Annotated in this window: 106 protein-coding genes and 1 pseudogene (1 of these 107 running past the window's edge); 28 read left to right on the top strand and 79 right to left on the bottom strand. The window is 42.1% G+C overall.

Translation table 11 applies throughout. The features are described 5' to 3' along the window. Nucleotides 1–30: 30 nt before the first annotated feature. Together ATL39_RS13420 and licT are read right to left on the bottom strand one after the other, a co-directional pair. Complete coding sequence (locus ATL39_RS13420; RefSeq protein ID WP_120193864.1) at nucleotides 31–1,989, bottom strand: beta-glucoside-specific PTS transporter subunit IIABC; 1,959 nt, start codon at nucleotides 1,987–1,989, stop codon at nucleotides 31–33. A gap of 146 nt (nucleotides 1,990–2,135) precedes the next feature. Continuing rightward, the gene (gene licT / locus ATL39_RS13425; RefSeq protein WP_120193865.1) at nucleotides 2,136–2,963 is read right to left on the bottom strand and encodes a BglG family transcription antiterminator LicT; all 828 of its coding nucleotides are present in this window, start codon (nucleotides 2,961–2,963) and stop codon (nucleotides 2,136–2,138) included. Between the two features lie 313 nt (nucleotides 2,964–3,276). On the opposite strand from licT, the gene ATL39_RS13430 reads away from it, so the two are divergent. Genes ATL39_RS13430 through ATL39_RS13445 form a run of 4 tightly spaced genes read left to right on the top strand, consistent with a single transcriptional unit; the run spans nucleotide 3,277 to nucleotide 7,417 of the window. Continuing rightward, nucleotides 3,277–4,710 (top strand): amidase, encoded by a 1,434-nt coding sequence (locus tag ATL39_RS13430; RefSeq protein ID WP_120193866.1) that lies wholly within the window; start codon nucleotides 3,277–3,279, stop codon nucleotides 4,708–4,710. Between the two features lie 18 nt (nucleotides 4,711–4,728). After that, nucleotides 4,729–5,940, top strand: coding sequence for a M20 metallopeptidase family protein (locus ATL39_RS13435; RefSeq protein ID WP_120193986.1), 1,212 nt, complete (start codon nucleotides 4,729–4,731; stop codon nucleotides 5,938–5,940). Nucleotides 5,941–5,976: 36 nt separating this feature from the next. Continuing rightward, on the top strand, nucleotides 5,977–6,687 hold the full coding sequence (locus tag ATL39_RS13440) for a DUF5058 family protein (protein ID WP_120193867.1): 711 nt from the start codon (nucleotides 5,977–5,979) through the stop codon (nucleotides 6,685–6,687). A 22-nt stretch (nucleotides 6,688–6,709) separates the two neighbouring features. After that, complete coding sequence (locus ATL39_RS13445) at nucleotides 6,710–7,417, top strand: small-conductance mechanosensitive channel (RefSeq protein WP_120193868.1); 708 nt, start codon at nucleotides 6,710–6,712, stop codon at nucleotides 7,415–7,417. Between the two features lie 79 nt (nucleotides 7,418–7,496). Here ATL39_RS13445 and ATL39_RS13450 read toward each other — a convergent pair whose 3' ends face one another. Continuing rightward, the gene (locus tag ATL39_RS13450) at nucleotides 7,497–7,982 is read right to left on the bottom strand and encodes a hypothetical protein (protein ID WP_120193869.1); all 486 of its coding nucleotides are present in this window, start codon (nucleotides 7,980–7,982) and stop codon (nucleotides 7,497–7,499) included. 153 nt (nucleotides 7,983–8,135) lie between these two features. Here ATL39_RS13450 and ATL39_RS13455 point away from each other — a divergent pair, with 153 nt between their 5' ends. Further along, a complete protein-coding gene (locus tag ATL39_RS13455) occupies nucleotides 8,136–8,498 on the top strand; it encodes a cyclic-phosphate processing receiver domain-containing protein (protein WP_120193870.1) in 363 nt (120 codons plus the stop codon). Nucleotides 8,499–8,602: 104 nt separating this feature from the next. Here the strand turns inward: ATL39_RS13455 and ATL39_RS13460 are convergent, their stop codons facing one another. The 4 genes from ATL39_RS13460 to ATL39_RS13475 are packed head-to-tail and all read right to left on the bottom strand — an operon-like array spanning nucleotide 8,603 to nucleotide 12,540. Next, complete coding sequence (locus ATL39_RS13460; protein WP_120193871.1) at nucleotides 8,603–9,430, bottom strand: ABC transporter ATP-binding protein; 828 nt, start codon at nucleotides 9,428–9,430, stop codon at nucleotides 8,603–8,605. Then, the gene (locus ATL39_RS13465) at nucleotides 9,430–10,461 is read right to left on the bottom strand and encodes a FecCD family ABC transporter permease (protein ID WP_425453021.1); all 1,032 of its coding nucleotides are present in this window, start codon (nucleotides 10,459–10,461) and stop codon (nucleotides 9,430–9,432) included. The genes ATL39_RS13460 and ATL39_RS13465 overlap by 1 nt, the downstream gene beginning before the upstream one ends. Next, entirely contained in the window at nucleotides 10,461–11,498 is a 1,038-nt protein-coding gene (locus ATL39_RS13470; protein WP_120193873.1) for a FecCD family ABC transporter permease, read from the bottom strand. Before ATL39_RS13470 ends, ATL39_RS13465 begins: the two co-directional genes overlap by 1 nt. Beyond that, the gene (locus ATL39_RS13475) at nucleotides 11,491–12,540 is read right to left on the bottom strand and encodes an iron-siderophore ABC transporter substrate-binding protein (protein ID WP_211326991.1); all 1,050 of its coding nucleotides are present in this window, start codon (nucleotides 12,538–12,540) and stop codon (nucleotides 11,491–11,493) included. The genes ATL39_RS13470 and ATL39_RS13475 overlap by 8 nt, the downstream gene beginning before the upstream one ends. Nucleotides 12,541–12,817: 277 nt before the next feature. On the opposite strand from ATL39_RS13475, the pseudogene ATL39_RS17695 reads away from it, so the two are divergent. Together ATL39_RS17695 and ATL39_RS17700 are read left to right on the top strand one after the other, a co-directional pair. Further along, nucleotides 12,818–13,192, top strand: a pseudogene (locus ATL39_RS17695) (PAS domain-containing protein); the annotation flags it as partial. 75 nt (nucleotides 13,193–13,267) lie between these two features. Continuing rightward, the gene (locus ATL39_RS17700) at nucleotides 13,268–13,729 is read left to right on the top strand and encodes a methyl-accepting chemotaxis protein (RefSeq protein WP_425453023.1); all 462 of its coding nucleotides are present in this window, start codon (nucleotides 13,268–13,270) and stop codon (nucleotides 13,727–13,729) included. A gap of 81 nt (nucleotides 13,730–13,810) precedes the next feature. On the opposite strand, the gene ATL39_RS13485 is transcribed toward ATL39_RS17700, so the two are convergent. The 6 genes from ATL39_RS13485 to ATL39_RS13510 form a co-directional block, all read right to left on the bottom strand. Then, on the bottom strand, nucleotides 13,811–14,323 hold the full coding sequence (locus tag ATL39_RS13485; RefSeq protein WP_425453007.1) for a DUF2798 domain-containing protein: 513 nt from the start codon (nucleotides 14,321–14,323) through the stop codon (nucleotides 13,811–13,813). A gap of 113 nt (nucleotides 14,324–14,436) precedes the next feature. Continuing rightward, on the bottom strand, nucleotides 14,437–14,745 hold the full coding sequence (locus ATL39_RS13490) for a PTS sugar transporter subunit IIB (protein WP_120193876.1): 309 nt from the start codon (nucleotides 14,743–14,745) through the stop codon (nucleotides 14,437–14,439). A gap of 265 nt (nucleotides 14,746–15,010) precedes the next feature. Beyond that, nucleotides 15,011–15,829 carry an SDR family NAD(P)-dependent oxidoreductase gene (locus tag ATL39_RS13495; protein WP_211326992.1) on the bottom strand — a complete coding sequence of 273 codons (819 nt, stop codon included), beginning with the start codon at nucleotides 15,827–15,829 and terminating at the stop codon, nucleotides 15,011–15,013. Between the two features lie 19 nt (nucleotides 15,830–15,848). Next, entirely contained in the window at nucleotides 15,849–17,183 is a 1,335-nt protein-coding gene (locus tag ATL39_RS13500; protein WP_120193877.1) for a glycoside hydrolase family 1 protein, read from the bottom strand. A gap of 72 nt (nucleotides 17,184–17,255) precedes the next feature. Beyond that, nucleotides 17,256–19,604, bottom strand: a complete 2,349-nt coding sequence (locus tag ATL39_RS13505) for a glycoside hydrolase family 3 C-terminal domain-containing protein (RefSeq protein ID WP_120193878.1) — start codon at nucleotides 19,602–19,604, stop codon at nucleotides 17,256–17,258. A gap of 13 nt (nucleotides 19,605–19,617) precedes the next feature. Continuing rightward, nucleotides 19,618–21,426 carry a family 43 glycosylhydrolase gene (locus ATL39_RS13510; protein ID WP_120193879.1) on the bottom strand — a complete coding sequence of 603 codons (1,809 nt, stop codon included), beginning with the start codon at nucleotides 21,424–21,426 and terminating at the stop codon, nucleotides 19,618–19,620. Nucleotides 21,427–21,634: 208 nt separating this feature from the next. Between ATL39_RS13510 and ATL39_RS13515 the strand changes: the two genes are divergently transcribed. Then, nucleotides 21,635–22,816 (top strand): helix-turn-helix domain-containing protein, encoded by a 1,182-nt coding sequence (locus ATL39_RS13515; protein WP_120193880.1) that lies wholly within the window; start codon nucleotides 21,635–21,637, stop codon nucleotides 22,814–22,816. 86 nt (nucleotides 22,817–22,902) lie between these two features. Here ATL39_RS13515 and ATL39_RS13520 read toward each other — a convergent pair whose 3' ends face one another. From ATL39_RS13520 to ATL39_RS13555, 8 genes are all read right to left on the bottom strand, one after another. Beyond that, on the bottom strand, nucleotides 22,903–23,682 hold the full coding sequence (locus ATL39_RS13520; protein WP_120193881.1) for an SDR family NAD(P)-dependent oxidoreductase: 780 nt from the start codon (nucleotides 23,680–23,682) through the stop codon (nucleotides 22,903–22,905). Nucleotides 23,683–23,737: 55 nt separating this feature from the next. Further along, complete coding sequence (locus ATL39_RS13525) at nucleotides 23,738–24,712, bottom strand: SDR family NAD(P)-dependent oxidoreductase (RefSeq protein ID WP_120193882.1); 975 nt, start codon at nucleotides 24,710–24,712, stop codon at nucleotides 23,738–23,740. Between the two features lie 58 nt (nucleotides 24,713–24,770). Continuing rightward, nucleotides 24,771–25,739, bottom strand: coding sequence for an SDR family NAD(P)-dependent oxidoreductase (locus ATL39_RS13530; RefSeq protein WP_120193883.1), 969 nt, complete (start codon nucleotides 25,737–25,739; stop codon nucleotides 24,771–24,773). An 18-nt stretch (nucleotides 25,740–25,757) separates the two neighbouring features. Beyond that, on the bottom strand, nucleotides 25,758–28,223 hold the full coding sequence (locus tag ATL39_RS13535) for a glycoside hydrolase family 2 TIM barrel-domain containing protein (RefSeq protein WP_170146934.1): 2,466 nt from the start codon (nucleotides 28,221–28,223) through the stop codon (nucleotides 25,758–25,760). Between the two features lie 101 nt (nucleotides 28,224–28,324). Next, the gene (locus ATL39_RS13540; protein WP_120193885.1) at nucleotides 28,325–29,719 is read right to left on the bottom strand and encodes an MFS transporter; all 1,395 of its coding nucleotides are present in this window, start codon (nucleotides 29,717–29,719) and stop codon (nucleotides 28,325–28,327) included. Between the two features lie 427 nt (nucleotides 29,720–30,146). Then, nucleotides 30,147–31,559 carry an L-arabinose isomerase gene (gene araA / locus ATL39_RS13545; RefSeq protein WP_120193886.1) on the bottom strand — a complete coding sequence of 471 codons (1,413 nt, stop codon included), beginning with the start codon at nucleotides 31,557–31,559 and terminating at the stop codon, nucleotides 30,147–30,149. 33 nt (nucleotides 31,560–31,592) lie between these two features. After that, nucleotides 31,593–32,288 carry an L-ribulose-5-phosphate 4-epimerase gene (locus ATL39_RS13550; protein ID WP_120193887.1) on the bottom strand — a complete coding sequence of 232 codons (696 nt, stop codon included), beginning with the start codon at nucleotides 32,286–32,288 and terminating at the stop codon, nucleotides 31,593–31,595. Between the two features lies 1 nt (nucleotide 32,289). Continuing rightward, nucleotides 32,290–33,906, bottom strand: coding sequence for a xylulokinase (locus tag ATL39_RS13555; RefSeq protein WP_245960995.1), 1,617 nt, complete (start codon nucleotides 33,904–33,906; stop codon nucleotides 32,290–32,292). A gap of 288 nt (nucleotides 33,907–34,194) precedes the next feature. Between ATL39_RS13555 and ATL39_RS13560 the strand changes: the two genes are divergently transcribed. Next, nucleotides 34,195–35,280, top strand: coding sequence for a GntR family transcriptional regulator (locus ATL39_RS13560; RefSeq protein ID WP_120193889.1), 1,086 nt, complete (start codon nucleotides 34,195–34,197; stop codon nucleotides 35,278–35,280). 93 nt (nucleotides 35,281–35,373) lie between these two features. Here ATL39_RS13560 and ATL39_RS13565 read toward each other — a convergent pair whose 3' ends face one another. Beyond that, nucleotides 35,374–35,820, bottom strand: a complete 447-nt coding sequence (locus tag ATL39_RS13565) for a hypothetical protein (RefSeq protein WP_120193890.1) — start codon at nucleotides 35,818–35,820, stop codon at nucleotides 35,374–35,376. A 62-nt stretch (nucleotides 35,821–35,882) separates the two neighbouring features. After that, complete coding sequence (locus ATL39_RS13570; RefSeq protein ID WP_120193891.1) at nucleotides 35,883–36,245, bottom strand: hypothetical protein; 363 nt, start codon at nucleotides 36,243–36,245, stop codon at nucleotides 35,883–35,885. 132 nt (nucleotides 36,246–36,377) lie between these two features. On the opposite strand from ATL39_RS13570, the gene ATL39_RS13575 reads away from it, so the two are divergent. Next, nucleotides 36,378–36,785, top strand: coding sequence for a (deoxy)nucleoside triphosphate pyrophosphohydrolase (locus ATL39_RS13575; RefSeq protein WP_120193892.1), 408 nt, complete (start codon nucleotides 36,378–36,380; stop codon nucleotides 36,783–36,785). Here ATL39_RS13575 and ATL39_RS13580 read toward each other — a convergent pair. Further along, nucleotides 36,782–39,589 carry a DEAD/DEAH box helicase gene (locus ATL39_RS13580; RefSeq protein ID WP_120193893.1) on the bottom strand — a complete coding sequence of 936 codons (2,808 nt, stop codon included), beginning with the start codon at nucleotides 39,587–39,589 and terminating at the stop codon, nucleotides 36,782–36,784. The genes ATL39_RS13575 and ATL39_RS13580 overlap by 4 nt on opposite strands. Nucleotides 39,590–39,862: 273 nt before the next feature. Between ATL39_RS13580 and ATL39_RS13585 the strand changes: the two genes are divergently transcribed. From ATL39_RS13585 to ATL39_RS13600, 4 genes are all read left to right on the top strand, one after another. Next, nucleotides 39,863–40,861 (top strand): LytTR family transcriptional regulator DNA-binding domain-containing protein, encoded by a 999-nt coding sequence (locus tag ATL39_RS13585; RefSeq protein ID WP_245960996.1) that lies wholly within the window; start codon nucleotides 39,863–39,865, stop codon nucleotides 40,859–40,861. A gap of 169 nt (nucleotides 40,862–41,030) precedes the next feature. Further along, entirely contained in the window at nucleotides 41,031–41,882 is an 852-nt protein-coding gene (locus tag ATL39_RS13590) for an ABC transporter ATP-binding protein (RefSeq protein ID WP_120193894.1), read from the top strand. Next, nucleotides 41,879–42,628, top strand: a complete 750-nt coding sequence (locus ATL39_RS13595) for an ABC transporter permease (protein ID WP_120193895.1) — start codon at nucleotides 41,879–41,881, stop codon at nucleotides 42,626–42,628. Before ATL39_RS13590 ends, ATL39_RS13595 begins: the two co-directional genes overlap by 4 nt. A 17-nt stretch (nucleotides 42,629–42,645) precedes the next feature. Then, entirely contained in the window at nucleotides 42,646–42,852 is a 207-nt protein-coding gene (locus tag ATL39_RS13600) for a DUF6440 family protein (RefSeq protein WP_120193896.1), read from the top strand. Between the two features lie 44 nt (nucleotides 42,853–42,896). Here the strand turns inward: ATL39_RS13600 and ATL39_RS13605 are convergent, their stop codons facing one another. From ATL39_RS13605 to ATL39_RS13620, 4 genes are all read right to left on the bottom strand, one after another. Further along, a complete protein-coding gene (locus ATL39_RS13605; RefSeq protein WP_120193897.1) occupies nucleotides 42,897–43,889 on the bottom strand; it encodes a tRNA dihydrouridine synthase in 993 nt (330 codons plus the stop codon). A gap of 130 nt (nucleotides 43,890–44,019) precedes the next feature. Continuing rightward, nucleotides 44,020–47,115: an AAA family ATPase gene (locus tag ATL39_RS13610; protein ID WP_120193898.1), complete on the bottom strand. Its 3,096-nt coding sequence runs from the start codon at nucleotides 47,113–47,115 to the stop codon at nucleotides 44,020–44,022. Next, nucleotides 47,112–48,269: an exonuclease SbcCD subunit D gene (locus ATL39_RS13615; protein WP_120193899.1), complete on the bottom strand. Its 1,158-nt coding sequence runs from the start codon at nucleotides 48,267–48,269 to the stop codon at nucleotides 47,112–47,114. Before ATL39_RS13615 ends, ATL39_RS13610 begins: the two co-directional genes overlap by 4 nt. A 188-nt stretch (nucleotides 48,270–48,457) precedes the next feature. After that, nucleotides 48,458–48,841: a VOC family protein gene (locus ATL39_RS13620; protein WP_120193900.1), complete on the bottom strand. Its 384-nt coding sequence runs from the start codon at nucleotides 48,839–48,841 to the stop codon at nucleotides 48,458–48,460. A 144-nt stretch (nucleotides 48,842–48,985) separates the two neighbouring features. Between ATL39_RS13620 and ATL39_RS13625 the strand changes: the two genes are divergently transcribed. Next, nucleotides 48,986–49,939, top strand: coding sequence for a quinone oxidoreductase family protein (locus ATL39_RS13625; RefSeq protein WP_120193901.1), 954 nt, complete (start codon nucleotides 48,986–48,988; stop codon nucleotides 49,937–49,939). 46 nt (nucleotides 49,940–49,985) lie between these two features. On the opposite strand, the gene ATL39_RS13630 is transcribed toward ATL39_RS13625, so the two are convergent. The 13 genes from ATL39_RS13630 to ATL39_RS13690 all read right to left on the bottom strand — a co-directional run bounded on the left by ATL39_RS13630 (nucleotide 49,986) and on the right by ATL39_RS13690 (nucleotide 68,096). Next, the gene (locus ATL39_RS13630) at nucleotides 49,986–50,504 is read right to left on the bottom strand and encodes a YehS family protein (protein WP_120193902.1); all 519 of its coding nucleotides are present in this window, start codon (nucleotides 50,502–50,504) and stop codon (nucleotides 49,986–49,988) included. A 46-nt stretch (nucleotides 50,505–50,550) separates the two neighbouring features. Then, nucleotides 50,551–51,030: an SRPBCC family protein gene (locus tag ATL39_RS13635; RefSeq protein WP_120193903.1), complete on the bottom strand. Its 480-nt coding sequence runs from the start codon at nucleotides 51,028–51,030 to the stop codon at nucleotides 50,551–50,553. A 117-nt stretch (nucleotides 51,031–51,147) separates the two neighbouring features. Next, on the bottom strand, nucleotides 51,148–51,600 hold the full coding sequence (locus ATL39_RS13640; protein WP_120193904.1) for a VOC family protein: 453 nt from the start codon (nucleotides 51,598–51,600) through the stop codon (nucleotides 51,148–51,150). A 162-nt stretch (nucleotides 51,601–51,762) separates the two neighbouring features. After that, a complete protein-coding gene (locus tag ATL39_RS13645) occupies nucleotides 51,763–52,098 on the bottom strand; it encodes a YciI family protein (RefSeq protein WP_120193905.1) in 336 nt (111 codons plus the stop codon). 286 nt (nucleotides 52,099–52,384) lie between these two features. Then, complete coding sequence (locus ATL39_RS13650; RefSeq protein ID WP_120193906.1) at nucleotides 52,385–54,622, bottom strand: N-6 DNA methylase; 2,238 nt, start codon at nucleotides 54,620–54,622, stop codon at nucleotides 52,385–52,387. A 201-nt stretch (nucleotides 54,623–54,823) separates the two neighbouring features. Next, nucleotides 54,824–55,798 carry an Ltp family lipoprotein gene (locus ATL39_RS13655; RefSeq protein ID WP_211326993.1) on the bottom strand — a complete coding sequence of 325 codons (975 nt, stop codon included), beginning with the start codon at nucleotides 55,796–55,798 and terminating at the stop codon, nucleotides 54,824–54,826. 154 nt (nucleotides 55,799–55,952) lie between these two features. Continuing rightward, nucleotides 55,953–58,799: a nuclease domain-containing protein gene (locus ATL39_RS13660; RefSeq protein WP_170146935.1), complete on the bottom strand. Its 2,847-nt coding sequence runs from the start codon at nucleotides 58,797–58,799 to the stop codon at nucleotides 55,953–55,955. 4 nt (nucleotides 58,800–58,803) lie between these two features. Further along, a complete protein-coding gene (locus ATL39_RS13665) occupies nucleotides 58,804–60,714 on the bottom strand; it encodes an AAA family ATPase (RefSeq protein WP_120193908.1) in 1,911 nt (636 codons plus the stop codon). 26 nt (nucleotides 60,715–60,740) lie between these two features. After that, a complete protein-coding gene (locus ATL39_RS13670) occupies nucleotides 60,741–62,888 on the bottom strand; it encodes a hypothetical protein (RefSeq protein WP_120193909.1) in 2,148 nt (715 codons plus the stop codon). Between the two features lie 1,424 nt (nucleotides 62,889–64,312). Further along, nucleotides 64,313–65,167, bottom strand: a complete 855-nt coding sequence (locus tag ATL39_RS13675; protein ID WP_120193910.1) for a hypothetical protein — start codon at nucleotides 65,165–65,167, stop codon at nucleotides 64,313–64,315. 2 nt (nucleotides 65,168–65,169) lie between these two features. Continuing rightward, the gene (locus tag ATL39_RS13680) at nucleotides 65,170–66,048 is read right to left on the bottom strand and encodes a hypothetical protein (RefSeq protein WP_147419360.1); all 879 of its coding nucleotides are present in this window, start codon (nucleotides 66,046–66,048) and stop codon (nucleotides 65,170–65,172) included. Nucleotides 66,049–66,412: 364 nt separating this feature from the next. Then, nucleotides 66,413–66,673 (bottom strand): hypothetical protein, encoded by a 261-nt coding sequence (locus ATL39_RS13685; protein ID WP_120193912.1) that lies wholly within the window; start codon nucleotides 66,671–66,673, stop codon nucleotides 66,413–66,415. A 178-nt stretch (nucleotides 66,674–66,851) separates the two neighbouring features. Further along, complete coding sequence (locus tag ATL39_RS13690; RefSeq protein ID WP_120193991.1) at nucleotides 66,852–68,096, bottom strand: MFS transporter; 1,245 nt, start codon at nucleotides 68,094–68,096, stop codon at nucleotides 66,852–66,854. 270 nt (nucleotides 68,097–68,366) lie between these two features. Here ATL39_RS13690 and ATL39_RS13695 point away from each other — a divergent pair, with 270 nt between their 5' ends. Continuing rightward, on the top strand, nucleotides 68,367–68,570 hold the full coding sequence (locus tag ATL39_RS13695; RefSeq protein WP_120193913.1) for a hypothetical protein: 204 nt from the start codon (nucleotides 68,367–68,369) through the stop codon (nucleotides 68,568–68,570). Between the two features lie 5 nt (nucleotides 68,571–68,575). On the opposite strand, the gene ATL39_RS13700 is transcribed toward ATL39_RS13695, so the two are convergent. The 14 genes from ATL39_RS13700 to ATL39_RS13760 all read right to left on the bottom strand — a co-directional run bounded on the left by ATL39_RS13700 (nucleotide 68,576) and on the right by ATL39_RS13760 (nucleotide 84,288). Further along, entirely contained in the window at nucleotides 68,576–69,307 is a 732-nt protein-coding gene (locus tag ATL39_RS13700; protein ID WP_120193914.1) for a MerR family transcriptional regulator, read from the bottom strand. 237 nt (nucleotides 69,308–69,544) lie between these two features. Next, on the bottom strand, nucleotides 69,545–69,790 hold the full coding sequence (locus tag ATL39_RS13705) for an iron chaperone (protein WP_120193915.1): 246 nt from the start codon (nucleotides 69,788–69,790) through the stop codon (nucleotides 69,545–69,547). 41 nt (nucleotides 69,791–69,831) lie between these two features. Continuing rightward, the gene (locus ATL39_RS13710) at nucleotides 69,832–72,663 is read right to left on the bottom strand and encodes an AAA family ATPase (protein ID WP_120193916.1); all 2,832 of its coding nucleotides are present in this window, start codon (nucleotides 72,661–72,663) and stop codon (nucleotides 69,832–69,834) included. Between the two features lie 550 nt (nucleotides 72,664–73,213). Beyond that, entirely contained in the window at nucleotides 73,214–73,372 is a 159-nt protein-coding gene (locus ATL39_RS17465; RefSeq protein ID WP_170146936.1) for a hypothetical protein, read from the bottom strand. A 66-nt stretch (nucleotides 73,373–73,438) separates the two neighbouring features. Then, nucleotides 73,439–74,389 (bottom strand): type II toxin-antitoxin system SpoIISA family toxin, encoded by a 951-nt coding sequence (locus ATL39_RS13715; RefSeq protein ID WP_245960999.1) that lies wholly within the window; start codon nucleotides 74,387–74,389, stop codon nucleotides 73,439–73,441. A gap of 38 nt (nucleotides 74,390–74,427) precedes the next feature. Then, nucleotides 74,428–75,780: a restriction endonuclease subunit S gene (locus tag ATL39_RS13720; RefSeq protein ID WP_120193918.1), complete on the bottom strand. Its 1,353-nt coding sequence runs from the start codon at nucleotides 75,778–75,780 to the stop codon at nucleotides 74,428–74,430. Next, a complete protein-coding gene (locus ATL39_RS13725) occupies nucleotides 75,773–77,245 on the bottom strand; it encodes a class I SAM-dependent DNA methyltransferase (RefSeq protein WP_120193919.1) in 1,473 nt (490 codons plus the stop codon). Before ATL39_RS13725 ends, ATL39_RS13720 begins: the two co-directional genes overlap by 8 nt. Next, nucleotides 77,246–80,428: a type I restriction-modification system endonuclease gene (gene hsdR / locus ATL39_RS13730; protein WP_120193992.1), complete on the bottom strand. Its 3,183-nt coding sequence runs from the start codon at nucleotides 80,426–80,428 to the stop codon at nucleotides 77,246–77,248. It lies immediately after the preceding gene. Between the two features lie 84 nt (nucleotides 80,429–80,512). After that, a complete protein-coding gene (locus ATL39_RS13735) occupies nucleotides 80,513–80,851 on the bottom strand; it encodes a hypothetical protein (protein ID WP_120193920.1) in 339 nt (112 codons plus the stop codon). Nucleotides 80,852–81,016: 165 nt separating this feature from the next. Beyond that, the gene (locus tag ATL39_RS13740; RefSeq protein ID WP_120193921.1) at nucleotides 81,017–81,289 is read right to left on the bottom strand and encodes a hypothetical protein; all 273 of its coding nucleotides are present in this window, start codon (nucleotides 81,287–81,289) and stop codon (nucleotides 81,017–81,019) included. Between the two features lie 10 nt (nucleotides 81,290–81,299). Next, nucleotides 81,300–82,085: a toll/interleukin-1 receptor domain-containing protein gene (locus ATL39_RS13745; RefSeq protein ID WP_120193922.1), complete on the bottom strand. Its 786-nt coding sequence runs from the start codon at nucleotides 82,083–82,085 to the stop codon at nucleotides 81,300–81,302. A gap of 29 nt (nucleotides 82,086–82,114) precedes the next feature. Further along, entirely contained in the window at nucleotides 82,115–82,384 is a 270-nt protein-coding gene (locus tag ATL39_RS13750) for a DUF3006 domain-containing protein (protein WP_120193923.1), read from the bottom strand. A gap of 3 nt (nucleotides 82,385–82,387) precedes the next feature. After that, a complete protein-coding gene (locus tag ATL39_RS13755) occupies nucleotides 82,388–83,539 on the bottom strand; it encodes a helix-hairpin-helix domain-containing protein (protein ID WP_170146937.1) in 1,152 nt (383 codons plus the stop codon). A gap of 401 nt (nucleotides 83,540–83,940) precedes the next feature. After that, complete coding sequence (locus ATL39_RS13760; RefSeq protein ID WP_120193925.1) at nucleotides 83,941–84,288, bottom strand: hypothetical protein; 348 nt, start codon at nucleotides 84,286–84,288, stop codon at nucleotides 83,941–83,943. Between the two features lie 281 nt (nucleotides 84,289–84,569). On the opposite strand from ATL39_RS13760, the gene ATL39_RS13765 reads away from it, so the two are divergent. Beyond that, the gene (locus ATL39_RS13765) at nucleotides 84,570–85,640 is read left to right on the top strand and encodes a hypothetical protein (RefSeq protein WP_120193926.1); all 1,071 of its coding nucleotides are present in this window, start codon (nucleotides 84,570–84,572) and stop codon (nucleotides 85,638–85,640) included. Between the two features lie 64 nt (nucleotides 85,641–85,704). Next, entirely contained in the window at nucleotides 85,705–86,940 is a 1,236-nt protein-coding gene (locus ATL39_RS13770) for a hypothetical protein (RefSeq protein WP_120193927.1), read from the top strand. Between the two features lie 89 nt (nucleotides 86,941–87,029). Here ATL39_RS13770 and ATL39_RS13775 read toward each other — a convergent pair whose 3' ends face one another. From ATL39_RS13775 to ATL39_RS13830, 12 genes are all read right to left on the bottom strand, one after another. Further along, entirely contained in the window at nucleotides 87,030–87,230 is a 201-nt protein-coding gene (locus ATL39_RS13775) for a YvrJ family protein (protein ID WP_120193928.1), read from the bottom strand. A gap of 60 nt (nucleotides 87,231–87,290) precedes the next feature. Continuing rightward, nucleotides 87,291–87,512 carry a DUF2922 domain-containing protein gene (locus tag ATL39_RS13780; protein ID WP_120193929.1) on the bottom strand — a complete coding sequence of 74 codons (222 nt, stop codon included), beginning with the start codon at nucleotides 87,510–87,512 and terminating at the stop codon, nucleotides 87,291–87,293. A 27-nt stretch (nucleotides 87,513–87,539) separates the two neighbouring features. Continuing rightward, a complete protein-coding gene (locus tag ATL39_RS13785; protein WP_120193930.1) occupies nucleotides 87,540–87,788 on the bottom strand; it encodes a hypothetical protein in 249 nt (82 codons plus the stop codon). Nucleotides 87,789–88,005: 217 nt separating this feature from the next. Beyond that, a complete protein-coding gene (locus ATL39_RS13790; RefSeq protein WP_120193931.1) occupies nucleotides 88,006–88,563 on the bottom strand; it encodes a hypothetical protein in 558 nt (185 codons plus the stop codon). 206 nt (nucleotides 88,564–88,769) lie between these two features. Beyond that, nucleotides 88,770–89,414, bottom strand: coding sequence for a DUF1643 domain-containing protein (locus tag ATL39_RS13795; RefSeq protein WP_120193932.1), 645 nt, complete (start codon nucleotides 89,412–89,414; stop codon nucleotides 88,770–88,772). Continuing rightward, on the bottom strand, nucleotides 89,404–90,525 hold the full coding sequence (locus ATL39_RS13800; protein WP_120193933.1) for a hypothetical protein: 1,122 nt from the start codon (nucleotides 90,523–90,525) through the stop codon (nucleotides 89,404–89,406). The genes ATL39_RS13795 and ATL39_RS13800 overlap by 11 nt, the downstream gene beginning before the upstream one ends. Nucleotides 90,526–90,653: 128 nt before the next feature. Further along, nucleotides 90,654–90,995 (bottom strand): hypothetical protein, encoded by a 342-nt coding sequence (locus ATL39_RS13805; protein ID WP_120193934.1) that lies wholly within the window; start codon nucleotides 90,993–90,995, stop codon nucleotides 90,654–90,656. A gap of 11 nt (nucleotides 90,996–91,006) precedes the next feature. Beyond that, nucleotides 91,007–91,705 carry an N-acetylmuramoyl-L-alanine amidase gene (locus ATL39_RS13810; protein ID WP_120193935.1) on the bottom strand — a complete coding sequence of 233 codons (699 nt, stop codon included), beginning with the start codon at nucleotides 91,703–91,705 and terminating at the stop codon, nucleotides 91,007–91,009. Between the two features lie 3 nt (nucleotides 91,706–91,708). Continuing rightward, a complete protein-coding gene (locus tag ATL39_RS13815) occupies nucleotides 91,709–92,554 on the bottom strand; it encodes an ATP-binding protein (protein ID WP_120193936.1) in 846 nt (281 codons plus the stop codon). Then, the gene (locus ATL39_RS13820) at nucleotides 92,496–93,242 is read right to left on the bottom strand and encodes a DnaD domain protein (RefSeq protein WP_120193937.1); all 747 of its coding nucleotides are present in this window, start codon (nucleotides 93,240–93,242) and stop codon (nucleotides 92,496–92,498) included. The genes ATL39_RS13815 and ATL39_RS13820 overlap by 59 nt, the downstream gene beginning before the upstream one ends. 92 nt (nucleotides 93,243–93,334) lie before the next feature. After that, nucleotides 93,335–93,550, bottom strand: coding sequence for a helix-turn-helix domain-containing protein (locus ATL39_RS13825; protein WP_120193938.1), 216 nt, complete (start codon nucleotides 93,548–93,550; stop codon nucleotides 93,335–93,337). Continuing rightward, a complete protein-coding gene (locus ATL39_RS13830; RefSeq protein ID WP_120193939.1) occupies nucleotides 93,513–93,791 on the bottom strand; it encodes a helix-turn-helix transcriptional regulator in 279 nt (92 codons plus the stop codon). The genes ATL39_RS13825 and ATL39_RS13830 overlap by 38 nt, the downstream gene beginning before the upstream one ends. Before the next feature lie 192 nt (nucleotides 93,792–93,983). Here ATL39_RS13830 and ATL39_RS13835 point away from each other — a divergent pair, with 192 nt between their 5' ends. Both ATL39_RS13835 and ATL39_RS13840 read left to right on the top strand, forming a co-directional pair. Continuing rightward, nucleotides 93,984–94,607 (top strand): helix-turn-helix domain-containing protein, encoded by a 624-nt coding sequence (locus tag ATL39_RS13835; protein ID WP_120193940.1) that lies wholly within the window; start codon nucleotides 93,984–93,986, stop codon nucleotides 94,605–94,607. An 80-nt stretch (nucleotides 94,608–94,687) separates the two neighbouring features. Then, the gene (locus ATL39_RS13840; RefSeq protein WP_120193941.1) at nucleotides 94,688–95,854 is read left to right on the top strand and encodes a site-specific integrase; all 1,167 of its coding nucleotides are present in this window, start codon (nucleotides 94,688–94,690) and stop codon (nucleotides 95,852–95,854) included. Between the two features lie 96 nt (nucleotides 95,855–95,950). On the opposite strand, the gene groL is transcribed toward ATL39_RS13840, so the two are convergent. Beyond that, nucleotides 95,951–97,591, bottom strand: coding sequence for a chaperonin GroEL (groL, locus tag ATL39_RS13845; RefSeq protein WP_120193942.1), 1,641 nt, complete (start codon nucleotides 97,589–97,591; stop codon nucleotides 95,951–95,953). Between the two features lie 69 nt (nucleotides 97,592–97,660). Next, a complete protein-coding gene (gene groES / locus ATL39_RS13850) occupies nucleotides 97,661–97,945 on the bottom strand; it encodes a co-chaperone GroES (protein ID WP_120193943.1) in 285 nt (94 codons plus the stop codon). 359 nt (nucleotides 97,946–98,304) lie between these two features. Here groES and ATL39_RS13855 point away from each other — a divergent pair, with 359 nt between their 5' ends. Continuing rightward, the gene (locus tag ATL39_RS13855; RefSeq protein WP_120193944.1) at nucleotides 98,305–99,024 is read left to right on the top strand and encodes a CPBP family intramembrane glutamic endopeptidase; all 720 of its coding nucleotides are present in this window, start codon (nucleotides 98,305–98,307) and stop codon (nucleotides 99,022–99,024) included. Then, a complete protein-coding gene (locus tag ATL39_RS13860; protein WP_120193945.1) occupies nucleotides 99,021–99,254 on the top strand; it encodes a hypothetical protein in 234 nt (77 codons plus the stop codon). The genes ATL39_RS13855 and ATL39_RS13860 overlap by 4 nt, the downstream gene beginning before the upstream one ends. 31 nt (nucleotides 99,255–99,285) lie before the next feature. On the opposite strand, the gene ATL39_RS13865 is transcribed toward ATL39_RS13860, so the two are convergent. The 7 genes from ATL39_RS13865 to ATL39_RS13895 all read right to left on the bottom strand — a co-directional run bounded on the left by ATL39_RS13865 (nucleotide 99,286) and on the right by ATL39_RS13895 (nucleotide 105,290). After that, nucleotides 99,286–100,308, bottom strand: a complete 1,023-nt coding sequence (locus ATL39_RS13865) for a hypothetical protein (protein ID WP_120193946.1) — start codon at nucleotides 100,306–100,308, stop codon at nucleotides 99,286–99,288. Further along, nucleotides 100,305–101,534, bottom strand: a complete 1,230-nt coding sequence (locus ATL39_RS13870) for a glycosyltransferase family 2 protein (protein WP_120193947.1) — start codon at nucleotides 101,532–101,534, stop codon at nucleotides 100,305–100,307. Before ATL39_RS13870 ends, ATL39_RS13865 begins: the two co-directional genes overlap by 4 nt. Before the next feature lie 3 nt (nucleotides 101,535–101,537). Further along, nucleotides 101,538–102,314 carry a hypothetical protein gene (locus tag ATL39_RS13875; RefSeq protein ID WP_120193948.1) on the bottom strand — a complete coding sequence of 259 codons (777 nt, stop codon included), beginning with the start codon at nucleotides 102,312–102,314 and terminating at the stop codon, nucleotides 101,538–101,540. Nucleotide 102,315: 1 nt separating this feature from the next. After that, nucleotides 102,316–103,434 carry a non-hydrolyzing UDP-N-acetylglucosamine 2-epimerase gene (wecB, locus tag ATL39_RS13880; protein ID WP_211326994.1) on the bottom strand — a complete coding sequence of 373 codons (1,119 nt, stop codon included), beginning with the start codon at nucleotides 103,432–103,434 and terminating at the stop codon, nucleotides 102,316–102,318. Between the two features lie 155 nt (nucleotides 103,435–103,589). Next, nucleotides 103,590–104,375, bottom strand: a complete 786-nt coding sequence (tatC, locus tag ATL39_RS13885) for a twin-arginine translocase subunit TatC (protein ID WP_245961000.1) — start codon at nucleotides 104,373–104,375, stop codon at nucleotides 103,590–103,592. 31 nt (nucleotides 104,376–104,406) lie between these two features. Then, complete coding sequence (locus ATL39_RS13890; RefSeq protein ID WP_120193951.1) at nucleotides 104,407–104,604, bottom strand: twin-arginine translocase TatA/TatE family subunit; 198 nt, start codon at nucleotides 104,602–104,604, stop codon at nucleotides 104,407–104,409. Nucleotides 104,605–104,642: 38 nt separating this feature from the next. Next, complete coding sequence (locus ATL39_RS13895; RefSeq protein WP_120193952.1) at nucleotides 104,643–105,290, bottom strand: redox-sensing transcriptional repressor Rex; 648 nt, start codon at nucleotides 105,288–105,290, stop codon at nucleotides 104,643–104,645. A 274-nt stretch (nucleotides 105,291–105,564) separates the two neighbouring features. Between ATL39_RS13895 and ATL39_RS13900 the strand changes: the two genes are divergently transcribed. From ATL39_RS13900 to ATL39_RS13925, 6 genes are all read left to right on the top strand, one after another. After that, a complete protein-coding gene (locus ATL39_RS13900; RefSeq protein WP_120193953.1) occupies nucleotides 105,565–107,505 on the top strand; it encodes an ABC-F family ATP-binding cassette domain-containing protein in 1,941 nt (646 codons plus the stop codon). A 347-nt stretch (nucleotides 107,506–107,852) separates the two neighbouring features. Further along, nucleotides 107,853–109,454 (top strand): ATP-binding protein, encoded by a 1,602-nt coding sequence (locus tag ATL39_RS13905; RefSeq protein WP_120193954.1) that lies wholly within the window; start codon nucleotides 107,853–107,855, stop codon nucleotides 109,452–109,454. After that, nucleotides 109,451–110,152, top strand: a complete 702-nt coding sequence (locus tag ATL39_RS13910) for a response regulator (protein WP_120193955.1) — start codon at nucleotides 109,451–109,453, stop codon at nucleotides 110,150–110,152. Before ATL39_RS13905 ends, ATL39_RS13910 begins: the two co-directional genes overlap by 4 nt. A 127-nt stretch (nucleotides 110,153–110,279) precedes the next feature. After that, nucleotides 110,280–111,293, top strand: coding sequence for a tripartite tricarboxylate transporter substrate binding protein (locus ATL39_RS13915; protein WP_425453013.1), 1,014 nt, complete (start codon nucleotides 110,280–110,282; stop codon nucleotides 111,291–111,293). A 76-nt stretch (nucleotides 111,294–111,369) separates the two neighbouring features. Then, nucleotides 111,370–111,828 (top strand): tripartite tricarboxylate transporter TctB family protein, encoded by a 459-nt coding sequence (locus ATL39_RS13920; RefSeq protein ID WP_120193956.1) that lies wholly within the window; start codon nucleotides 111,370–111,372, stop codon nucleotides 111,826–111,828. Between the two features lie 15 nt (nucleotides 111,829–111,843). Next, nucleotides 111,844–113,343, top strand: a complete 1,500-nt coding sequence (locus tag ATL39_RS13925; protein WP_120193957.1) for a tripartite tricarboxylate transporter permease — start codon at nucleotides 111,844–111,846, stop codon at nucleotides 113,341–113,343. A gap of 19 nt (nucleotides 113,344–113,362) precedes the next feature. Here ATL39_RS13925 and tsaD read toward each other — a convergent pair whose 3' ends face one another. The 3 genes in view from tsaD to tsaB are tightly spaced (each overlapping or abutting the next) and all read right to left on the bottom strand, a layout consistent with a single transcriptional unit that may run on beyond the window. Further along, nucleotides 113,363–114,376 carry a tRNA (adenosine(37)-N6)-threonylcarbamoyltransferase complex transferase subunit TsaD gene (gene tsaD / locus ATL39_RS13930; protein WP_211326997.1) on the bottom strand — a complete coding sequence of 338 codons (1,014 nt, stop codon included), beginning with the start codon at nucleotides 114,374–114,376 and terminating at the stop codon, nucleotides 113,363–113,365. Beyond that, nucleotides 114,373–114,843, bottom strand: coding sequence for a ribosomal protein S18-alanine N-acetyltransferase (gene rimI / locus ATL39_RS13935; RefSeq protein ID WP_211326995.1), 471 nt, complete (start codon nucleotides 114,841–114,843; stop codon nucleotides 114,373–114,375). The genes tsaD and rimI overlap by 4 nt, the downstream gene beginning before the upstream one ends. Beyond that, nucleotides 114,840–115,343 carry the 3' portion of a tRNA (adenosine(37)-N6)-threonylcarbamoyltransferase complex dimerization subunit type 1 TsaB gene (gene tsaB / locus ATL39_RS13940; protein ID WP_120193958.1) on the bottom strand. 201 nt of this gene lie beyond the right edge of the window, so only the last 504 of its 705 coding nucleotides appear in the window; its start codon lies off the right edge, out of view — the gene reads right to left on this strand; its stop codon occupies nucleotides 114,840–114,842. The genes rimI and tsaB overlap by 4 nt, the downstream gene beginning before the upstream one ends.

The raw sequence follows: 115,343 nt of genomic DNA on the forward strand, positions 1-115,343 counted from the left end.
CTCTATTTTTAGTTTCCAGTTGTTTCTTTATTACACACTAACATCTCTTAACGTATTATCGACTGTTTCAGTGTCGGCTTCATCTGATGCCTCAATATTCATCAACAGCTCTCCTGTGCGGACCTCGTTTTCTGTTGTTACTTCCAGTTCAGCAAAGCTGCCGTGATTTGTAATAATTACAGGAGTTACGATATCATAGCCTGCTTTTCCAATGGCATCTATATCAAATTCTACAAGCAGATCGCCTGCATTTACTCTCTCTCCCTGGGTGACGTGCGCTGTAAAATGCTCCCCTTCAAGCTGCACAGTATCCATTCCGACGTGGATGAGAATATCCACTCCATCATCGGTAGTAATTCCAATAGCATGCCTGGTTTTAAACAGTGTGGTCACGATCCCGCCGGCCGGAGCATGTACGCGTCCTTCCGTCGGCAGTATGGCGATTCCTTTTCCCATTGCCTCTGATGCAAACACTTTGTCCGATACATCACTCAACGGAATGACCTGCCCTGTTAAAGGACTATCTACTGTCACTACTCTATTTACGGGACTAACAGCCTTATCATTTTTCTCCAGTGGCGTTTCCACTTTGTTAACACCGCCGAAGAAATAAGTGAGAACAAAAGCTAAAATAAAGGCTACAATCACCGCGCCGATAATCGCCCAGAAAGCAGCATTCATGTCTTCTTCCGGATTAATATAGCTTGGGAAGCCAAATACTCCAAGGCCGCCGATAAGATAAGCCTGTGTGCCGAAGAACCCTGTAATACCACCGCCAACGCCGGCTGCGATGCAGCTGAAAATAAATGGCTTTTTCTTTGGCAGAGTGATTCCGTAAATAGCCGGCTCGGTTACTCCAAATATCGCCGAGATAAAGGCCGGAGGGGAAAGAGTTTTCAGTTTTTGATTTTTTGTTCTTAACCAGATGCCCAGCACAGCTGCTGCCTGTGCAAAGGAGGCAGTGAACATAGCCACTAATATCGGATCTGCGCCCAGTGTTGCTATATTATTAATCGCAACCGGAACCAGTCCCCAATGAAGACCGAAAATAACAAATACCTGCCAGAACGTACCGATCAAAATACCTGCCAGTATAGGACTCAGTCCATACACCCAGACGCTGCCCGCTCCGATCAAACCAGCAGCCCATGTTGCAACAGGTCCAATGACAATGAACGTTAACGGCACAGCTGCGAGAAGTGTAAATGTTGGAACGAGAAATGCTTTTACTACGCTTGGAATAATTGTGTTTAATTTAATCTCCACTTTTGCAGCGAAAAACGCTGCCAGAATTATCGGGATAACGCTGGAAGAATACGTCATTAAAATAACAGGAATACCTAAAAATTCAATAAACACCGGTGATTCAAACAACGTTCCTGCAAATAAGGTATACAGCGGATCTCCCGCCTGAAGAGCTGTCAGGTCCGGATAAAGCAGAGCAGAACCAATGACTACGCCGAGCAGTGGGCTTCCTCCGAACTTCTTCATGGCCGTATAGCCGAGCAGCACAGGCAGGAAGTAGAACAGCGCGTCACCCGTCGCGTTTAGTATCTGGTAAGTACCGCCGGTATTGTTGAGCCAGCCGAGCGCTACGAATAGTGCAGTGAATCCTTTAATCATACCTGCCGCTACGAGCACACCGAGGATCGGTGTAAATATGCCGGCAATTAAATCAATAAACCGCGAAAACAAGTTTCCTTTATCTTCTTTTTCTTCATTATTAGAGTCTTGTTTTTCCGTAAAATTACCTAGCGCCGTTACTTCTTTATACACGTCCGGTACGTGATTGCCGATGACTACCTGATACTGGCCGCCGCTTTTCATTACGGTTACTACCCCGTCCAGATTTTTCAATTCCTCCGTATTTGCTTTGGATTCATCTTTCAGCTTAAAACGAAGTCTCGTAATACAATGAAACACACTATTTACGTTATTTTTACCGCCTACCAGATCCAATATTTTCCCCGCTAATTCTTTATGACTCATTTCCTGCACCTCCCGATAATTTGAAATTCATTTTTTTCAAAGAAAAAAACCTAAACTACGGGAAAGACAGGAGATATCACGCCTGTGTTTTCCGTAGTTTAGGTTTTGCCTCCAACATGAGTTACAACCCTAAAGGGTAAACCTATTCAATTGTGCACGACCCGTTCGATGTGAATCGTTAAGTAAAGAATTTCTTCTTCCGTAAACTCGTACTGATACTGCTTTTCCATAAACTTTTTGACTTTTAAGGAGCATTGATAGGCTTCCGGGTATTTCTCAATAATGATATGCAGCAGATCATTTTTCTTATCTTTATAATGCTCTCCCCGGACCAGCCGGTGCGCAAAAAACTTCAGGTGCGTAATAAAACGATGGTAGTTTAACGAATTTTCATCAAATTCTATTTTAAAGCTGTACTTCACAATCGTGAGAATATCCTGAATTACCTTTGTTATGTCGAGCGTGTTCATCATTTCCTCATTCAGCTGGGCGTTGACCAGATGCAGTGCAATAAAGCCTGCTTCATCTTCCGGAAGAACGACGTTGAAGCGGTCAAAGATCATATTCAACGCTTCCATCCCCACTTCATATTCTTCTTTGTAGAGATTTTTTGTCTCCCAGAGGAGGCCGTTTTTAATAGCTAACCCTTTAGTATGACGCTCTACCGCAAAATGAATGTGATCGGTCAGGGAAATATAGATGCTGTCGTTCAGCTTTTTACCGAGCTGCAGCCTGGCGTACTGAATGATTTCCTCGGAAATCTCCATGTAGTCCAAAGGGAGTTCAGCAATCAGGTCTTTAAACTTTTTTGTAATATCCTTGTCTTCTGAAGTGAAGATTTTTTCTACTTTGGCTTCATCAATGTCTTCTTTTACTTTTTTGTTAAAAGCAACTCCCCGTCCCATGACAATCACTTCCTGCTTGTCCTTTACAGAGACTACTACATTGTTATTAAGTATCTTGCTGATCTTCACTTCTCCCACCCCCGATAAACAAAAAAGACAAAACCACCCTTAATAAAAAGGAGTCGGTTTTGCCTGATTTAACAGTTACAATCCGTAATGTATTCGCTTACAAAGATCATATAATACTATCACATGAGATGCAACTGTTTTTTTATTATTCTGTGAAAAATGTTGGGATATTCTTTCTATATCTCCCTTTTTAAAAACATCAGCGGGCGTCAGATTTGTTGTCAGAAAATTTGCAACGATCGTTGTTTTCTTATTTTGCTTCCCTTAACATAAACAACTACATACCATACCGACTAAATGGAGGAGGAACCGCATGGATGATACGCTGCTTTACCAATCTGCTTCGAAGCTGGCTCATATTATTCAACAGCGGGAGCTTTCGGCTAGAGAATTAATGGAAGCTTCCTTTTCCCGAATCCGCTCGATTAACCCTCATATTAATGCGATTGTCTCACTGGATGAGGAGCGGGCCCTTCAGGGAGCAGATGAAGCCGACCGAGCGCTCGCTTCCGGCGCTGTGACAGGTCCCTTTCACGGACTTCCGATTGCGGTAAAAGATACCCATCATGCCGAAGGTTTTCCGACTACTTTCGGGTCGCTCGCTTTTAAAGATCATATTCCCACAAGCGACGACCTGATCACGGAGCGGTTAAAACAGGCCGGTGCCATCGTGATCGGTAAAACCAACGTGCCTGAGTTTGCTGCCGGCTCCCATACCTTTAACCAGGTGTTCGGTACGACGCGAAATCCCTATGATCTTACGAAAACCGCAGGCGGAAGCAGCGGCGGAGCTGCCGCTTCAGTGGCTTCCGGACTAATTCCGTTTGCCGACGGGAGTGACATGGGAGGCTCGCTTCGTTTTCCGGCTGCCTTCAATAATGTTGTCGGGCTTCGCCCCTCTCCCGGCCGGCTCCCGATGTATCCAAAAGCCGCCCCTTTTTCCCCGCTCGCTGTCCAGGGACCGATTACACGCAGTACAGAAGATGCGTTCTTTATGCTCTCCACGCTGGCAGGTCCTGACCCGCGTGCGCCGATCTCGATTGAAGAGCCGGGCAGTGTATTCACAAAGCCGCTTCACGATGACATTTCCGGCATGAAGATTGCCTGGTCGGCGGATTCCGGCGGCCAGCTGCCGGTCGATCCGGAAATCCAGCGTGTGTTTAAAGAGCAGCTTTCTATTTTTGAAAAAGACCTGGGCTGCGAGATGGAAGAAGCCTGCCCTTCTTTTCAGGAGGCAGAGGAAGCCTTTCAGATACTAAGAGCCTGGGAGTTTGAGCTCACTTATAAAGACATTGTCAACACGCACGGAGAGCTGTTAAAAGACAGCTTCATGACTAATTTTCAAAAAGGACAGCGTCTCACCGGACCGGATATCGGCCGGGCGGAACAGCTCCGCCATAACCTGTATCACCGGCTCCGGCTGTTTTTTGAAACCTACGACGCGCTTTTGCTGCCGGTCAGCCAGGTGGTTCCTTTTTCCGCTGATATTGAATATCCGTCTTCCATTAATGGCCTGCCAATGAATTCCTACCTGGACTGGATGAAGTCATGCTATTACATTTCCGCGGCCGGCAATCCAGCTCTGTCCATTCCGGGAGGATTTACGGCAGATCACCTGCCGACCGGACTGCAGATAGTAGGCCCTCACCATGCGGATTACGAAGTGCTCCGAATCGGCCAGGCTTTTGAAAAAGCAGCGGCTTACGGAGAAAAACGTCCGGTCTTTCCTGCTGTAACCAACGAATAAAAAAGAGGAGCTGTTATGATGCTGGATCCATTATTTGATCAACTCGAAGACCTGCTGCCGGAAATGAGTGCATTCCGCCGGGATCTGCACATGTTCCCCGAGCTGTCGCACCATGAAACAGAAACGCCTAAAAAGGTAGCCGCCTATTTAAGCGAACTGGGCCTCGAAGTAAAAACCGGCGTCGGCGGCCGCGGTGTTGTCGGCATTCTGCGCGGCGATAAACCCGGAAAAACCGTTGCGCTGCGGGCTGATTTTGATGCCCTGCCGATTCAGGAAGAAAACGATGTTCCGTACAAATCGCGGATTGACGGCGTGATGCACGCCTGCGGCCACGATATTCACACCGGGGCTCTGCTGGGAACTGCCGCCGTACTGTCTAAAAATAAAGACATGCTGGAAGGCACCGTTGTGTTTTTACATCAGTTCGCAGAAGAAGTCATTCCAGGAGGCGCCAAGTCGATGATTGATGACGGCTGCCTGGATGGAGTTGATGTGGTCTACGGAGCCCACGTCTCTTCTCTTCACCCGCTCGGCACCATCGGCCTCAAGGAAAAAAATGCTATGGCCTGCGGAGATACGTTTGAAATTGAGATTTCCGGACGCGGCGGTCATGCGGCTACCCCCCACTTAACCATCGATCCATTAATGGTTGGAAGCCAGATGATGATCAACCTTCAGCAGATTGTCAGCCGCCAGGTGGATCCCGTTAAACCGGCGGTTGTTTCGGTTACCGCTTTTAACGGAGGTGACAGCTATAACGTTATCCCCGATAGTGCAAGAATTCAGGGCACGGTCCGCACGTTTGATAATGACGTCCGCGATGCGATTGAGAAATCAATGGAGTCTATCGTCACCACTACCGGCGAAGGCCTTGGAGCACACGTGGATTTCACCTACACGAGAGGCTATCCCGCTGTCTGGAACCACCCAGAAGAAACGAAGCGCTTAGAGAAGGTCGCGCAGAACACGCCGGGAGTGGAACAGATTGAATACATTCAGGAACAGATGGGGATGGAGGATTTTGCCTACTACCTGCTGGAGCGTCCCGGCACCTTCTTCTGGGTAGGCGGCGCTCCCGCCGGCGAACCTATTTATCCGCATCACCATCCGAGATTTGATATTGATGAGCGCTCGATGGTCGACATTGGCAGGCTGTTTATCGGTACGGTTTATCAATATCTGTCCGGGGTGGAAGAACAGGCACAGCCGGAAACTGCCCGCGCGGAATAATACGTGCACCGCTGACAAACAAAGGAGGAGAACCCTATGAATAGTGATGTAATGGCGCTTGCCAACAGCGCTCCGCTGTGGATTATGGCTTTTATTGTAGTAAGCATCGTCATTTTTCAGGGCATCGTGTTTTTAAGGCTTTCGATCAAAACGGCACCCGAGATCGGCATGAGCTCCGACGAAGTAAAAAGCTCCATCAAAACCGGATTCATCAGTTCTCTCGGTCCCTCCTTCGGTATCGCAATCGTTGTTGTATCACTTCTGGCCCTTCTCGGCTCTCCGATTACGCTGATGCGGATCGGAATTATCGGGTCAGCTGCTACAGAATCAGCCGCGGCCGGTATCGGTGCAGACGTATTTGGCGTTGAGCTCGGAGGAGCCGGTTTTAACGAACAGGCCTTTACGACCGTCGTATGGACCATGTGTATCGGCGGAACCGGCTGGCTGATTTTTACCGCTCTGTTCACCAAATCCCTCGGTTCGTTTCAGAAAAAAGTCGTAAATAAAAATGCAAAAGCAATGGGCCTTGTCTCCACCGCCGCGATGCTCGGTGCTTTCGGCTATCTGGCAAGTGATGCCATGACCGGCGGCATAAGCTACATTGTGACCGGAATTATTTCAGCTGCTGTGATGATGCTTCTCATGTTTGCCTCGCAGCGGCTTGAGGTGAACTGGCTGAAAGAATGGGCGCTCGGGATTGCTCTTGTTATCGGCATGACCGGTGGTTACATGACGAGTATTCTTTAAAAACGAAAGGGGTATATGATCGATGGGAATGAACCAGGAACATGTGAATGCCCGCTCAGTACCGGCCCCGGCAAAAGCGGCCGGCATGGATCTTTTTCACGAAAAAGCCCACTTTTGGGGACGCACAACGCTCTGGCTATTAATCGTTGCCTGCCTGCTGCCGCCGCTCTACTTATCCTTTGGGCTGGGTTATCACCCGGGCTGGGGTGTTATTTTAGCCGGAGTGGTCGGATACGCCGCCTTTATCGGTATTATGTGGGTGCTCGAACCGATCACCTACTACCCGACGCTCGGCATTGCCGGAACCTATATGGCCTTTCTGACCGGTAATATCGCGAACATGTGCCTACCCTGCTCGGCCGCGGCGCAAAATGCTATTGGGGCCGAACCCGGCACGAAGAAAGCCGAAATTGCCGGCGCTCTTGGGATTGCTATTGCCTCTCTCGTTAACATTGCCGTCATTATCAGCATCATTCTCGGCGGCTCCTACGTCATCACCATGCTGCCGGCACAGGTGGAAAGCGCGTTTGCTTTCGTGCTCCCGGCCATATTCGGCGGAGTACTCGGACAGTTTGCCTACAAGAATCCGCTTTACGGCGCGATTGCCCTTGCGATTGGCGCAGCCGTTGTGTTCTCGCCGATTTTCAGCCTGATTAAAATTGTTATCTGCGTCGTGCTTACGATTGCGATTGTACTGTTTCTGGAACGAAAGAATTTAAAAGAAGCGTAAAGAAACAGCCCTTCCACTTATAGAGAAGGGCTGTTTTTTTTGATTTAATTAGCCTATGAATATAAATTTTCATTTCAGCTCAAAGTATTCCCAGATCAAAAAGTAAATTATCCATACTTTTAGGATTCTCTACTATTACCGTATTATCACTTTGAACCCACATACAAACAAATTGTAATTTTTGAACTGTATTTTTCACTTTATTATATTCAATTCTAATTCTCTCAATATCTGGATTTGCAAGTATGTATATATTATCCCACTCAGAGTTCGCTGCTTCATACTTCATTAGTGTATATATTTGTTTAGCCATATGATTCACTAATTGTCCCTGATCAAACACTTCATCATCAGCAGCGCTATTTTTTCGTGATCCTTTTGATTCTACATAAATGCTAACGTTATTTTTTTTAGCTTTTACATCTACTCCATGCTGTCTTCCTGTTAACGGAGTCTCACAGTCAAACCCCTTACTTATTAGAAAACTTGCGACCGCTTGATTCACTGTGTCTTCATTCATTAAAAACGCATCAGGTTTTCTTAAATTTCTATTATTCACAGGCATTGGTCTATCTCCTCTAAAAATTTTATAATTAATCATTAAATGTATATTTCTATCCTATCATTCCCATGTAAGATATCTAAAAAGATTTTTTCATTTTAGTACCCTGCAAATTTTATATGCTATTATATGTAAAACAAGAAATGAGGTGCTTCTATGAGCGAAAGCCTAAACTTGTACGTAGATGATTTAAGAGACTGCCCAGAGGGGTTTATTGTGGCCCGAACGGCAGACGAAGCTATTCGTTACCTGGAAAATCACCCCATCAATATTCTATCGCTGGACCATGATTTAGGCGAGGACACGGAAGGTCAGCTTCCTCCAACCGGCTATGACCTGGTTAAAATCTTCTGTGAAAAAGGGTACCACGCAAATAAAATTTACATGCATACCGACAACGGCGTCGGCCGTGAGAATATGTATCAAACGCTCAAGGGAGCCCAGCGCCGCGGTTTTATTTCTGATGATATTGAAATCTACCATTACTCTATTACAGAAAACAAATACTCCGGCGACTAGCCGAATGATACTACTTTACACTCGACTTCCATATTGTCCATTTCTTCCTATACAAAAATACAAAAAAGCCATAGACCTTTTCTATGGCTTTTCATCTATTACTTTTATAAAAATCTCCTGTTCTTTTCCTTCTGTTCTGTATGATACCTTCCCTTTGGCACGACCAGCGGCGAACGTGACACCGGGTCTTCGATCACGAGGCAGTCCAGGTTGTAGATATCCTTAATCAACTCTTCTGTAATTACTTCTGAGGGGCTTCCTTCTGCTATCAGCTGTCCCTGCCGCAGCGCAAAAATATGATCGGCATAGCGTGCCGCCAGGTTCACGTCATGCAGCACCATTACAATCGTGGTGCCGTACTTCTGGTTCAGGTCCGTCAGCAGATCCAGTATTTCCACCTGATAGGTAATGTCCAGAAACGTCGTCGGCTCATCCAAAAACAGAATGTCCGTCTGCTGGGTTAACGCCATCGCAATCCATACCCGCTGCCGCTGCCCGCCGGACAGTTCATCAATGTTACGGTCGGCAAGCTCGGTAATATTCATCGTTTCCATCGCTTCGGCGATCGCTTCATAATCCTCTTTCGTCCACCCTTTTAAAAACGACTGGTGGGGAAACCTTCCCCGCCCGACCAGGTCGGCTACGGTGATTCCTTCCGGCACGATCGGAGACTGCGGAAGGAGTCCTACAATCCGGGCCAGCTGCTTGGACGGTATTTTATGAATCGCTTTGCCGTCCAGCGTAATGTTCCCCTTTTTCGGCTTAAGAAGCCGTGCCATCGTTTTTAACAAAGTGGACTTGCCACAGGCGTTTGCCCCAATGATCGTATTTATTTGGTTGCTGCAGATCTCTACATCAATGTGATCCAATATCATTTTCTGGTCATATCCTGCCACAATCTGTTCGGTCTGAAACTGATGCGCTGATTTCATTATAAATTTCCCCTCCGGTTCATTTGGATAAGCAGGAACAGTAAAAAGGGAGCTCCGAGAACCCCGGTAATAATACCGACGGGAAACCTCGTGCCAAACGCAAACTGGCCGAGCAGGTCCGCCCCGAGCACCAGGTTCATGCCAAGCAGTCCGGCTGGAATCACGCTTGACGAGCTGCCGCCGATCAGCCGTTTGGCGATCGGTCCTGCCAGAAATGCTACAAACGCAATCGGTCCTGTGACGGAAGTAGCCAGTGCGATCATACAGACAGAGCTTACAATAAGCAGGATTCTCGTAACGTTCGTATTCAACCCCAGCGCTACGGCTGCCTGATCTCCGAGTTCCAATATACTCAAATGGCGGCTGAGCCCGATAACAATCGGCGCGCAGATGGCAATTCCAATAAGCAGCGGAATCACCGCATCCAGCTGGGAGCCGTTCAGGCTTCCACTGAGCCAGCGCAGAGCCGCAGACAAATCCTCCTGCCTGCCGATCAGCTGCAGATATGATATAAAAGCGCCCAGCATCGCCTGAAAACTAATGCCGATCAGAATTAAACGACCTGTGGAAAAGGTGCCGATTCTCGCAAATCCGTAAATAAGCATCACGGTAACGAGCCCGGCCACTAAGGACGACATCGACACAACGGCGTTGCTCGTCTGCAGAACGAGAATACAGAACAGAGCCGCCGCACTGGAACCTGCGGTAATGCCCAGAATTTCCGGGTTCGCAAGCGGGTTGCGCAGCATCGTCTGGAATACGTTCCCCGCGATGCCAAATGCAAATCCGGCCAGCAGTCCGGCCAGCATCCGCGGCAGGCGGATCGTATTGATCGCAAACGAGGCGCCGTCAATCGATTCGCCCATAAGCGTGCGGATCACTACATCGATCGAATAGATCGTATTACCGAGCAGCAGCATCGTACTGCACAATACCAGCCCCAGCATCACAAGCAAGCTGTTTACGAGAAGCCAGCGCCTCTGCCGCTGCCGACGCTCTGCTTTTATAATATGAATCGTTTGTGTATTTATCATAGCGACCGCACCTTCATTCGAACCGCCAGGAAGATCAGCAGCGGCGCACCGATAAACGCGGTCACCACCCCTGCTTCGAGTTCCCCGGGGCTTCCGAGAAGTCTTCCGCTTATATCTGCGATCGTGAGCAGTATCGCTCCTGTCATCGCAGAAAGCGGAATAATAAATCGCAAATCAGGTCCCAGCAGCAGCCGGATAAAATGGGTGGACATCAGCCCGATAAAGCCGATCGGCCCCGCTAATGCTGTAGCAGCCCCGCATAAAATCACGCCTGCAAAAGCGGCGATGATGCGCAGAATACCCGTGCGTACGCCCTGGCCGGTGGCGACCTCGTCTCCCAGCGCCAGCGCATTTAACGCCGACGCCGAGCCAATCGCCAGGATAACCCCAATGACTAAAATCGGCAGAAACGTCAGAATGCTGTCCCAGCTCCCGGAGCCCACACTTCCCACCTGCCAGAAACGAAATTGATCCATAATATGGCCGCGCGGAAGAATAATCATGCTGATCAGCGAAGACAGGGCGGCACTGGTTGCAGCTCCTGCCAGCACCAGCTTTAAAGGCGTGGCCCCTGCAGGACCCATGGAGCCGATTCCGTACACGAACGCAGCCGTGATCAGGGCGCCGATGATCGCGACTGTGATGTATTCGCCGGCTGTACTGATATTCCAGAACGCGAGCCCCATCACTACAAACAAGGCAGCCCCGGTATTAACTCCGAGGATACTGGGATCCGCAATCGGATTACGGGTGACGGCCTGCATGAGTGCGCCGGATACGCCCAGGGCCGCGCCGCAGCACAAGCTGAAGACGGTCCGCGGAATACGTTCCTGAACAACACCCGCGCCGTAGGATTCCGCACCCGAAAAAGTCACGCCCGCGATTAATTCATCCCATGTGATCGTTCTGGCCCCGAAAATAAGCGAACAGGCAATACAAGCGATTAACAGAATAAAAGAAAAAAAGAGCACTGTGGTTAAGTGCTTCGGCATGTATACAGACAGCGCCTCTCTTTTTTTCCAGGTGCTATTCATTGGATTCATTTAACGTATCGTCAATCAGCTGTAAGTAATCATCAATCGTGTAGGAAATAGACAGTGCTGTCGGGGTACCGGAAGCACCTACAACGCTCTCCGCATCGACAAATGCTACATTTCCATTTTCAATGGCATCGATCTGGCCGAGCTGTGGATCCTCTTTTACCGCTTCATACAATGCTTCATCGCCGTATCCCATAATGATATCCACATCATCAAGTACGTCGGCATTCTCTGCGCTCAGCGTCATGGAAAACGCAGACTCGTCTTCAATCACGTTGTCCAGCCCTTCTGGATTCTCCAGACCAAGCTCATTTAAAAAGGAAACGCGCGGATCGGCCGGCGTGTAGAAATGCATCTCGGACAGGTCGTTTGCGGAGAAGTTAACCCAGGCTACAGTTTTGCCTTCGATATCCTCGTACTCGGCTGTTTTTTCTTCAATAAGCGATTCGGTATCGGCAATCAGCTGCTCGCCCTCTTCTTCCATTCCCATCCCTTTTGTATTAAGCGTAATCTGGTCGCGCCAGGACGTTGTCCACGGCGTTTCCGGATAAGCCACCACCGGGGCAATCTCACTCAAAAGGTCGTAGTCCTCCTGGGTGATCCCGGAGTATCCGGCTAAAATAACGTCCGGATTGCTGTCGGAGATCGCTTCGAAGTCCAGGCCGTCTGTATCCTGGAATACGTTCGGGTCTTCCACTTCAAGCTCATCCATCTTTTCCTGCGTCCACGGCAGCACGCCGTTCTCATTTACCGGTCCAAAGTTAGCCGCAGAAAAACCGACCGGCACTTCATCGAGGGCAAGAACAGTGTCCTGGTTTCCCCACTGAATCGTCGCTACCCGCTCCGGTGCTTCTTCAAGAACCGTTTCTCCAAACGCATGCTCAATGACGATCGACTCATCGGAACCGGACTCTTCAGAACCTGCCGCTTCGGAACCGGATTCCTCTCCTCCTCCGCATCCTGTTAATACAGCCGCCATGCCGGCTGATGCAATCGTAAGACTTAACATTTTTTTTGAATTTTTCCCTATCTTCATATGTACTTCCCCCATCAATTATATGTAGTGTAAAACTTTATGATGAAATTGATAATCATTATCAATAATATAGAATAGTATTCCATTATTGTCAAACCGTTTTGAATATTATATTTTTCCAACGCCGGAATGGAGATTTTTTCACAGGTGAATATTCCTAATATTAGTGTTCCTATCAAACGAAAAAAGTCTAAAGAACTATGTTTGATTCTTAATTAGCGGGGTATATAATAAGCATAAAGAACTAAAAATAACCAATTGACAGGAGATAAGTACCATGCAATACACCCCTCAAGTACAGATATTAGAAGATCAGGCCGTCCTTCGTACGCTGGAACATTCACTCGCTATGGTGGAGTTCAATCCGCTCGGAGAAGTGATCTGGGTCAACGAAAATTTTGCTTTTGCAATGGGGTACCATCCATCTGACATGATCGGGATGCAGCACCGCCAGTTCTGCACCGTGGAGTTTGCGCAGAGTCAGGAATACCAGACATTTTGGAGAGAACTGCGGTCCGGACGCTCGTTTCAGGATAAAATTCAGCGTCTAACAAGAGATGCCCGCCTGATCACGCTGGAAGCCACGTACATGCCGGTATTTAATGAGATCCGTGGAGTTCAGGCGATTGTGAAAGTGGCTACCGATATTACAACAAGAGAAAATAATATGCTTTCGTTATCAAGCGAAGTAAAGCAGACGTCCGACCACCTGCTTGAACGGGCCCAGATGGGACGGGTAAAGAGCGATAAAATTACGCAGAGCTCCAATGCCATTGTGCATGAAGCCAACAGCAACCTTACGATATTAAAATCACTGGAAAACCAGGCCGAGTCCATCAGCGGCATCGTGCAGACGATCCGTGAAATTGCCGAACAGACCAATTTACTGGCGCTCAATGCAGCCATTGAAGCGGCCAGAGCCGGCGAACAAGGACTGGGATTCAGCGTTGTGGCTGAAGAAGTACGCAAGCTTGCCAACCGGGCTCAGTCTTCGATTCAGGAAGTAAACCAGCACGTAAAGGGTATTACGGAAGAAGTAAGCAAAATCAGCGAAGGCACCGTCCGCTCCCAGCAGGGAACAAAAGAAAACCAGGTGCACATTCAGGAAGCGGTAAAAGAATTTGAACATATCGAAAAAGCCGCAAATCAGCTGGAAATGCAGGCGAATCAGTTGAAGAATATTTTGTAGGTGCCCCTTTTTCACCTGCCACCCTTTAGGTAATTTCATACAAAAAAGCTTCCTCCGGAAATGATCTGGAGGAAGCTTTTTTTAAGCAGAAACCGTTTTTCTATCCTGCATCGCATGTATCTGTTTCATCGCAAACCGTGCGATCGGCTGCGCGAAAAGAATCTCGATCCAGAAGGCGATACCGAAGTTGCGGGGCCAGATGTGCAGAAACTGCTGCAGTGGATCGAGGCTGATCCGGCCGGTGCCGACCCACATGCCGATGCACGTCATTAATAAAGAAATGATCGTCACGTTCAGCACAATCGTCAAAAGCACCCTGGCATTGAACCCATCCTCTGCGGCGGTAAATACAGGCATTAATTTACCGACAAGCGGCCTGGCTATAAACAGGACGACCAGCATAACGATCATCCACATAAACGGCAGGATAATCAGTGTTTCTTTATAAATCTGCAGGGAAAATCCCCGCTCCAGCCCGACAATTACCGGTGCAATCGTATTGACGGATAAAAACGAAACAATTAATAAGAAGAGAATACCTTCTTTCGCATTCTGCGGCAGTCTGGCTTCTTTGTGTATACTTACGGACATCATTCCAACTCCCTTTCTATAATTGCTTCGTCAGTATAGCGGGATTGGGTATGCCTTCATAAGTGAACATTTTGTGAACATTTATAGAGTACCTTTTTACTTTTTAACATTATACTTTATTTTAAATGTTTTTGAGCTTCTTCCAATATGGTTTCTCCATCATAATTAACGTAATGTTCTCCACTAACCACAGCGACAGGAATATCGTCTGCTATATTGGTTTTTATTTCTTTAAATCTGGAAGCAACCGGTGGAGTCAGCAGCACTAAATCCACAGGCTCGGATTCAACCACTTCATATAAATTGTCCAACGCTAACGCTCTTATGTTAATATCTAAATTCTGTTTTTTTACACTTTTCATCATATCTTTCACAGTAAAGGCTGTAGAAATGCCTATCGTACAAACTAATACTATTTCTTTCATGATTCCCTCCCTGACATTTTATTATTTATTTTGAACTCGTTCAGCTCATCGTTCATCTTGTATCATTATTTTAGTAAAAGCATGTATCTTTGTATTGCAGATATATGCTCTGTATTATATTTATGTATCTATCTATTATTTCCCAATAATTCCTTCAGTACCATCACCTTAAGTTAATACATAAAAAAAACAGCCCGCATACATAAAGTAACAGGTGCCACCAAAGGTGACCCCTGTTATTTTGTAAATGGTTGATATCTGGTTTTTATTTAAAATTCATATTCTTAGCTATGAGCCCTGCTGCGAATTTTGGGTTTAACCGGTTGAACACATCGAGTAATTTGGAATCTCTGCCGGCCAGCACCCGGTATTTATTTCTTTCCATTCCTTCAATGATAATGTCTGCGGCTTCTTTCGGTGTAAATGGCTTTACTTTTTTATTGCTGTTGGCTTTTTTAATAGAATCATACGCGTCTCCTTCTGCTCCTGAATTCTTAATAATATCAGTAGCAACGGCACCTGGAAAAACGATCGTTACGTTGACGTTTGTTCCTTTAAGTTCTGAATACAGCCCTTCTGTGAGCAGTTTAACAGCGGCTTTAGAAGCTCCATATATCGACTGGCCGGGAACCGGAACAAACCCGCCCATACTCGATAAATTCGTAATGTGGGCTGTCGGCCTTTTCAGTAAATATGGAAGAAAAACCTTCGTCATATAAAGCGTTCCGTAAAAATTAATATCCATCACTAATTGGATTTTTTCAATGTCCAGTTCACTTATATTGATAAAAGGCTGGATAATCCCTGCATTATTTATCACACCATCTACAGTACCGTGATGAGCAATCACCTGTTCAGGCAGTGCTTCAACCTCTTCTCTGTTTGTCAGGTTAACTCTATGTGTGGAGAGGTATTCATTTTTTTCTCCTGCTTTATTATTGAGCTTTTCTAAGGCTTCTTCATCAATATCTACAGCAGCTACACGGGCACCTTTAGATAGAAGGTTATGCACTAAATTGCTTCCTATACCGCCTCCTGCACCGGTTACCACTATCACTTTGTTTGAAACTATTATGGCCAGCACCCCTCTTCTTGTTTTATTTTTATAGACCAGGCTTATTCTGTACGTTCGCTGATAATGACGGCAGTCCTGTCGTATTTATCTTTCCCAGATAAGCCAGGCTTTTCTTTGGATACCTTTTTTGAGTAGATCGATCAACAGCTATTAATCCGAAATGCTGTTCATAGCCAAGCTGCCATTCAAAATTGTCCAATAGAGACCAGTACGTATAGCCAATAACATTTATCCCGTCTTCCACGCATTCATGCACACCCTGTAATGCCCGTTCAATAAATTCTACTCTTTCCTCATCATGATCAGTGGAGATACCATTTTCGGTTATTAAAATAGGTTTACTCCAGTGTTTTGAAACAAATCTGATAACATTTCCCAAAGCTTCTGGATAATATTCATAGCCCATTTTCGTTACCCGCGTCTTTTCATCCGGTTTTACTACTCCGTTGGGTCCATGGATCTTTCTGGAATAATTCTGCACACCGAGAAAATCATCTTTTTCGAGGTAGGGTAGGTAGTCAGTAAAATCATCCGCCTGTTCTTGTTTTACTGACTCTTCCCCGCCGGGTAAGGCCTGATGGTCGTATAAAGATAAGGTAATGCCTACCTGAATATCAGGGTTTACTTTTTTAATAGCGTCTCTTGCTCTTTCATGACACTGCATAATAATAAGCTCTCCCACTTCCGTACGCGGGGATAAAAATGTCTGCACTTTTTCAGAATCTATACCAAATACTTCACTCAACGCGGAATAATAATTCATCATTTCAGCGTTTGTATCCATATTCAGGCCAACCTGAACACCTGTATCACTTTCGGTGTTCGATGATTCCTGCTTTAGGGAACCTGTCATTTCTTTTATGATTTTAGCTATCTGTTTTCCCATATTTGCTTCATTTATCGTGCATATGAAGGGAAGCAGATCTCCTAATTCTGTTACAACATGTTTGGCATATGCTTCGAAGTGATCAACAGTATGAACACTTTCCCATCCTCCTTCAGAAATCAGCCATTTCGGGGAAGAGAAATGATGCAGGGTGACAATGGGCTTAACGTTATTTTCATGGCAGTATTCAAGAACTTCTTTATAATGCGCTGTTTCTTTTTTATCAAAATGTCCTTTTTCCGGTTCCACCCTTGCCCATTCAATTGAAAACCGGTAAGTGCTGCAACCGGCTTCTATCAATAATTGAATATCTTCTTTATATCGGTTGTAATGATCAACAGCATCCAGGGAAGGCTCTTTATACATAGTACCCGGAACATTTTCCATGGCCCAGAAATCACTGTTTACATTATTTCCTTCTACCTGATGCGCAGCCGTCGCAGCACCTATTAAAAACTCATTTGGAAATCTCATCATGCCTCTGTCATCCTCTCGTTGGTTCTTTGATTCAAAGAACATATATTGCACTACAGACCTGTGCGTATGAGATTACTTTTGGTTCATCTCATCAAACAGTTCATTCATGCCGCTTTTTGATAAATCCGGAATAAATTCAATAATGATACTTACAGGCAGACTCATCATGACTTCCGTTCCACCGAATCCATTCCCCTGCCTTTCTGAATCAGCAATGAATTTTTTCACATTCTCCTCGCTCACTTCATCTCCCGGCTTTATACCCATCTCATCCAGCTGTTCCTGCTTGACCATCCCGCTTGCAGCCAGGCCGGTAAAAAATTGACCAATATTTTCGTCCCAGAACTGTTTGCCTGCCGGATGCTCGATGAATTCCCCTAAAGTAGAATTGGCATTATAATTTTTATTGCCGAGATATGGTTTTGCTGAGATATTTACGGTTTCCTCACATACGATATCGTTTGACGATTTTCCAATTTGAACAGCATGCTTCCCGCTCTCCATATACCAATCGTGAGCTTCCGTGTTCCAATATGCAAAAGCTCTCCTGCCCAGCTGGAACGTAACAGTCTGTGTTTCCCCGGGCTGAAGGCTGACCTTGTCAAAGCCTTTCAGCTCGCGTACCGGTCTGATGATTTCCCCCTTTTCCGGAGATACATAAAGCTGTACGACTTCCCTGCCGAATACATGCCCGGTATTTGTCACATCCACGCTTACGGTAATCGTATCTTTGTCGGTCATCTCTTTTTTATTAAGCTTTAAATTAGTGTACTCAAACGTGGTATAAGACAATCCGTGTCCGAATGGAAATAATGTCTCCATTTTTTTGCTTTCATAATAACGATAGCCTACAAAAACTTTTTCACTGTATTCCACCCGGTTTCCCTCACCAAAATAAGACAAATAGGATGGATTATCTTCTAGCTTCTTCGGAAACGACTCCGCTAACCGGCCGCTCGGATTAACTTCCCCGAAGAGTATATCCACTACAGCTTCTCCCACAGCCTGGCCGCCAAGATAAGTTTCAAGAATAGCTTTGGGCTTGTCGACCCACGGCATTTCAACCGGAGCTCCGTTATGAAGCACAACGACGGTATTAGGCTGCACTGCGCAGACGGCTTCAATTAGTTCGTTTTGGCAGGCTGGCAGATGCAGATGTTTGCGGTCATATCCTTCAGACTCCATCTGCTCTGTAAGTCCAACAAATAGTACGGCTGTATCTGCTTTTTTAGCGGTGGCAGCAGCTTCTGCCCGCAGCATTTGATCTGTCTTGTCCTCTTTAATGGAGTAACCCTCTGCATATTCAATGTTTATTCCTTCAGCAGCGGCGGCGTCTAGCGCAGAAGCAACCTTAAAGCTGTTGATCAGGCTGCTGCCGCTTCCCTGGTACCGGGGTTTTGAAGCAAACCTTCCGATAAAGGCAATGCTGCTCGACTTCTGCAGGGGCAGCATGGATTCTTCGTTTTTCAGCATAACAATCGATTGCCCGGCTGCTTCTCTTGCAAATTCATGGCCTTCTTCATAATTAAATGTTGTTTCAGGTGCGCGGTTTTCAATCCCCATCATTGTCATTTTGAGAATATTTTTGCAGGCAAGGTCCAATGTGCGCTCATCGAGTTTTTTACTTTCTACTGCTTTTATGATTTCTGCATCGGTTTCTATTTCAGCAGGCATCGTTAAATCCGTGCCGGCTTCCACTGCCGCCACCCGGTCGTGTGTAGCCCCCCAGTCACTGACAACCAATCCTTTGTATCCCCATTCCTTTCTAAGAATGTCGGTAAGATAATGGGTGTTTTCCGTAGCAAAAGTGCCATTGATTTTATTGTAGGAAGCCATAATGGTCCATGGCTCCGCGTTTTTAACCGCACCTTCAAAAGCAGCCAGATATATCTCACGCAGTGTGCGTTCATCCACCTCAGAGGAGTTTGTCATCCGGCGATGCTCCTGGTTATTTGCTAAATAGTGCTTTAAACTTGTTCCGACTCCTTTGCTCTGGGCTCCCTGTATAAAAGCCGACGCCATTTCTGATGCTACCAGAGGGTCCTCGGAGTAATATTCAAAATTGCGTCCGCATAACGGACTCCGCTTAATGTTAACTCCCGGCCCCAGAATAACCTGCACGTCCGCTGCCTGGCACTCATCACCCAGAATCTCTCCTTCTCTGCGAAGCAGTTCGCGGTCAAAGCTTGAAGCAATGGTGCAGGCTGTAGGAAAGCAGACAGCAGAGATACTTCCGCTGTTAAATCCTTTTGCTTCTCCTGACTGGGTGCGCAGACCGTGGGGCCCGTCGCTCATGCGAATGGGGGGAATTCCGAGACGCTCCACTCCTTTTGTAAACCAATTGTCGCGGCCGGAACAGAGCCCAGCCTTCTCTTCCAATGTCATTTGACTCACTAATTCATTTATTTTTGTTTCTTTCATCATAAACTCCTTATCATTTCAGATTTTTTACATGATGAACGACTTTGGCCACGTCGCCTTCCGTTATCCCTGCTTCATTAAATGTATCCACTCTTACATAGACCGGCTGTCCTTTAATCAGGGCTCCTATATTTACTTCGCTGCTGCCAAATACCATATAGCTGTGATACAGCTTATCGGGCGCAAAACCCCAGAGGACATTAGATCCTGTGAACTCTGTATCATTCCATTTAACCAGCAGATCAAGCTCACTTACTAATTCCAGCGTAACTCCGGATGCTTTCTCAGGAGGCTCAGCATCCCCGGTGCCAAAAATCCTCATTCCGGAAATACATGCGGTTTGATTGTAAGGCAGCTCCTGGATCGTACATCGTATAAACCGTGCTTTCCTTCCGTCTTCTTTCACGATCAGGTCATGAGATAAGTCTGTATCCGCTTCCTGTTTATCTTCTATCACGAAATACTCATTTCCATCTACTGAACCTTCCAGCAGCCATCTTGTATAGTGCTGTCTTTCATCTATATACCTTTGCGTATATTCATCCCCGTGCGGCACGGCTCCTTCCGGTAAGGTGAGCTCCAGATTATCGTCTGCGAAATTCAGTTGAACCGCATGCACGTCACATACCTGGTTAAGATCTATTTCAAGCCACTCTCCGCCCGCATTTCCAGAAGCCTTCCACCATGTCTGCACGTCTTCATCTGCAGCTTTGGAAGGGTCGTTTCCTTCTGCAGAGGAAGAAGCTGCCGCAGATTTACCATAGGATAAAAGCATCCACTCTGGATTTTCCCATGGATTCATTGGTTTTTCTTCGATCTTCATAGGCCAATCTCCATAACGCTGGTTGCAGAACAGCTCACCATCTGCGTCGAATCCTGCAGGCCATATACCCAACCGTCTTTCAAATCTATCGTTAACCGAAATTCTCATTGTCGACGTGTGCCAGAGGTTTCCGTGCTTATCTTCCATAGTGGAACCATGTCCGGCCCCCGGCATAAAGCCGCCCGGCTTATAGGAGTATGGATTATTGGCTGCCAGCGAAAATGGACCGAGCGGACTCTCAGATATATATACACCGTCGGCATACACATTAAATTCTGTGCCGGGCGCAGAATACTGCAGATAGTACCTGCCTTTATGTTTGTCCATCCATGCCCCTTCAATATAAGGTTTCTCATTGCCGAGATACATCCGTGTTGAATCAATCATCTCCTGGGTTACATCCGGCGTGCTGTTGATATAGTTGTTAATAATTTCATCTATCTCTTCCGGGGTTCTGGCCGGCTTATGATTTTCCCCATTTCTCTCATAGCCGATTTCTTTTTCGTTTGCAAAAATAAGCTCAGCCGGTTCATTTATAGGCTGCATATTTGCTGGATTAAGCTCTACCCCGTAAATGGGATCGATACTGGAACATCCCCAATAGAAATATATCCTCCCGTCATCATCCACAAATAAATTGGGATCCCAGAAAGGGAAGGCTTCTTCTATTTCTTCAAATTCACCGTGAATAGGATCTGTTGTTCTAAAAAAAGAGCAGTTATTGTCTTTTTTTGAAGCGGAGAAATAAATATAATCACCTATCACACGCACATCCGGCGCATAATCATAAACAGGCAGCGTCTTTAACGGGTGAAACTCCCAGACTGCTAAATCATCACTGCTTATAAATCCCGCGGTCATTGATGGAAAAAGATAATATTTTCCTTTAAACATAATCAGCGATGGATCGGCAGCTTCTCTGTTAATCGTTATCTGCTCATCCTGAATATTAAACTGATACTTGTATTCCATATTTATAGGGTTACATACGTGTTTCATTGATTTCCCTCATTCCTATATTTAGTGTGCTGGTTATTCAAAAATGGACAGCCTCTCATTCAGGCAACCGCTTCCATAAAATGCTGCTTTAATAACATCGGCTTTCATCTACAGCTTACTATTATTTTAGTAAACGAATACATTTCAGTATTTCATATATGTGCTTTCTATTATATAATTGAATCGTCTTTAAAAAGGAGCTTATGGTATGACTGATATAAAAAAGTTTTGCGAGTATCTGTATAAATCCTCATTTGTTCCGGTTTATTTATACGACAATAATGAATTGATTACCTGTTATCCCGATCAAAAGGAAGATACACTTCCTCCATCCCGGTATTTATCCAAACTAAAGGAAACAGATAAAACCGTAACCTACACATCGACAACGTTTTATTCCCATTACGGCTGCATTCATATAGAAAACAGCAGCTCCTTTATCGTTCTTGGCCCAATCAATGATTTTCCTTATTCCTATGAATCTTTAGCATTAATGCACAGGGAATTTGCCGCGGACGAATCCAGTACAGAAGCATTTTCTGAATTTTTTCACGGGATACCTACAGAGAACCTGGATACTTTCATTAACACTCTTTTATTTATAAATTACACGATTAATCATTCTGAACTAACGAGAAAAGATATTGAAGATGATATAAGTGTTCCATTTGAAAGTTCCATTGCCGAAAAGTATTCCATTGAATCGTTTCTTTACAAGGAGGAAGGTTTTTTTGACAACAACTTTCAGATAGAGCGCGAGTTTATACGCTATATTGAAACCGGGAATATAGATAAATTAAATGAAATTCATACAATTTCCAGAAATACGAAAATAGGCGTTATTGCCAACAATAAACTCCGTCAGTGGAAAAATACATTCATTGTTACGGTTACTTTATCTTCGCGGGCGGCAATGAGAGGCGGTCTGGCTCCAAGTATTGCCTACCAGTTATCGAATATTTACATTAATCAGGTCGAAAGATTAACCGAACTCGATGCTATTATGTCTCTTTTGAGCCAGGTTCAAATAGACTATGCCAATAGAGTAGCCAATTCCATAGTTCCGGCGACGGCTGATATTATTCTTCGTCAGGTTATAGAATATGTTCATGAAAATACGAATCAAAACATTAAAACAGCGGATGTGGCTGATCATGTCGGCTTTACCCGTTCGTATTTGTCACGTAAATTCAAAAAAGAAATGGGGATGGAGCTCAGTCATTTTATACGGAAGTGCAAACTCGAAGAAGCCAGGGATATGCTGGCCTTTTCTGACAAGACGATCAGCGAGATCAGCAGTGACCTCTGCTTCTCCAGCCAGAGCCATTTTCAGAAGTCTTTTAAAGATACTTATGAGATGACGCCCCAGACCTACAGAAACTCTTTATAATAAGAAACATGACAACAAAAAACCGTTTCCTCGAACAAATCAGGGAAACGGTTTTTGCTGTGCCGGCTGAAAAATACCGGTCTGCTTTAAGCGTTGATCAACGTGCCTCCATCGGCATGAATATTCTGTCCTGTAATCCAGCGGCTGTCATCTGATGCAAAAAATACGACAATCGGTGCCACATCATGATAGGGATCGCCTGCCCGTTTGAATGGATTGTCAGTAAAAGCATTCTCCGCCCATTCCCTTACGTCAGGCTCAAGGTGATCAAATCCCATCTGGCAGTTATCCGTCAAACCGTTTGGACAAAGCGTGTTTACGCGGATATTAAACTGGCCCCACTCTCTGGCAACCACGCGGGATAGGCCCCGAACGGCCTCTTTGGAAGCGGCATAGGGTGCAAATGATTCCAGTCCTGCCACTGCTGCTTCTGAAGCAAAATTAATAATAGAGCTTCCAGCGCCTGGTTTATCTTTTAGATATGGATAGCAGAGCTTCATTAAGTGCCAGTAAGCGTACACGGAGCTGTGCATTTCCGTATCCAGGTCTTCAATCGGTTTTTCCAGGAAAGGCCCTGGATTGGTTACCGTATGAGCATTGTTAACCAGAACATCAATTGTGCCGAAGCGTTCAACCGTTTTGTCCACAAAAGTTACCAGGTCATCATAACTCATAATATCAAGCGCCATGGCAAAAACTTCTGCGCCGCTTTCTTCACACAGTTTTTTCGTTTCCATAAGTCTGCTTTCCGTTCTCGAACAAATAGCCAGCTTCGCCCCTTCTTCTGCCAGACGAATCGCCTGCTGTTTACCAAGTCCGCTTGAACATCCAGTAATGATTACTACTTTTCCATCTAATTTCCCCATTGTAAATCCTCCTATTATTGTAATAAATAATGCTGGTCATAATGCGCTTTGCCTGTTATTTCAAAGGCAGTTTTGATCCGCTTTCTTTTAAATGTTTAAGCAGCTCGCCGGGCACCCGCTTTTCGAGCTCACCGATGGTCCAGACACCTTCTTCTTGTTTGATTTCGCTTATGATTTCAGAGTCAGACCAGACGCCTATTTCCCCGTTGGCGGCAAGCTTGAATAAGTAACCGGAGATACTATCGGCACTGTCGGATGCAAGATAAGCCAAAAATGGAACCATCCCTTCGGCTGTTTCTTTCATTGCCTCAGGAGCTACTGCCTCCACCTGTTCTTTGGAAACACCCTGTAGTCTGTACGTTGCAACAGCGTTGTACCAGGCGCGTGTTTTGGCAAGCGGCGTATATGCATTAACCGTTATGCCGTGCGCGGCTACATCTTTTGCTGCTGCTTTTGAAAGTGCCACCAGTCCTGCATTGGCAGCACCGTAGGCCGCATAGCCTTCCAGCCCAAGAAATGCGTCTGAAGAGGAGTTTAGAATGCGGCCGAATCCCTGCTCTTTCATATAAGGAAGAGCGTGATGCATCAGGTTAAATGCTCCTTTCAACTTCGAAGCAACGCTGGTATCCCATAATTCTTCGTCCATTTTCATAATATTCCCCACCCAGTTGGATGAGGCGTTATTTACGATAATATCAATACGTCCGAAATGATCGACTGCTGTTTGGACCATCTTCTCAGCCGTCTTAAAATCACTTACGTCTCCGTAAAAAGGAATCGCTTCTCCACCTGATCGATTAATTTCATCGGCCGTTGTCTGCGCATCGCCTTTAACTTTCTGAAGCGCCTCACGCTCTTCGTCGTTAAATTGAAGCGACGTTTTTTCAAAAGCATCCAGGGAAGATCCCGGTTTGCGGTTGTTTGTAATCACCCTGGCTCCCAGGTCTGCCATGCAGATTGCAATATCTCTTCCGATACCCTGCCCTGAGCCTGTAACTACAGCTGCTTTGCCTTCCAGTATTCTGCTCATGTTATTACCACCTCTTTTGATATAGGATTAAAGACCACTACATTACTTTATTGTCCAGTTAACGTGATCCACCGCTGAATGCCACGCCGGTTAAATCTTCGCTGAGCTCCCAGAGACGTTCTGCAAGATGCGGGTCAAGGGCGTGTTCAAATACAGCATTCGGCATATCGTCCATAGAAGACGCTGTTTCCGCAATATCCGCATCTGCACAATACACGCCGCCTCTGTTATTGAGCTGAGGATCCGTCGCGCACCATACACTCGTTGCTGCGCCCTGCTCCTCTGTTTTAAAATCAGTAATACCTCCGCCTCCGGCTTCTGCTTCGGATATATACCGGAACAGATCTGTTTTAATTCCGCCGGGATGAACAGCGAATGCACGGATATGATGAGCATAACCGCGCTTATCAAGACCTGCGGTAAACAATGCATTAGCTGATTTGGACTGGGCATAAGCCAATCCCTTGTTGTATTCGCGGGTTTCAAAGTTAGGGTCATCAAAATCAATGCCTCCATACATATGGGCAGCCGAAGAGACGGTAACGACCCGTGCCCCGTCGGCCTGCTTTAAAGCAGGCCAGAGCCGTGCGGTCAATTGAAAGTGGCCCAGGTGATTGGTCGCAAATTGAGACTCATAGCCCCTTGCATCTCTCATTAACGGCGGTGTCATAATGCCGGCATTATTAATTAAAATATCAAGCGGCCGTTCCGACTCGAGAAAACGGTCTGCAAACGCATCAATAGAACCGGGATCCATTAGATCAAGCGTTTCAATTTCCACGTTAGGAATACCTTTTAAAGAAGTTTCAGCCTTATCTACGCTTCTGGCAGGTACGATCACGACAGCTCCTCTGTCCGCCAGGGCACGTGTCGTTTCAATCCCGATGCCGGAATATCCGCCGGTGACAATAGCCGTTTTGCCGGTCAGATCAATGCCTTCGAGCACCTCAGCTGCGGTCGAATCTTTGCTGAATCCGGATGAAATCGGTTTTTGCGGGGTTATTTGATAGCTTTTTTGTGTGGTCACATTACCTCTCCTTACGTTTTATTCAACTAATACTGTCTCTCTTTTATGAACGGTCCATGATTCATTCACCGCTATCTGCACTTCTGCAGGTTCGCAGCCTTCCGCCGTAATGTATACTTTTATCGTCCCGGGATTCACAGCGGTCCGGACGATGGCCTGCGCCCGTCCCCGGTATGGCATTTGGAAAGGGTCTAAAAAGCTTTCCTCTGTATATGGATTGGCACTGCCAAAGCCTATTAGGTCTCCAGGACCTTCCACTTCAACCGTTATTGTTCTGTTTTCCAGCACTTTCACTATTCCCTGGTCATCTGTGAAGGCAATGTCTATATAGGCAAGATCCTGCCCGTTGGCTTGTAATGAACTTCTTTCTGCACCAACCTGTAATCTTAAACTGCTGCCGGCTGACTCCAGTTGACTTTTAGATAGCTCCTTGCCTTTCTTGTCTTTGCTGACAGCAGTGAGTGTTCCTTTTTCGTAGGGAATATTTTTAAAAACAGCTTTATATTTATTCGCTTCGCCGGCTTTTTTGCTGCCCATCGACTTCCCGTTAAGAAACAGTTCTACCTGTGGAGCAGCGCTGTATACTTCCACCGTCGCTTTTTTTCCCTCACAGTCATCCCAGGACCAGCTTGCCAGCCCATCGGAATGACGCCACATGGACTCTACCGGCTTAGCCGGATAATAATGCACCGGCTCCACGGCAATAATGGGGCGGTCGATAAGTCCCCAGACTACTTTATTGTAGGCTGCCTGAGGTGTCTGGTAACCCGTTATATCAATCACTCCACCGCCAAATAACAGCCACGGATATGGTTTCGGGTTGCTGTTTTCCTGACCAGGGTACGTACTGGCACCCAGCCCGGCTTCCCCGAGATAATCAAATCCTGTCCACATAAAATCACCAATAAGATACGGGAATTTTTTCACCATCTTCCAGTTTTTAGCTAAATCACCCGGGAATGTCTCGCTTCCTGCTATTACACGATCCGGGTGCTTTCGGCTTTCCATCCTGTAGCGCCCGCTGCCATAGTTATATCCGGCTACATCCACTTTTGCAAAAGCATCTCTCGTAGCTTTATCCACAAGGGGCAGACGTCCGAAATTATTCATGAATGATCCCATTGCGGTCATCATATTGTTAATAAATTCGCTTCCGCTCGCCTGATTCTTTTTTTCTTTTTTTGGACTTTTGTCTTTTTTCTCTTTTTTGTCTATCTTTTCTTCGCTGTAAATGCCCATTCCAAGCTTTGCGAAGCCATTTAAAAAGAGGTTGATTCCAATCGTCACTGGTCTGGTTGGATCAAGTTCACGTACTTTGTCCGCCTGCTTTTCAGTAAGCTCAATTCCCCTCTCATTTACCGTTTCGCTGACTTCGTTGCCGATTGAATACATAATGACGGATGGATGATTGTAGTCTTTTTCCACCATAGCTGTTGTATCCATTTTCCAGTCTTCTTCAAATATAGAAGCGTAGTCATATTTTGTTTTAGGAATATACCACTGATCAAACGTCTCATCGATAACGTACAGACCGTACCGGTCACAGGCCTGCAGGATAGCTTTGGACAGCGGATTATGCCCCGCCCGGACAGCATTGAACCCGGCTTCCTTTAAAATTTTGATCCGTCTTTTCTCCGCATCTTCATATGTGGCTGCGCCCAGAATGCCATTATCATGATGAATACATGCGCCCCGCAGCTTCACTTCCTCTCCATTAATACGCAAACCTTCCCGGGCACTGACCGAAATGCTGCGAATGCCAAATTCTGTTTCATGACTATCGAGAATTTCTCCATCTTCCAGTAAAGAAATGCGGCAGTGATATAGATTCGGTGATTCGGCACTCCATTTATTAGCGTGCGGTATCTTTAATTGCTGTACACCGCTTTCCGCCGTGTTTGATATGACCACCAGCTCATTATTGTAAAGTATTTCCGTATGAACACTTATATTCTCATTGCTTGATACATAGTTCGTTTCTACCGCAATGTCCCCGTTTTCCGCCGTAATCTTTACTTTATTAGGATGAATATATGCCTTTCCTCCGGTGAATAAATGGACGGGGCGGTAGATACCGCTTCCCGTATACCATCTGCTGTTTGGCTCTTTGGAGTTATCCACCTTCACGAGTATTTCATTGTATTTCTCCCGGTCTGTGTAAATAAAATCAGTAATGTCTATATAGAAATTTGTATAGCCGTAGCGGTGGCCTCCCGCTTTTTCTCCATTAATAAAAACTTCACTATTGCAGTAAACGCCCTCAAATTCCAATATGACATTTTCTGCGTCTCTGCTTTCCGGAATTTGAAATTTCTTTCGATACCTATATTTACCTCCCGGGAAATAGCCGGTATTTGCCCCGTTTTCACAGCCGGCATCCCTTGTTTCCGTCAGCATGGCATCGTGAGGTAATATGATGTCTTTCCACTCTTCTGCTGCTTCTTTTCTAAACTCCCAGTCAAGATGAAATGCATGTTTTTTCACGATCGAATCCCTTCCCATTAGTCAAATTAAGAAAATATTGTACGCATTTAGTGAATATTGTTTACTTCGGGATACCAGAAACCGCTTTTGAAAAAGAACTCCTATTCCGTCTGGTTATTTCGTTTTTCCAGATCAGCAATAATAGATGGATAGATTTTGTACAGATCATAACGGGCCAGGGAAATAATCATAATTACATACAGCAGTGCCGGAATGTACGTATTCATGGCAATGATCATGTGATTGGCTAAGTCAGGCTGAGTGGCCTGGCCTTCAGCATATCCGCCAAAAGCGAGCGACCATGCAACAATAGCCGTTCCGATACCAACTCCGGCTTTTGTAACGAAACTGTTGAATCCATTTACCGTAGCTTCCATCCTTACATTGGACTGCCATTCGCCGTACTCAATCGTATCGTTAATCATCGGCCCTATCAGCGCAATTAAAGGAACCAGTCCTATGGAAACGATCAGCATACCGGTCAAGCCGACAGAAATACTATACGGATCGATTAACCGGACCATGTTTCCGATGATTCCCATGACAGAACCTACAATAATAACCTGCTTTTTTCCGAATTTCTTAATAATAGGAGGAAGCAGAAACAAAACAAAAATCAATGGCAGAAAGGTTACTCCACCGATAACCGCTACAAGGTTAACGTCTTCCCAGATATATATGGCGTAATACACGCCGGCAGCGGTGTTGATATTAAACAATGTATTAATAAAGACACCGGCCAGCAGCAGCTTCACTAAATATTTGTTTTTAAATAAAATTTTCACTTTCTCTTTGTACGGCATCTTTCTTTCAATCTCTGTTCTCTCTGTCGACGTTACGATTTCCTTTGATGTTTTAAACGTAATCAGCAGCGTAATAACGGCGATGCTGCTGATGATAATGATCGCAATCGTCCACGTCTGCTGCCCGCCGCCGAATGCTGCCAGAATCGGAATAAGACCGGCGCTCATTAACATCCCGCCCGGTACATTAAAGAGAGCACGGGTAATACCGATTAAGGAGCGGTCATGGTGATTTCTTGTCGTCAGTGCCATTAATGAAAAGTAAGCCACCGTTAAAATAGTCATACATATAGAGAAAAATATAATATTTGTTACAAGAATATAAACAGCCTGCCCGGTGGAACCAATATCCGGCACATTAAATAGAGCAATGGCTGCTATCATAGCCGGAAAGACCATCCAGAGTATCCACGGACGGGCTTTTCCATGCTTTGACTTTGTATTATCAATCACGTTACCCATAAATAAATCCGTAAAGCCGTCGGAAAAACGGGCCACCAGCAGTAATGTACCAACCAACCCTGCGGAGATTCCGACTACGTCGGTATAGTAAAATAACAGGACAGCCGTCAGCGTACCGAGAAGCGTCATGCCGAATTGTCCAATTCCATCACCCAATAACTGTTTGAAAGGCATCTCTCTTTGGTTCATCTGTTTTTGAGGCTTCGTTTCTTCTTTTCTTATCGCTTCCATTTTTCTCTCCTATTCTAAAATGATCCATTTCATTTTTTTGATAGTAATAACCCTCACATGATAGCGGTATCATTTTTTTGAATGAACTTTGTATCCACCTATGGATTAATCCAATCTATTGTTTAACCAGCCGTATGATGAAAATTGTATAATTTCTTTAACGATACAAAGAAAGACTAATATAATAGTAAGCTGACAACAGTGCGGAATCTTCCACCCTTTCCCCCTCTCCCTCTTTTCGTTATTTCGATTTGATATAACCTCATTATAGTAAGCGATTACATTATGGTATTCTAACTATGTGCTCTGTATTATATAATTGCGTCTTATTTGATAAGTAATACATTTTATTAATCCTATTGCAGAAAAAGACGCAAAAAAAAGACGCCGAAGCGCCTTTATGTCTTTACGTTGAATGGGGCTGGTCTCACTTAATAACAACATATTCCAAATCGACAAGTTTTGCGTAGGTAACAATTTGATCTGTCGTAAGGTTCAGCGACACGACGGTATGATGCCCGCCGCCATTTTCAATCCAGGCTTTAACGCCGTCCTGGAAGTTCGGCTTGATGTCCCAGAGCACTCGGGCTGTTGGCAGGTTAGGCGCAGAAACGTCCGGCTCAAATGCAGACACTTCGTTAATCAACAGCTTGTAGTGCGTACCAAGGTCTATCATGGAGACGACTACACCATCGCCTGCTTTCCCATCAAAGACCAGGCGCGCCGGATCTTCTTTCCCGCCGATATCCAGTCTGGATACGACAATCTTTGGTTTGCCTGCTGCCAAGGTTGGATCTACTTCCAGCATATGCGATTGAAGCACGGACTCCTGTCCGGCAGACAGTTCGTATACATAGTCTTCCATGAAGCCGGTTGACTGGTTGTGGCTCATCACTTTGAGCAGGCGGTCGAGAGCCGCCGTTTTCCAGTCTCCTTCAGCCGCAAATCCATATCCCTCTGCCATCAAACGCTGCACGGCAAGGCCGGGAAGCTGCTTCATCCCATGTAAATCTTCAAAATTTGTCGTGAAGGCGTTGTAGCCTCCTTCCTCAAGGAAACGCCGGATGGCGATTTCGTATCCTGCCTGCACCTTGACGCTCGCTTCCCAGTCTTCTTTTTTATATGACCCATACTCACATACATACAGCTCCTGATATTCTTCAAATAAAGCATTGATCTCTTCTTCTTTTACCGCATTCACATACTCAACTAGATCTCCGATACCATAGTAATCCACGGTCCAGCCGAATTGAATCTGTGCTTCTATTTTATCCCCTTCGGTTACGCCGACATGGCGCATATTATCCCCAAAACGGGCAACTTTAGTGTTAAAGCTTTCATTATATACTACGGCGACGTCCATCCATTCAGCAATCTGCTGCTGCACGTTCTCTCGTCCCCAATAGCCGACAACTACTTTATTTTTTTTGTTCAGACGGGCATTAATAAAGCCGTACTCGCGGTCACCGTGCGCGGACTGGTTAAGATTCATGAAATCCATATCAATCGTTTCCCAGGGAATTTTTTCATTGAACTGGGTCGCCAGATGAAGCAGCGGTTTCTGCAATAACGATGTGCCACGGATCCAATTTTTTGCAGGCGAAAAGGTGTGCATCCACGTAATGACGCCGGCTACTTTATCCTGGTAGTTCACTTCCTTCATAACATTTGTAATTTTATCCGCGCTCACCGCCAGGTCCTGCAGTACCAAAGGGTATGGCAGCACGCCGCTTTCATTCAGCGCATCCGTTATTACCTGTGCATTGGCTTTCACCTCCGCCAGCGCCTCTTCTCCGTAAAGATGCTGTGATCCTACTACAAACCAGAATTCCTTCGACATAGTATTCCTCTTTTCTTTATTTTAAAATGTACATTACTTCTGTCCGTAATAGGCTTCTGCCCCATGCTTTCGTAAATAGTGTTTATCTAAAATGTGTTTAGGCAGCTCTTTGGCAAAATGATTTAATTCCCGCGTGAACAAGTTCATTTTCGACACTTCATCCAGCACAAGGCTGTTCAGAACCGCTGCCGCTGCATCTTTCCCCCATGTGAATGGAGCATGGCCATGAATTAAAATGCCCGGAACGGCCATAATATCCAGCCCGCGTTCTTCAAACGTCTCGATAATCAGATTCCCGGTTTCTTTTTCATATCCGCGGTCTACCTCTTCCTTTGTTAACTGGCGTGCACAGGGAACGGAGCCGTAGAACGTGTCGGCATGCGTCGTTCCCATCGCCGGTACATCGAGCCCGGCCTGCGCCCAGATGGTCGCCCAGGTGGAATGCGTGTGTGCAATGCCCCCAATTTCCGGATAACGTCTGTACAGCGCTGCATGCGTTGCTGTGTCTGAGGAAGGCTTCAATTTTTCTTCCACGGTATTGCCATTTAAATCAACGACTACCATATCTTCTGCTTTCATCGTTTCATAATCAACGCCGCTCGGCTTTATCACAAACAAGCCTGTTTCCCGGTCAATCGCACTGGCGTTTCCCCACGTATGTTTTACCAGCCCGTGTTTAGGCAGATCCAGATTCGCCTGAAACACTTTTTCTTTTAATTGCTCCAGCACATTAATTCCTCCCGTTTCCTGCTATATGATCTACTGCTGCCTGCTCTACCGCCAGCCCTTTTTTGTATCTTTTCATATATGTTTCAAATCCCTTCACATCGGTTTCATCCGGATGGACTTCCTGCTCCTCCACGTCTTCAAACACATGGTTATCCAGAAAATCCTCCAGGCTTTCACGGGTACTTTTGCTTCTCATGTATGATGCGAGAACCGCGCTGCCCCATGCGCCGCCTTCGCCTGCCGTTTTCATGACGGACACGGGAGCATTCATCACAGCCGCCAGAATTCTCTGGCCGACTAGCGGTGTTTTAAACAAACCGCCGTGAGCCAGTATTTTATCAATAGCAATATTCTCTTCTTCAGCCAGAATATCCATGCCTATTTTTAATACAGCAAAAGCAGTATACAGATGCACACGCATGACGTTGGCTAGGTTAAAATTACTCTCCGGGGAACGGACAAACAGCGGCCGTCCTTCCTGAAACCCTGTGATCGTTTCACCCGAGAAATAGCCGTAGCTGACCATTCCCCCGCCGTCCGGCTCGGCTTCCAGCGACTGTTTCAACATGACCTCGAACACGGTATTCATATCTACGGTTTGCCCCATCGCCTCGTAGAATTCCTTAAACAATGTCAGCCAGGCGTTGAGATCGCTTGAACAGTTATTCGCATGAATCATTCCAACCGGGCTGCCGGCGGGTGTTGTGACCAGATCAATTTCCGGCAGGACCTTTTGAAGTTCTTTTTCCAGCACAATCATGGCAAATACCGACGTGCCTACAGATACGTTGCCGGTACGTTTTCTTACGCTGTTTGTCGCGACCATCCCGGTCCCTGCATCACCTTCCGGCGGACAGAATGGAATACCCGGCTGCAGCTTTTTCGATACATCCAGCATTCCGGCTCCCGCTGCTGTCAGCGTTCCCGCCTGCTCTCCTGCTGTATAAATCGGAGGAAGAATATTCTTTACGTTCCAGGTATAACCCGCAGTAAGCTCATCAAACGATTCCATCATCGAATCGTTATAATCCTGTGTTGAGACATCAATCGGAAACATCCCGGAAGCCTCGCCGATGCCGATTGCTTTCGTACCGGTCAGAAGCCAGTGAATGTATCCGGATAACGTCGTCATAAAATCAATATGATTCAAATGCTCTTCTTCATTCAGGACTGCCTGATAAAGGTGGGCAATACTCCAGCGCTCCGGTATATTGAATTGGAACGTATCCGTTAACTGCCCGGCTGCAGCACCGGTAGTTGTGCTGCGCCACGTACGAAACGGCGTAAGCAGTTCACCTGCGTGATCAAACGCCATATACCCGTGCATCATTCCCGAAATGCCGATAGAGCCGATTACCTGCAAAGATACTCCGTATTCCTTTTCTACCTGCTCTGCCATCTCCCTGTAGGCTGCCTGCATCCCGGCCGTGATATCTGCCAGGCTGTACGTCCAATAACCATCCAGGAAATGATTCTCCCATTCATGACTCCCGGACGCGATTACTTCAAAATCGTTATTTATTAATACGGTTTTAATACGGGTGGATCCGAATTCAATTCCAAGCGAAGTGTTTCCTTCCGTTATGGCACGTTTAGTATTCAGTGGATTGGTAATCACATGACCCTCCTTATTGATAGCGATTTCAGAAAAGCATAAAAAAATCTGCCGCATTTAATACGTTCATTGTATTTTTTGTACGTACATATGTCAATATAAATATTATATGTACAAACAAATTATAAGGCGTAAAAAAAGAAACGGATACGATGTGGTATCCATTTCCGTTAGCTGCTGGTGATTTCAGCTGTGATTTCAGGGTATCTTTTCATTTATTCGCTGCCGCGATATAATATGTACAGACAAATCATACTTATACGTACCAACTTTACAGAAAGATGTGAGCCGATGAAACCAAAATACCAGGAGCTGTTTGAAGATATAAAAAGCAAAATTCTTACCGGCGACTACGAGGCCGGCGAACGAATCCCTACTGAATCCGCCCTGCAGGACATTTATAAAGTAAGCCGACATACGGTCCGTAAAGCTATTCTTGAGCTGGCGAACGAAGGCTATTTAAGAAGTGAAAAAGGCTCCGGCACGTATGTGAGCGACCAGTACCAGGCAAAGTCACGGGAGAATGCCAACAACAAAATCATTGGCGTGATCACGACGTATATTTCCGATTATATATTTCCTTCCATTATCCGCGGAGTAGAAGGGAAATTGAATGAGGAGAACTATTCCCTGCTTCTCGCTAGTACCAACAACGACGCAGCGCAGGAAAAAAAAGCGCTGGAAATGATGCTGTCCTTTGGCGTGAATGGACTGATCGTGGAGCCGACAAAAAGCAATCTTTACAACCCCAACCTTTCCTACTACTTATCGTTTAAGGCCCAGGGCATCCCGTTCGTTATGATTAACGCGCACTATGAGGAATTAGAGGTTCCCTTCTTTTGCCTCGATGACGTGCAGTCAAGCTACCTCGCCACGAAAGAGTTGATTTCCAAAGGCCATACGCAGATCGGACTCATTTCCAAGACCGATGACCTGCAGGGAAAGTATAGAATGAAAGGATATATCAAAGCGCTCGGGGAATACAGGCTGCAGTTTCAGCCGGAGCATGTGCTTTCGTTTAATACGGAAACGAAAGGAGATCTGCATGCCAATCTGGAAACATTTCTGGCTGAAAATAAAGAGGCACTGACCGCGCTCGTCTGCTATAACGATGAGGTGGGATTAGAGGTGGTTACGGTATGCCGAAAGCTTGGCATCTCCATACCGGATGAGCTTTCCATTATTGGCCAGGACAATTCCTATATTGCGAAAACAGCCAATATTAAGCTGTCGACATTAACCCACCCTCAGGAACAGATGGGACGGGAGGCAGCCGACTGGATTATCAAAAAATTAAAAAACCATAAAGACCTGCCTAATGAAACCTACTACCAGCCGGTACTTATTCCAGGAGAAACAATCAAAAAACTGGAATAAGTATGGGACACTGCAACGGTTTATGAAAGCAGAAAAGATCTCTTATTGAAATGTTTCAATAAGAGATCTTTTTTGACTTTCAGTATTTTTTCCTTACAAAACTTTTCTATACATCACTTTGAAATCATGCTCCCAGGTCACCCCGTCATACGCTTTTTCCCAGACGCTTTGGATAACATCCTGTGATGCATTGATCTCTCCTGTAAAGCGCTGAGAGAAATCCAACGGTGAAAAGTCGGAGGTCTCTCTCCACAGCTTCCACGTATGATGATCCAGACTCATCTGATAGAGACGCGTCACACCCCGTGAATCAAAGTAATGCTGCAGGTACATTTTAGCTTCCGCATCATAGTCATAAACGATCGTACTGCCCGGGAAGTCCGGTTGATCAATACGGATGCGCTGCATCATGTACTGCTCTGTTTCCATCCACTCAAACACGGTGCTCCCGGAAATAGTACCCAGATGTGGGTGGATGACTTCCAACTCCCAATCCCCTATGAAAAAAGACAGCTGCTGTATGGCTGTGTCCCGCTTCATTATGAAAAGCCCCTTTCGTATGAATTTATATGTATCAACATCACGATAAAGGGCTCTCTATTTTAACGTTTGTTTTTATATAACATTCTGATCAAAAAGGTCACCAGAAAAGGAATCCCAAATATAGCTGTTGCCGTCCAGTTTGTGGACTCAAATACAAAATTCATAATGAATACAATCAAAAACATTGCCAGAAAAAGGTACATGGCATTGTTAGTAACTTTTCGCATAGACCGTTTTCGCTGGGCTTTCTCTTTATTCGCAAAATTAAAATGAGGTGCTAAAAACAAACCAATGAACAGCCCACCTAAGACCTGTCCAAGCACTAGAGTTTGATTAAATTCATTCTCTATTATGTAACTCATTACGGTGCTTATGACAAAGAATATAGCCATATACCCAACAGCTAATTTTAACCTCTTCATCGAATCCCCCTTTATTCTTATATAGTTCTATCCCCTACCAAACAAATTCGAAAACGATTATCTGTAGTGAAGAAGTTTTCGCAAACTGCTATACTCATTGTATCTTCATACTCTGGAAGGAATGACCTACTTATGCCTAAAAAACAAATCAGCGTTGTTGCTGCTGTTATAGAAAATGATCAAAATGAATTACTTTGTGCGCTCCGTAGTCCTGATATGTCTTTACCAAACCTGTGGGAATTTCCCGGTGGCAAAGTAGAAGCTGGAGAAGACCTACAAACAGCCATTGAACGTGAGATTAGCGAAGAACTGCACTGTAACATTAAAGCAGGCGACGTTTTCCATCGCCATGTTCATGAATACGATGCTTTTATCGTTGAGCTTATTTGCATACAAGCCGAGCTAATTTCCGGAGAACCAGTTGCTACTGAGCACGCTAAGCTCCTCTGGCTAACGCCTGATCTATTCTCTTCTTTGAACTGGGCCCCAGCTGACGTACCCGCAGTAGAAGAGCTAATGGCTAAAGCTTCTCTGTCTTAAACTTTCTCCGTAAGCTCTCTATACAGCTGAGCCGGAATAGGATGATGCAGCTTCATTTGAAACATCACCGGCTTTTCATTTTGAAAAGACTCTACGTTGAGCTCTCCCAAATAAATAAATGGTTCGACAACACTGTTTTCTATCGTTTTATATTTCCGAACGAATAAATGAAGCCTGTTTCCTTTTTCTTTATGCTCTATAATTCTTTCTCCACGTTCTGAGTTTTGCGCCATATTATTTGGACTCTCCCACTGAAAATCAGTGGGACTTTTTATTTCATCTTTATACATCAGTCGTTCTTCCGTGCCGGCATCTTTATGAAGATCCACAAATAAGAATAAATCATTTCCACTCCGAAGCAGACCCGAACCTCGAAAAGAAGAATGAGTGACTGTCGCATTCGATAATACCGCTGTGTCTCTCATTTGATATTGTTCATGTAGCTTAAAGAAAGGCGTACCGTAGTCTTTTTTACCAAATTCTCGCGCATAGCGGTGCAGGCCGTATTCCAGTAAATCGATGAAGTACTGCTTATACGTATCACTTTGCAGCAACTCTTTTAAAATCGAGCTACGTACAATGGATTCTTCATACCACTCCACCAATGCTGGCGATCGGTCTTTTTCGCGTTGGTCTAAAAAGGCGTGCGTCACATTTTGCATCGCGTGCTGCACGCTATTCCTATTTACTTCCTCTACCCAATGGCGAATTTCATATGCTGCCTCTTCTATAGATAGGGCGTCTTGCTCAAGAAGGGCGAGGTATAAGCTAAACTCATGCGGACGTTTGATTGGTAGCATCTTGGAAATTGTTTTATATACGCTAGCCCAAACTTCATCTTGAAGCAACGTTATTATAGAATCCTCTTTTTCCATTTTCATAAGAAAATGAAGGTAGCTGCCTTCTTTTTGAATAAACTTCACTGGATCAGGTGCACCATCATACGTGTAATAATCCATCAGTTCATAGGGTGTTTTCCCATGACGAACTTTCTTAAATTCCATATACTGCTCTTTCAAATAGGCCATGCTGTAAAAAGACTCTTGATCAATCTGGGCGAGAATTCGTTCTTGCGAAATCTTATCCATTTGAATGTGAGTAGCGCCCGGTACGTGAGCAAACTCAGTGGCTACTGCTACCTTTAAGCTCTCTTTATCATAGTAGCGCTGACCGTTTAGAGCGATCGCAATCAAGAAGCTCTTCGTATGATTGCCAATAAAGTCTAGAACGGTTAAAAATTGTTTTCCAGGGTGCTTACGCAGTCCTCGTCCTAGCTGTTGAATAAACACAATTGGCGATTGAGTCGGCCTTAACATCAGTACAAGATTCACCGTCGGAATATCAATACCTTCGTTAAAAATATCCACCGTAAACAAAAACTCCAGAGGATGAGAGACATCTTCTAAATCTCGAATAGCCGCTTCTCTAACTGCTCCGTTGTCTTCTCCGGATAAATATTGGCTAGTAATGCCTTGTTGATTAAAAGCTGCTGCCATAAATGCCGCATGTTCCCGATTCACACAGAAGCCTAGCCCTCTTCGCTCCTCTCCGTCAAAACCATAAAACGCCATTTGTTCTGCAATAAACTCTACCCGCTTATGGACCTGCAGCCTTTTCGCAATTTCCGCGGTATCTTCTAGATGGACGTCAGTTAAATCAATATCTGACAGATCGGTAATACCAAAATAGTGAAACGGAGCCACAATATCATCCGCTAATGCTTCATGCAACCTAACTTCTAGAGCGACGTTATGATCAAACAGTTCAAACACAGACAGCTGGTCGCTTCTTTCTGGTGTAGCCGTCATGCCTAATGTAAATTGAGGCGTAAACCAAGCAAGCACCTGTTCATACTGAGAGGCCGTCGCGTGATGAGCTTCATCTACCACAATATAATCAAAAGCCTCTGGCTCAAATAACGTATGATGATTTGCTAGCGTTCGAATATTCGCAAATAAATAGTCAGCGTCCCAGTCTTTTTGGGTTCCTGTTAACACCCCGAAGCTGCGCTGAATGGAAGGCATTAAGTGTTCAAAGGTTTCTTTCGCTTTTTGAAGGATTTCTTCTCTATGTACAATAAATAAGAGCCTTTTAGGCCGAACACGCTTTACATCAAATGCAGACATATACGTTTTTCCGGTTCCCGTTGCTGCAATAACTAGTGCTTTTGTTTCTTCTAAGTTACGCAGTCGATCTAAATTATCGATTGCGCGACTTTGCATCGAATTCGGAACCACATATTCTGCTTTTTCATAAACAGCATTGGCTGTAAAAGCCACTCTTTCCGTGTTGCGGTACATTTCCCGGTAGTCATGGAGAAATGTCTCTGTCGCGATAATGCTGCGGTTCCACAGCTGTTCATATTCTGCCAGTACCCGCTCTACAAAAGCAGCATGTTTCTTCGAAACAATCTCAACGTTCCACTCTACGTTACTTTTCAAAGCAGACTGCGTCACGTTCGAAGAGCCAATAATAATCTTGTATGAATCTGGATATTCGAAAATGTATGCTTTTGTATGAAACCCTACCTGCTTATCCGTGACAAATACTTTTAAATCAATATGCTCAAATTCCTTTAAGCGCTCCAAGGCTTGAGGATCGGTGAAATTCAAATAGGTAGAGGTCATGATTCTCCCTCGAATTCCCCGTTTCTCTGCTTCCTTTAACGTATCCAAAAGCAGCTGCACGCCGCTAAAATTAACAAAAGCAACGCCAAAATAGAAGCTATCGCACGTTTGTAGTGAACTGGTAAGTTCCTTTAGTAAGTTATTTGATTCTGAGTTGACGACCAAACGATGCTCCATGGATAGAGTGCCTCATTTCTGTATGTAAGAATATTGTTCATTATAGTGTTTCTATATTTTACTATATATTCAATATCTGTATGGTTTTTGTTTTTAAAAATAATTATAATAAAAATCCACTAAGTGGTCAGAAATATAAAACATCGCTTTAGCAAAACTAGAAATCTAAAAAACGTCTCACAAGTTTAAGAAATATATGAGAGACTTAAATTGACCCTACCCATGATTGTTATAAAGCCTCTACGTAAATAAACAGGAAAGTGAGTGTTTGGAGTGACCACCTTAATAACGCTGGAAGATGTCATGAAGCAGGAAGACAATCAGGTCGTGCTGAAGGGCATTCATTTGAATATAGAGGAAACATCTCAGATCGGGATTCAGATGACAAACAAGGAGAGTACCGTTTTTTTCAAGCTGCTTTCCGGGGAGCTCTCTCCTACCGGCGGCCGTATTGATAAAGAAACAACCGGTATTCTGACGGAATTCGCGGAGGACGCTTTATATGAAAGCTTAACGGTGCAAAGTTACTTAACTATTTTCAAGAAAATCGCGGATTTCCCTAAGCCGTTGGAGGAGTTCATCGGCATCTTTTCCCTCTCAGACGTATGGCGCACGAAAATCAGCCGCCTGTCCCTAGACCAGAAAAAGCGAATCAGCCTGTTTCGAATGTCTCTGTTTGCCCCGAAGCTACTGCTTCTTCAAAGTCCGCTGAGCCACTCCACCTCCGAAGGCGTTGAGCTGTATATAAAAGCGCTCGAGCATCTTCAATCCCAGAACACGGCGGTCGTCTTCACCTCCCATTACCTGGAGGAATTACTGCTTCTGAGTAATGACATCTATCGCTACACCCGCAATGACGGACTGGAGAAAACAGATCTGGCGATTGAACCAAAATCAGCACCTGATGATAAACAGGAAACGATTATCAAGCCTAATAAAGTGTACAAAGTCTCAAGCCGGCGGACGGACAAAACGATTTTCTTCAGCCCGGAGGAAATTGATTTTATCGAAAGCATCAACAGCGTAAGTACGATCCGGATCGGCGAAGAATATTTCCCGACTGATTTAACGATGAATGACCTCGAGGAGAAACTAACGAACTTCGGCTTCTTCCGCTGTCACCGCTCGTATCTTGTGAACCTGCAGCGGGTGTCCGAATTAGTGAGCTATTCCAAGAACAGCTACATGTTAATCTTGAAAGGAAATGCAAACGTCAAGCTGCCGCTTTCCCGGACCCGCCTGGAAGAAATGAAGGCATTAATCGAATTTTAGCGTACAGTTGGGGGTGAAATAGCGATATTTCAGCCTCTTTGTCATACCGTTCAGCATGGATGGTTACTGTTCGGCGGGGATTTACGACATATTCGGCGTTTTTCTTTACAGTTAACATCAGATGGAGCGCCTGATATCCATTAAATGCTGACTAGAGGAGAGAGCGCAGATGGAACACCCTTTAATTCATGTGGAACACGTATCCAAGAAGTTTAAGAAAGAAGCGGCTTTAAAAGACATTACCTTCTCGGTTCAGGCCGGAGAAATCTTTGGGTTTCTCGGTCCGTCGGGATCCGGGAAAACAACCACCATTAAAATCCTCACCGGACAGCTCGCCCAGTCTTCCGGCCAGGCATTTGTTCTCGGCAATCCCGTGGAGCAGATTGACGAAAGTATTTATGAACAGATAGGCATCGTAACCGACAACAGCGGACTGTATGAGCGGTTAAGCGTGTATCATAATTTAACGGCGTTTGCCAAACTGCTGAACGTGGACAAAAAAAGGATTGACCTATTGCTTACGAGAGTCGGCCTGATAGATGATAAGAACAAACTGGCGAAGGATTTATCCAAAGGCATGAAGCAGCGGCTGATATTGTCCAGGGCGATGCTGCATCAGCCGAAGGTGCTGTTTTTAGATGAGCCGACGAGCGGGCTTGATCCGGTTACGACCGAGGCCATTCATGAGCTGCTGCTGGAGTTAAAGGAAAACGGCGCCGCCATTTTCCTGACCACGCATAATATGGAAGAAGCAACAAAGCTCTGTGACAGCGTAGCACTTTTAAATGACGGCCTGATTGTGGAACACGACTCCCCAAAGGCGTTAACACTGAAGTACAATCAGGACAAGCGCTACCAGGTGCTGCTCGAAGATGATCAGGAGCTGACGCTTCCTCATACGGCCGCGTCGATCGAACAGATAAATCGGTGGTTAGTAAACGACGAGCTCGTGACGATTCATTCCTGTGAACCAAATTTAGAAAAAGTATTCTTGGAAGCAACCGGGAGGGAATTGGTTTGAATCTATCACTCAGAAAAATAAACGCTGTGCTGCAGCTGCGGCTGAAGCTGATCGCAGGGGGCTTAAGCATTCTCTTCACGCCGATCTTCGCGCTCCTTTTCGTCATTGTCATGGGGTATCTCATGCCGGAACTCGACGGAACGGAAGCCGGCGCACCGTTTTCCACGAGCGGATTTCTGCTCAGCTTTGGGCTGATTTTTAATATTGCGATTGCCGGAATTTCCATGAGCAGCTCCCCGATTGCCGAAGAAAAGGAAAAACATACGCTCCGGGTTTTGATGACGTCTTCCGTGAAAGGCGGCGAGTATTTTATAGGCAGCATGATTCCGATATTAGTTATTCTTGTCGTGACCAATATTCTATTAATACCGGCAAGCGGCGTGTCTTTCAGCGATATTCCGATTCCGACGTATCTCGTTATCACTACTGCGGCCAGCTTAATCAGTATTATCATTGGCTATATTATCGGCGTGTATGCGAAAAACCAGGCGCAGGCATCTATTGTGAGTACGCCTATTTTAATTCTGTTAACCTCCACTCCTGTTCTTAAGATGTTCAATGAGGATTTAGGAAACATTCTAAACTTCACGTATGGAGGAGTCCTTGCCAATTTGGCCGACACCCTCACCCCCTATGCGGAGTATCAGTGGAATGTAATGGATACGAGCGTGCTTATCGTCTGGCTCGCCGCTTCGCTGGGATTGTTCATTTATATGTATAAGAAAAACGGGCTGGACAGTGATTAACAAAGGAGGAACAAGCCATGTTTAAAAAGAAACAAGAATCAAAGGACAAACGATTTAAAGAAACCGCCGTGCAGACGTATCAGTATGGCCTGGTGATGGTACTCATCGACAAGGTGACAGGCGTACACTATCTGCATACGTGGGCACCGCAGGGCGTGACCCTCACCCCGTTATTGGATGAACACGGTGATGTAGTGATTGATAAAAATGCGCTGGAGACATAACAAAAGGCCCGTCCGCTGCAGCGGATGGGCCTTTCTTATACTACTTATAAATTCAACTGTTTCTCTTTTTTCAACGTGCCGGCTTCGAATTCATTCAACAGAGCACGGACTTCATCCGTCGTCTCTGTGGTCATCAACTGATTGCGAAGCTCTCCGCCCCCGCGGATGCCGCGGATGTAGATTTTAAAGAAGCGGCGGAGCGGCTTGAAGGAAATCGGCTCGATTTCGGTCGAATACTTATCATGCAGATCCAGATGCAGGCGCAGCAGATCAAACAGCTCCTTGCTGCTGTGCTCTCTCGGCTCTGTTTCAAACGCAAACGGATTCGTGAAGATCCCGCGTCCGATCATGACGCCGTCCACGCCGTATTTCGTCGCAAGCTCCATCCCGGTCTGGTGATCCGGAATATCGCCGTTGATCGTAATCAGAGTGTCCGGTGCTATTTCGTCCCGGAGAGCCATGATTTCCGGAATCAGCTCCCAGTGCGCCTCGACGGCACTCATTTCCTTTTTTGTGCGCAGGTGAATCGACAGATTGGCAACGTCCTGCTTTAATACGTGCGTCAGCCAGCCTCTCCACTCGTCCACGTTCGTATAGCCGAGTCTTGTCTTGACGCTCACCGGCAGGCCGCCCGCTTTGGCCGCCTGGATGACGTCCGCTGCGTTATCCGGATAGCGGATCAGGCCGCTGCCTTTTCCTTTGGCTGCCACGTTCGGTACCGGGCAGCCCATATTTATATCGACACCTTTGAAGCCCTGCTCTGCCATACCGATGCTCATTTCCCGGAAATGCTCGGGCTTGTTTCCCCATATGTGGGCTACCATCGGCTGCTCGTCTTCTGTGAACGTCAGGCGTCCCCGCACGCTGAAGATCCCTTCCGGGTGGCAGTAGCTTTCCGTGTTGGTAAATTCGGTAAAAAACACATCAGGCCGGGCCGCTTCCGCCACCACATGGCGGAACACAACGTTCGTCACGTCTTCCATCGGCGCCAGGACAAAAAACGGCCGCGGCAGGTCACGCCAGAAATTTTCTTTCATACTCCTATTCCAATCCTTTCATCTATATATTCTCTATTTAAAAACAGATCTATTTATACTGGTCTTTTATTTTTCTTAGCCCTATATATTTTACACGACTCACGCGTTCATGCAAAGAGACAGGTTTGTGTTAATGCAGCACAAAACGGGTTTCGCTGTATCCTTCTTTTGTTTTTTTCACTTCCAAAGTGGCAGGAATCACCTGCTTCATTTCCTGCACGTGGGAAATCACGCCGATCATGCGGCCCGACTGCTGCAGGTCGACGAGCGTATCGATCGCCTTCTGCAGGGATTCTTCATCAAGGGAGCCGAAGCCTTCGTCAATGAACATCGTTTCAATCGAAATACCGCCTTCATACGCCTGGATCACGTCTGCCATGCCGAGCGCAAGGCACAAGGAAGCGTTGAACTTCTCGCCTCCGGACAGGGTCTTTACGTCCCGCACCTGCCCGGTATAATTATCGAGCACATCCAGACCGAGCCCGCTCTGCCTGCCACGCTTCTCGAGCCGGTCGCTGCGCATCAGGTAGTACTGGCCGTTTGCGAGGCGCTTCAGCCGTTCGTTAGCCGCATGAATAATCTGCTCGAGAAATTCAATCTGCAGGTAGCGCTCAAAGCTGATCTTTTTCGTATTCTCCCCCCGCACCACGTCATACAAGTCTTTAATCAGCTGAAACTCCTGTTCCACGTCCGCCAGTTCCTTTTCGGCAGCGGCGATTCTCTCCCTGCCTAGTTCAGCGTTGTTCAGATAGCTTTTTGCCTGCTGGTGCGCGGTTCTCGCCTCTTCCATCTCCTGCTGGAGTGCATTCAGCTTTTCCTGCAGCGCCGGCAGGTCGATCCGTTCCTGGTCTTGTAATGCCTCCTGCAGATCTTTTACCTGAACCGCAACGGTCTGCACGGCGGTGTGATAGTCCTTTACTTCCTGCTGCAGCGCTTCCCGCATTTCCACCGGAAGTTTTGCTTCCTGATAGATGGCTTCCGTAGAAAATCCGGCCTTCTCCAGCGCTTCTTCATAGGTGTTCTGTATTTTTCCCTGTTTGTTTTGTGCTTCCTGGAGCTGTTCTTCGGAATGCTTGACGTTTGCTTCTGCGGTAAGCAGCGCTTCCTTTGCCTTATCTCTAGCCTCCTGCGCCCGCTTCCACTCGCCTTCGAGCTTCTCGTACGTCGCGGTTGTTTCCTCGATTTTTTGTTTCAGATGCGTAAGAGAACGCAGCTCTTCCGGAATCGAAGCAATGCTCTGCTCATAGAGCGATGTTTCCGTCTTATAATCGGCACGCAGATTGGAGAGCCGCTCCGTCATTTTTGTCTGTTCTTCTACCTTTGTTTCAAGCGTTTTATCGTTTTTTCTAATCGTTTCCCTTAGTTCATCTATCGTTTCCTGATCTTTCTTCAGCTGCTGAATACTCTGGTTCAGCTCAATGCCCTGCCTGGAAATGGTTTGAAAATCCTGTGCCGCGCTTTCCGGGCTATAGCCGTTATCGATCAGTTCCTGCTTTTTTTCATTCTCCTGTTCCTGCATCGCATGTACTTTCGCCTGGGCGTTCGTGAAATCCGCTTCCTTTTGCTTTTTCTCGCGGCGCTTAGCTTCCAGCTCGTCTTTACCAGGAATATCGTCTGTCAGAACGGCAGATTTCGGATGTTCTTCGCTGCCGCAGACCGGGCAGGGCTTCCCATCATGCAGATGGTCCGCTGCCATGATACTGGCCTGCCCATTGAGCCAGCGCTCCTCCAGCTGTTCAAACGATTGTTCTTCTTTTTCATAAATGGCTTTTAATCCTGATACTTCATTTACTGCCTCGTTCTTCGACGCCTGTTTTTTTAGGTATTCTTTCATAATAGTAGCCGCTGTACGGAGGTCATTTAATTGTTCTGTTTTCTCCTGGAGGGAGCGGACGTTTTCTTCGAGCGGCTGCAGTTCTTCCCGCTTTTTAGTCAGTTCCGCTCTTGCCTGCTGAACCTCCCGTTCGCCCGTTTCTGCCTGTTGGGAAAGCTTTTCTTCTTCGGTTTTTAACTGCCGGATGTTCTGCTTTTTACTCTCCAGCTCCTGTACGGTGGGAAGATGCGACTCAAGACGGTCCCGTTCTTTTCTCGTATCTTCCCGGAGCTGCGCTTTGTTTTCTTCTTCGGTAAACACCGCCTGGGCGGTCTTCTGCTTTTCGGAAGCACTGTTATAAGCGGCTTTTGCCTGTTCCTGCTGCTTTTGTTTACGTGTTGCTTCTTCCCGTATCTCCACTGCCTGCTTTTCATATACTTCCAGCTGCGCGGCTTTCTCGGCAAGCTGCAGCTGCTGTTCCTTTGCGGCAAACTGCTCCTGCTTGTCTTCGAGCTGCTTTTGTTCCTGCTGCTTTTCTACCAGAGTATCGATGCGCTTGTTCAGATCCTGCGCCTGATGAAACTGGGCTTCGACTTTTTTGACGCTTTCTGCTTTGGCCTGGAACGTTTGGTAGGTATCCTCCTGCTGCTGTTCGTAAAACGAGATTTCCTGGGCCAGCCCGTCCAGCACCTGGTTTGTGTTATAGTGCTCCTGCGCGAGAACGTTAAAAAACGCCGACTCCTCCCGCTGCGGCAGAGAGGCCTTTGCATTTTCAATATGTATCTCTCTCGTATGCTTCTGATTATCGAACTGCTTTTGGATGTCTTTGCGCTTGCCGTCCAGATGATCGACGACCCGTTTATAAAAGCTTGTCTTAAAGATTTTCCGAAGGATTTCTTCCTTGTTTTCCGTTTCTGAGGTGAGCAGTTTCCGGAACTCTCCCTGCGGCAGCATCACAATCTGGCTGAACTGGTCTTTCGTCAGACCGATAATCGACTGGATTTTTTCATTCACCTGGGTTGCGATAAAGCGGTCGGTTAACGGGGTTTCCTGTCCGTCCGTAATTTCATAAAGCTCATACTTTTCCCCGGTGCCGCTTTTGTTTCCCGCTTTGACGTGGGAGAGCTGGCGGAATACCCGGTACGCGCGGCCTTTGAGTTCAAATTCAAACGTAACGGAAGTATGCAGGTCATCCTCAGCAAAGTGGCTGCGCATCGAGCGGATGTCGCTGCGGTCTTCCCCGCTGGCGTCCCCGTAAAGCGCAAAGCAGATCGCATCGAAAATCGACGTCTTACCCGCGCCGGTTTTTCCGGAAATTACGAACAGCTTGTGATCCTGCAGATCATTAAAATCAATCACTTCCTGGTTTTTATACGGACCGAAAGCGGTCATTTTTATTTTTAATGGCTTCATTTCCGCTCCCCTTCTTTCACGTTCAGCGCCTGCAGCGCATCCTGGAATAACTGCTCGGTCGCTTCCGTTGCTTCCGAACCTCTCACTTCTTCGTAGAACGATTGAAACAGCGCGAAGTCACTCATCTTCGTGCGGTCTTTCAGCGTACTCTCCGAATCTGTTACAGACAACGTAGGAAACTCTCGCTCCACGTGCATCGCGTTTGGATAGACCGAGCGGATCTTCTCCATAGCTGAGAGCACCACGGTCTCGTCTAGCAGTTTCACAAACACGTAGTCTTCACATATCTCGTGCTCCAGAATATCAGCGATATAGCCTTCCACTGCATACATGTCGTGCTTTGGCTCCAGCAGCCGCTTCTCTACTTCCACCGTGCCGTCGGCAGCAATGTCCACCACCAGATAGCCTTTCTTGTGCGTCTGTTCGGAAAGAGAATATTTCAGCGGCGAGCCCGAATACTGCACCGTCTGCCGGCCGACGAAATGCCCCTGATGCAGATGGCCGAGCGCTACATAGTCAAATCCGTCCAGATAACCAGCGCTCGCCTGATCCGCACCGCCGATGGAAAGCTGCCGTTCGGACGTGCTCGTGTTTTCCTTTTCTTCCCCGTGCGACGTCAGAAACGCGTGCCCTACAAATACGTGGCGGGCATTTGGATCTTTGACGGCTTCTATTTTTGCCGTAATTGCACGCAGGGCGTCATCATGCGTTTTTACCGTTTCATCTTCAAGCGCAAGCCGCACCTGGCTCGGATCAGTGTAGGGCACTAAGTGAAAGTGCACCTCACCGGCGTCATCGTGCAGCACGACCGGCTGAAAGGGCTCGCTCAGTTCCCCGGTAATATGAAAGCCGGACTGTTTCATCACTTCCCGGCCAAAATGCAGGCGGCTCGGGCTGTCGTGGTTGCCTGCGATCGCAAGCAGCGGTATGTTCAGCTCGATCGCAATGATTTCGAGCACCCGGTTTAATAACTGGACGGCCTCAGTCGGCGGCACCGCCCGATCGTAAAGATCTCCTGCAATAATAACTGCATCCGGCGTTTCTGCTTTCACCGCTTCGATAAACTGTTCCAAAATGTATTCCTGGTCTTCGGTCATATAAACGCCCTGAACCAGCTTGCCTAAATGCCAGTCCGCCGTATGGAAAAATTTCATTCCTGCCACTCCTCTTTTCTGATGGATAAAATAAAAGCTATCTATGTAAAGAATGTATGTTCTCTCGTTAGAATTACTATACCAAACTGAAAGATGTTTTTGTATGGATGCTATCTTCTATTTCTTATCAACAACTAAAAAAAGCCCTATAGAAGGCCGCTGACCTTTTAAAGGGCTTACCCATTTTCTCACTGCTGGGTGGCAACACTCCATATATTCCCCCCAAAGTCTTTGAATGTTCCTCTTTTGTCCGGGTCTCCTCTTTGAGCAGGCTTTTCCATTGACGTACACCCTGACTGAACGGCCCTATCAAATACCTCATCTACGTTCGGTACATACACATGCAGCAGATGGCTTACAGCCGGATACTGCTCGGAAGCATCTGCGATCATCATCACCGAGTCATCAATCTGGATCTCGGCATGCATGATGGTTCCGTCTTCGTTATCGTAGCGCCGCAGCTCCTTTGCACCAAACACTTCTTTTAAAAAATCCATCAGCTTTTGAGCATCGTCTACGATTAAATAGGGGGATAATGAATTATAGCCATCCGGTTTGAAAGCATGATTCATTTTAATCACCTCCAGTTGCTTATATTATGCCCGGTTATATGGATGATAAACCAAAAGCTCCCGGTTCTGTTTTTTAAAGTGAAGGCTATGGCTGTGCATAGTTTTCCTATATAATTTTAAGTAAAAACAGAGGAGGAACGTTCAATGAAAGCTGTCGTGCTGGACAGATTTGGCGGTCCTGAAGAGCTGGCGCTGAAGGAGGTGCCGATTCCGGTCGTGGGTGACGATGAGGTGCTTATAAAAGTAATGTACGCAGGCATTGGACAGTGGGATATATTTGAAAGAGAAGGCGGATACGATAGCATGCTCGGACTGTATTCTGACTTCCCGTACATTTTAGGTTCGGAAGGATCAGGCGTTGTTTATGCAAAAGGAAAAAATGTAGATGGACTCGCTGAAGGAGATAGGGTGTATGCCCCGGGTTTTCTTAATCCGAAGGGCGGCTTTTATGCCGAATATGCGGCGGTGGCGGCAAACGATGTTAAACGCATCCCCGACTCTCTTACGAGCAAAGAAGCGGGGGTGATCTCCGGCATTGGCATAACGTCTCTAAGAGGACTCGAAGACGTGTTAAAGCTCCAAAAAGAGGAGACAATTATGATTTTAGGAGCCGGCGGTGGCGTTGGTCATCTGGCCGTGCAAATCGCCCGGCAGATGGGAGCGAGAGTATTCGCGATCGCTTCCGGCACAGATGGAGTGTCTCTCCTGCAGACACTTCAGGTGGAAGCTGCAGTAGACGGAAGGAAAGACGATGTGATCGCAGCCGCGGAAGATTTTGTATATGGTGGTTTTGATAAAGCGTTGTTTACAGCCGGCGGAGATTTTGCAGATTCTTTAATTCAGTGTATCGGCAGCGGCGGGCAGATAGCCTATCCGAACGGTGTACAGCCCATTTCAAATGTAAGATCTGATATTCGTGTCTCCAGCTATAACGGCGACCCTGAACCGGATATTATAAACAGGCTGTATAATCGGATCCGCTCAGGGAAGATTCGCGCTCATATAGACCAGGAGTTTGCATTGAGCGATTTTTATAATGCGCATCTGGCTCTTGCTGACCATTATGTAGGTAAGCTCTGCTTCAAAATAAATAACTAAAACAAAAAAAGCGCCGTCTCCAATCGTAATGGAGCGCGCGCTTTTGCTATCCTCTGTATTTAATCGCTAACCCTTTTAGAAAATTCCTTGCGTACTGATCGCCAAACTGCCGGTAGTTCTTGTGGCCTTCCTTCCGCAGCAGGCCGCTTACTTCCCCTTTGGTAATCGTAACGTCAGCATTGTCCAGAATATCCACAATGTCGTCGCTCGTTAACTGCAGGGCTATTTTTACTTTTTTCAGCATGACGTTATTCACACTGGAGTAGTTCTTGATCGACCGGTCCGGCTTCATCGGCTCGCCGTCTTTTGTAGTCTGCGGCCCACGCTTGAACGTGATCAGCCCATTTAAAAAGGACTCCAGCATGCTGTTCGTACATTTGAGGTGATGGTCGTCTTCATAGATTTCATCATCTTCCTCTTCATCGCTTTCTTCTACCTTCGTGAGAACTTTCCGTACTTCTTCCTTGGAGAGATCCACCCCGCCAAGCCTGAATATTTCCATCACGTCCTGATCTCTTATATCCAGAGCGTACCGTATTCTAATGACAATGTCGTTGTTATTCATTCGTAAACCTCCATACTGTATCTATTCCAACTGCTTTTCCCTTTACTTAACGGGTTCGGTCCAGCGTTTCCCGGTAATATTCTTTCAGCTCCGCTGCATTGTTTTTCCATTCCACCGGCTGGCCATAAACCAGCTGATGAAAGGCATCCAGGCACACATGCCAGCCTGCCGCGGTCTCCACTGCCCACGCATCGTCGTCAAACGTATGCGTAAAAATCATGCGGGAGCCTGTGTCTTCTTTCCGTATTACAATGTTCAATAAATCATCCTCTTCACGGAAACCAAATACATGGGGCTGCTCCAGCTCTGTAATAACACCATTGTATGTTGTTCCTTCCCCGTCATCGAAGGCAATGCCGCCACCGATTCTCAGATCTATTTCTCCTGTCGCAAACGGATACCACTGGGAAAAGGCATCCGGATTTGTCAGCACACTAAAAACCTCTTCCGGAGTGTAAGGCAAAAACCGTTCAAACCGTAACACATAACGCCCGTTTTCCTTATGTAGTGTACCATATTCATTCATCGTTTTATCCTCCTTTTCTCTCACTTGTCAGACCCAGATAACCATTAACCGTACACTCATTATGACATATCTGTTTTTTTGTGTTTATTGAAGCCGAAAAAAGGAAGGCAGCAAATTTCACTGCACTTCCGTTTCTTCTATTTTCTCCGCCAGCTCCACAATAATCCCTTCCGGTCCCCGAACGTAGCACAATTTGTACATGTCTTTATAATTTGTAATCTCCCCAAAAAGTTTCGCACCTTTGTTTTTCAATTTGGCCGTTATGCCCTCAATATCCTCCACAGCAAAGGCAATATGACGGATGCCCAGCGTATTAGCAAAAGACGGCTGAATCCCTTTTTCATCTAACGGCATATAAAATTTAACCAGCTCCAGATTGGCCTCGCCTCCCGGCACCTTCAGCATGACAACCGTCTCCCGAACATCCGTCAGCCCAATTATCCGCTCCACCCATTCACCTTCCACATCTACTTCCCTTATTACTTCCAGTCCAAGCTCAAGGAAAAAAGCTTTAGCCGCAGGAAGATCATTGACGATTACACCTACATGATCCATTCTCTGCACCTTCATACTCCGCACCTCCCCAGTTTATTAAAATGCACCAGACAAGACGAACATCGAATAGTACAGTATCCTTCTCTTTCCCAAGCTCTTTTTCCTTTTAAAATAATTGAATTTGGACATAACCACCAGGACGAGCCCGGTGGTTTACTAATTACACTGATATCTCTATTACTGTTCCTCCGTGTCCCAAAACGGCCGGATCTCAATGACCCCGTTCGCCCTGGCGCAGGGCGTGTCAGCCACGAGATCAATCACTTCCTCCACGCTCTCTGCTTCAATAACTGAAAACCCAGCAAGCGGAAGTCCGTTATGTCCGCCGCTCTCTTCTGTCACCTGGAGGTTTTTATCCCAATTTCGAACAGCCGTCACTTTAGGCTGCACAGCGGATATTAGATTTCCCTTTTCCTGTATCACCTTATCCTGAGCCAGTACTTCTTCTTTCTCACTCTCGTTTAATTCGTTCCAGCCCGCTTCATCTCCATACGCCAGGCAAAGAAATTTCACCGTTCATCCTCTCCTCTTTTTAGATGTATAGGAACTATTCTTCGCCACAACTACAATTATTCCTGCAGACGGCTGGCAGGAAAGAAACGAGCCTGACCTTTTCATCCTTTATTTTTCTTTTGCTTTATTACTACTATTAAATATAAAGACAGTAAAAAACCACCAGGAGGTCCCTGATGATTTACTAATCTTTTATACTGGCATATTTATTCCCTTAATGATTTAGCTATTACATATTAATTTTTTATAATGTTTGTTTTGATAAATCAGTTTAAAAATTTTTATATTAACCTTTGTCAAAATCTCGTATAAATTTTTGTATATTATCTTCTTGTATATTAATATCTGCTTCTTTCTCAAAATAATAAGAGACCATTCGAACACTATCTCCATCAATACGATTATAAAAGTAACAAGCATTTTCTTCTGTTGCGGGACTAGACATTAATTTAATAAAAGGTAGAAATTTTAAAGCCTCAAAATTCTCATTTTCAATCAAATATAACTCTCTTACATCAAGCCCCATACTTACTTTGACTAATCGCTCTTTAAAAGTCGATCTAGTACCCATTATTTGAGAACACTTACATTTATACAAACCATCCTCAAAGTGGCCCTCACCTGGCTTAATAAAAGTATAATCTTCAAACACATCCCCAATAATATCTCTAATTTTAATTAACTCTGATTGTAGCAATTCTAATCTTTTAGGAGTTTCTCTCATTCCTTCAATTCCGCCATGTCCTTTCCAATCATTTCTATACTGTTTAGTTCTATTTAAAACATGATATATTTTCTTATCTGTAAAAACGTCGATGAGATTACTCCTCTTATGCTTAAACATTCTTAAACAACGCACTTTATCATTCTTATCGGACATTAGTCTCCTTGTTTTCTTTGCTAATTGTTCTCCAATATTAATCCAACTACCAAATGTGCTATAAATAATTTTGTCTATATTCAAGTCTGAATTTTCTTTATTGAGTAATTCATCATCATTGTTGTACGCGCTCAATAGTAATACTGTAGAGAATTGAGCTAATGCTTCAAAAAAATACAATAGAAGCTCTTTTTTATCTTTTTGATTTTTTGTAGCATGATATTTCCATAGTATTGAAGCTAAAGGGAAAGGTAATCTTTCTATCCACTGCTCCATGCCTTCATCCCTATTCAATGATCTAAGACTACGTGATATATTGTCATGTAAATTCGGGTTCTCCCAAAGCCGCCCTTCAAGGCTTTTCAGTTCAGTTCTTAAGCTATCAATTCTAGCTTGAATTTTGACAGCGTTTTCTTGCACCCTTTCTTTAGGCGGTATGTACAAATTTGTAGACAAAAGAGAATTTGTCATTACTCTTTGGGGAGTCCCACCATTCATAAAACTTTTTCTAACTAATACACCTAATTGAGAATTAAACCAATTGGCCATGTAAACATTTGATACCTTTTTAGGGTCTAACACAACTTCAATGTAATTAGATGGTTTATTTTTAATATCATCTAAATCACTTAGAACATTAGATAAACCGTATTGAGGAATGTAAATAGAATTAATAGTTTCTTTAAATGCACTGTCTATCTTGAACTGATTAATCTTAAGAGCTAATTCATTTAAACCAATGGTTTCGAGATTGGATTTACGTACAAACTTATCTATTTCCAAATCAATTTCAATCTTTTCATAGGTTTGGAAAGTGTTAAATTTTGTGAGATGACCAAGTGACAATATTTTGCCCGATACTCTCTTTTTCCAATTTGTAAGTATAGTTTCAAAATTTGCTTCCATGTTTAATTGTGCAATAAAAATTTCTTCATATTTTTTTCTTCCTATAACAATCAAATAGGAAGATATAGAAGTATTTGGTAGTGTCCCAGGAGGAATATGAAAAGCTGCATCAATAAAAAAGGAAGTCTTCTCTAAAATCTTCACTAATTTGTTGGAATTGTTGAAAAAATTTGAAGAAACAACGAACAGACCTATACCATTTTCTTTTAACTTTAGTAGTGATTTAATTATTATGTTTGAGCCATAATCTGAAATTATTATACCATCATAAGAAATAGATGTACTTTTATATTTAAAAGGAGGTGTACTTACTACTAAATCAAAAACTTTATTTTCAGCATCCAAAATTTTAATAGTGTCCCCATGCAATAATTGGAATTTCTCATGTACTAATAACTTTTTAGCAATAGCTATTTCAGTAGAATTTGGGTTTATTCCTGTAAGATGCTCTGCATTCATAGATAGAGATTCTAGTATCTCTCCAAAATGACACCATGGATCAAGTATTTGAATAAACTCTTTATTCTTTAAATAACTAGTAATAAATTTTTTTAATACACTCGGAGTTATAAAAACACGATGTTCATTGGATATTTCACTATTAAAATCATAAAGATCTTCAAATGATATCGTTAAATCATCTTTTTCAATTTCTTCCAGAAAAGATGTAAAATCTCTAGGCTTTCCCTCTTTAGAAAATATTTCTATAATATCTTCTAAGTTTCTATGATTTTCCATTATCAGCCCTCCTTTATTATTTTACTTTATAAGCTTTAATAAAAAGAATATGTCTTTATTAATTCATCATTAAAAAATAATGTTTAATGTTATGTTTAATTTAGATTAAAAAAGCATGAAAAATATGCAAAACTTATATTTTATACTTACTAATAAAGAAATAAAGTAGCAATTAGCTACTTCATAAATCTAATGCAGCTATTAAAAACCAACCTGATCGACAGCATATGTTGCATGCTCTGTGCTGAATCCTTCATAAGTTAATTGCTCAATTAACCCCTGTCTGGAAAAAGAGCTGTAGTCCATGTAATCCTCGGCGCTTTTAACCGCCTGCTCCTGCCAATCAACCGTAATGTTTTCTACAGCATGTGCTGCCTCCGAGGAGCTGAAACCATCAAACTCCAACTGTTCGACCAATCCCGACTTGGAGAAAGCTGAAAAATTCAGATAGTCTTCAGCGCTTATAACCGCCTGTTGCTTCCAATCGACGCTGATGTTTTCTACAGCATATGTCGCGTCTTCTGTACTGAAATCCTCATACTCGAGCTGCTCAATTAATCCTGACTTAGAGAAGGCTGTGTAATCCAAATAGCTTTGCGCACTGCTCACCGCCTGCTCCTGAGAAACAGAGCCGCTGAATTCTTCCTCTTCTTCGGCTTCCTGTTCGGCTTCTTCCTCAGCCTGGCGCTCTTCCTCTTCTTTGGCTTTCTGTTCGGCTTCTTCCTCAGCCTGGCGCTCTTCCTCTTCTCTGGCTTCCTGCTCGGCCTCTTCTTCCGCCTGGCGTTCTTCTTCTTCCTTGGCTTCCTGTTCAGCTTCTTCTTCTGCCTTACGTTCTTCCTCTTCTTTGGCTTCCTGCTCGGCTTCTTCTGCCTTACGTTCTTCCTCTTCTTTGGCTTCCTGCTCGGCTTCTTCTGCCTTACGTTCTTCCTCCTCACTGCTCGCTCGATCATCCGTTTCTTGTTCTTCTTCCTCCGCCGCTGTTGCTTCTTCTGCCTCTAATTCCGTCATCTCTTCTGCGGTATTTTCACTGGCTACTTCTGTGGAAGGATCAGATGGATTTACTATAGCCATTATAATGAAAAAATAAATAACAGAAGCAGTAATCATCTTCCACTTCGTACCAGAACGATACCCCGGAATCCGCTGATACCATTTTTTCTTCTCTTTATATCTCAATAAACTACCCCCTTTTTACATTTATTGGTTATAGCTTACCAAGAATAAGTTTCACTGACAATCAACTATGACAGTCCTTTCAGATAATTTTAGCTATACTTTTAAAGCCTATCTATACAAAAGGAATACTAATAAATAGTATTAAGTTAAAACTTTATCTTCCATTAAAACAAATTGGACATATTACATACCATGAGTTTGAACTTTTCTTTTGTTGATGAAAATTATTTGTATGCTTAATTAACTGATGACCATTTCGGCAATGAACTTTCACCCAAAAATCACCACATGTTTTGCATTCAAGATAATATTTTGGATAACCTTTTTCAGTCGAAGATTCTGTTATAATTACCTTTTCCTGCGGTGAACCACACTTCCAACAAGTTTCATAATCTCCTATATGATATTCCATTATCATTCTAAACCAATTCACAAATGAAAACGTTGATTGGGGAGTCATATAGATTGAACCAGTGCGGTGGCCATACTCTTCTGAAGTGAGAAAAATATCTTTATAATTTGACTCTTTTTCATGAAGAAAAATATTTTCATTATTACTAAGAAATCTACCATCATATGCTGCACTATAACTTGTACCTTCCCTTTCCTTTTCAGCACCAAATTCATTGTCACAATGTAGAATAAATGAAAGGTCACCTTTTAATACTTTTTCTGAAGGATTACTCCTTAAATACTTTTCAATAGCAACTTCTTTTATATCATTTATCCAAGCTTTTTCTGTTTGTTCATTATAGTTTCTATATTTTGCATCTAAATATACCGTTAATTGAGAAAAAGGGTCATTTATCTTCTTTAAAATAAATCGATAATCCGGTCTTAACGTAACTTTATTAAACCTTGGAAGTTGAGGATTATAACATAGCTCCAGAGTATAATCTGTTTTTGTAAGATTCACTTTAAATTCATCTAAATTTTTTTTCTTTTTATTTGTCCTGCCTGAAATAAATAACTCAATTTGAGTTGATAAGCTTTTTTTATCCTTAGTGCCCCACCCTAATTCATCCGTTAGCAATAAGTACATCTTCATAAAAGACCAAAGTTCATAAATATCATTAACATTAGTAATACTAATTAAATTTTTTTTATTTTTAGTAATTATAGAAGGTGTATAAAGGTATTCATTTAGTTTTAAAACTTCCCAAACAGACCTATAATTTGCGTCATGTAAAAATAGTTGCGTAGGTTTGAGTGAATCATATTTTGTAAATTCGATTTCCTCAAACATCTTTAAACTCAACAAATTACTTACTTTCTTTAGAATTTGTTCATATTCTTTCATTTCTGAATCAATATTTAACATTTGATCTTTAAGATCTTGTTGTTGCTGATATGAAATGATCTTTAATTTATTTTGCATATAATAGTCAAGTTCTTTAGCATATTTTAGGTCAAAAGGTAATAAGTATCTTACTAGTTCAATTATTGAATCATTATTGCTAAAATCTATTTCATTTTGATTTACTAATATTTTCTGCATTTCTAAAAATTCAAAGTTATATTCTTTATAGGAATTACCGTTATCTATTCCAACTAAATCAACATCTGAATTATTAATAAAATTAGCATTTTTTTGAACTTTCCCACTAATTATAAAATTATTAGTATTGCTGCTATTCTCGAGTTTCTTGAAGTATTTTAACAAAGGTAAATGATCTTTTACTTTATTTGCATTAATCTTTAGTTCGAACTTTTTACTGAATTTTGCTGTAGTATTTGCGTTCACCGTAATTTCTTCATTTTTAGCATTGAAGTATGAATACGATATTAAATAGAGATTCCAATCGTTAATTTTTTCGATCCAGTTGGTTGAATAGATAGTTTTAATTTGATCATTATATAGGTCATATTTCGTAGATTTACTTGTTGAGTTCACTTGAAACTCTAATTTTATATCAATCGTGTCATTTTTATTACTTTTCGTTTGACATATTATATTTCTAACTTGTTTTTGTAAAATTTCTTCTCGATGTTTAAACTCTTTATCGGATTGAACGCTTTCTTCAGATAATTCCTGTAAGTCATTATCATTAAAGTCTTTTAAAAAATTACTTTTCTCTTTTAAAATATTTAATTCTGATTCAATACTCAGTTTTTTAGTTTTAATTAACTTCTCGTTAAGATATAAGTCAACATAAAATTTAAGTGACATCAAAAACTGTTTTATAACTCTGTTTTCATATGTATTTATTTCTCTATATATAATAGGGCGTCTTACTTTATCTTTTCCTAGAAACATCCTTTTTTGAATTTCTACTGCAGGGTTATACCTTGTTTCATTATGATGTACTTTATCATTAGAAATTGCGATATTAAAATTTTCACTCGGCTCTCTGTTAATTCTATTTATAGGATTTTCTATTTTGCTAACTATTTCTTTTATCCAATCAAGAGCTTTAGTTTGCTGTTTACCCACTTTAACTTTAGAATGACGATCTCTCAATAGATCGATATAAACTTTGAATATCTCTGCTACCATTATTTGATAATCGTCTATAGATATAGAAGAAGGCAAGAATAATACAGTTTTACCTTCTTGAATAGTTTGTCCAGATGAACTTTTTAATATTGGTGTTAAGTTTCCAGCCTGATTTAATCCCGCAATTTGATCTCTTTTTTCTGAAGAGTATTCTAAGAGCTTTTTCTGCTTATTAATTTTAAATTTACTTAATTCGAACCATATATTCGTAACTTCATCAAAAAAAAGCTTCTTTTCTATTCCTTCGTCATTTTTCAAATAAATTGTCTCACCAGAAATTTTTTCTTGATCCTGCTTAATTACTTTAAAACCTATTTGACCATAAGTGATTTCTCCTTTGATAGAAGAATAATTTTTATAATGGTTAAAGGTATACCAACAATTATTAATATAATCAAAATGAATTTTATTTACCTCTTCAATATTTTTTACAGGTAACGTTCTCTCGTATAATTCTGCATTCATATCATAATGTACATTTATCATAACTGGCTTTATTTCCATTAGATCATCCCCAATATGTAAAAACATTAGTTGACTCAGATTTAGAAATCATTTCAGATACTTTTTTATAAGATTTTGAGCTTTTTCCTACCAAGTCTTCTATTTCATTTCGCAAGTCGTCATGTGCAGTAAAAGAATCATTAATAAAAACATTTATTTTTGGCAAAACTTTACTTATTATAATTTGGTCATATATTTCTTTTGATGTTTTTTCCAAGCTTTTATATGATACTTCTAAATAATAAATATGCTTTTCTGTTCGACTGTTAATTTCAGCATTACAATTTTTAAGAATTGTATCTATTTCTTTTAACTTCTTAATGAGGTCAGTTTCTTTAACTTCAAGATTATCTAGAGACCATTGCCTGGCCGAAACAAATGATTTTTCGGTCTCATTATCTATTTCGAGGGTAATATTTTGTTTGTTCAACTCAAGAATATAGCTTCGATCAATCACTTTTGGACTTAAAGGCTTTGTTGTGCCATCCACATTCATGGTTCCTACAATGCGAACATTTTCAGGCATAGCAAGATTGTAGCCGTACTTCTTAAGATTCTTGTATCTTTGTGCATACATAAAAATATCTTTATCTTGGATTTTCAGCTTTTCTTTAAGTAATTTCTCAATATCTTCTTTTTCCCTAAGACTATAACGGTTTTTAAGATACCACTGTATTTCTTCAGTACAAAGATCGTATTCTTGCTTGCTATACAACGGAATCCCTTCTTTATGCTCTTTTAAACTTAATAAATCTGCCAAATAGTATTCAACTTGAGATAAGTTCATTTCGTCTAAGCAAATTATATGAAGCTTCTCTTTATCTTCATTTGCCTCGAGAAGAGCATCTAAAAAGGGCGTAGATACATACATCTTATTTATCGGATTAAAATATCCTAATAAGTCTTGGCGGTCTATCCAACTAGATTGTACCGGTATTACTTTAAATTCAGCTCCAACACTTTCAGAAAATGCTGAAATTAAACTTGTTTTACCAGTCCCTGATGAGCCACATAGTATTGTCATTTGATTAGTTTGTAATGATACTGTAAAGTTTTCCAATACTTCTTCTTTATATTTTAAATGCTCATAAGTGTTTGTATAGATATAGTTTTGGATTTGTTTGACTAAAGCTGAATTTATTTGTGATGACTTAGAACTGTTTTCACTTTTTATATTTGTATCATCTTGCTGTTTAGTGACTAAGCCTAGCTCTATTAAAAAATCTTCTCGTTTTTTTATGTCTTTTTCTTTCTGAATAAAATCTCTATTTTGGTTTTCAATCTTTTTTTCAGCATTCGTAATATCATCTTTCCTTTTGTTAATTTTATGTTCTTCATCTTTAAGAGTGTTTTTGAAATCATCTTCTCTACTCTTCAGTTCCTTATTTTTCTCCTCAAATAATCCCTTTAAAAAATCGCGATAAATATTATTAAAATAATAAATTTCCCCATCATCAATTTTTGTTATTTTTACAAGAGATGGCACATTAATTTTATTAATTCTTACACCTAGTTTTTCAATAATAATATCTGCTCTGTTCTCATCAAATACTTCAACAGAACCTTGAACAACTTTCAATACATCGCCGCGATATAAAATACTATCTCTTTTTGCACTTTCATCAGGTTTGAATTCAAACAAAACTTTCTTATTCTCCACTTTTTTTAAATTATCTTTATTATTATTTTTTCCATAATAAGCTTTATTTGTTGCATATGAACCGTCTACAAGTTTATTATTAACAGCTTCACCAGTATAAGGATTGATTAAATCTACAATCATGTATGTTCCTGAAGGTATTTTTATAACTGTACCTATTAAAAAAGGACCTTTTAGTTGGAATGCCTTACAAATAAAGTCGGTTTTATTTTTAATAGTTTCTAAACTTAAATAATTGTCTATCGTTCTACTCATAGTGGTTCTCCTCTTCTAAGAATTAGTTAATATCCAATAACTCTAGATAGCTTAAATAGTTTTTCACTTTTATCTTTATTTGAAAGTGTCTTAATGGACTGAAGCTCTTTGTCCCAACTGTCAAAGTATTTTTTTACAGATGGTGAATCTACCTCTTTTATAAAAATTTCATATTTATCAATTAATATTTTTAATTCTATATTTGCTTTTTTATAATGTTTTTCTTGTTTGAATAAAAAAGAGGTCATTTCAGTTAATATTACTAATCCTATCGATCTCATTGTCAAATGTTCTTTATGCGTAAAACATATGTCAATTGCTAATTTATATTTTTCTATCGCAGCTTTAGTATCACCGTTTATCATTAGATAGGAGCCAAGTTTCCATAATATAATTTCATAAGGGTGATTATCCTTATAGTCTTTTATAATTAAAGATGACACATTAGCTTTTACCCAACTTTTATACAGAGAATTTGCTAACTCAATATTTCCACTTAAAGCTGCTTCACTCATAATTCTTGAAAAATGCATAATACCAAACAACCTCTGAGAAGATAATAATAATTTTTCCAATAAAAATAAAGGTTCAATACAACTTTCATTAATATCTACTGATTTCCCTAACCACCATATAGCAGCAATATATTCCTTATCTTCACACTCAATTTGGCTTCTATATTGATACTGTCGACTAAGATCACTTTCATCTATAAATTCTTTAATTGCTTCTTCAGAATCTAATCTGGCTAATTGAATTTGATTCGGTTCTTCTCTGCTTAAAAAGTACCTTGCCTGTAACCTAGTACCTAGTACTTTTCCTCGTATGTCTGAATTCATTTTATTACTATACAATGAAAGCTCATCTTTAAAAGCAAGAGGAAAAAGTTCAATTGTACTATCAATAAACTTCTGGAGCTTATCCATTTTTATAATGACTTCTTTAAAATCATACACATTGATTAAATGCACCGATTCTCTAACGAGAAAATCCATTACTAAGTTAAGGCTTTCCCACCTCTTCGCAAGATTATTAAGATATTTTTTATTTTCATTTAATTGTTTATCAGATAATTTTATATTTCCTTGATGGGTAGCACTAGTGAAAATCATCAAATTTATGTTAAAGATAAATAGGTTGTTTTCAATATCATATTTCTGTAATTTAGGGATTATTACGACTTTTACTTTGTTCAAAATTTTTTGCGCTTTATTAAAATCTCTGTGCAAATTAATAAGTGTTTTTAATCTATTAGTAACGATTGAAAGATGAGTAGTTTGTGCAAAGTCAGGAAGTAGTTTTAAGCGTTTTATGATTAGTATAATAATCGAATCTAATGATTGATCTAGCTCTACATCTGTAATAACTTTTTTAGTCTCCCTATTCGTTGCTAAACTCTCATTTTCCATTATTAATACTTCGTAGAGTGCTTCTCCAATTTGTCCTTCTGCTAATTGACGTTGTATTACTTTTAGTGTTGCCTTTTCAAATGCAGTAAAATGATAGTTATTTTTATATAAATTTTTAATTTGATTTTTTTGTTCTTCTATAAATTTATTGCCCCCTCTACGAAACCAAGAGTGACAAATCACATCTGTCAACATTAACCTTTCATCTATTCGTGCCGATGCTAATGAAAATTTCCATCTCCATTTATTAGATGTGAGGTTTCGTCTTGCAAATGAAAGTTCTAATTTTTCTTGTAACCTTTGTTTATACTCATCGTTTAATATCTTACTTTTATAATTATCAGTAGCTTTCATACGATTTGCTGCTATTATATGTAAATCCATTTCTTCTTCTTCCATTGCTAAAGTTTGAAAAAGTTGAACGATCCCTTCAGATAAAATATGTATATAAGTAACATCACTATTTACAACTTTTAATTTTTCTTGATTTTCAAAAATTACTAGTTTCATATCTTGACTTACTAACTGTTGTAAAACTTCGATAGCAAAAACCCCATATTTTTTACCTTTAATATCTGTCGAATGCACCCACTTAGGAATTGAAGGAGTTTTCATTCTCGCTTGAGCCAATATTTTATTTGCAGCCTCTTTGTTTATAGACCCCGCAGAACACAAAAATCCTCCAACTAGCGAGGGAACTTCTTTGCCTATTAAATCTTTTTCAAAGTCTCCGCTCTCATCCAGCCATAGTTCATATTTCCCCATATATTCACTCCTAAGTGATATTTTTAACATGAATGAAAAATAAGTACTGTCTTCTTATATGGGAATTCCCAAAATTTTGTCTTTTTTAGTGCCAATTGAAGACGCTTACCTAAAACTATTTTACTTGTTGATTTTTCTTTATAATATAATTTTTTTAATGTTTTGAATTTCCCAGTATTAATTCTCTTATTATCTAGCTTGTACACTGCTATATCTAGTTGCAAATAATAAAAATTTACAAGTAAAGTAGTTATGTACTTTTTCTCATACTAAGTACCCCCTTCTTTAGTTTACCATTTTAACTGGAAGTGAAGAAGGTAAATATCACAAATATTGTATATTAAACCTTATTTACTGATAATAATCGATGAAGCTATATCTTCATTTTAAAAATAAGCTCTTCATACTTTGCTTTGAAGAAATAGTTAGAATCATAACTCGTTATAAAACTCAAATTTAGTCTTATAAATAAGAATATTAATAGAATATCCAATATATTTTCCCGTATGAAAATATAAAAGAGACACTCCATTAGTGAAAAAACATGGAATGTCTCTTTCTAGAAAGTTGAGGAACCAAAATTCGATCAACTTTCCAATTGGATATGGTATTTATGTCGATCCCCCTCTTCTTAACCGTTATCAAACGAACTGATTTCAATATACAACAAGGACGGGGATCCACTTCCAGCTACTTTTACAGAAAAGAAGTGGTCTCCATGGCTTCAATCGTTTTATTCGCGTTCGTTAAGTGAATATTGTTTCGAGCAAACAATTTATAAAGGGAGACCTGAGATCCGAAATATCCTTTTCCTCCATATCGAGCATGTGTACAGGGATAAATGGACGATGAAACCCGATCTTTTAACCGTTTATAATACGCAGGTATTCGATTTTGTGTACTTTGACGTTTATTATCTTCATTGAAACTCGAAATCTTCTTCAGCTGTAAACTATGTTCTGGTTCTGATTCAGATCCATTAGCATGACTAGGATTCATTAAAATATATGTCATGTGATTAGAGTACGCATTTTTAAATGTAACACTTAAAACGTTTCTAGTTCTATAGTTAGTGTTTTTGATTAATTTCGGGTCACAATATACGGGAGTCAACATAAGAAGGATAAACTTTAACCATTAAAGAAGACTCCTTTTATAAAAGTCTATAAAGAAATAATTACTATATTATTCCCTATACAATATAGGCTAAAATAAAATGCTCAAAGATCTCTGAACTTGATCAAATCTATTCGAAATACAAACACATAGGGGATCTAAGAATTTCTTGCTGTACATTTAAAAAGTATTGCACCTAGTATACTTAAAATCCGTTTCAATTATTAGCTTCATCTAAAATCACTTAAGGTTCTAATTCTTAAAAATCTATAAATGAAATATCTCCAAACGACTTTACTCACTATTTATTAATTACAATCATATATATTTGAGCTCAAGTTATTTATATATTTTAATATGCAAGGGTTTAACTCATTATCACACTTCAAAGCTTCCTTTGTATTATATATAGTTTTAATTAATTTCTTTTCTTTTTCAATGTTTTCTAATTCTCTGCCTTTTCTTGTTTCCTCTTTTATTATGCTCCACTCTGTTTTTAATATTATTTGAATAGTAGATTCAAGTTGCTTAAGAAATTCTTCTACATTGCTACTTTTTTTGCAATTATTACAACAACAATTATTACTTTTATTAATATTGTTTACAGAAATTTTCTCCATAATATTATGTAAGGCCTTAACGTGTTCTTCTTTAGGATTCGTTAGTAATTTTAAATAAATTCTTTTCTCATTTAATTGGTTTTCCATTTCTTTTTTCTTTGATGGAAGTATTAAATTTGGATTATTATATAAATTTTCTGCAAGAACATAATACTCTTTGCAAGTAGTACGTAATCGGTTTAACCATTCTCTTCTTTCCAGATTTATAGACTCAATATATCTTTGAGAGTGTAATGCATTTAAACGATCGTATGCAATATAAGCAATTAGAGCAGCTATAATAGGAGTCATAATAGCTCCTGCTTCGTTGGGTTCAAGTAAGACGGATGAATCAAATTCTTTAAATAAAATTATCTCCTCACCAATAAAAGCAAGTGGGAACAATGAGTGTACAGTCATTGCCATAAAACCATAGTAAAAAATCGATTTAGGAATAATCGTTAAAAGTATCGGAGCAATTACTGTAAGGCTTAACAATGTAATAACTAAAATTCTCTTTATCATATTTTTTTCTTGGTCATCCTTTTTATGACGATTAGACATCTTTATCTCCTTTTCTCTACATAAATTTTTTTATGCTCTCTAATAACATCCGCTAAACTTAGCAAAACGGTTAATAGTTGGTACATGTCTATGTCAGTCCAATTTGAAGGATCACTTTTACCGTGAACTACAAGATGTCGGTTTAAGATACGAGTCGGTTGATTAGGCATAGTTCCACTTTTAAAAATATTTCCGCGTATAATTTCTTCAAACATTGCATCAAAGTTTGTAAATGTATAGAGTTGAAATTCTTCTTTTTGCTTACTAATTTTTTCTTCAAAGGAATTTATAATATCTTTTTGAAATTTCACTTTTAAATGAGCATTATCTAGATTAACCATCATACGTTCAATTAGTATCATTATAAGGGGAATAGCGGGTTGATGTTCTTTTTGAGAAACTAAACTCATCACGTGCTCGGCAAGATATAGCCATTCTTCCCCAAGTCCATCGATTAGAGCTTCTCCTCCTAAACTCCCTAGATCACCCTGATCAAAATATTCTACAAAAAAAGTGTTTATTTTCTGTTGTTTTTCTTCGTAATTTAAATCTCTTTCATCAACAATTTCAGCAGCTTCAATATATGACTCAATATGAAAGCCTCGTACAAATGCCCAGCCAAAAGTGTTACATTTCAAGATCGCTTTTTCACCTATTTCAATATCTTCTTCTATTTCAGGAAATTTTATTATTAAAGATTTTTTCAATTCAGGTGTTAAATCCGCAAATACAGGATTATTATTCACATTCATACCAATAGCTTTTAATCGAAAAGACTCCTTAACTGTAGATCTGAGTGATTCTTGGAACGATTTTTGTATACTTTTAGCTAATTCAATTCGTTCGTTCTGAAACTTTAATAATACTTCTTTGGAAGGCAAAACCATTGGCCTATAGATTATTCTTCTTTTCCTTTCTTCAACCTCTAATATACGCTTTCTAATATTTGTTAACAGATCGTAATTATGGATAATAAATTCTCTCCTTTCGATTGATTAACTACCTTTAGTTTTGAGGTAGTTAATTATACTTATAAATGCTTTTTAAAGCTAAGTTTAACACTAACATGTATGGTAATATTTGTTTATCACTATAATGAATTAAAATGTTTCTTATAATTAATTTATGATTGAAAATTTTTTAACTTTTTTAATGTAATATAAACTGATTTTATAAAATTAAAAAAGCTTCCCCTGGGTTCACGAAACCTGGGGAAGCCTTTATTGTCTTCTATATTTACTTTGTTTAAGGAGCGCTGTCCATCAACAGGCTTCTTTCCTGTTCGGTGGCTTCTCTGCCATTCTCCAAAAGCTCTTTTTCGTTAATTTGATACATAGACGGCTTATTCTCTGTTACTTCACCGTCCTGCATGGTGAATCCTTCTACGTTGCTGTACCACAATCCGTCATCATCTTTCCGTACCTTTGTCTCGATCACTCGAAACAGCTCCACTGTTCCTTTGGATGCATAGGGAAGTATATAATCGTGTCCTTCTTTAATCTCCATGTGTAAACCTCCTTGATGTTGACTAACCATTAATTTGGTTCCACTTAATAAGAACCCTTCTTTTCTATTCCCGTATAAGCTCTTAAAAAAACACGTCAGCTTTTTTCAACCCGGACCGCTTTGTTCTATCTTCCCATGGATCACCAAGAATAGAAGTACCGACAGATTTACCGGTGTTCTAGTATTCCGGTTTCATTTCCGCTTCCTGGACATCTGAATAATCATGGCGGTAAGATTTTCCTTTCCACAAAATAATCAACGCAATTACCAGGCCTGTAATGGAAAAGGCCAGCATGATGTTTTGAATAGCAAACCCATTCGAAACAAACAGCGTAACCCCTGCGTACGCAATAGGATCAAACCCGTTCATGGCCAGAAAGATAACGCTCATCACACGCCCCATAATTCTCCCATCGATTTTTTCATGAACAGAGGAAAAGAACGGGATGTAAACGAAAGTCATGAAAAACCCTATAAAAAAGGCAAGTCCTGCTAATACATAAAGATTTGATACCTGGCTGAAGGTAACAGCCACTACAAGTATGGCAAGAAGTCCGATAATAGAGACAATGCCTCTTCGGGTTATTTTCACTGCTCCAATGATGACTGAACTCAGCAGCATTCCCACCCCTAGTGACACTTCTATATAACTTAAATTGATCGGGGAGCCTCCGTGTAACTCAACAAGGATGGGAATACCGATCTGAATGGCCCCGAAAGCAAAGAAATTCAGCGTAATCAGGACTAGAATGCCTGTTATTAAAAAGCTGCTGGATTTAATATAGGAAAACCCTTCCTGCAGATCTTTTAACGGGGTCTGTTTCACCGTATTTTCTACTTCCCCTTCTTTTAAAAACGGAGGAAACATAAAGAAGGCAGATAAAAAGACCACGATGACAGCAGTGAAATAACCTGTTGTTACATTGGAAGCTTCCATCACGGCCCCTGCTAAAATAGGACCTGCGATAATCCCAATCTGGCTGGCTCCCTGGTAAAACGCGTTCGCCTGCTGAATCTGTGACTGCTGTACAATCTTTGGTATCAGAGAAGCACTCGCCGGTCCCGAGAACGCGTCCAATGTTCCAAAAAGCATCCCAAACAATACCAGGTACCACATAGACATAGTATCCGTGCTGTTCAGCAGGAAAATGATGAACAAAAAGATCCCCTGCGCCAGGCTCGTACTAAACATAATGGTCGTTTTCTTGAATCGATCCGCAAGGACGCCGCCAAAAACCATCATAACTAATCGTGGTACCGTGATGGCGATAAGCACAATGCCTAATGACTCAACAGACCCCAGTTCCGATATAACATACCAGGTGGTCGTCATGAAAAACATCGTATAGCCCATTACCGCCAGAAATCCGGCAATCAATATAAAAATAAATGTTCTGTTTTGAAATACAGATGGCTGTGCCACTATCATTCACCCCAATTTCTCTTAGTGAATTCAATAGTAGACTGTGACGTAACGTCCTCCGCAAGGGGTTATGGAAAAGTTATTTAGTACTCGAGCTATATGTAAAAAAACGGCATAAAGAATGTCCGCAGGAAAAGGCATGAAATGCTTTTAAAACAACGTTTATGACCTTTTAAACTGTCTCTTAATTTTTATTTTCGAAAATTCTATTTACATTTATGGTATATTTTATTAAATGTTTCATACATTATTAGGAAGAAGGTCGACTTTATGGGATTCTGGTATTTCCTTATATTATTTATAGGTATCTTTTTCATTGTTTTGGCTTTTCTCAAACGTTCCATGAATAAGGTAACAAAACTGCCTCTGCTGTTAGCAGGAACTTGTATGATTGCTTTCTCTTTGTTTATGTTCCAGGATGGCAGTGCAGAAATCGTAGATAGTTTATTAAAATCTTTTAATATCCAACTTTAACAAAACTATTTATTTAACAACACCTCAAACGCTTCGGTGAGAAATCGGACTATGTGCTCCGGCAGCAAAGACGTATACGGCTGCATTCGTTCGTGTAACTCTTCGTTCGCTTCCTCGTCCTCCGTCATCCACTCTTTTAAATAGCTGTTCCGCATCAATTCATCCAGCTGCTCCTGTACGTGATCACTGTCAGGGGCATAACCGTGGATGATGGCCTGATTAATAATCGTCAGTAACTGTAACGAAAGCCTGTCTAACTCTTTTTGTTTGGCTTTATCTGTCGGGAAGATGTGATCGACAACCTCTTTCGGGTAGTACTCCTTGAATATATCTCGTTGAACGTCTTCAAAAAGCATGGAATTCATAAGCAGCATCAGGATCTCCGCATCCAGCTCTTCCTTTCGTTCGCTGTCCTTTACAGATTTAATCCGTTCAATCATTTCCAGTGATGCCTCAATATTGTCCCTTTTTCTTATTAACACCTTCTCCTGTACATCAACCATTTTTTCAAAAGAATACCCCGGCTCCTCAAACCGATCTTTAATTTCCTTTAAGGACAGCCCCAGGCTTTGCAGCAGCCTGATGTTATGGAATATTTTAAACTCTGTAGTCGTATAGACGTTTTGCCCCTTGTCGTTTTTTTCCGTCGGCACTAAGATCCCCAGCTGCCGATAGTGCCTTAACGTCCGTACCGTCGTATCCGCGATTTGCGCAAACCTGCTTACTGTTAATTCCATGGTTTATCTACTCCGATCTTTAATTATTCATGTGTATTCTTAAAATAACTATACCTAAGATGTAGATAGGATTATTGACAGCATCCATTCCATTACTCCTTATAAAAAATAGCTCTTGTAAGTCACATGAATGATTCTTTCAATAAACATGTGATTGCGTAAAAAACACCAATAATAAGCAGGCCGGCCAGATGTAATACAACTGACCTGCCTGTTTGTTTTGTCGTATAGTGGTCGTTAAACGACGCCATTTTTTATTTTCTTTTTCTCAAGATTTTTAGCCACACGATAGCGGACAATCTGGAGGAGCAAATCATGTGGTATTGGCTGATCAAGCGGAAATTGAACCGATCTTTTTCCTTGCTTGTAGGGGACAGGCTCTTGCTGAAACGCCATGATACAGCTTGGTACTTGGTAAACTCCGATTTGGTGTTCGAATACTTCAAAATGTATCAAGTTGCCGTTTAACAACATCGTTGGCATATTACAGCTGATTGTCTCATAAGAATCCATATTAATTTGAGTTATTTAGAAACAGGTATGGAACTTCTTAGTCTATCCAATTCTTCATTGATTTCTGTCTTCAAAGACTTATACTCTGAATTAGAATTTCTTTCATTTAGCACTACCAATGGATCTGCTTTATCTATAAAATTTTGATCTTGCAACATCCTATTAGACTTGTCTATCTTGATTTGAGTTTTTACCAATTCTGATTCAAGTTCAATAATACTACTTTCTGGATTCATATCATGTTTGAACCTTTTTATAGAATGATATATAGCTGAAACTTCATCACTGTTCTTAGAATGCACAAAGTTCAGACTATGCTCATCAAAACTATGATGTTCTTGGTTCTGAGCACTCCAGTTTATCAAATCTTTTTTAATAGATAATAGGTTTACGTTTCCTGGAAAATCATCAAGCAATTTCGTATAAATACTTTCTAATGAAGGTTGTAATAAATTCGTTTTTCCTATATTTGTGAATCTACCAGTCAATTCAGCCTTACTATCAACACAATACTGCGTAGAGAATGTTTCGAACCAAATTCGACAGTATATTAAAGCCTGTCGAATATCGTATTTCCTCAAGGCTTCTTTGATTTTGTCTTCAAAACCAATATTATATTGAGTAAGTACTGTCCCCATATTTGTATGATTTATAACATAACTTATGTTGTCTACATTTTTCCTATCAATCAAAGTACTATATTGGTTACAAAACCTTTCCCAAAAAAGTCTGTCGTGAGTAGTAATTATGAGTTGAGTTTTTTTAAGAAAAGCCTCGTTGTACAACATACTAATAATATTTGCCCTATGGTCACTATCAATTGCATTCACTACATCATCAAATATTAGGAATGGAACATTATTACTTTCTGCTACTGCTAGCATTAATGCCAACCCCAAAGCTCTAAGATGCCCCTCACTTAAAAAAGTATAAGCATCTATCTCCATACCATCACTCTTTGTTACGTAGATTCTATAATTGCCTTTTATCAAATTAAACTTAATATTAGTAACTTGCTCTGATTTATCATCATGTGTGTTTATTAGAGAATAATATTTCAATAAAGCTTCTTCTACATTGCTTAACCTACCGCTCTCCAACTTTAACTTATAACTATTTAAATCATTATAAAATTCAGCATAGTCTTCTTTAACTTCTTGTAATAATAAATTATATTCTTCCTCTTTTTTTTCGGCTTCTCTCAAAGTCTCTTCTTGTTGAGTAAACTCTGTTAATGAACTATTTATAGTTGATAGTTTATTATTAATATAATTAAAGGATCTTAACAAAGTACTCAAGTCAGATACTTCACTATTAATTTTTTCACGTTCACGTTCGAGCTCTACAGTTTTTGTTCCTGAGACCTCAATCTCACTTGAGATAATCTCCAAATTAATGAAATATGTTTTTATTTCTTTTCTTACTTGGTATATATTTTTTATAAACTCTTCCAAATGCATTGTAGTAGAAGTAGTATCCTTTCCTTCTAACACATTTAACTTCTCTACAATTTGGTCAATTTTTTTATTTTTTAGGGATTGGAAATTACTCGAGTTTTCTTTATAGTCACTAATCATTTTTCTAACATAATTGTAATCGTCCCTAGACAAACTTTCTTCCAAATCTTTAATTGCTTTTTTTAAATTAGTAACTTCTTTTAACTGTGCCAATTCTTTTTCCGCTTTTTTCTCTGGATGTTTAGTAACTTGGCTCAAAGGTGTTTCACATGATGGACAATGAGTTAAATCTGAATTAATAATATTTTTTAAGGTAGTATAAAAAGATTCGTAATCCATATTTATAGCTTGTTCTGCTAATTCATCTTTCAAACCATTATAATCTTTTAATTTTCGTATCATAAAAAATAAATTCTTTATAATCACTTTATAATCTTGATACTTAATTTGATGCTTATGTAGGCTCTCTATTTTTTCATCAATATGTTTTATATTAGAATTCTTTTCCTTTATTAGATCCTCTATTTCAGATAAACTAATTTGATATTTCTTTTTAACGTCTTCAACAATTTTATAAATATCACTTTCGTATTCTTTCTTAATATTTAGATTAGTCTCATTGTGCTCACGTAATTTTTTTAAAGCTTTTTTTTGTTTTTCTTCAAGTAATTCGTCTATGTTAAAACTAATTGGTTTTACGAATGATGAAACTAAATTGTCCAATTCTTGCATTCCTAGTAGGTTAGCTACTATATCTTTTTCTCTTACACCTGTGTCTTTTGAACCCAATAGAGCAAATTCTTGGAGGCGATTCTTCTCAATAAAGCTGATTTGAAAATACTCATATTCTAATTCAGAAAGGCTTTCGGTGGAAAAATGGGGATGATTAAATTTTAAATCAATTTTAGGTTTTTCAGAATTTCTTTTTGCATAGTTGCTTACTGTTACATTTCTTCTCTTCGCTTCTTTAAGGTTTGAAGTTAATTTGAATTCAAATGCTTCACAAAAAGAAGTTTTTCCAGATCCATTAGGTCCAAAGAAGATATTTTTGTTTTTATTTAAAGGGATAAAGATGCCATAATCTTCTTCGTTCAAAGAGCCAAATCCTCTAAAATTTTTAATTTGAATCGAATCAATAGTAGGATAATCATAAGTTATCCCTTCTTTTTGTTTAACCGTAAGATGGCTTATTATCTTATCACCCTTTTTGACTTTTTTACTTAGAGTATTTCTGTTTAGATTGAAATCAGCCAATTCTTCCTTAATCATGCTACTTAGCCTTCCGTCTTGCTTTAAATTTTTGTACGTTGCCCAAAGGATAAATTTATAAGTATCTGATTTCCCTTGATAATAATCTTCTATAAATTTCTTAAGATAAAACCTCATTACAGTCCCACCTACTCCCTCCTAGTATATTCCAACGATAACACAATTTACTGAATTATTGGTATATATGTTCTCAGGCTATTTTTAATAGCTGGGAAGTATAGTTCTCTGTAATTTCCCCTTACGCTTAAAACTAATTTTTAAATTAATTTGATTTTCAATTAATAAACAACATTTCAAAATTAACGTATTGTTACATATATCTCTTACAAATAAAAAAAGCCTCCCAAAAGTTTATAAACTTTTGGAAGGCTTTTGAATTTAGTTTTAAAAAAAGCAGAACGGTTCTTAAAATCTATGATACAAGATTTTAAAAGGCTACTACATCATGCCGCCCATACTTCTTGATAAAAGAAACAAATTCATTTTTTTGTATTTCAGTTCATTTAAGTTGATATATCAGTCATTAGAGCAGTTCACTAGGTTACGCTAGTGAACTCTTTTTTATGCTATTTGATTTAACTGTGTGAGCAAAATGTTAGCATATAATTACTAATATTTTTTGTAAAAAAAATCAACTAAGTGATTACTTAGTTGATTTCTATTTGGTTTATACCTTTTCTAATAGTTTTCTTTCAAGCTCTCGAGAACGTTTTTCACTACTCGAATTAGACAATCTATTTGCTTTAGTAACAGGCTTTTTATTAATTTCTTTTCTTTTTAATTGTTTTTCACTAAGTCTTTTGTAAGCTTCTGGTGATAATTTCATAAAAGGTTCACTCTCCCTTTATAAGTTGTTCTTAATTTCTATACTTTATTTTATCACTTATATCATTTAAATTCCATTCATTTTTATAGCATTAAATAAATATGTCAAGTTAATAATATGGAAACCATCGACATTTTCTATATTATTAACTCTAGATTTTAAAAGTATAATTAAAGATGTCTCGTTTAAATAAATTGGAATAAGTAAATAATGTTCAACAGAGTATCTTTCCAGCTCTATAAATTGACTATCGTATAAAGTTTCAATAATATTTTCTAATACATCTGATTCATTAGTTTTGTTATTCTCCATATTTATAACCATTTCTTCATAATTAATTGTGTGCTTTTTTGATATCATGTCTATCGTATTAGTTAGTGCCTCAAAAATTTTATCACTAGCATAAGATTCTCCTAAGTTATAAACATAGGAATTAATTGAAAATGACGTACAGTAAAAATCCAAAAAAGTTCGCAAAGATTCTTCAACAGATAAATCTTTTGATATAGATCCATATGCACTTTCTGAATTTTGAATCAAGATAGAACATTCATTTGTTTTTTGTAACCATTGAAGTTGTTTTTTTCTAAAATCTTCTACATATTCATTAAATTCATTATCATGTTGAAATTCAAACTTTCCTATTTTATTTACAAACGGTGTATTAAATATTGAAATATCTATAAAAACAATACAAATAGCTGCTACAAGCAATACGAGCCATTCTTCAAATGATATCAAATTCAAATATAGACCAATGATTATGCAAAATATAAAAATAAAATAAAGCGATCTTCTAAACTTCCTTTTATTGTCTTTATACCACTTTATTGATTTTCTTCTAAGCTTTTTTGTTTCTTCCTTCATTACTGATCGGGAACTTTTGGATAGTAAAAAGAGGATTCTCCATGGCTTTATTAAGTAATAATACCAAGTATATCCGGAGCTTACTGACCAAATAAATACTATATAAAATAACATAAAGATTAAAGCAATTTTTAAACTAGAAAAATCCACTAAATTCAAAAGCTACACCTACTTCTAATAACTTTTATTTATAATTGACCTTTAAAAGCTTTAGACAAGATTGATTTTTGTAGAACCTCTATTTTTCCTTCAAAATATTTAATATTTTCAATACAGGTATTTTCATTTTCAATAATTTTGTCTAGTTTTTCCACTATAGTCTTTTGCTTACTAAGACTTGGTAAAGAAAAAGTCATTTTTTTGAATATTGATAAACTGATTTTTTGTTGAGCTACGCCTTTACTCATTTTCAATATTTGTTTTTTTACTATAGGTGATTCTATAACATACTTTATAAAGTTGTTATCTGCTAAAGCAGGATTCACCTTTAATTTTATACAATCAGCCGTAATAATAGCTTTTGTTACGTTTGAGGGACATAAATCTACGTCTCCTGGTGGATCTCCCATTTTTGTAACTAAAATATCTCCACTTGTTACTGAATGCTTATTTAGTTTTTCTGCTTTTTTTTCTGAAACATATTTTCTATTCAATAAATAATTGGAACTTCTAATATTTTTAACAAAAATTAATGGAACTCCTTCAGTGGAATAATCAGTAACTTTCAGATCGCTTCCAAAAGGACCGATAGCAATTGAGTACTTATCTTTAGCTGCAATTGATTCGAAGTTTGTAATAATCCATTTTTTTGCATTTTCCTTTTGTTCAAAAAAATATTCTATACTCTCATCATCTAATATTTCAATGGAACTACTATTCACATTCTCCATAAATTCATCAAAAATGGCCGCTCTACGCAGTTCAAAAGAGCTTTTTGCCTCTTCCATTAGTTTTTTTGCCTGATAGATTTTTTCTACTAATACTTCAATTTTTCTTGCTATACTTATTTGAGTTTTTAAAGGAGGTAACGCTATAGGATAATTTTCAACCAATTTTGGTTTTGCTCTAGTAAGCGAACCACCAACTCCTGAGACATCTTTTGTAATTAGTTTTCGGAAATAAGGGGATTGAAGCAAATATAATAAGTATTTAGGTTCTACAAAGTTCTCATTAGATATAACAATCCATTCAGTTGAAGCTATTAGTGGGTATTCATTTTCTTCTCCAACTAACCATACTCTGTTAATTCTAGGATTAATTTTGCTTAATAAAATTTCATTCTTGGAGATCATTTGTTTATTAGATTTGATATCTTTTCCTCTCGTCTTTTCAGGCTTAGATGTAGGGAAACTCGGTATGCTATATAATTCAAATATTTGTTCTTGATCTCTAGTTGGATTGATTGATCTTTTTTTTGAACTATTAATATCTTTTAAATAAACCCACTTCCAACTTTCAGGAATTTCAAAAGGCTGTTCTTCTAACGGTACTACTGGCAATGCATAAAAATTTTCAGTAATATATTTCTCTGAATTAGTCATACTTCATCACTCCTGAAACTCCCACTTTGGTTTCTTCTGTATTTTCTGGTTTATTATTTTTAACTTCTTTTAGTTCACTTACTACCTCATTTAATAAGCCGATAGCTTCTTCTAACTTATCGATTGTTTCTTCTGCTGATTCTATAGGATCTGGTAGATTATCATAAGCTTCAAGAGATTCATCCGCAATAAGACCAATGTCTAGACTATTATTTTTCTTTTTTATTTCTTCTAATGTAAATAAATTCCAACGTTTATCAGAAACGTTTTCTCTATTATCAGAAAAGTAGGCCGTTTGAAAGTCATTAAAATGTTTTTCTCTTAACGGTGTCCGCTTTCCAAACTTATCCATGTTTGTTCTCATATCATAGACCCATACATTTTTTGTATTTTCTACATCGCTCTTACCACGAGTGAAAAAGAGAACATTAGTCTTAACACCTTGAGCATAAAAAATACCTGTAGGAAGACGAAGGATGGTATGAAGGTTACACTTATCCATAAGATCTTTCCTGATTTTTTCTCCAGTTCCATCTTCAAACAAAACATTGTCTGGAAGAACCACTGCTGCACGAGCTTTGCCATCTGCTTTAAGTGAACGATATATATGTTGTAAGAAATTCAACTGTTTATTTGTAGTTGTAAAAGTGAAATCATCTCGCGTTGGTCGTTCACCTCCTTGTTTTGTTCCAAAAGGAGGATTAGTCATAATAACATCGTATCCTTTAAGTCCTTTTCCCATCTCAGATAATGTATCACCTAACCGAATATCTCCCTGAATATCATGTAACATCGCATTCATAAGAGCTAATCGATGGGTATCTTTTACTAACTCTACCCCTGTAAAAGCTTTCTTAGTTTGAAATTCAGCTTCTAGCTGACCTAAATCAAAATAATCATCTGTTTTTTCGCGTATATGACGATCTGCTGCAATCATAAAACCAAACGTTCCTGCTGCCGGGTCATTACATTTCTCTCCTGGTTGTGGATCTACTGTTTTAACGATCGCATCAATAAGGGGACGTGGCGTGAAGTATTGCCCCGCTCCAGACTTAGTTTCGCTAGCATTTTTTTCTAGCAAACCTTCATACAAATCACCGAGGCCTTCTTCTTTAGCACTGTACCAATCTAAATTATCGATCGATCGAATAATTTTTTCTAAATTTTTCGGTTCATCTATATTAGTTTGGGCATTAACATAGATTTGCTTTAATGTGTCACTCTCTTGCTGGCCCAAATCAATTAATAACTTTTGGTAATGTGTCTTCAGTTCAATACCATGCAACTTTTGAAGGGAGTCCCATCGATATTTCTCTGGTATCTTTTCCTCTTGTTCTGTTTCTTTCATCATTTTTAAGAATAAGAGATAAGTGAGTTCCGTTACATACTGATGATATGTGATCCCATCATCTCTTAACACGTTACATAAATTCCAAAGTTTTTGTACTATATCTTGATTTCCCATTTATGCTTGCTCCTTGTTGTTGTGAGTATATAATGCCTGGTTAATCTTACTAACAATTTCCTCCATTTGTCCATGGAAGATAATGTCTAATTGTTTATATCCACCACGACTTTTAAATGGTTCTACGTTAAATGCTTTTTCTGGATCCGGATCAAGAATAGACTCTTTTAACAATTGTTTTTCGATTTTTTCTAACCATTGCCTTTGTACTGGTGGCCAGGATTTCATCTGATAAATATCTTTCATGGCTATTTTAATACGATCCTCATGACTCACTAAAGGATCACCTATAGCCTGTTTTCTTACGAAGCTAATAATATCTGCAGCAATATCTTCATTTTTTGCATCGCGCCATGCTGTCTGAAGTCCTGCCTCTGTAAATCCTTGTTGATCCAATGCAATACGTAGCTCTCTTAGTTGCTCTCTTGTGAGTTCCTTGGGACGGGTACATACTACCTGCAGTGCGGGGATTTTATTCATATTTTCTTGGATAAAGGTATGAAATTGCTCCAGATAATCCTCTGGTTTATCCGCCTTACCATATCCGCGAGTAACTTCTATTAATTCATCTTCGTGATTTGAAATATACTGTTTGGCTGAGCGGTATCGGTTTTCATCTAAAAAGGGAATGAGAGTTGGTTTGTCTCTCAATAATTCAATAACTTCATTAGAAGTACTGCCTTTTATCCATTGAACGAATTCTGTAACCGTAAACCCATCCATTAATGTTTCAAATATCTGATGATCTTCTTCATTCCATGATTGTTTTTTCCTTTGGATTTTTGCTGCTAGTTCTTCTTGATGTTGTTTCTGTTCTGCGGGTGCTTCAATTTGTTCCAATTCATCTACAATTTGCTCGACAGAAACCTTAGGTCGTTTAACAACTGGTTTCATATCTGAATAAGCCTTTAAGCTTTCGTATAATCCTACCGCATCATAAATCGCAAAGTACTCTTTTCCAATATCTTCACAAAGTCTTGTGGCACGTCCCAGCATTTGCTCATATAAAATGCGAGAGCGAACGCGACGCATAAACACAATATTGGTTATGGCCGGGACATCTATTCCGGTGGTTAGGAGATCTACGGTTACTACGATATTAGGATTTCGTTCATTTTTAAATTGCTTAATCGCATAAGAAGGATCTTTAATAGAACCAGTTATTTTCATAATTGCATTGTCTTCTACCGGTCCATGAATAGTCTCAAGCTTTTCTTTCAGCATATTTACTATCATATCCGCGTGATCGTCCGTAGCTGCAAAAACTAGCGTCTTGCCTAAACTCATCGGATCAATATAATTAGATAACTCGGTCAATACCACTTCGTTAAAATTTTTCGTGATGACCATTTTGTTAAAATGAGTGACGTCTAAATTCACTTCATCTTCTAACATTTCTTTATTTATTTCGCCTGACTGTGGATCATAGTAGTCTACTTCTTCTCCCTGTTTCCAACGAATTCCTTGTTGTTTCAGTGCTGTTTCGAACTGATAGGGAGGTTCGTGATCAATTAAATATCCATCTATGACTGCTTCTCGGTACGTATAGGTATATACGGGATTACCAAATATATCTACAGTATGAAGAGCGGGAGTAGCGGTCAATCCAATAGGAACCGCATCAAAATACTCTAACACTTGGCGATATTTACTAACATATTCTTTTTGATCGCGAAACATCATTTCGGTTTCTGACATTTCTTTATCCAATGTGTATCCTCTATGTGCCTCATCAACAATAATACAGTCGTATTGATCTACCGTCGGCTTCTGACTATCGTCTTCTTGATAAAATAACCGCTTCACCATGCCTTGTACTGTAGCAATTTGGACCTTGGTTTCTCCTTCTGGAGATTTATCGTTTAGTGTTTGAAGATTAAAGATCTCTGTAAAAGACATATAGTCTTCTAACTTTGAATCTTTAAATGCTGCTTCAGCCTGTTCACCAAGAGCTGATCGATCTACTAAAAACAAAATCCGATGAAACCTTTTTGCTTTAATTAGACGGTAGATCAAGCCTATAGCAAGTCTAGTTTTTCCAGTACCCGTTGCTAAAGCAAGCAGAGCCTCTCGTTTACCATTTCTCAAAGCGTCTTCTACAGCCAAAATAGCTTCTTCTTGATAAGTACGTAGCTTTAAATAATCAAGAGGTTCCTCATTTAATTTTTTAGTTGCTTCGCCTAAATCTTTTTTAGCTAGCTCTTTTAAACCACTTGGACTGTAGATTTTTTGTAACGCTCGTGGATGATTAGTCGGAGATCTTGCATCTAAAAACCATACCCCGGATTTATCTTGAATTTGTTTTAAATAAGCTCTTCCATTCGTAGCAAATAAAAATGGTACACTGTACTCCCCGTTAGACTCCAAAATTACTTCGTCTTCTTTTTGTTCCACATTTCTAGCATATATTTTAGCTTGTTCAATATCAGCAGGTATATTTTTGCTTTTTCTTTTCGCTTCAATAATCCCTAAAAATTCTAGTCCAACAAATAAAGCGTAATCTACCCGCCCTCCATTTACAGGCCATTCTGCAATAGCTTTATCCTTATTCTTTTCGGGACGAGTGCCCTTACTATAACGAATGTTATTTGTGTCTGCTACCCATCCTGCGTCTCTTAGTTGTTCATCAATAATTTCTCTTGTTTCATCTTCATTTAATTGCAAATTCTTGCTGGACTGCTGAGCATGTTGTTTTCTTTTTGTTTTTTCAGATGCCTGAACATATACTTGCCGCTTACGTAAATTGTCTAGATCTTCCTTAAGAGTGCCTATTTCTATTTCATACTGTTCTTGAAGCACAGTAAGTTCTTTAGCGTTTATTAATTGCTCTTGTTGGGGCTTTTGATAATCAGGAATTTTATAATCCCAATCTCCATAAACCTCCATCATCCAAACACCTATATGGTAAGCCATGCGTAATGTTATTTCTGCCTCTTCTGTAGTACCATATCCACCCTGGTGTACCGCTTTATTACCTTTCTTACGAAGCGTATGAAATAACTCTTCTAGATCTTCAGTAATAACTCCGTCTTTCTTTAATAATCTTAATCGATCTAATTGACTTATGTCCTGTGATTCATTAATCTCTTCAAAAGCCATAACATATTTTGTAGTAGTCTCCGCAAATAATCGTAATTTAATTAATGTAGTACTAGGATCTATGTATATATTTTTTTCAGCCATCTCACCAAGTTGAGCTAATACAGTCCATTTTTCAGCTAAAAATGAAAAATTGCTATTTGACAAAGCGAACCCTCCTAAAAGTATTTATAAGCCGAATCTTTCTGCTATATTTACAATCCCTACAATTATCAAAAGACCTATTGGTAATACAATCATTGGAATTGAAAATAATGCTAATAATCCTGCTAATCCACTGATAAAAAAGATATTTGCATCAAATATATAAGTAGCTATATAAGAAATACAAATCCACAAACCAGCTGTTTTACCACAAAATCTTGTTATATCATTACTTTCAATATGAGATTCTTTTTTATAAACTTCGATAAAATGCAGAGCTCTTCCGTGCAATTCTATTTCTCTTTTCTTCAAAAAATAATATATGGCAGCTGCGCCAAAAAAAATAATAAAATTTAACATCATTTCTTCTCTCCTTCAGAGTTTTTGTTCAAATAATATATTTTATTATTATCAAAACACTAACAACGATTGGTAGATAAAAAAGCCACTCCGTCTTAGAAAAGAAACATCTTATAAAGCATGTGCTTTTTTTCTTTTTTAATTGATTTTTTATATCTATTAATGACATTAAAAATTTCTCTCATTTTCCTCTTTGACTATTTCAAATAGCACTCTATATTTTCTTTCTAATTGTAAATAGTAAGAGTCTAACATCCAAAAAATTATTATAGGAACAAATATTATAATAATTGATTGATGGGTAATATCATTACTGCCATATAAAGCTAGTACTCCAGCTACCAGTGCCACTGTCCAACCCTTTAAAGCAAAACAATTAGAGGACATTCGCAGTATTACAGTTTGTATCATTTCTAAATTTCGGATTTTTTGTTCTTTCAAATTGCCACCTCTAACTAGTTTCAATATTACTATATTTATACAATGCGTCTAAGCCATGCTCATTATTTACTTTAGCTTTAAAAGCTACGATTAAAAGAGTAAAGTCTTTTAATCTAGGTAAATCGTTCAGATTGAGTGAATATTTGATTCTCAATTGATCTGACTCTTCAGATCGTTTTTCTGCGCTTTTTTGTAAACCTTCTCTACCTTCTCTATGTTCCTCGGGAGATTTTTTTCTAATTAAATCCATCATTGCGATTTCATGATAAATCCATGATGATTCTGTCTCATGCTTTATAACTTCTTTAGCGTTACTTATAGAGTTAGAGGTATTCAAGAAAAATAAACATTCTGTATTATCCATCATTTTCGTAAGCGCTGTTGATAACATTATGTGCACATGACTAGTAGAAAAATTCCTTTTATTGTAATCATAATTATCCGAGCCTTCAATTTTACAATATTTTTTATCAATTTCTCTCAATAAATCTCCTGCATAACCCCATACTTGCGAGTCTATAAAAGCAGTTAAACCCATCTCTTTATGTAACCATCCCGCTAAACCTAGAGCTATAGGTTCGTCTTTATGAGAATGTGATAAAAATATATCAGCTTTTATATCTGGAAACCAATTTTTTTGTAACTGTTCTCCGTCAATAATACCTTCTGAATCTGTATAATAATTAAGTTGATTTATTATATCTTTTCTTTGTTCTGCAAATATTTCTTTTCCTCTATCGATATAATCGCTGTAATTTCTCTCTCTCTCTATCTCTACATTAAAACCAGTAAACATACTTAATTCCTCCCATTAGTTATTAAAATTCACCTTTTCTTAAATTTACTATTGGTAGATTTTGACTTAACTTTCTCTAACTTTTGTTTAGTTACGTTCTTAGCATCTGATGTCTTTTTTTTATCTTTAAAAAGTTGAATGATTTTCTCATTTTTTAAACTCACTATACTCCAGTCCCCAATAGATAAATCGGGAGGAAGTTGATCTTTATCTATTACATATTCTTTTCCAAGCTCTTCAACTAATATAACCGCATATTTATCATCTTCAATACGGTCCAATATCCCTCTTACTTCCATCGCTTACCCTCCTATACACGCGAGTCCTTCTGCTTTTATCTCATCTACCCGAGTGGGGCCTATTCCACTAATACGTTCCATATCGTCTATAGAGCTAAAAGGCCGTAGTTCTTCTATTTGTTCTGCCCGTTCTACTCCTATTTGATTAATATTCTGTAGCTGCTCACTCGAGGCAGCGTTAATATCGATACACTCTCCCTGGGTTTCCTCTTCTACATTTTCATCAGGATTATTGCTTGAATGTTCAGACTCATTATCAGATGACATAATATCTTCAGAAGTACGTTCTTCCTCTTTCATTGTCTCAATATCATACGACTCTCCATCACTCGTCACGACAATCGTCCCGTCTACACTAGTACCGTATACCTCCGTACCACGTCCTTCTAATGCTTCAAGCACCGAATCATGGGGATGGCCGTACTGGTTATCTTCTCCGGCTGAATAAATGGCTACTGCCGGATCGACTTCATCGATAAAAATGGATGAACTGGACGTGTCTGATCCATGATGACCCAGTTGTAAAATATCCGTTTCCAATGTATATCCGCGGCTTATAATTTGTGCTTCTGTCGCTTCTTCTACATCCCCTGTAAGCATCACAGAAAAGTCATCTCCATATTGAAAACGAGCGGATAGAGAGTTATTGTTCTCGTCGCTATCCAGGTTTTCCGGATTAATCATTTCTATCTGCAGCGGACCTACATCGTATATGTCTCCCGCTCGTGATTCCTCATACCCTACATCATAATAATCAATAGCATCGATGACACGTTCGAAGGTTTGAGATGTTTGAATCTCTCCGGACATAAATACTTCCTCTACGGAGAAATCTTCGATAATCCTGTCAGCTTGTCCAATATGATCGGCGTGAGGATGACTAAGCATCATAACATCTATGTTTTCAATTCTTTCTGTGTTCAAATAATGGATTACATCGTCTTGGTTCCAATCCCCCGCATCAAAAAGGACAGCATAGTCTTCATCACCTTCACTGTATTCAAATAACGTGGCATCTGCTTGCCCAGCATCGATAAAATGTACTTTGATATCCTCTATAGGCTCTGTTTCTTCGTTTATCTGATCTTCATTTGTTGGCTCTTCTTGTGCCGTTTCTACTGACTGAACTGCTTCTTCAGACGAGCTGGCTTCCACTTCTGTCGCCTCAGTAGATCTTTCTTCACTATCGACTGCTTGTTCACTACTACACCCAGCTGTAACTAATAAAAAACTACCAAGTAAAATAGATATGTACTTCATTTCCATACTAAATACCCCCTTCTTTAGTTTATCATTTTAACTGGGAGTGAAGGGGGTGAATATCATAAAAATTGTATATTGTAATCTTGTTTACTATTAATACTAATTGATAGCACTATATTCCAGCCTTGACACTGGGACCCTGCCCCCTTTGGAATCCCTAAACCTCGAAGCAACTTGCTTCCCTTTTCTGCTCCTTCGTCGCTGTATGTTACCAAAGGGGGCTCCCCTAGTGTAAAGGCACGCTTCGCTTGGAATAGTATACACAGGGCCATTCATTATTAATCATGCATTTCTTAACTATGGATAGTAACTTTATCTTGGGTAATACGATTTGAATTAGATGAGTTTGAATCAGTAAGAGTGGTTAATGCTTTTCGAAGGATTGCTACGTCCTGAGAAGTTAAAGGCTGCATATGGCATACTTTATTGCGGATAGATGTAGTATGGCGGATCACTTTCTTTTCTTTTGGGGATAGCTGCAGGGAGTTATAATCCAGCGTTAAGGTGATGAGCTGCCAGTAGGATGGTTGGTTGGAAGTAAGAAGATCTGGGAGTAAAGAAAGTAGATGGTTTCGAAGGGTTATTTCAAGTTCGTAGAGTTGTGAATAGGCTTCTAGTAATGTTGCTTTATGCTGTTCCATAGCTCAGCTCCTTTACTATAGATTGTAATGAACTAAGACTTAACTATCAACTACTTTATTCCATAATTAACAATTTTAAAGCGATTGAATGTATAATGAGAAACATTATAGTTTTTTACTTTTATGCCGTAGTCTTTTGGTGATGAAGAGTCCCTCAAATATACTCAATGAAGTAGGCCCTCCAGGGCGGAAAGATCCTGGAGGGGTCACTTCAGGGAGATTGAGGGACGCAAGGTTCGACACCAAAAGGAAACGGAATAAATGTTATAGGAGGATGCCAATTGGATGATCAAAACCAAGAGTCTAATAATAGTGAGAAAAAAATCAATCAAGATAAAAATCATACAAAAGAAAACAACTTTTCTTCTACCAATTTCGAAAAATTTATTCCTAAAACCTTAGTACCCCCTCGCCCTCTCATAACTGACTCGATGTTAAAAGCTATTACAACTGCTTCAGTAAAAAATAAACTTTTTGAAGAAATCACTTCAAAAAATAACATAATGAATAGTATTACTTCTAATCAAATTAAAGATCTAAGTAATATAGTTAAATGGAAAAGTAACATTAATCCTCAATTATTCAATACAATAGATATATACAAAAAAATCATTCCTAACCAGTTCAATGTAGTTAAAGAGACATTTAAAGTCATTGATTGGAAAGCTATTAAAGAACATCATGAACAGTTTACGAATAACATTTTTCAACTACTTCAAGAAACTCAAAAAGAACTATGGTGTTTGGACATTGATTTAGCCTCACAAATCGTTGAAAACGAAGTTAAAAGATCTGAAATAGAAAATTATATTAGAGATAATTTAGATTTATATATTAAAGATTTGAAAGACGAGCCATTATTTGCATTACACAGCAGCTTAATTCAAGAAGCTTATGAGGCGTATCAGTTAGGTCATTATAAATTATGTACTATTTCACTCTTTGCACCTTTTGAACACATATTTGTCTGTTGGTTTGAAGGATATATTGATGGAGAAGACGTAAATGTTCGTCAAAGACCAAAAAGACCCGAACGCGGTAATAGCATCATCGGAAGAAGTAGAAAACTTATGAATACCGAATACAATGAAACAGAGCGTAAACAATTAATGATAATACTTACAATGCCTATTGTTCATTTCTACTCTAAAACGTTTGGAAACTTTTCTGAATATATTCCTGATCGAAAGCTCAATAGAAATGCATTAATGCATGGTTTTTATAATTATGATTCGATTACTGAAGTTGACGTATTAAAATTATTTCAACTATTAAAGTCTCTAACTGTACTTGAATACATCTCGTATGAGGATGTATTCGGCAATGATTCTTCTAGTGGAAGTAAGCATTAGTATTCTACACTTGATAGAAAATATTGATAAACCAATCTTAATGATGGTTTTTTGAGGTGATGTAATGACATGGAAAGCATCTTTATTATTAGCAATTTCGTTTTTGATCGCTGGATGTTCCAGTGATAACTCAGAGTCCTCCGCGGGTAATGAAACTGCTGATTCAACCGAAGAAACGGAAGAAACAAACGACACTGAAGAGACTGCTACACAGAGTAACTCTCCTATACAGACACCTACGGAATATACCGGGTATACTCCGGGCCGGGGGAATCCCCCTTTCTATAAAGTAGACGTGCCGGATATTTTCACGGTAGATCCGGATTATTATGCCGGGCCGGGGCCCCTGGTGTTTACGTATGAGCCGAAGGATATTGATTATTTCCACGAAGGCGGCGACTACAATAATGCCTATGATCAAATAAGCACGTTGAAGATAACTTCTTCAGAAATAGGTAATGGAGTCTCTAATGAAGAATATTTAGAGCAGCTACGGACCAAAACGATTAACAGCTTCGTTTCAGATGGCACGACGTACGATGTAATAGAAAAAGAAGACACTGAAATGGGCCCATTTGAATATGGACTACGAACTGAAGAAGATGATCATACCCAAATCACTTTTCATACCGAACATGAGGGTATTGGGCTGCAGGCTACACTGACTATTCCCCATGACACCGAGGAGGGCGATATGATTCTAGAACAAGGCCTGGAAGCACTGCAGACCGTCACATTCGATAATCCGGAAACGTGGGAAGAGCGCCCGGACAGAGCACGCTTTGAACATGAGGTGGTCTATGAGCCTTATGAAAGAAGCGAGCCCGGCACGATTGCAGAAGATGGCTACTCCATCACGTTCCCGGCTTTTCCAGAGGAATTTTCCTTAGTTGGCACTGATCCTGCTTCTTATTATATGGCTTCTAAAACATATGAGGACCTGGTCGATTCATCCCGGACAGAGTATAAGCGTACAAGGTCCTCTATTGAAATTTTAAGTATGCCTGTCTCTTCAAATATTTATAGTGAAGAAGCAGTCGCCCAGCTAGATAAAGACGATAAAATGTGGGGATCATCAGGAAATATACAATCATTATCATTTGTAGAAGATAATTTTGAAATGGGTGACTTCACAACGGGCGTTCATAGGGAATTCGATACTTTTGAAGAGTATTTTTTCATCACAGAAACCGAAACAAGTGTTATTATCGCACGCTACAATCTAATTCCCGGCACTGATGATTACGAAGAATTAAAGTCTATATATGAAGAAACCATTACCACATTTGAATTGCATTAGAATTTTTTATCGCTACCTTTAATTGTGACTAATAGGTTTGCTATGATTTTTTACAGATTAAAAAGCCTCCAGCAATTGGAGGCTTTTTATTATTTCGATTCACTTTGCACTATATCCATCAACTGATTTACTTGTTCTTGGGTCACTTCATTTTGTTTAGCGATTACTAGGGTCAAGCCGGATATAGATTTTTGAAAGTCTTTTACAATCGGTTCAAGCCGAATAAGTAAATAGGAAGCAACCGCTATAGGAAAGCCAACATTTGATACGAGTGTAACAAATTCGTCCATAAGTCTTCTCCTTTCTTGTCTATGTATAAAGGCAGCCAATCGCCTGGCTGCCTTGTTTATTTATTGAATAGTAATATCTTCTACAGCTCGAGTAACGACGCGGGCTCCGATTTTTTGATTAATAAAGTAAGCATTTCCGCTAAAGACTGGATTAGCAAGCATCGTATCCATCGCAGCATTTACTTCTTCAGAGGTGATATCAGCTCGAGGGTTAGCTATACGGATCGTTACTATTTTATCAAGCGAGTTCTTGAATCGTAGTTCCAGGTTACTTGTGGACATATTAAACTGCTCCTGTCATTTGTATTTTTAGTTAACGGATGGAGGTACAACAACTGTAGTAGAACGCAATTCACTATTTTCAACAAACAAAAATTTAGTTGATGGCCATGCACATAGAGAAGCTACCGTAGTTGCCATTAGATGAATAGTTTCTACTTCAGCATCTGTTTTGCATTCATAGTTTGCTCTCTTAGTAGCGCCTTCTCCATCTGTACCGCCATTTTCATCAAAGTACTCGATTACCAGGTTTGATTTTACTAAGTGTTTATTAATCATTTACCTTCCTCCTTTTCTACATTTTTTCTTTTTCGTTAGTATAGAAATAAGGGCAATCAGGGCCGGTGAATTGCCCCTACCTCTATAAGAACGAAAAAAAGCCGAGGGTTCCCCCACCGGCTATCTTTATTATAATACGCTCTATGCACTGATACAATAGTATTTAGAAAATATTACCAGTAGTAATAATCTTAATTAACAAACTCGTTAAACATGATTATTCTCCTAATTCTTCATCAATTATAGCCTCTAGCTTTTCCGCTGTATTTTCTTCTCCCAATTCTTCAGTAACTATAGCCTCTAGCTCTGCATCTCTTTCTTCCACCGTCATATCTGCAATTTCTTCCTCTTGTCTTTTCACTTCAGCATCTAATTCTTCCTGAGTCATGCCATATATAGCTTCGAATTCTTCTTCACTCATAGTTTCTTCACTCGGTGTCTCGATTTCAGTAGTATTAGTTTCTTCTGAAGTAACATCTTCTTGTGGCTCATCGTCATTTACAGTTTCAACATTCTCTTCTGTTTCTACCGATTCACTTTCAGCGTCGGATACTTCTGCCTCTGTATCATTTACAGTGGTGTCTGAGGATTCCGTGGCAGCTATGACTAATATAAAACCTAATACTCCTATACCAAAACTTAATGCCGAAGCTTTAATTAATTTTATTCCATTTTCTTTTTTTAATGCTTTTAATATGACTCCCACTAATAAAAGAACTGGTGTAGCTAATATAGCTAATACAAATAACAAGATACCCAAATTCGCCACTTTCATCCTTCTTTCTGCTCTTAGTTTATAGTAAAAAACAAATAAATTTTTCTTTGTAATATAAACTTTGAGTTTTTGTTTATATCATATACTATAATTTTACATATATCTATAACTATTTAACTACAATCTGTACTTTTTTATTTGCTAATAAAAAAACTCTGCTCCCAATTTAGGAAACAGAGTTTTTCATTTGAACCTGGTGGCAAATACTATTTTTTCTTTCTCGACCGATTATTTATCCATTTTTTCAGTTCGTCAGTAGCTACTATCAGTTTAGAATTTAAGTCAAAGTCGTTTCTATTGGAGTTATTTGGTCTTGGATGCCTAGGGAATGTTTCTTTTTTGCTTAATCCAAACACTTTAACTTTTGAAGAATTTTCTATAATTACATTTTTCAGCTCTTCGTCTTCAATTAATTGGCGAATATAAGTTTGGCCAAATCCTCCCCAAGCTATTATAATTTCGTTTGAATTGCTTATAGCATATTCGATACATTTTTTATTCATCTTTTCTTTTACCGACAAACGTATTTTTTCTTTATCTTCAAGATCAAGCTTTTTTGTACTCGGGTTTATTAAAGGTATTATATTAACAACATACAACGCATCATACTCATCCGTACTAGCTCTTGCATACTTTAATAAGAACTCCACCGTATTATCAGAAGACAAAGAATTAGCTGAGCTCGGATTAGTCATAATAACAGTTAAGATTTTGTTACCTGTCCCCCATCTTTTTTCTAAGAAATACCGCTTTTTAGGATTATTAGAATCATCGAATATAGCTTTACCACAACCTATATCGATACTTAATTGTGAAGATTTTTCTTCAATTTCTGCAAGATTATTTAGCATTTCTTGACCCCCTTAATTTCATAGATATCATCTTAAATAGAGAGTATTGATGTGGTTTTGTAGCAATAATATAATCTGATATTCCTTTTTGTAAAGGCAATACAGCTTCCTCGTAAACTTGATGACATTCATTTATAAAGTCCTTATTTGTATTTAAAACATCTAAAAAATTAGAGTTGCTATTTTGAGTATGTATATCATAATGAATCATATCTCTATACCTCTTCACCCAATTTATTAAGTCTATATTTTTAGCTAAAGACTGAATGTCATTTTTAAGTTTTTTATCCATAGTAGCTGTCCACATCATGAATTCTTTATTACTATATTTCCAAAGATTATTTACATTTTTTAAAATAGGGTCCAACCCTTTAGTAAGAAGTCTTGTAAAAGTATACTCATCAATAAATTGCACATTTTTATTATTAATAAAAGCATCATGAATAAATATTAAATAGTTTAATTCTTGTAGACATATCAATAGCCGAAATTGAAGAGATTGGTATGCTAATGCTTTTCTATCATCTTCAAAGAATTTTTCTGCCCTTACATCAAAGTTTTTAATCCTAATTGTCTCATTTTTAATACTAGAGTCGGCTTGATATAAATTTAAGTCTATTGAACCTAATATATGCGATTCGATTTCCACTATAGTTTCAGAAATCGTTTCAACTAAAAAATTCTTTATTTTTTCTTTGGATCCACTATCAGATAATGAAGAAAAAGGATCTTCAAATTCTGAATCTAAAAATATATATGTATTGTAGATGGTACTTCCTATTATCTGATCTTCTTTTAAAAATAATCCTATATTGTTTTCATAACTTTTAAAGTTTTCTTCATGAATTTTTCTTATTTTTAGATAGATATCATCGTTTTTCAGGCTTTTTCTTCTTCCAAAAAGTTTTACATTTTGCCTGATTCTATTTATATTTTTATCCAGCTGAACAGGCAGATCAAATGTTTCAACAATTTCTTCAAATACCAAACAATAGTCTCTTAATAGTACAAAGTTATAGACTGTTATAAATTCACTGGATTTACCAAATCGATATAAAATTCTGTTTAACATGTGCAAATCCATTGCTGCGGTATTTTTAGCCGAATTCAATGTATTCCTCCTAAAATTAAATATTAGTAGTACGATTTCCTGAATATTATTTAATGTTTTTATAGCCATTTAATATTGTTCTCATATAAAAAAGTAGAGTACATAAAGCATACTCTACTTTTTTATACTTATATAGTGAATTCTTTCTGTACATACTCTCCTTCTTTTAAGTCCATATCCCCTTCTTCAATGCTGAATAAATCGTCAGCATCCTCCGTACCTTTGTTACTTTCACCAACTATGCTTCCTTCTGCAATAGCTGCCTTTTCTTCAAATAAGCTGATCTGTGCCGACTCTATTGATACGTTTACCATTTCATCGGGCCGGAATTTTCTGAGAGCAATAAAGTTTTCGTTATTCAGCTCGATGTCCCCTAATATAATTCTTACCGACTGCTGCCATTCGTCTTTCTTTGTTTTGTTCACTATTTCTATTTTCTTAATGCTTGCACTTAATACCGACTCTCCCATATAAATACCTCCTATAGTTGTTGTACTTCAATTTTTGTAGCTGTTTTTAGATGCTGCTCGACTTGAGCCAATACGTTCTCCGTTTCTTTATAAGCGCCTATTTGTTTATCGTTAATAAGGATCCTGTACGCTCGTTCTCCTTTAAAAGCAGGAGCGGGACTTGTACGTGTTGGAGTGAGTCTTAACAGCTTCATCAGGCCGTTAACATGCCCCTGGGCGATGGCCTTGAGAACAGTGGCATCTTTTAATCGCAGGCTGTCTTTTGGATGATCAATAAATAAATTTTCTGTTAGGACAGCGGGCATTCTCGTGCTCCGTAGTACCGCAAAGTTTGCTTCTTTCATCCCTCTATCTTTCTCATACAAACGAGTCGCAATTTCCTCATGTACAGCCTTCTGATACTCTTTCGTTTTGCTGCCTGCTTTCGTAAAAGTAAAGGTCTCAAACCCGCTGCCGCCTCCAGCGTTAATATGAATCGACAGAAAGTAATCCGCTCCCCAGGCATTGGCCAGCTCGGCTCTCCCCTCTAACGAAACAAAGGTATCTCTCTCCCGTGTCATTCGTACATCCACATGGTAGTTCTGCAGTAGCGTTTGTTGGATATGCTTCGCTATTGTTAGTACTAAATTCTTCTCCTGAAGACCGTTAGCAACCGCTCCTGGATCCCTGCCTCCGTGTCCTGGATCAATCATGATTTTCACTTTTTCCATATGCTATTCGTTCCTTTCATTTTGTATTGTCGTAAATTGTCGTAACCGGTGATCCGCTCCGTTTAGTGTTAGAACCTGGGTATGCTGCATCATCCGTGAAAAATTACGCTCGCCTATCTTTCGCTGCAGATCTCGCCCATTTAGGTTCGTCGTGAATATCGTATGTTTTCCAATACGACTATCTACGATCTCAAACACTTTCGACGTGCTCCAGCTTCCGCTGTGATCGGACCCGTGCTCTGCTCCTATGTCATCCAGCACTAAACAGTCTGCTTGTTCCAGTACGGTTAACAAATCGTCCTCAGCATATTGGCTATTCTTGTTATAAGTCGCTTTTAATTTAGTCAGCAACTTGGGAACCGATATAAAGATGCCCGTATGTCCTTGATCCAATACCCCTTTTAATACCGAGACCGCTAGATGCGATTTACCTAAGCCGTATGAACCTGTTAACAAGAGATTACCTGGAGCAGTTAATGAAAAATGCTCTGTATACGACTCTGTACTCTGCTTGGCCACCACCTGGGAATCATTTTTAGGTACATAGCTCTCAAATACACTTTCTTTCAAATCAGCATTGATTAAACTATTCTGGTCGAACAGCTGAAACAGCTTTTCCTTTTCCCGCTTTGCCTTGTTACGGAGCACCTGCCTTCCTATCTCTATGTCCTCGCATCGGCACCCATAGGTGACTTCAATACGCTTTCCTTTATTTGGGCCAAAAGGCATAATGACTCTTCGCAAAATCACTCGTTCGCTGCATCCCTCACACTGGAAGCGGCGAATGATATTAGAATCCGAAATCGTATCCTTTATCGCCGGCGGCAGATGATCGCTTGCTTGTATCACGGCTTACTCCTCCTTTACTTTGCTTTGGAAAGGGAGTAACCCGTTTATTCCTTTTGTCTTGTTCCGCTTGTATAGCATCTAAAGTAAATAAGCGTTTTGTCTCCCAGTCTTGAAGAATTCTTGATACGTATTTCCAGTTACGCACGTTCTGCAGGAGAGCGATCTTCATCGCTTCAATCACTACTTCTTCCGGCTCTTCAAACGAGGTATTCGTTAACCAGCTGTTCATGCTATCGCTGATAAACGGAGAAAGCATCCCAAATCCATTTTTCTCAAAAAATTGAAAGCAATTGATTGATGTTTCGTTTTGTATTGTTTGTTTATGTTTAATTAATGGGGACACATTCCCTCCCAAATTGCCTGCAGTACTCTCTGCATTACTGTCTGCAAAAGAGTGTGCATAGGTTACTGCACGTGTATACAGCACATACACAGCCGCTTGATTGCCACGTCTGCTGGAGAAGTCTATATACCCTTTTTGCTTCAGTTCGTTACGTGCATTGTAAAACGATCGTTCTTTTACACCGGCCTTGATGCATACGACTGATACAGCCACGGAGAAATTTTTTGGCCATCCGGCTTTGTTGCAGATATGCATTAAGGCATGCCATATCGCAATAGCTGACCCGCTCAGTGGATTAGTCTCCTGCTGATCATAAAAGGCATTTAGTTCTTTTAAGTAATTCATAAACCCCCCTGGTGCTATGTTTTTCTTATTGGTTTGAGAGATAAGGAAAAGAGAAATGCTAAGAGGATGTTGCGAAGGGAAATTGAGGTGGATTATACGTTAACGATATCTTGTGCCGGCTTATTTGCCTGCGACTCGAGCCAAGAGAAGAAAGCTTCCCGCTGCACTCGCTTTAACCGTCCCATACGTAGAAGTGGAAAATCTGTGAGTTCCATCAACTCATACGCTACTCGCTTCGAGCAACCGATGATGTCCGCTACGTGCTCTACTTTAAGCAAAAGTGGAAAGTCGTTCATTGTCTGCTGCATTACTCTGCCCTCCTTTTAAACTCATATAGAACTCTTTGTAGACTTCCTCATAAAATAACCACTCTACCGAAACGCCAAACCGATGAGCCAACCGTAACTTATAAATTCCTTTCGGCTCTTTTGTGCCTGATTCGATATGAGCAATCATGCTCTGTGACAGTCCCACACTTTTACCAAGCTCTGTTTGGGTGAGGTTAAATCGTTGACGCAATTCCATAAAGCGAAGGTTTCTTGTGTCCATTAGTGCCCCCTTGATAAGTACTTAAAGTGATAGTGCAAAATTAGAATACATTACATTAACGGTTAATTCAATAAAATTATTACAAAAAGTGTTATATTAATTGAAAATATTACTTAAAGTGATATAATGAAATTAATTTTATGACTATCCGTTATAAAAGAAGTCTTTTAATAAAGAGGAGCGGGATAAGAAGTGGCAAGCTTTGGTGAACGTCTTAAAACATTTCGCTTACAAAAAGAACTATCGCAAGCCGATTTAGCAAGAGCTTTAGATGTATCCCAAACAACTATTGCATCATATGAACGAGGCGATAGACGACCTCGTCAGAATTTAATGGTTAAGATTGCTCAATACTTCTCTGTATCTCCAAACGAGCTGCTCGGTTACGAAAAAAGCCAAGAGAATTATGCTATTGAAGGATTGTTAACCGTACCGGTATTTGATTATCTTCCTTACGAGACTTCCTTAAAAGATACCGATTATATTACGCGTTACGCCTACTTACCGGACGATGGTCAGTATAACGTAGAAAAGCTATTTTTCTTCATTACACCAGACAACGCGATGGAAGGCTATAGTCGTATTCAATATGGGGATACATTGATCGTACATGGCAAAGAGGAAATTAAAGACGGAGATATTGCTGTTCTCCATATCAACGAATCGGAAGCGGTTATCAGGCGGGTATACAACCAGGCTAATTCAGACAATCTATTACTCATACCAGACAATGCGTATTATAATCCCCTCTCCCTCCCTACTAGCGAGGTTAAAATACGAGGCAAAGTAGTACAAGTTATCTTTTCACCAAAATAAAGAGAGAATTTCTTTAAGGAGGTGATGACAGTAAGACATTTACAAGTAAACATTTCATCTATTGAAAGGAGTTAGTCAAGGTGAAGGGCCATGTTTATAAAAGAGGAAAAACCTGGACGTACACAGTCGATCTCGGGAAGAATCCTGCTACTGGAAAAAGACAGCAAAAAAGTAAAGGCGGCTTCAAAACAAAAAAAGAAGCCCAGGCAGCATCTATTAAAGCTCAACAAGAGATAAACGAAGAGACTTTTGTTGATGAGCAGGCTATTTTATTTAAAGATTTCGCAGATCAATGGTTAAATATGTACGCCTCTTCCGTAAAAGTAAGTTCTGTTCGTGTAAGAAAAATTGAAATGAAGCGTCTCTGCGATTACTTTGGTTATGTAAAATTAAAAGATATTAACGGCGTTCGTTATCAAAAGGTATTATACGATCTGCAACAGAAGGGATATTCCAATTCTAGTATTGATGGCGTGCATAGTACCGGGCGCATGATATTTAAGAAAGCATTGGAATTTGAGTTAATAAAAAAGAACCCTACAGAGTTTGCTAAGGTCCCTAGAAAAATCGACTCGGTTCAAGAATTAGAAACAAGAAACAAGGATATTAAATACCTGGAGAAACATGAATTAGCAGCCTTTTTAAAAGCAGCCAAAAATGAAGGCCTGCAGTATGACTACCTCATCTTCTCTTTACTAGCCTATAGCGGTATGAGAGCAGGTGAACTATTAGCTTTAAAATGGAACGATATTAATTTTAACGAGTCGACTATTAATATAACGAAAACACTATACAACCCTAAGAATAGAGAAAAAGAATTTGAGCTGCTCACACCGAAAACGAGCGGGTCGGTCCGGAAGATAAAAATAGATGAAGACATTCTTTCGCTTTTGAAAAAGCATAAGAAAGAACAAACCGAGTGGAAGATGATGACTCGTGATGAGTATGTAGACCAAAATTTTATTATTACTCGTATGAGCGGGTATCCAGAGACGATTAAGAAAATTGCTATTCGAATGAAACGTTTATTGAAGTTAATAAAAATTGAAAGAAACTTAACTCCTCACTCTTTCAGGCACACTCATACCTCTCTTCTTATTGAGGCTGGAGTCGGTATTAAAGAAATTCAACAACGACTTGGCCACACCGATATTGAAACCACAATGAACATTTATGCTCACATGACAAAAGAAATGGAAGAAAAAGCTTCCCACAAGTTCAGTGAACTCATGAGAAGCTTAAAATGAAAATTCTTCAATTGTTAGCAAAATGTTAGCATTTGCCTCATTTTATCCTCTTTTATCAAGAAGAATCCCTATTACATAAGGGTTATGAGAGCGACATTACATCATGCCGCCCATTCCGCCCATGCCACCGCTCATGTCGGGCATGCCGCCGCCGTAGTCACTGCTGGACTCCGGCTTTTCTGCGATTACTGCCTCAGTTGTGAGGAACATCGCAGATACGGAAGATGCGTGCTGTAGTGCAGAACGGGTTACTTTTGTAGGGTCGACGATGCCGGCCTCTACCATGTTTACCCATTCGTTGGTTGCGGCGTTAAAGCCGATGCCAATTTCTTCGTGCTTCATTTTCTCAACGATAACGGAGCCTTCAAGGCCTGCGTTAAGCGCGATCTGGCGAAGCGGCTCTTCTAGTGCACGAACCACGATGGATACGCCTGTTGCTTCGTCGCCTTCTGCTTCGATAGCGGCAACCGTCTTGTATACGTTCATAAGCGCGGTACCACCACCGGATACGATACCTTCTTCTACCGCTGCACGCGTAGAGTTCAAGGCGTCTTCGATGCGGAGCTTACGCTCTTTCATTTCTGTTTCGGATGCGGCTCCAACTTTCACGACAGCGACACCGCCGGAAAGCTTAGCAAGGCGCTCCTGAAGTTTTTCTTTATCGAATTCAGAAGTTGTTTCTTCGATCTGGGATTTAATCTGGTTCACACGGTTGGAAATCTGATCCGGCTGGCCATTTCCTTCCACGATCGTTGTGTTGTCTTTATCAATGGTAATCTTGTTGGCATTACCAAGCATGTCGACTGTAGCTGTCTTCAGGTCAAGGCCTGTATCTTCCGTAATAACCGTACCGCCTGTAAGCGTTGCGATGTCTTCAAGCATTGCTTTACGGCGATCGCCGAATCCAGGTGCTTTAACAGCTACTGCGTTGAAAGTGCCGCGGAGCTTGTTTACTACAAGTGTAGCAAGCGCTTCGCCTTCTACGTCTTCTGCAATAATAAGGATTGGACGGCTCTGCTGAACCACCTGCTCGAGTACCGGAAGAACTTCCTGGATGTTGGAGATCTTCTTGTCGGTAATAAGAATGTACGGGTTATCAAGCTCAGCCGTCATCTTATCGGAATCCGTCACCATGTAAGGAGACGCATAGCCGCGGTCAAACTGCATACCTTCTACAACTTCAAGCTCTGTATCAAGTCCACGGGACTCTTCTACTGTGATAACGCCGTCGTTTCCAACGCGCTCCATCGCTTCTGCGATAATTTCGCCGACTTCGTCGGATGCAGAAGAAATAGCTGCTACCTGTGCGATTGACTCACGGCCTTCGATTGGCTTCGAGATCTTCTGCAGTTCATCTACAGCAAGCTTCGTTGCTTTCTCGATACCTTTGCGGATACCCATTGGGTTTGCGCCGGATGTTACGTTCTTCAGGCCTTCCTGGATCATAGCCTGGGCAAGAACGGTTGCTGTTGTCGTACCGTCACCGGCAATGTCGTTTGTTTTGCTTGCTACTTCGGATACGAGCTGCGCGCCCATGTTCTCGAAGTTATCTTCTAATTCGATTTCTTTTGCGATCGTTACACCATCATTGGTGATAAGCGGGGAACCGAATTTTTTCTCAAGAACAACGTTGCGTCCTTTCGGTCCAAGCGTTACTTTTACTGCGTTAGCTAGTTCGTCAACACCGCGCAGCATTGAGCGGCGGGCGTCTTCGCGGAACTTAATATCTTTAGCCATTAATTGTACCCTCCTGAGTGCGTATTTGTTTCGTTAGGTGCTGCTTTTATACGTGCATGCATGGAATGATTAGTTTACGACTGCAAGAATGTCGCTTTCACGGATGATTAAGTACTCCGTACCGTCAAACTTTACTTCTGTTCCGGAATATTTGGAATAAATCACTTTATCGCCTTCGTTTACTTCAAGCGGGCGTCTTTCTCCGTTGTCTTTCACTGCACCGGATCCAACCGCTACTACTTTGCCTTCCTGCGGTTTTTCCTGGGCAGATCCCGGCAGGACAATACCGCCTTTAGTAGTTTCTTCTGATTCAACTTGCTCAATAATAATACGGTCACCTAGTGGCTTTAACAAGGTAGAACCCTCCTTCAGAGTTAGCGTAAAGTCACGGCGTCCCTTGAAAAAACGGGCGCTGGCCTTTACTGTTTTTTCATTTTTAGCACTCGGATGTGCTGAGTGCTAATCCACTTATTATATTAATCATTCTGCTTTTGTTTTGCAAGCCCCTGCCGAAAAAAAGTTTCTGCTTTTTCGCACCGGACCCTTTCTTCTTGTTCCCGTCCTCTCTGATTTTTAATCTTATTTTCTCTTCGTCTTCACAATTGTTTCACATGCATTATCGTAAGGGATCTGCCGCCTGCTGTGGTACAATGACGGTTGGTACGGCTTAAAAGCCGCTGAACGATTTTACTTATGTTAAGGAGTGGACGTTATTGAATAAGCGATATTGGGCGATTCTGGTGACGTATATTGCTATGCAGCTCTCCGGTATTCTTGGCATTCCGCTGCTGCTTGCAACCGGAATGGATACCACGCAGAGCGTTGCTGTATGGAGTATATTCAGCTTTATCGCCGCCCTGGTAGTCATGCTTCTGCTGTTAATACCGGAGCGTAAAGCCAGGCCCCATCCTAAATTAAAACGAACCACCGTCGGGGACGCGGTGCTGTGGAGCTTTCTTGGTATTCTGCTCGCCTTCGTCGCCCAGTATGTGGCGGTGATCATTGAAACAGCCCTTTTCAACGTCGAACCCGGCTCGGAAAACACGCAGCAAATCGTCGAGATGGTTCAAATGGTGCCGGTCTTCGCTCTTGTCGTGGCTGTGGTCGGCCCGATCTTAGAAGAGCTCGTTTTCCGCAAGGTGCTGTTCGGTGCGCTCTACCGCCGCATGAACTTTATCTTTGCGGCGTTAATCAGCTCCGTCATCTTCGCGGCAGTACACCTTGATTTCACGCATCTCTTAATTTATACCGCTGTCGGTTTTACGTTTTCCTTCCTTTATGTAAAAACCGGACGGATTCTCGTACCGATTATTGCCCACGTGGCGATGAACGCGTTTGTGGTTGTGACGCAGGTGATCTTCGCGGATCAGCTGGAAGAAATTATCCGTGAAGCGGAACAAGCCGCGCTGATTATTGGAGGATTGTTTCTATGATGTCTCCGCTGACGATGTCGATGATTTACTTTGGAATAGCCGGCTTCTGTATTTTCCTTGGCCTTCAGTTTGCCGGGGAGTACGGAATGTGGAGCGTGATGAGCGTGGCACTTGCTGCCATCGCCACGTTCGACCTTATGCTCGGACACCGCTTCTGGGTGCTTCATAAACGCATGAAAGCATCAGACAACCCGGAAAAGAAAGACAATAACGATAAAAAAGATCAATAAAAAGAAGCACCCCGCGCGGGTGCTTCTTTTTTTATTCTTCTGCCGCCTGCGTTTCTTTCTCCAGCCGCTCTAACGCCGTTTCTGCAAGGATATAATCAAAAAAGTGGGCTTCTGTGGATACCTGTTCGGGCTCGTGAACGTTTTCGAGCGGTTCTTTCCAGTCTGCCGCTTTTTCCATGTCTCCTTTGTCAAGAAAGTGCAGCATAATCAAGGCGTATACGGCGGGTGCTTCGTAGGCGACCGACTCTTCCATCGTTGTTCGGTCGTAGCGACCCGTCAGCCTCCCGTTCGTTTCATAAGTGTCATACAGCCAGTTTTCCAACGGCTGCACCTCCCCGGTGACCGCCTCCATCTGCTGCATGATCAGCACCTGGTCAATCAGGTTCACTTCGCCTTCCGTATAAAATTCTTTCTCCTGTTCCGCAACGTTATACCGTTCGTAGTAGTAGAGGCTGTCATCCAGGGCAGCACGTGTAACACCTTCAAGCGAAGCCCCGTCCCACCCGAAGCTTTCCCAGGCAGCAGCGGAAAAGTAGCTGAAGTGCACTTCCTGGGAGAGGGATCCGGACGGCCAGTCGTAAAAATCATGCCATTCGCCCTCGTCATACTGATAATGATAGACCGCCTGCTGAATGGACTCCGATAGCTCCTGATACGACTCTTCACCGAACAGTTCGGCACCACGCTGCAGCGCATAGGCAATACGGACATCGTCAATCAGTGCGTTGACGGAAATATCCTCCTCCACCTTCCATTTAAGAAGCGTCCCATTCTCAAGCTCTTCGGTGAACTCGGACAGGCGCTCCACTTCTGCCGCAAAGGCGTCCCCGTCTTCGATGACGAGCAGGTAGTCCAAATACAGGCCGATCGATTCAGACAGGTATTCCGTGTTACCTTCCCCGTCCGGGTAATTGGCGATCAATCCGTTGTCTCCCCGATATCTGTCTTCTACTACCGTCACGGTTTCATCCTCCTCCCTATCCGGCAGAAACAGCCAGACGGCTGCCAGGCCGCTGCCGATAATCAAAAGTACGGCAATCATCCATTTTTTCACGAATTCTCTCCTTTAAAGCGTTCTGTTTTGTCCCAGAGTATGGTGCGCTTTCGTATTCGGCTCGCAAAGTAGGAGAAAAAGCTTTTCGCGAGCAGTACGAGAAACAGCTGGGCGTACGTAAAATACATAATGCCCCCTACTGCCACCTGAAAGCTCCCGGCATCTTTTTCCAGCACCTGTGCACTGAGAATCTGGCTCGTATATACAATATAGCTCATAAACCAGACCATTAACAGCGGAACCGCCAGAGACACCGACACCACATCAAACAGGCTGAGAATCAGCAGCACATTGGAGACAAACAGCACGACCACAAAAAAGAAATACGTCGCAATATGCTGGATCGAATGAATCAATGTCGTCCGGTTCCAGAACGAAGCGTCCTTTAATGACTTTTCCAACAAATAAATGTTTCCGATCAGCCAGCGCGTGCGCTGCCGGATAAAAATCCGCAGCTGCTCGGGCTCCTGTTCCCACGTTCTCGCTTCCGGCACGACGGGAAGGCGCCAGCCTTTCGAGGCCACCCGGATCGTCAGCTCCGCATCTTCGGCAAGCGCGTATTCATCATAGCCACCGAGCTCTTCGAGGGCGCTTACTTTTAGGAGCATGTTCGTCCCGGCAAGCGATCCCATCTTCCACCAGTGCCAGCGTCCGCTCTGCATCAGCAGCTGAAACACTTCAAATTCGAGCGCAATCATGCGCGTCAGCAGGTTTTTCCGGGCGTTGACTGTCTTCACATAGCCGACGGCTCCGACCGCTTTTTTCGTCTGCACGGCAGCCTCCACCAGCTTCTGTACCGCATCCGGCTCGGGCTGGTTATCCGCGTCATAAACGAGAAAATATTCGGTATCAATAAACGACAGACCGTGATTCAGTACTCTTGATTTCCCTTTCGGCTCACCCGGCGGCACCTGGACATAGTGAATACGGGAAAAAAGCCGGCTGTACTCCCGGCCGATCGCTTCTGTATCATCACTGGAATTGTCATCAAGCAGAATCACCTGCAGCCTGCCCGGATACTCGAGCGCCTGCATCGCCTGCAGCGTATACTGCATCACGACGCCTTCGTTATGTGCCGGAATCAGAATGGACACCGACGGATAGTCATCGAGCTTTTCAAACGGGTAGATTCTTCTCCGGTGAATAACACCGCCTACTGCCAGCCATGAATAGTAAATTAATAATACCCAGAAAAACGTCATTGCCGTAATGAAAAATATATCCATCGTTCAGGCTTCCTTTCTCACCCGGTACAGCTGCGCTGCGGACGTGTGGAAATCATATTCTTCCATATAAGAGGAATATACGTCATAGGGCGGCTCCTCCGCTGCCATGATTTTCTGCCGGTTTTCGTCCAGGCGGTTTTTGACAATCCCCACGCCGGTTTCATCCGTATTCTGCAGGAAAACAGAAAAGCTTCCGTCCTGATTAATCGTTGCCATATCGTACTGGGCTCGTATCGACTCCAGAATGACCCCACTCATGCTTTTCTGCAGGGCCGCCGTCGCATAAACCTGCGGCTTCAGCACAATGTGAAGCAGGTAGCCTGATTCTCCGCGTCTTTTCATGCCGGTAAGCATTAATTCCACCCGGCTTTCAAACTCGGAGATCGACAGCAGCATCGAAGAAGGCTCGTATTTTTTCAGCTCGTCCACCTGCTTTTCGAGAGCCGCATGTTCGGCAAGCAGCGTTTTGAACGAAGCAAAGAACAGCCAGACGCTCACCGTAAAAAGGCTGAACAGAATATGGTGGCTGATGAGCGTAAGCTGGGCAGGCGCACTTGCGAAAAACACGCTCCAGCCCGTTAAGTAAAAGCCGTATAAAAGAATCAGCGACAGCGCCGCCGGAAAAATATACCTTTTTGGGAGCAGCGCCATTCCTGCCACCGCCGCGAGAACAAGCATCATCGAAATAGCCTGCAGCAGCGCGCCCCCCACTTGAAACATGAGCAGAAGACACAAAGTCATAATCGTAAACAGGATAGTCATGGATACCGTCGGCTTCATCTTACGCCTCCTTCAGGGCAAATAAATGTTCAATAATGTCTACAATACGAACCGATGCCCGGCCGTCTCCGTAAGGATTCGGCCGATCCGCCATATCCGTGTAGGCCGCTTCGTCCTCGAGCAGCCGCGATGCCTCACGGACAATAACATCAGGGGATGTGCCGACGAGCTTAAGTACGCCAGCTTCGACCCCTTCCGGCCGCTCGGTATTTTCTCTCAGCACGAGCACCGGGACGCCGAAGGAAGGAGCCTCCTCCTGAATGCCCCCGGAATCCGTTAAAATCAGCGCAGCTCTTGAAGCAATATTATGAAAATCTACGGTTTCGAGCGGTTCGGTTAGATGAAGCCTTGGATTCTCTGTAAACATGTTATCCACAAGCGCGCGGATCTGCGGATTTTTATGAACAGGATAGACTACGTGCAGATTCGTAAATGCCTCGAGCAGCCGCTGAATGGCTGTAAAAATGCCCTTCATCCCGTCTCCTGCGTTTTCACGGCGGTGCGTCGTTAAAATAATAAACCGCTCCCCGCCTATCGCATCGAGAATCGGATGGGTGTAGTCCAGCCGTACAGACAGCGCGAGCGCATCAATGGCCGTATTGCCGGTCACAAAAATTGACTCCGGCGGTACGTTTTCCCGCAGCAGATTGTTCTCGGCGGCGGCCGTCGGGGCAAAATGCCAATCCGCTGCCGCGGCGGCAAGCTTCCGGTTCATTTCTTCCGGATAAGGAGAGAACTTATTACCTGTGCGAAGCCCGGCTTCCACATGACCGACCGGAATCTGCTGGTAAAACGCCGCTATGGAGGCGGCAAATGTGGTTGTCGTGTCGCCGTGCACGAGCACCAGATCCGGCTTTATCTCATGAAACAGCCGCTCCAGGCCTTCCAGCACCTTTACCGTAATTGTCGTCAGCGTCTGGCTCGGCTGCATAATGTGCAGATTATGATCTACCTCCAGCGTAAACGTCTCCAGCACCTGATCCAGCATTTCCTTATGCTGCCCCGTTACAATCAATGACGACGCCACCGACGTACGCTGATCCAGCTCTTTTAAAAGAGGTGCCATCTTTATTGCCTCCGGCCGGGTGCCGATCACTGTGACTACCTTAATCTTCTGCATGATTCCGCCTCATCTCCGTAACATAGTTACGCTATATATCGTAATTAATATGAAATTTTGAACAAAATATCAGGATTTATTTATCATAAATATATATAAATAGTCTTTTTATGAATAAACATAAAAAAAAGCCGCCCCAGGGGACAGCTTTTTTATTATCCATTATTCTGTTTATCGATTTCTTCCTGCCGGCGTTTCTGTTCTTCGAGTGCCCATTCTTCCATGCGCTGTTGCTCGGCCTTCAGTACTTTCTTATACGTCGACCTGGAAATAATAATGCTTATTTCATACAGCAGCAGGAGCGGCACGGTCACCATCAGATGCGAAACGATCTCCGGCGGCGTAATAAAGCCGGCCACGACAAGCAGCACGAAGTACGCGTACTTGCGCACCTTGCGCAGCCAGGCGGGCGTAATCATTCCGAGACGCGTCAGAAACATCACCACGACCGGGAGCTGAAACAGCAGCCCAAACGGCAGGGTGAGCTGGAACAGAAAGGAAAAATAGTCGTTCACTCCGTACTGTTCCGTCAGTCCCAGCCGCTCGGTCAGCGAGCTCAAAAAGCGGAGCACGTTCGGAAACAGAATAAAGTAAGCAAAAGCCAGTCCCCCGAAAAACAGGAACGTGGCAATCGGGATGTAGGAAAGGGTTGCTTTGCGCTCATTTTCCAGCAGGCCCGGAGCCACAAACGCCCAGAGCTGATGGAGCAGGAGCGGAAACACGAGTATCAGGCCGATCACAAAAGCGAAGTTCATATACAGCATCACCGGATCGGTCAGGCTGAAGACGTTCATCGGAAAATCTTCCGCTGCAGGAATGTTCTGCAGATACTCAATCACGCGCGGTGCAATAATCAGGCCGATAATCATGGCCGCAAGAAAAACGCTGCCGACCAGGATAATTCTCCTTCTCAGCTCCCCGAGGTGGTCATACAGCGTCATCTCTTCTTCTATAAGCGGCGGCTTCTGCTGATTACTTGGTTTCGCCGGTTTTTTGTTCGGATTTCTTTGGCTTCTCTTCATCGTCATCATCTGCCAGCCCCTTGGTTGCGTACTTAAATTCTCTCAAGGTGTTGCCCGCTGCCTTTCCAAGTTCCGGCAGCTTCTTTGGGCCGAATATGAGCAGTGCTACTATGGCAATCAGTGCAAGACTTCCTGGACCTATTGGCATGTTACAGCCTCCCTTTTTAAAATAAATCGGATACGTGCTTACGAATCGAGCGGGTAATTCCGTAAAAAGTAGACGAGTGTCTGCAGTTCAATCGATAAATCGATATGGTGCACCCTTATGTAAGGCGGCAGGGACAGGCGGGCCGGCGTGAAATTCAAAATTCCCTTAATGCCGGCGTCCACAATCTTTTCGGCGGTGGACTGGGCAAATTCGGCGGGAACCGTCAGGATCGCCACGCTTGGCTGTTCATCCTCAGGGGCCTTTTCGGTAAGCTGGTCGAGATGGAAAATCTCCACTCCGCCTACTTCCTTACCAACAACGTTCTCATTTACGTCAAAGGCCGAAACGATGCGTGTGTTATCGCTTCTGGAAAAATTATAGCGCAGAAGCGCGGTGCCGAGGTTACCGACTCCGACGAGGCAGACGTTTGTCCGCTCGTCCTGGTCCAGCGTTTTCCGGAAAAAGGACAGCAGGTAGGACACGTTATAGCCGTACCCTTTCTTGCCGAGTGCACCGAAGTAGGAAAAGTCCCGGCGGATCGTCGCCGAATCCACCTTCACCGCTTCGCTTAATTCTGTGGAAGACACCCTGGTTTTTCCGGAGGCATGCAGGTTTTCAAGAAATCGGTAGTACAGCGGCAGACGCTTCGCTGTAGCCTGTGGTATTTTTTGCTGGTCTGTATTCATTAGAAAGCCTCCAAAGGTCGCTGCCTGTATCAATCGGTACCAGGCATCGTTTGTATCGGGATCTCCCGGTATACACAGCATACCTGTTATCTGGGAGAAAGACGAACAGAAGGATTTCTGTTTACGCTTTCTTTTTTTATTGTACACCATATAAGCACGTATTGTCATAAGAATATGAAGGAAACCAGCCGTCTTTCTGTATCCTGAACAATCGCCTTTTCCCGTCAAATAAGCTAAACTAAAAGGTGAGACTTGTATAAAAGGATGGTTCTTGATGATTGCACTGCAGTGTATAGATATAACAAAGTCATTTGGCGCAGACACAATTCTGCATAACATAAAAATGGACGTAAAAGCCAAAGAGCGTGTCGCGCTTGTCGGGCGCAACGGCGCCGGCAAATCCACGCTTTTAAAAATCATTACCGGAGAGCTTGCGAGCGACTCCGGCCAGGTGGTCATTCCAAAAGACGTCGCGATCGGCTACCTCGATCAGCACAGCGGCCTCGACACCGACCGCTCCATCTGGGAGGAAATGCTGACGGTATTCACTGAACTCCGTAAAATGGAAAAAGATCTCCGCGGACTGGAAGAAAAAATGTCGGACCCGGCCCTTCTGGAAGAGCCGGCGGCCTATGAAAAGGTGCTGAGCGAATATGATTCGATGCAGCACACCTTTAAGGAACGCGGCGGCTACCAGTTTGAAGCCGATATCCGCGGCATTCTTTCCGGGCTCCGGTTCGGGGCGTTTGACTATGATACTTCAGTTAATGTGCTGAGTGGCGGACAGAAAACCCGCCTCGCCCTGGCCAAGCTTCTGCTTTCCAAGCCGGAGCTGCTGATTCTCGATGAGCCGACCAACCACCTCGATATCGATACGCTCCGCTGGCTGGAGCAGTATCTGTCCGGCTACGACGGTGCGGTGCTGATCGTTTCCCACGACCGCTATTTTCTCGATAAAATTGTCCAAAAGGTGTATGAAATTGCCTGGAACCGGGCTTCGCTGTATCAGGGAAACTACAGCTACTATATAGAAGAAAAAGCGTTCCGCTACGAACAGGAGCTCAAAACCTTTGAAAAGCAGCAAAAGGAAATTGCCGAGCTCGAGGACTTCGTGCAGCGCAATATTGCGCGAGCTTCCACGACTAAACGGGCGCAGAGCCGCCGCAAAAAGCTGGAAAAAATGGACCGCGCCGGAAAGCCTGACGGCGACCGGAAATCCGCGTCGTTTTCGTTTTCCATTGATAAAGAAAGCGGCAATGATGTGCTCATGATCGAGAACGTACAGATCGGCTATCCGGGAGCGGAGCCCATTATTAACAATCTGAGCCTGAACGTAAAAAAAGGCGAAAGCGTAGCGCTGATCGGCCAGAACGGGGTCGGCAAATCCACCCTTCTTAAAGCCCTGAAAGGAGATCTTCCCCTGCAGGACGGCACGATCCGGCTCGGAAGCAAAGTGAAGATCGGCTACTATGACCAGGAACAGGCAGATCTGAACACAAACAAGGATGTCCTGCACGAGCTTTGGGACGATTATCCACAGACGATGGAAAAAGATATCCGTACGGTTCTCGGAAACTTCCTGTTTACCCAGGAAGACGTACTGAAAAAGGTGTACGACCTAAGCGGCGGCGAAAAAGCCCGGCTTGCGCTTGCCAAGCTGATGATGCAGAAACCAAACGTTCTGTTATTTGATGAGCCGACCAACCACCTTGACCTCGACAGCAAGGAAGTTCTCGAGAGTGCGCTGATCGACTATCCGGGCACGCTCGTCTTCGTTTCCCACGACCGTTATTTTCTTAACCGGATGGCTACACGGATTGTGGAGCTGTCCCCGGGCGGCCTCCGCGACTATATCGGCGATTACGATTACTTCATTGCCCGCGTAGAGGACGAAAAGGAACGCGAAGCCATCCGCCGGGAGGAAGCGGCCGAAACGACCCCTGCTTCAGCCGGTGCCCCTGCTGTTAAAACAAGCTTTCAGCAGGACAAAGATGCCAAGAAAAACGAACGCAGGCGTCTGCGGCAGATTGAAACGATTGAAGCTTCTATTGAAGAGCTCGAATCCAGAATTGAAGAACACGAGCAGCAGCTTCTCGACCCCGATGTCTACAGCGACCACGAAAAGGCCGCCTCGATTCAGGCTTCTTCGCAGGAGCTGAAAACAGCCCTCGACCAGCAGATGGAAGAATGGGAAATGCTGCAGGAAGAAGAATAACGTACAGTAAAATAAGAGATAATAAGCATACCGCCTGCAGGATTTATTTTCCTGTCAAGCGGTTCTTTTTTCGAAATCCACACTTATACACACTATCCACAGAGTTGTGCACAGCCCCCTCTGCTTTCTATCCGGTGCTGCTGTGGTTATCCACATTTTCACCGAGTTATCAACAGATTTGCAATCAACAGGTTAAATCCTTATATACCAGTACTTTATTCTGTTTTTCTGAATATTTAAAGAAGACTTATCAACAGGAGCTCCTTCTTTTTCCAGGTCCGCTTGACGTTATCCCCATTTCCCCGTATTCTTAAGAAAATGTAAGCGATTCATAAGGGGAAGTTGCTGTGAAAATAACTATTCGGACGAAAATCATTTTCCTCGTCTCCGGCATTATTGCGTTTGTGACGATTCTTTTGTCCGGCAGTTATGCCTTTATGGAGATGAATGATATTGAAAGCACGCTCGGTGATAAAGCACTCAGTACAGCCACATATGTAGCAGCATCCCCCGTTGTGCGGGATGCTTTTTCTGCAGAAGAGCCTTCCGAGGTGCTGCAGCCCTACGCTGAACGTATCCGCAGGCAGTCCGGTGCGGAATTCGTAGTGATCGGCAACACCGATGGAATCCGCTACGCTCATCCGGATCCCTGGCAGATCGGGGAAAGCATGGTCGGAGGCGATAATGACCGGGCACTCCTCGAGGGAGAAGCGTACATATCAAAAGCAACCGGGACGCGCGGCCCCTCCCTCCGAGGCAAAACACCGGTCCGGGATCAAAACGGCGATATTGTCGGCATCGTCTCGGTCGGCTTCCTGATTGAGGATCTGCAGGCGGCAGTCTTCCGGCGCGTGGCCCTTTTAACCGGCATTGCCCTGCTCGCTGTAGCCTGCGGGGTTATCGGCAGCATTCTGCTTTCCAGAAGTATTAAAAAGGACATGTACGGGCTCGAGCCCTATCAAATTGCCAACATGTATTCCGAGCGCGACGGCATCCTGAAGGCTATCCGCGAAGGCATTATCGCCATTGACACCGAGGGCCGCATTACGCTGATGAACCAGTCGGCTGCCGCTATGCTCGGCGTGCAGGGCAAAGTAGAAGGGCGGCATATAAAAGAGGTTCTCCCCTCTTCGAGCATGGACCGGGTGCTCGAAAGCCGGGAACCGGAATATAATCAGGAGCTTCAGCTTGAAGATACCACTCTGATCGTAAACCGGGAGCCTATTTTCAAAAAAGGAGAGATCGCCGGCGTGGTCTCAAGCTTCCGCGACAAAACGGAAATGATGCAGATGGCCAACACGCTCTCGGATATTCAGCGCTACTCGGACGACCTGCGCTCCCAGAACCATGAATTCATGAACAAGCTTTACGCTCTCTCGGGCTACCTGCATCTTGGCAGAAACCGGGAAGCGCTGCAGATGATTGATGAGGAAACCAACCTGCAGAAGCAGCAGGCCTCTGTCGTATTCGGGCAGATTCTCGATCCAACCATCCAGGCTATTTTATCCGGAAAAAGCAGCCGCGCCTCCGAAATGAAGGTCGCCTTCCGGGTCGAGGCCGACAGCCAGCTCGACGTGCTCCCCTCTTCTATCGGCAAAGTGCAGATGGTGTCCGTGCTCGGCAATCTGATCGACAATGCACTGGAAGCAGCCGGTCAGCACAGCACAAAGCCGGAAGTTCACTTTTTCGTTACCGATATTGCCGATGATATTGTATTTGAAATCAGCGATAACGGCCCCGGCCTCGCTGATTCGTTTGAAACGCTTCTGCAAAAAGGTGTCTCAACAAAGTCCGGGACCGGCAAACGCGGCTACGGCCTGTCGGTGATTCAGCATACGGTCCACGAACTTCACGGCATGCTTGAGTATACGTCCGATGAAGAAGGTACCATTTTTTCCGTTTATATTCCGAAACATCCGCATCTCGAGAAAAAGGAGGATATCTCATGATCAGAACCGCGATTGCCGAAGATGATTTCCGCATCGCCCAGATCCATCAGGAAATCGTTGATGGTCTCGAAGGCTTTGAATGCACGGCTAAAGCTGCCAGCGCCGCTGAGCTGCTTGAACTGCTCCGCACGCATCCTATTAAGCTTCTGCTGCTTGACGTATATATGCCGGACAGCATGGGAGTGGATCTGCTTCACACGATCCGCGGGGAATACCCGGAGGTAGACGTGATTATTGTTTCCGCGTCCACCAACGCTGAACATATTAAAAAATCGTTCCGCTACGGCGTGTTTGACTATATTATTAAACCCGGTTCGCTCGACCGCCTCAAGGAAACGCTGCAGAAATACGAAGTGTTTCATCAAAGCGTATCCACGGTTCCTGATATGTCGCAGGAAGACATTGATGAATGGTACAGCGGCACAGTACCGGTGCAGACAGATTCCCCTTCTCCGGCTTACATATATGGAGAGGAGCCTCTGCCAAAAGGCATTGACGCGCTGACGCTCCGCACCGTGCAGGAGCGCCTTCAGGATATGCCGGAAGGAACGACCGCCGAAGAAATGGGACGTCACCTCGGTGCTTCCCGTACGACGGCCAGACGGTATCTCGAATTTTTAATCTCTGTTGATAAAGGCGAGGCGAAGCCTATTTACGGCATTGTCGGCCGCCCGGAGCGCCGGTATTTCAGCCGGTAGCTCTTTTTTTGTGCACAAAATGAACAAAACCCCTGCTTTTGTTTTTAATAGAACTTATTTTGTAAACGGTTACATTTGTAATCGTTTTCTTTATGCTTGGACTATTCAATCAAAGGGGGTCATTATTTTGAAATATATCAAATTAGCAGCTTTTGGACTTATCTCCGCGGTTACGTTATCTGCCTGTGGATCCGGCAGCGAAGAATCATCCGGTGAAGGCGGCGGCGACTGGGAGCCGGAACAGTCTATTGAAATGGTCGCTCCGTCAGGCGCAGGCGGCGGCTGGGACACTACCGCACGGATGGCCGCAGAAGGCTTTGAAACAGAAGGAATTCTGGACGAGGGCATGGGTGTCGTAAACAAAGAAGGCGGCGGCGGTTCGGTCGGCTGGTCCTACATACAAGGAAAAAGCGGGAATCCGCATCATCTGTTCGTTGCGTCTCCTCCCCTGCTTCTAATTCCACTTAACGGCCAGTCCGATGTCGGCTACGAAGACTTTACGCCGCTTGCAAACATGATTTCCGACTACGGCGCGTTCGCGGTGCGCGATGATGCCGAATGGGAAGACCTGAATGAACTATTTGAAGACATGAAAGACGATCCGGAAGGCATTACCGTGATCGGTGAGTCCTCCCCGGGCAGCATGGACCACATGCAGTTTGTCAAAATTGCCGCCGCTGCAGGCGTTGATCCTAAATCCGTCAAGTACGTATCGGCTCAGGACGGCAGCACCATGACCAACCTGTTAAACGGAAACGCTGACGTATATTCCACCGGCGTGACAGAAACGATCGAACAGGTACGAGCCGGCGAAATCCGTGTGCTCGGTATTACAGCTGAAGAACGGATGAGCGGAGACGTCATTGAAGACTTCCCGACAGCCGTTGAACAGGGAATCGATGCAACCTTCGTCAATTGGAGAGGATTCTTCGGACCGCCTGATATGACTGAAGCCCAGGTGGCATTTTACGAAGAAAAATTCCAGGAGCTTAATGATTCCGAGTTCTGGGCGGACACCCGCGAGAAATACGGCTGGGAAGAAGCGTACATGAACAGTGAAGAATACAGTGACTTTCTCGAAGAAGAGAGTGCGTCCATGCAGGAACTGCTTGATGATGTTGGCCTTTACAATCAGGAATAAATAAAGCACAGGCAGAAAAGGTGTCCTGCTGAGAGAGCCGGCACCTTTTCTTTTCTATACGAAAGGAGAGCACTTCATGTTAAAAGCACCGCACCGGAAAGTCAGTCTCGTTCTTATGGCAATTGCCGCCTTTTATTTATACTTAGCATTTCAGCTTCCAAGCTTCATGAATTCGATTATTGATTCCGATACGCTTCCTAAAGTACTTGGCGTTCTGCTTATTGTCCTCAGCCTGATTTTGTTTTTCATGCCGGACAATGAAACACCGGAGCAGAAAGAAAAGCGCAACATTCCAAAAAGTGATGCATTTATGCTGATCGGCACGTTTTTATTAATACTCGTTTATATCTTTTTTCTGGAAATACTCGGATTTATTCTCGTTTCTATGTTGTTTATATTTATATGCAGTCTGTTTCTCGGATACAAAAAGCACGTCACCAACGCGATTGTGGCCGTTTTGTTTCCCGTTTCGCTTTATCTTATCTTTACACAACTATTGGGTATTTCCCTTCCTTCCGGGATTCTGCCTATTTAGAAAGGAGCATGCAGCATGGGTAATTTCGACGGTATATTAAGCGGGCTCCAGCTCGCTCTTAGTATAGAGGGTATTTTGTTTGTTCTTCTCGGCGTTATGGCCGGAACCTTTATCGGCATGATGCCGGGTCTCGGCCCTATCAGCGCCATCGCCATCATGATTCCATTAACGTACAGCATGGATCCAACCATTGCGCTCGTTCTGATGGCAGGCGTTTATTACGGAGCCGTCTTCGGCGGATCGACTTCTTCTATTCTGCTGAACGCACCCGGCATTGCCGGTACGGTAGCTACTTCCTTTGACGGCTACCCCATGGCTCAGAAAGGCCAGGCCGGTAAAGCTCTGGCCATTGCCGCCATTGCTTCTTTTACCGGTGGAACCGTCAGTGTTGTTTTATTAATGCTTTTCGCTCCGCTTCTTTCCAGCGTGGCGATCGTATTTGGCCCGCCCGAGTACTTTGCCTTAATGATTCTCGGTCTTACCGCCATTTCCAGCCTTTCAGACGGTTCTACAGTAAAAGCACTGATTGCTGCTGTTGTCGGCATTATGGCCGTGACGATCGGCATTGACAGCCAGACAGGAACCGCCCGCTTTACGTTCAACAACCCGAACCTGCTGGAAGGCATCGACTTTCTCGTTGTGGCGCTCGGCCTGTTCGCCCTGGCAGAAATCTGCAACCTGATTATTAACCGCAAGGATAAAATAAAAGGCAATGAAAATATCGGCAGCCTTAAATTGTCCAAAAGCGATTACAAAGAAATGGCCGGCCCGATGACGCGGCAGTCTTTTCTCGGATTTATTCTCGGCGTGCTTCCCGGCGCCGGCGCCACGATCGCTTCTTTTATCGGCTATATTACGGAAAAGAAAATCGCTAAAAATCCGGAGGAATGGGGCAAAGGTGCGGTTAAAGGCATCGCCGCTCCGGAAACGGCAAACAACGCGGCAACAAGCGGTGCGTTCGTTCCGCTGCTCAGCCTCGGTATTCCCGGCTCCGGAACGACCGCTGTGCTTCTAGGCGCCCTGCTTGTTCTCGACGTTCAGCCCGGCCCGCTTTTAATCACCGACCGGCCGGAATTGTTCTGGGGCGTTATCATTAGTATGTATGTCGGAAACATCTTTCTACTCGTCCTGAACCTTCCGCTTATTCCCTATATTGCGAAAGTGCTTGCCATTCCAAGACCGCTTTTAATTTCGCTTGTGATTATGTTCAGCATGATCGGCGTGTACTCGATCAGCTTTAACACATTTGACCTTTACATGCTGCTTGCATTCGGTGTGCTCGGGTATTTCATGAGACTGTTCTCTTTCCCGGCCGCTCCGCTGATTCTCGCCTTTATTCTCGGCGGCATGATGGAAAATTCCTTCCGTCAGTCTATGACCATAGCAAACAACGATTTATCCATCTTTTTCACACGCCCGATCGCAGTCAGCCTTCTCGGCGTTGCACTTCTCGCTTTTGTCGTGCCGCTCTGGCAGGCTGTGCGAAGCCGCAGAAAATCAAAAATGTCTTCTTAACAAAAAAAGCCCGGCCCGCTTATGTTAAAGCGAGGCCGGGTTTTCCGTTCAGATCCCAGTCGGCAAGGTTCTGTTTGTTCCATTCAATATAGGCAGCTGCTCCGATCATCGCAGCATTATCGGTACAGAGCTCAATCGGTGGAATCGTCCAGTCGATACCTGTACCTATGAAAGCATCTTTCAATGCCGCACGCAGGCCTCTATTTGCCGCTACTCCGCCGGCTGCAATCACCTGCTGCACGTCATAGGCAAGCGCCGCCCGTTTTGTTTTTTCCACAAGCACTTCGACCACGCTGTGCTGAAAGCTTGCCGCAACGTCTTCAGCTTTAAACGGCTCACCGCGCTGCTCTGCATTATGCTTGGTGTTAATAACCGATGACTTCAGCCCGCTGAAGCTGAAATCATACGAACCCGGCTCCAGCCAGGCAATTGGCAGCTTCACAGTTGGTTCTCCTGTGGCAGCAAGGCGCTCCAGATGCGGGCCGCCCGGATAGGGAAGGCCTAATGTGCGCGCCACTTTGTCGTAGGCTTCGCCTGCGGCATCATCCCGTGTTTCCCCGATCACTTCCATGTGGCCGGGCTCTTTCATATAGACAAGCTCCGTATGGCCTCCAGAGACAACGAGTGCCATCGCCGGATAGAGTATCGGCTTGACCAGCTCCGCCGCCTGAATATGACCGGCAATATGATGAACCGGGATTAACGGCAGGCCGTGGGCGAATGCTACGGCTTTGGCCGCACTGATGCCGACGAGAAGGGCCCCAACAAGCCCCGGGCCTTCCGTTACGGCGATCGCCGTCAACTTGGAAAAAGGAAGCTCTGCCTCCAGCATCGCCTGCTCCATTACCTGCGTAATGATTTCTGTATGGTGGCGGGAGGCAATTTCAGGAACGACGCCGCCAAACCGTTTATGGCTGTCCATCTGCGAGGCAACGACGCTGGAAATAATTTCGCTGCCGTTTTTTACGACCGAGGCTGCTGTTTCATCGCAGCTCGTTTCAATAGCCAGGATGATCACATCTTCTTTTATCATTGCCAGTACCGCTCCTTCAGGTTCACCCACATCACCAGCGCATCCTCCTGGTTGTCGGTGTAGTAGTTTTTGCGGATGCCGCCCGCTTCAAATCCATATTTTCTGTACAGGTTCTGGGCAAGGTGGTTGCTTGTCCGGACTTCAAGCGTCATCGTAAGGGCGCCGTAGGTCAAAGACAGCTCCAGCACATGCCGGAGAAGTGCGTCACCTATGCCAAGGCCTCTTTTGGACTGATGAACCGCTATATTGGTAATATGAGCTTCGTCCATAATAATCCAGACACCGCAGTATCCGACTATCTCTCCTTCGTATTCAGCCACCAGGTAATAGGCAAACTGATTGAGCAGCACTTCATTTTCAAACGCTTCTTTCGTCCACGGCACAGAAAAAGCATCTACTTCGACTTTGTACACGCCGTCCACGTCTTCTGCCGTCATGAGGCGGACCGTTGTCTGTTTGTCTATCATGGCCGGCTGCCGCCCCCTGCCTCCAGCCATTTTTTCTCCGCTTCCGCCAGCTGGGCATATTCCGGGACAAGCTCATGGGCATGCACCGCCAGATCTTCATGCTGCTCTGCAATTGCGGCCAGGGAGGACGCCCGTGGTACCGACTGCTCCGCTGAAGCAAATTGGACGTCCGGACAGTCCGCCATAATCCGTTCTTTATGTTTGTCTGCTTCTTCTCCTATTAAAAGAACAGGACCCTCAAGCGTCTGCAGTTTCTCTATCCAGGCCGGCACATCCAGGACGCCGTCAGCTTCCATGCGCCGGCAGATACCGTTTTCAGCATAATAAATGCCGGTGTAGACATGATCCCGTCTTGCATCAATGAACGGAACAATCCAGCCGCTGAAAAGCTTTGCCTGTTCGGCGAGCAGATGCAGGCTGGAAATCCCGTAGACGGGAATCTGGAGGGACCAGGCCAGCGTTTTGGCAGTCGTTACCGAAATCCGCACTCCGGTATAGGA

The organism is Sinobaca qinghaiensis (assembly GCF_003610495.1).
Lineage (GTDB): Bacteria > Bacillota > Bacilli > Bacillales > Marinococcaceae > Sinobaca > Sinobaca qinghaiensis.

What these genes read in the sequence shown, in the direction of transcription:
- ATL39_RS13625 (WP_120193901.1), top strand. Translation starts at nt 48,986, where the DNA reads ATGAAAGCTGTCGTGCTGGACAGATTTGGCGGTCCTGAAGAGCTGGCG.
- ATL39_RS13575 (WP_120193892.1), top strand. Translation starts at nt 36,378, where the DNA reads ATGCCTAAAAAACAAATCAGCGTTGTTGCTGCTGTTATAGAAAATGAT.
- ATL39_RS13525 (WP_120193882.1), bottom strand. Translation starts at nt 24,712, where the DNA reads ATGAGCAGAATACTGGAAGGCAAAGCAGCTGTAGTTACAGGCTCAGGG.
- ATL39_RS13825 (WP_120193938.1), bottom strand. Translation starts at nt 93,550, where the DNA reads ATGCAGCAGACAATGAACGACTTTCCACTTTTGCTTAAAGTAGAGCAC.
- ATL39_RS13440 (WP_120193867.1), top strand. Translation starts at nt 5,977, where the DNA reads ATGAATAGTGATGTAATGGCGCTTGCCAACAGCGCTCCGCTGTGGATT.
- ATL39_RS13675 (WP_120193910.1), bottom strand. Translation starts at nt 65,167, where the DNA reads ATGTCTAATCGTCATAAAAAGGATGACCAAGAAAAAAATATGATAAAG.
- ATL39_RS13610 (WP_120193898.1), bottom strand. Translation starts at nt 47,115, where the DNA reads ATGAAGCCATTAAAAATAAAAATGACCGCTTTCGGTCCGTATAAAAAC.
- ATL39_RS13670 (WP_120193909.1), bottom strand. Translation starts at nt 62,888, where the DNA reads ATGGGGAAATATGAACTATGGCTGGATGAGAGCGGAGACTTTGAAAAA.
- ATL39_RS13910 (WP_120193955.1), top strand. Translation starts at nt 109,451, where the DNA reads ATGATCAGAACCGCGATTGCCGAAGATGATTTCCGCATCGCCCAGATC.
- ATL39_RS13560 (WP_120193889.1), top strand. Translation starts at nt 34,195, where the DNA reads ATGAAACCAAAATACCAGGAGCTGTTTGAAGATATAAAAAGCAAAATT.
- ATL39_RS13445 (WP_120193868.1), top strand. Translation starts at nt 6,710, where the DNA reads ATGGGAATGAACCAGGAACATGTGAATGCCCGCTCAGTACCGGCCCCG.
- ATL39_RS13710 (WP_120193916.1), bottom strand. Translation starts at nt 72,663, where the DNA reads ATGAGGTTTTATCTTAAGAAATTTATAGAAGATTATTATCAAGGGAAA.
- ATL39_RS13490 (WP_120193876.1), bottom strand. Translation starts at nt 14,745, where the DNA reads ATGAAAGAAATAGTATTAGTTTGTACGATAGGCATTTCTACAGCCTTT.
- ATL39_RS13870 (WP_120193947.1), bottom strand. Translation starts at nt 101,534, where the DNA reads ATGGATATATTTTTCATTACGGCAATGACGTTTTTCTGGGTATTATTA.
- ATL39_RS13515 (WP_120193880.1), top strand. Translation starts at nt 21,635, where the DNA reads ATGACTGATATAAAAAAGTTTTGCGAGTATCTGTATAAATCCTCATTT.
- hsdR (WP_120193992.1), bottom strand. Translation starts at nt 80,428, where the DNA reads ATGGCTGAAAAAAATATATACATAGATCCTAGTACTACATTAATTAAA.
- ATL39_RS13570 (WP_120193891.1), bottom strand. Translation starts at nt 36,245, where the DNA reads ATGAAGAGGTTAAAATTAGCTGTTGGGTATATGGCTATATTCTTTGTC.
- ATL39_RS13510 (WP_120193879.1), bottom strand. Translation starts at nt 21,426, where the DNA reads ATGAAACACGTATGTAACCCTATAAATATGGAATACAAGTATCAGTTT.
- ATL39_RS13650 (WP_120193906.1), bottom strand. Translation starts at nt 54,622, where the DNA reads ATGGAAAATCATAGAAACTTAGAAGATATTATAGAAATATTTTCTAAA.
- ATL39_RS13435 (WP_120193986.1), top strand. Translation starts at nt 4,729, where the DNA reads ATGCTGGATCCATTATTTGATCAACTCGAAGACCTGCTGCCGGAAATG.
- ATL39_RS13450 (WP_120193869.1), bottom strand. Translation starts at nt 7,982, where the DNA reads ATGCCTGTGAATAATAGAAATTTAAGAAAACCTGATGCGTTTTTAATG.
- ATL39_RS13485 (WP_425453007.1), bottom strand. Translation starts at nt 14,323, where the DNA reads ATGATGTCCGTAAGTATACACAAAGAAGCCAGACTGCCGCAGAATGCG.
- ATL39_RS13505 (WP_120193878.1), bottom strand. Translation starts at nt 19,604, where the DNA reads ATGAAAGAAACAAAAATAAATGAATTAGTGAGTCAAATGACATTGGAA.
- ATL39_RS13760 (WP_120193925.1), bottom strand. Translation starts at nt 84,288, where the DNA reads ATGGAACAGCATAAAGCAACATTACTAGAAGCCTATTCACAACTCTAC.
- groL (WP_120193942.1), bottom strand. Translation starts at nt 97,591, where the DNA reads ATGGCTAAAGATATTAAGTTCCGCGAAGACGCCCGCCGCTCAATGCTG.
- ATL39_RS13500 (WP_120193877.1), bottom strand. Translation starts at nt 17,183, where the DNA reads ATGATGAGATTTCCAAATGAGTTTTTAATAGGTGCTGCGACGGCTGCG.
- ATL39_RS13830 (WP_120193939.1), bottom strand. Translation starts at nt 93,791, where the DNA reads ATGGACACAAGAAACCTTCGCTTTATGGAATTGCGTCAACGATTTAAC.
- ATL39_RS13875 (WP_120193948.1), bottom strand. Translation starts at nt 102,314, where the DNA reads ATGAAGCCGACGGTATCCATGACTATCCTGTTTACGATTATGACTTTG.
- ATL39_RS13685 (WP_120193912.1), bottom strand. Translation starts at nt 66,673, where the DNA reads ATGGAGATTAAAGAAGGACACGATTATATACTTCCCTATGCATCCAAA.
- ATL39_RS13725 (WP_120193919.1), bottom strand. Translation starts at nt 77,245, where the DNA reads ATGGGAAATCAAGATATAGTACAAAAACTTTGGAATTTATGTAACGTG.
- ATL39_RS13920 (WP_120193956.1), top strand. Translation starts at nt 111,370, where the DNA reads ATGTTAAAAGCACCGCACCGGAAAGTCAGTCTCGTTCTTATGGCAATT.
- ATL39_RS13460 (WP_120193871.1), bottom strand. Translation starts at nt 9,430, where the DNA reads ATGAAATCAGCGCATCAGTTTCAGACCGAACAGATTGTGGCAGGATAT.
- ATL39_RS13805 (WP_120193934.1), bottom strand. Translation starts at nt 90,995, where the DNA reads ATGGGAGAGTCGGTATTAAGTGCAAGCATTAAGAAAATAGAAATAGTG.
- tatC (WP_245961000.1), bottom strand. Translation starts at nt 104,375, where the DNA reads ATGACGCTGTATGACCACCTCGGGGAGCTGAGAAGGAGAATTATCCTG.
- ATL39_RS13590 (WP_120193894.1), top strand. Translation starts at nt 41,031, where the DNA reads ATGGAACACCCTTTAATTCATGTGGAACACGTATCCAAGAAGTTTAAG.
- ATL39_RS13470 (WP_120193873.1), bottom strand. Translation starts at nt 11,498, where the DNA reads ATGAATAGCACCTGGAAAAAAAGAGAGGCGCTGTCTGTATACATGCCG.
- ATL39_RS13860 (WP_120193945.1), top strand. Translation starts at nt 99,021, where the DNA reads ATGATGTCTCCGCTGACGATGTCGATGATTTACTTTGGAATAGCCGGC.
- ATL39_RS13745 (WP_120193922.1), bottom strand. Translation starts at nt 82,085, where the DNA reads ATGTTTACTGGTTTTAATGTAGAGATAGAGAGAGAGAGAAATTACAGC.
- ATL39_RS13925 (WP_120193957.1), top strand. Translation starts at nt 111,844, where the DNA reads ATGGGTAATTTCGACGGTATATTAAGCGGGCTCCAGCTCGCTCTTAGT.
- ATL39_RS13900 (WP_120193953.1), top strand. Translation starts at nt 105,565, where the DNA reads ATGATTGCACTGCAGTGTATAGATATAACAAAGTCATTTGGCGCAGAC.
- ATL39_RS13520 (WP_120193881.1), bottom strand. Translation starts at nt 23,682, where the DNA reads ATGGGGAAATTAGATGGAAAAGTAGTAATCATTACTGGATGTTCAAGC.
- ATL39_RS13580 (WP_120193893.1), bottom strand. Translation starts at nt 39,589, where the DNA reads ATGGAGCATCGTTTGGTCGTCAACTCAGAATCAAATAACTTACTAAAG.
- ATL39_RS13475 (WP_211326991.1), bottom strand. Translation starts at nt 12,540, where the DNA reads ATGAAGATAGGGAAAAATTCAAAAAAAATGTTAAGTCTTACGATTGCA.
- ATL39_RS13420 (WP_120193864.1), bottom strand. Translation starts at nt 1,989, where the DNA reads ATGAGTCATAAAGAATTAGCGGGGAAAATATTGGATCTGGTAGGCGGT.
- ATL39_RS13775 (WP_120193928.1), bottom strand. Translation starts at nt 87,230, where the DNA reads ATGGACGAATTTGTTACACTCGTATCAAATGTTGGCTTTCCTATAGCG.
- tsaD (WP_211326997.1), bottom strand. Translation starts at nt 114,376, where the DNA reads ATGATAAAAGAAGATGTGATCATCCTGGCTATTGAAACGAGCTGCGAT.
- ATL39_RS13795 (WP_120193932.1), bottom strand. Translation starts at nt 89,414, where the DNA reads ATGCTAAATAATCTTGCAGAAATTGAAGAAAAATCTTCACAATTAAGT.
- ATL39_RS13790 (WP_120193931.1), bottom strand. Translation starts at nt 88,563, where the DNA reads ATGAAAGTGGCGAATTTGGGTATCTTGTTATTTGTATTAGCTATATTA.
- ATL39_RS13895 (WP_120193952.1), bottom strand. Translation starts at nt 105,290, where the DNA reads ATGAATACAGACCAGCAAAAAATACCACAGGCTACAGCGAAGCGTCTG.
- ATL39_RS13455 (WP_120193870.1), top strand. Translation starts at nt 8,136, where the DNA reads ATGAGCGAAAGCCTAAACTTGTACGTAGATGATTTAAGAGACTGCCCA.
- ATL39_RS13780 (WP_120193929.1), bottom strand. Translation starts at nt 87,512, where the DNA reads ATGTCCACAAGTAACCTGGAACTACGATTCAAGAACTCGCTTGATAAA.
- ATL39_RS13540 (WP_120193885.1), bottom strand. Translation starts at nt 29,719, where the DNA reads ATGGAAGCGATAAGAAAAGAAGAAACGAAGCCTCAAAAACAGATGAAC.
- rimI (WP_211326995.1), bottom strand. Translation starts at nt 114,843, where the DNA reads ATGATAGACAAACAGACAACGGTCCGCCTCATGACGGCAGAAGACGTG.
- ATL39_RS13630 (WP_120193902.1), bottom strand. Translation starts at nt 50,504, where the DNA reads ATGAATAACAACGACATTGTCATTAGAATACGGTACGCTCTGGATATA.
- ATL39_RS13565 (WP_120193890.1), bottom strand. Translation starts at nt 35,820, where the DNA reads ATGAAGCGGGACACAGCCATACAGCAGCTGTCTTTTTTCATAGGGGAT.
- ATL39_RS13735 (WP_120193920.1), bottom strand. Translation starts at nt 80,851, where the DNA reads ATGATGTTAAATTTTATTATTTTTTTTGGCGCAGCTGCCATATATTAT.
- ATL39_RS13620 (WP_120193900.1), bottom strand. Translation starts at nt 48,841, where the DNA reads ATGAATCATGCTTTCAAACCGGATGGCTATAATTCATTATCCCCCTAT.
- wecB (WP_211326994.1), bottom strand. Translation starts at nt 103,434, where the DNA reads ATGCAGAAGATTAAGGTAGTCACAGTGATCGGCACCCGGCCGGAGGCA.
- ATL39_RS17700 (WP_425453023.1), top strand. Translation starts at nt 13,268, where the DNA reads ATGGGACGGGTAAAGAGCGATAAAATTACGCAGAGCTCCAATGCCATT.
- ATL39_RS13720 (WP_120193918.1), bottom strand. Translation starts at nt 75,780, where the DNA reads ATGACTAATTCAGAGAAATATATTACTGAAAATTTTTATGCATTGCCA.
- ATL39_RS13810 (WP_120193935.1), bottom strand. Translation starts at nt 91,705, where the DNA reads ATGGAAAAAGTGAAAATCATGATTGATCCAGGACACGGAGGCAGGGAT.
- ATL39_RS13890 (WP_120193951.1), bottom strand. Translation starts at nt 104,604, where the DNA reads ATGCCAATAGGTCCAGGAAGTCTTGCACTGATTGCCATAGTAGCACTG.
- ATL39_RS13665 (WP_120193908.1), bottom strand. Translation starts at nt 60,714, where the DNA reads ATGAGTAGAACGATAGACAATTATTTAAGTTTAGAAACTATTAAAAAT.
- ATL39_RS17465 (WP_170146936.1), bottom strand. Translation starts at nt 73,372, where the DNA reads ATGAAATTATCACCAGAAGCTTACAAAAGACTTAGTGAAAAACAATTA.
- ATL39_RS13700 (WP_120193914.1), bottom strand. Translation starts at nt 69,307, where the DNA reads ATGGAATTAACAGTAAGCAGGTTTGCGCAAATCGCGGATACGACGGTA.
- ATL39_RS13635 (WP_120193903.1), bottom strand. Translation starts at nt 51,030, where the DNA reads ATGAATGAATATGGTACACTACATAAGGAAAACGGGCGTTATGTGTTA.
- ATL39_RS13615 (WP_120193899.1), bottom strand. Translation starts at nt 48,269, where the DNA reads ATGAAATTTTTCCATACGGCGGACTGGCATTTAGGCAAGCTGGTTCAG.
- ATL39_RS13770 (WP_120193927.1), top strand. Translation starts at nt 85,705, where the DNA reads ATGACATGGAAAGCATCTTTATTATTAGCAATTTCGTTTTTGATCGCT.
- ATL39_RS13705 (WP_120193915.1), bottom strand. Translation starts at nt 69,790, where the DNA reads ATGCCAACGATGTTGTTAAACGGCAACTTGATACATTTTGAAGTATTC.
- ATL39_RS13820 (WP_120193937.1), bottom strand. Translation starts at nt 93,242, where the DNA reads ATGAATTACTTAAAAGAACTAAATGCCTTTTATGATCAGCAGGAGACT.
- ATL39_RS13600 (WP_120193896.1), top strand. Translation starts at nt 42,646, where the DNA reads ATGTTTAAAAAGAAACAAGAATCAAAGGACAAACGATTTAAAGAAACC.
- ATL39_RS13750 (WP_120193923.1), bottom strand. Translation starts at nt 82,384, where the DNA reads ATGGAAGTAAGAGGGATATTGGACCGTATTGAAGATGATAAATATGCG.
- ATL39_RS13660 (WP_170146935.1), bottom strand. Translation starts at nt 58,799, where the DNA reads ATGGAAATAAAGCCAGTTATGATAAATGTACATTATGATATGAATGCA.
- ATL39_RS13430 (WP_120193866.1), top strand. Translation starts at nt 3,277, where the DNA reads ATGGATGATACGCTGCTTTACCAATCTGCTTCGAAGCTGGCTCATATT.
- ATL39_RS13695 (WP_120193913.1), top strand. Translation starts at nt 68,367, where the DNA reads ATGGGATTCTGGTATTTCCTTATATTATTTATAGGTATCTTTTTCATT.
- ATL39_RS13785 (WP_120193930.1), bottom strand. Translation starts at nt 87,788, where the DNA reads ATGATTAATAAACACTTAGTAAAATCAAACCTGGTAATCGAGTACTTT.
- ATL39_RS13605 (WP_120193897.1), bottom strand. Translation starts at nt 43,889, where the DNA reads ATGAAAGAAAATTTCTGGCGTGACCTGCCGCGGCCGTTTTTTGTCCTG.
- ATL39_RS13640 (WP_120193904.1), bottom strand. Translation starts at nt 51,600, where the DNA reads ATGAAGGTGCAGAGAATGGATCATGTAGGTGTAATCGTCAATGATCTT.
- araA (WP_120193886.1), bottom strand. Translation starts at nt 31,559, where the DNA reads ATGTCGAAGGAATTCTGGTTTGTAGTAGGATCACAGCATCTTTACGGA.